Consider the following 114,438-nt stretch of genomic DNA (forward strand, 5'->3'; position numbering starts at 1 on the left):
CCGGCCCCGGCTTCGACCTCCACGCCGCCACCGCCCACCTGCGCGCGACCATGCCGGCCGCGCTGGTGCCGCGGCTGGCCGTCGTCGACGACATCCCGACGCGGACCTCCGGCAAGGTCGACCGGGACGCCCTGCCGTGGCCGCTGGCCGGCCCGTCCGGCGGGGGCGCCGCGGGCGCCGACCTGCACGGCACGATGGCCCGGATCGCGGAGGTCTGGGAGCAGGTGATCGGCGCCGGCCCGGACGGCCCCGGCACCGACTTCTTCGACCTCGGCGGCGGCAGCCTCACCGCCGCGCAGGTGGTCACCATGCTGCGTGCCGACCACCCCGAGCTCACCGTCGGCGACGTCTACGCCAACCCGACCGTGGCCGAGCTGGCCGGGTTCCTCGACGCGCTGGACAGCCAGGCGCCGGCGCGGCAGAAGCGCAAGGTCGCGCCGATCCCGCCCAAGTCCCAGGTGGCGCAGGCGCTGGCCGTCCCGGTGCTGCGCCTCTTCGCCCTGCCGCGCTGGCTGGCCTGGGCCGCGCTCGGCTCGCGCCTCGCGCACGACCTGTACGACGTCTCCTGGGTGCCCGCGCCCTCGTGGACCTGGGTGCTGCTCGGCCTGCTGCTCTTCGTCAGCCCGCCGGGCCGGATCCTGGTCGCGGCGGCGGCGATCCGCGCCACGCTCGCCGGGATCACCCCCGGCGACTACGCGCGCGGCGGCAAGGTCCACCTGCGGCTGTGGGCCGCGGAGCGGATCGGCGACCAGGTCGGTGCGGTCAGCCTGGCCGGCGCCCCGTGGCTGCCGTGGTACGCGCTGCTGCTCGGCGCCCGGATCGGGTTCAACGCCGACCTGCACACGCTGCCGCCGGTCACCGGCAACCTGCGGGTCGGCAAGGGCGCCTCGATCGAGCCCGAGGTCGACCTGTCCGGCTACTGGATCGACGGCAACACGCTGCACCTGGGCACGGTGGTGATCGGCAAGCGGGCCCGGATCGGCACCCGCTCCATGCTCGGCCCCGGTGCGGTCGTCGGCGACGACGCCGAGGTGGCGCCGGGCTCCGCGGTCTTCGGGACGGTGCCCGAGGGCGAGTTCTGGAGCGGGGCGCCGGCGGTGCGGATGAGCCGCAGCGCGCGCGGTCCCTGGGACGACCGGCCGCGCGCGAGCCGCGGCTGGTCGACGGCGTACGGCGCCCTCGCGCTGCTGCTCGGGTCCCTGCCGGTGCTGGCGGTGGTGATCACCGCCGCCCTGCTGCTGGCGCTGGCCGACCCGGCCGCCAGCGACGGCCCGGGGGACCTGGCCTGGCTGCTGGTCCCGGGCACGCTCATCGGGTGGCCGGTCCTCGCGGCGCTGGTGCTGCTCGTGGTCCGGGCCCTCGGCGCCGGGCTGGAGCCGGGCGCGCACCCGGTCCGCAGCCCGCAGGCCCTGCGGGTGTGGGGCACGATCCGGGTCCTCGACGAGGCCCGCACCTGGCTGTTCCCGCTCTACAGCTCCCAGCTCACCCCGATCTGGCTGCGCCTGCTCGGCGCCCGGATCGGCAAGGACGTGGAGGCGTCGACGGTGCTGATGATCCCGTCGCTGTGCCACGTCAACGACCAGGCGTTCCTCGCCGACGACACCCTGATCGGCGGCTACGAGCTCGGCGGCGGCTGGCTGCGCGCCGAGCGGGTCAAGGTCGGCAAGCGCGCGTTCGTCGGCAACTCGGCGATGGCCGCGCCGGGACGCAAGGTGCCCAAGCGGTCGCTGGTCGCCGTGCTCTCGGCGGCGCCCCAGCGCAAGACGATCCAGGCCGGGGAGTCCTGGCTGGGCAGCCCGCCGGCGCCCCTGCGCCGGGCCGAGCAGGAGGGCAGCGACGAGCGCACCTACGCGCCGCCGACCCGGCTCAAGGCGGCCCGGGCGGCCTGGGAGGTGGCCCGGCTGCTGCCGGTGCTGCTGGCCGTCGCCCTCACCGCGCTGGTCGCGGTCGCCGCGGTGCGGGTGTGGGAGGCCGACGGGGTGGTCGCCGCGGCGGTCGCCCTGGCGCTCGGGCTCGTCGTCGGCGGCGCCCTCGCGGCCCTGGTCGCGGTCGGCGCCAAGTGGCTCCTGATCGGTCGGGTCGACCAGGGCAGCCACCCGCTGTGGAGCTCGTTCGTGTGGCGCAACGAGCTGGCCGACACGTTCGTCGAGGTGCTCGCCGTGCCCTGGTTCGCGGGCCTGGCGACCGGCTCCCCGCTGCTCAACGCCTGGTTCCGGGCGATGGGCGCGAAGGTCGGCCGCGGGGTCTGGTGCGAGACCTACTGGCTGCCCGAGGCCGACCTGGTGACGCTCGGCGACGGCGCCACCGTCAACCAGGGCAGCGTCGTGCAGACCCACCTGTTCCACGACCGGCTGCTCGCCACCGACCGGGTGAGCCTGCTGGCCGGAGCCACCCTCGGCTCCAACTCCGTCGTGCTGCCCGCCGCCGGTATTGGGCGGCACGCTACGGTCGGCCCGGTGTCCCTGGTGATGAGAGGCGAGAGCGTGCCCCACAAGACCCGCTGGATCGGCAACCCGATCGGACCCTGGGTCGAAGACTGATGCCGAACTCGCTGCCGACCGCCGATCCCTACCTGCCCGGCCACGGCGACCCCGCCTACCGGGTCCACCACTACGACCTCGACCTCGGCTACGCCGTGGACGGGAACCGCCTCGACGGCACCGCCGTGCTCGACCTGGAGGTCCTCGAGCCGACCCGCCGGATCGTGCTGGACCTGATCGGCCTCGGCGTCGGCAAGGTCCGGCTCACCGGCGCCAAGATGCGGCGGTTCGACCACCGCGGCGGGCGCCTGGTGCTGACCCTGGCCGCGGAGGCCGCCGCCGGCACCCGGATGACCGCCACGATCCGATACTCGGGCAAGCCGGCGCCGGTGATCGACGCCCACCACGGCGACGCCGGCTGGGAGGAGCTGACCGACGGCTCGATCGTCGCGGCCCAGCCGCACGGGGCGCCCACCTGGTTCCCGTGCAACGACCGCGCGGGCGACAAGGCGACCTACCGGATCGTGGTCACCGCGCCGACCGGCTACTACGTGGCCGCCAACGGCGAGCTGACCGAGCACCGGCGCCGCGGCAGCGGCGAGACCTGGACCTACGACATGGACCGCCCCATGTCGACCTACCTGGCGACCGTGCAGATCGGCCGCTACCGGGTGCGCGAGCACTGGTCGGCCGAGGGCGCGCCGCCGGTGCGCACCGTGATCCCCGAGGGCCTCAACCCCGGGGTGCTGGAGGGCTGCTTCGACCAGCAGCCGGAGATGATGGCCGCCTTCGAGCGCTGGTTCGGGCCCTACCCGTTCACCTCCTACACCGCCGTCGTGACCGCGGACGACCTGGAGATCCCGCTGGAGAGCCAGGGGCTGTCGACGTTCGGCCGCAACTTCTGCTCCAGCGACTGGTCGCAGGTGCGGTTGATCGCCCACGAGCTGTCCCACCAGTGGTTCGGCAACGCCGTCACCCTGGCCCGGCAGCGCGACATCTGGCTGCACGAGGGCTTCGCCTGCTACAGCGAGTGGCTGTGGTCGGAGGAGAGCGGCGGGCCGCGCTCCTGCGACGGCTGGGCCCGCCACCACCACGCGCGGCTCGCGTCCGCCGACCAGGATCTGCTGCTGGTCGACCCCGGGCCGGACCTGATGTTCGACGACCGCGTCTACAAGCGCGGCGCGCTGGCCGTGCACGCGGTGCGCCTCGCGGTCGGGGACGAGGCGTTCTTCGACCTGCTGCGCGGCTGGGTGGAGCGGTACGCCGGCGGCTCGGTCACCACCGAGGACTTCCTGGCGTTCGCGGGGGAGTCGACCGGCGCCGACGTCGCGGCCCTGCTCGCCCCCTGGCTGAACGAGACCGCGCTGCCGCCGTACCCGCGAGTCGGCACAAACTGACGGCCCCAAGGGCGCGAGTCGGCAGAAACTCCCTGCCGACTCGGCCCGAAAAGCAGCGAGTCGGCAGAAACTGACTGTCAGTTTCTGCCGACTCGCGCTCAGGCGGGAGGGCTCAGGCCCAGCGCTCCTCGCGCGGGACGAAGTCCAGCGTGCGCTCGCCCGTGTAGATCTGCTTCGGCCGGGCGATCTTCTGCTCCTTGTCCTGGACCAGCTCGAGCCACTGGGCCAGCCAGCCGGGGGTGCGGCCGATCGCGAACAGCACGGTGAACATCTCCGGCGGGAACTGCAGCGCCTCGTAGATGAGCCCGGAGTAGAAGTCGACGTTCGGGTAGAGCTTGCGCTTGACGAAGTACTCGTCCTCGAGCGCGATCTTCTCCAGCTCCTGGGCGACCTCGAGGAGCGGGTTGACCCCGGTCACCTCGAAGACGTCGTCGCAGGCCTTCTTGATGATCTTGGCGCGCGGGTCGTAGTTCTTGTAGACGCGGTGGCCGAAGCCCATCAGCCGCTCGTTGCCGGCCTTGACGCCCTCGATGAAGGCGGGGATCTCGGACTTGCTGCCGATCCGGCGCAGCATCCGCAGCACCGCCTCGTTGGCGCCGCCGTGCAGCGGGCCGTAGAGGGCGCCGATGCCGGCCGAGACCGCCGAGTAGGGGTCGACCTGCGAGGAGCCGACGGAGCGGACCGCGTTGGTCGAGCAGTTCTGCTCGTGGTCGGCGTGCAGGATGAAGAGGGTGTCCAGCGCCTTCGCGATGCGCGGGTCGGGGTCGTACTTGACCTCGCTCATCTTGAACAGCATCGAGAGGAAGTTCTCGGCGTAGGAGAGGTCGTTGTCCGGGTAGACGTAGGGCTTGCCCTGCGCGTGCCGGAACGCCCAGGCGCCGAGGGTCGGCATCTTCGCGATCATCCGGACGATCTGGATGTGGCGGTTGTCGGCGTCGGCGATGTTGCCGGACTCGGGGTAGAACGTCGACAGGGCCCCCACCGACGCCATCAGCATCCCCATCGGGTGCGCGTCGTACCGGAAGCCCTGCATGAAGCTCTTCACGTTCTCGTGCACGAACGTGTGGAAGGTGATCTCGTGCTCCCACGCCTCGTACTCCGTCTTCGTCGGGAGTGCGCCGTGGATCAGCAGGTAGGCGACCTCGAGGAAGCTCGAGTTCTCCGCCAGCTGCTCGATCGGGTAGCCCCGGTACTCCAGGATCCCCTTCTCCCCGTCGATGTAGGTGACGGAGCTGCGGCAGGAGGCGGTGTTGACGAAACCGGGGTCGTAGACGGCCAGGCCGGGCTGCTCCGCATCGGCCTTGATCTGCCCGAGGTCGGCGGCCTTGATGGTGCCGTCGAGGATCGGGATGTCATACTCCGCGCCGGTGCGGTTGTCGCGTACGGTGAGAGAGTCAGTCACTCTTGCACCGTAGCCCCACCGCGAGTACGCCGGTAACCCGGTGTCCGAATTGGGGGTTGTCCGGGCTGCTCCCAGGCGTGCGCGTGGTTTTGACCCGCCGCCCACGGCGCCCGTAATCTTGGTGGTCGCGTCCCCTGCCGCCTTGTGTCCGTGAGCTCCGATCGTGAGCGCGACGGACCCGGGGCAGTCCCGGATCGCTCGTGGATCGCCGAGAGGCGAGCGCGCGTGGGCCGGGCTGAGTTCGTCAGAGGACGCGGGTGCCGACCGCCGACCGGGCGGGCGGCTCCAGCCGGCCCACGAACCCCGCGGGCTGGTCCACGAACGACCAGAGAGTGAACGTATCCATGCGTACGTACGCCCCGAAGCCCGGCGACGTCGAGCGCCAGTGGCTCGTGATCGACGCGACCGACATCGTGCTCGGCCGCCTCGCGGTGACCGCCGCCACCCTCCTGCGCGGCAAGCACAAGCCGATCTTCGCCCCGAACGCCGACACCGGTGACTACGTCATCATCGTCAACGCGGACAAGGTCGCCCTGAGCGGCAAGAAGCGCACCGACAAGCTCGTCTACCGCCACTCCGGTTTCCCGGGTGGTCTGACCGCCACCCCCATCGGTGAGGTCCTGGACAAGGACGCCCGCAAGGCCATCGAGAAGGCCGTCTGGGGCATGCTGCCCAAGAACCGCCTCGGTCGCCAGATGATCAAGAAGCTGAAGGTCTACAACGGCCCGGCTCACCCGCACCAGGCCCAGCAGGCCGTCCCGTTCGAGATCACCCAGATCTCCCAGTGACTCGTTGACCGAAGCTAGGAACTAAGGACTCATCGTGGCTGAAACCACCAACACCGAGGTCGAGGAGACCTTCGACGTCGACGAGCAGGGTGTCGCCTACACCAGCGAGAGCACCCAGTCGGCCGCCGACGCCGCCGCCCGTCCCGCCACCATCGCCCCCGCCACGGCCACCGGCCGTCGCAAGGAGGCCGTCGCCCGCGTCCGGATCGTCCCGGGCACCGGCGAGTGGAAGGTCAACGGTCGCACCCTCGACTCGTACTTCCCGAACAAGCTGCACCAGCAGGTCGTCAACGAGCCCTTCGTGGCCGCCGGCCTCGAGGGCCGCTTCGACGTCATCGCCCGCATCCACGGCGGTGGCATCACCGGTCAGGCCGGCGCCCTGCGCCTCGGCGTGGCCCGCGCCCTCAACGCCGTCGACGTCGAGGCGAACCGCCCGGTCCTGAAGAAGGCCGGTCTGCTCACCCGCGACGCCCGTGCGATCGAGCGCAAGAAGGCCGGTCTCAAGAAGGCCCGCAAGGCGCCGCAGTACAGCAAGCGCTGATCCGGGGCTGCGCGCCGGTGGCCGTGGTCCAGCACCGCGGCGACCGGCGCAGCCCGGGTGCGACGGGACCATGCTCCGCTCTGGCGGAGCGTGGTCCCGTTGTCGTTTCATGGTGGATCCACAACGGTGTGAGGGGAGAAGCGTGGGCCGAATCTTCGGTACCGACGGAGTCCGAGGTCTGGCGAACGGCCAGCTGACCGCCGAGCTGGCGCTGGACCTGGGCGTCGCCGCGGCGCGGGTGCTCGCCGCCCACGCCGGCGACCGTCCCCGGCCCGCCGGTCGGGTCCGACCGCTGGCCGTGGTCGGCCGCGACACCCGGATCTCCGGCCAGTTCCTCGAGCACGCCATCGTGGCCGGCCTCGCCTCCGCCGGCGTGGACGTGCTGCTGCTGCGCGTGCTGCCCACCCCCGGCGTCGCCTACCTCACCGACGCCCTGGAGGCCGACGCCGGCGTCGTGATCAGCGCCTCCCACAACCCGATGCCGGACAACGGGATCAAGTTCCTCGCCCGGGGCGGCGTCAAGCTCGACGACGTCATCGAGGCAGAGATCGAGGCGGTGCTCGGCCAGGAGTGGGACCGCCCGACCGGCGGCGACGTCGGCCGGGTCTCCGAGTACGGGCCGACCGTGCAGGAGTACGCCGCCCACCTGGTCGCCACGGTGCCGCAGACCGGCTCCGACGTGCTGCCGCTGGACGGGCTGCGGGTCGTCCTCGACTGCGCCCACGGCGCCGCCCACGAGGTCGGCCCGAAGGCGCTGCGCGCCGCCGGCGCGACCGTGATCGCGATCGGCGCCGACCCCGACGGCCTCAACATCAACGACGGCGTCGGCTCCACCCACCTCGACCACCTGCGCGCCGCGGTGCTCGAGCACGGCGCCGACGCGGGCTTCGCGGTCGACGGCGACGCCGACCGCTGCCTGGCGGTCGACCACACCGGCGCGGACGTGGACGGCGACCAGATCATGGCGATCCTGGCGCTCGGCCTGCTCGCGGACGGGCGCCTCGTCGACGACACCCTGGTCGCCACCGTGATGAGCAACCTGGGGCTGATCAAGGCGATGGAGGCCGCCGGGGTCCACGTGAAGCAGACCGCGGTCGGCGACCGCTACGTGCTCGAGGAGATGCGCTCCGGCGGCTACAGCCTCGGCGGCGAGCAGTCCGGCCACGTCATCCTGCGCGACCACGCCACCACCGGCGACGGCGTGCTCACCGCGCTGCACGTGCTGCAGCGGATGGCCCGGACCGGGAAGTCGCTGGCCGACCTGGCCGGCGTGGTCACCCGGCTCCCGCAGGTCCTGGTCAACGTCCCCGGCGTGGACCGGGCCCGCGCCGCCACCGACGAGGCCCTCCTGGCCGCCGTCGCGGAGGCCGAGGACGGGCTGGCCGGCGACGGCCGCGTGCTCTTGCGGCCCTCCGGCACGGAGCCGCTGGTGCGGGTCATGGTCGAGGCGCCGACGGCGGAGCGGGCGCGGGAGGTCGCGGAGTCGCTCGCCGACGTGGTGCGGGAGCGGCTCGGCTGATCCCCTCCTGCCCCCTCGCCCCGCCTGGCCGGGGTCGTGTGCCTGAGACATCGGCATGGCGGGGTGTGGGGCACACGAGCGGCGCGTGCGGGAGGGTGGGGGCTCCCCGCGGCCCGAGCGCTCCGGGCGGTCCGATAGGAATGTCGGCATGGACGCACCCGTGCTGGCGGTCGAGGACCTCGGCAAGAGCTTCGGCGCCGTCCGGGCCGTCGACGGGCTGAGCTTCTCGGTCCGGCCCGGCGCCGTCACCGGCTTCCTCGGCCCCAACGGCGCCGGCAAGACCACGACGCTGCGGATGCTGCTCGGCCTGACCCGACCGACGCAGGGGCGCGCGCTGATCGCCGGGCGCCCCTATGGCGAGCATCCGGTGCCGGCGCGCCTGGTCGGCGCCGCGCTGGAGGCCTCGGGCTTCCACCCCGGTCGCACCGGCCTCGCGCACCTGGAGGTGTACGCCGCGCAGGCGGGCGTCGACCGCGCACGCTGCCGTGAGCTCATCGAGATGGTCGGCCTCGGCGGCGCCGCCACCCGCCGGGTCGGCGGCTACTCGATGGGGATGCGGCAGCGGCTCGGCCTGGCGACCGCCCTGCTCACGGACCCGCCGGCCATCGTCCTCGACGAGCCCACCAACGGGCTCGACCCCGAAGGCATCCGCTGGATGCGCTGGCTGATGCGCACCTTCGCCGCCGAGGGGCGCACCGTGCTGGTCTCCAGCCACCTGCTCTCCGAGGTGCAGCACACCGTCGACGACGTCGTGATCATCGCCCGCGGGCGGCTGGTCGCCGCCTCCTCCCTGGCCGACCTCAGCGCGCAGACCGTGCCGCTGACCTACGTCGAGGCGCCGGACCGGCCGGCGTTCGACCGGCTCTGCGCCGACCGCGGCTGGGCCGGCCGGCCCGACGGCGGCGGCGTGCTGCTCGAGGGGGTCGCGGCCGCGGACGTGGGCGCGGCGGCGTACCGGTCCGGGGTGGAGCTGCACCAGCTCGTCAGCCGCGGCGGCGACCTCGAGGACCTGTTCCTGCGGATGACGGGGGAGCAGCGATGAGGAACGCCCTGCTCGCCGAGTACCGCAAGGTCGTCAGCACCCGGCTGTGGTGGATCCTGCTGGGGGCGCTCGCCGCCTACCTGGCGTTCGTCGGGGGCGTGCTCGCCTTCTCGATCGTCTTCGCCCCCGACGACCAGGCGCTGCCGGTGTCGGGGGAGCAGGCCGCGGCCGGCGTGTACGGGCTGATCAACGCCATCGGCTACGTGTTCCCGCTGGTGATCGGCAGCCTGCTGGTCACGGCCGAGTTCCGCTACCAGACCATCACCGAGTCGCTCCTCGTCGAGCCGCGGCGCGGGGTGCTGCTGGGCGGCAAGCTGCTCGTCGCGGTGCCACTGGGCCTGCTCTACGGCGTCGTCGGCATGGTCGCGCTGGTCGGCACGACCGCTCCGCTGCTGGCCTGGCGCGGCGAGGGTGCCTACCTCACCGACCCCGACGTCCTGGTGGTGATCAGCCTGGGCGTGCTGGTCACCGCGCTGTGGGCGGTGATCGGGGTCGCGTTCGGCGCGGTGGTGCCCAACCAGGTCGCCGCGATCGTCGTGCTGCTCGCCTTCACGCAGTTCGTCGAGCCCATCGCCCGGCTCGCGCTCGGCGCGTTCGAGCTCACGTCGTCCGTGGCCCGGTTCCTCCCCGGCGCGGCCGCCGACGGCCTGATCGGGGTGAGCCTGATCGGGGAGATGGGCGGCGGCTCGGGCGACCTGCTGCCGCGGTGGGCGGCGCTGCTGGTGCTGGTCGCGTACGCCGTGGCGCTGGCCGCCGTGGGCAGGGCCACCACGCTGCGCCGCGACATCGGCTAGCGGTCACCGCGGCCCGGCGGTCACCGCCAGCGGACCGGGTTGCCCTCGGCGCTGCTGTACGCGCCGGTCGGCGGCGCGAACACGGCGGTGGTGACGGCCTCCGGCTCCGCCGCCAGGTAGGGCACGCAGCTGGAGATGGTGCGCCCGTCGACGAAGCCGGGCGGGAAGCTGACCGCCGTGCAGTGGTCCCAGTCGCCGATCACGTAGAGCGTCTGAGCCGCCGCGCCGTCGTCCAGCACGCCCTTGACCGACTCGTTGATCGAGCGCGACGCGAGGTCGTCGCTGCCGGCGACGCCGGTCACCGAGAACCGGACGTAGTAGGGCACGTAGCCGTCGGCCTGATCGCCGAGACCGAGCTCGGCGAGGTCGGCCGCGCTGCCGCGCTCGATCCGCTCGACGGCGAGCCGGACCCGGCTGTCGCCGTCACCCGCCGAGAACGGGAGGATCGCGGACTCGCCCAGCCGCAGCTCGGAGCCCGGCCGCGTCAGCGCGCCGGAGTCGCCCGCGCCGCCGAGGCCGTCCTGGCCGTCCGGCAGCACCGGAGTGCTCCCGGTCGGAGAGGCCGGCCCCTGCGGGCCGGACGTGGCCCCGTCGCGCCCGTCGGCGCCCCGGCCGGCGCTGGTGCACGCACCCAGCGCGAGCGCCGCCAGCGCGAGCGCCGGCACCAGGGCGCGCGTGGGCAGCATGGGACGTGGCCTCCGAGTCGGCATACCTGCGGTATCCCCCGTCGTGCCGCCGGCAAACCCGTTCGCGGCCCGCTTCGCTCAGATCTTTCGGAGCCGTACGTAGCGCACGGAGTGGTCGGCGTCCTTGCGCAGCACCAGCGTCGCCCGGGAGCGGGTGGGCAGCACGTTCTGCTCCAGGTTCGGTCCGTTGATGGTGTCCCAGATGCGGCGCGCCTCGTCGACGGCGCTGTCGTGGGTGAGCGCCGCGTACTTGGCGAAGTAGGAGTTCGGGTCGCGGAACGCCGTCTCGCGCAGCCGCAGGAACCGGTCGACGTACCACTCCCGGATGTGGCCGACCTTGGCGTCGATGAAGATCGAGAAGTCGAAGAAGTCCGACAGGCCCAGGCCCGTGCGGCCGTCGTCGCGCACCCGCGCGGGCTGCAGCACGTTGAGGCCCTCGATGATCACGATGTCGGGGCTCTTCACCACGACCTTCTCGTCCGGGACGACGTCGTAGACCAGGTGGGAGTAGACCGGCGCCTCCACCTCGTCCTTGCCGGACTTGATGTCGACGACGAACTTCATCAGCTTGCGCCGGTCGTAGGACTCCGGGAACCCCTTGCGCTGCAGCAGGCCGCGGCGGACCAGCTCGGCGTTGGGGTAGAGGAACCCGTCGGTCGTCACCAGCTCCACGTTCGGGTGCTCGGGCCAGCGCGCCAGCAGCTGCTGCAGCACGCGCGCGCTGGTGGACTTGCCGACCGCCACCGACCCGGCCAGGCCGATCACGAACGGGGTGCGCGGCGGCGTGCGGGCGTGCAGGAACGCCTCCTGGGCCCGGTGCAGCTTGCCCGCGGACTCGACGTACAGGCTGAGCAGGCGCGAGAGCGGCAGGTAGACCTCCACGATCTCGCGCAGGTCCAGCTGGTCGCCCAGGCCGCGCATCCTGCTGACCTCGTCCGCGGTCAGCGGGCTCTCCGTCTCCGACGCCAGCGCCGCCCAGGTCGCGCGCTCGAGCTCGACGTAGGGCGAGGCCTCGCGGGACGGGTCGGGCAGGGAGCCGTTGCTGCCACCGGAGCCGCCCATGGGTGGGATTGTTGCAGCCGATCGGCCAGCGGTCCGCAGGACCTCCCAGGCAGTGATACCCGGACCCGTAGAGTCTGCGGGCATGGGCGGGATGGCGGGCCGGGGCGCATGATCATCGGCATCGGCACCGACGTCTGCGACATCGACCGGTTCGCGGACTCGCTGCAGCGCACCCGCGGCCTGGCCAACCGGCTCTTCGTCGGCGGCGAGCGCGGCCTCCCCGTCGCCTCCCTCGCCGCCCGGTTCGCCGCCAAGGAGGCACTCGCCAAGGCCCTCGGCGCACCCCCGGGCCTCTCCTGGCACGACGCCGAGGTGTTCCGCGAGCCCTCCGGCCGGCCCGTGTTCCTGCTGCGCGGGACCGTCGCCACGGAGGCCGAGCGGCACGGTGTGCGGGCGGTGCACCTGACCATGAGCCACGACGGTGGGATCGCGACCGCGACGGTGGTGCTGGAGGGCTGAGCGCTCTCCTTCGTGCTTCGGTTGGGGTGGGTCGGCTCCTTGGTGCGGGTCGTTCTCCTCGGGGTGGGTCGTGTGCCTGACGCATCGGTATTTGCGGTCCTGGAGCACACGACCGCTCGGCTCACGCGGCGTGCGCGAGCAACCCCAGCGTGAACAGGTCACGAGCGACCTCCTGCGGCTCGTGGCGCACCTCGAACGCGGTCGCCCGCACGATCAACCGCCCCGGGACGGTGAGGCGGCGCGAGCGCCGGAGGTCGGCCGCCCACTGGCCGGCCTCCATGTGGAAGGAGCCGTCGACCTCGAGCACCAGGGACGTGCCGTCGGGGAGCCGCCACTCGCAGTCGGTCCAGCGGCGCCGCCCGTCGGCGTCGAGCCGCGGCGTCTGGAGGTCCGGCTCCGGCACGCCGTAGCGGCGGCACATCCGGAGCACGTCGCGCTCGGCGCCGGACCGCACACCGCCCTCGACGTCGCGCATCATCTCCCGGAACGCGGGCGCCCTGCGCAGCGGCTTGAGGACCTGGATCCACTCCAGCAGTCGGTCGGCCGTGGTCAGGTGCTGCTGCACCGCGGCCGCGAGAACGCCGTGGGCGGGGCGGAGCGGCGCGTCGTACGCGGCCCACAACAGGAGCGCGGGCTCGAGGTGGCACGACGGCACCCCTGCTCTGGGTGAGGCCAGCAGGTCGAAGGGTCGTCGGGAGCGGAAGAACCGGATGCCGGGCACCGGCTCGAACGCGAGCTCGTCGTCGACCACGACCGTGACCGTGCTGCGCTCCCACCCGACCAGGCCGTGCCGGGCCCCCGCGGTCAGGCCGCCGACCAGGCTCCGCGGACCGGCGTGGAGCACGCCGAGCCACCGTTGCTGGTCGACGGTGAGCTCGCCGGTGAACGTGCTGATCACGCGCGGGGACCGTGCCTTCCAGCGTCCGGCGGCGATGTGTCGGTCGACGGCGTTCCATCCCATGCCGCGCGCGGTGAGCTGGCGCCGCGCGATCATCCCGGACTGCCGCCGGGCGAGTGCTTCGATCTCTGAGTTCATGGCGGTTCCATGCCGCGGCCCGCTCGGCCGCAATCCTGCGGCGTCGGCTGTCCACAGGCGCCCTGGGGCGCGGGCCCCGCGTCGGTGCGGGTCGTGTGCCTTAGGCATCGGTATTCGGGTGTGTGGGGCACACGAGGGCGGAATCGGGGCCGTTGGCGGCGGATCGGGCGTGGGTCGTGTGCCTGAGACAGCGGCATGCGGGGGTCTCAGGCACACGAGGGCTCTCGGGCACACGACCCGCCACCCGCACGGGGTCTCGGGCACACGACCCACCACCCACCACCCCGGACCCGACTACCGTGGCGCCCGTGATCCGTGCGCACACCGTGGAGCAGGTCCGCGCCGCCGAGCGCGCGCTGATGGACCGCCTCCCCGAGGGCACCCTGATGCAGCGCGCCGCGACCGGGCTGGCCCACGCGGTGGCCGACTACCTCGGCGGGGCCTACGGGCGGCGGGTGGTGCTGCTGGTGGGGCCGGGGGACAACGGCGGCGACGCCCTGTACGCCGGCGCCCAGCTCGCCCGACGGGGGGCCGCGGTCGAGGCGTGGCTGCTCGCGACCCAGGCCCACGCCGCGGGCGTGGCGACCCTGCGCGCCGCCGGCGGCCGGATCGTCGACGCCGTCGACGGCCCGCCCGCCACCGCCACCACCGCCACCACCACCACCGCCACCACCGCCACCGCCACCGCCACCAGCACCCCGGCCGGCCGCGGCCCCGAGGTGGTGGTGGACGGCATCGTCGGCATCGGCGGACGCCCCGGGCTCCGGGCCAACGCCGTGGCAGCACTCGACGCGCTCGCCGGCGTTCCCGTGGTGGCCGTCGACGTCCCGTCGGGGGTCGACGTCGACACCGGCGAGCTCGACGGCCCGCACGTCAGCGCCGACCTCACGGTCACCTTCGGCACCCACAAGGTGGCCCACCTCGTCGACCCCGCGGCCCACGCCGCCGGCGCGCTGCACCTGGTCGACATCGGCCTCGGCCCCGACCTCGCCGACCGGAGTGCGGCCGTCACCGCGCTGCGGCCCGAGGACGTCGCGGCGCTGCTGCCGCGCCCGGACCGCGACGCGCACAAGTACACGCGGGGCGTCGTGGGCATCCGCGCCGGCTCGCCGTCCTACCCGGGCGCCGCGCGGCTCAGCGTCGCGGGCGCGTCGTGCGGGCTGGTCGGCATGGTCCGGTACGTCGGCGACCCGGCCGTCCGCGCGGCGGTCCAGGCGGACCACCCGGAGGTGGTCGGCGCGGGCCGCGTGCAGGCGTGGGTGGTCGGCTCGGGCAGCGACGCCGGGGCGCGGGCGGCGCTGGAGGAGGCGCTGGCCGACGACGTACCGGTGCTCGTCGACGCCGACGCGCTGTCCCTGCCCGACCTCGCCGACCTGGTCGGCGGCCGCCCCGCGACCCGCGGCACCGTGCTCACCCCGCACGCCGGCGAGCTCGCGCGGATGACCGGCGCCGACCGGGCCGACGTGGAGGCCCGGCCGCTGGCCCACGCCCGCCGGGCGGCCGAGACCTACGACGCGGTGGTGCTGCTCAAGGGCCACCACACCCTCGTCGCGCGCCCCGACGGGCGCACCGCGGTGACGGCCACCGGCACGCCCTGGCTGGCGACCGCCGGCGCCGGCGACGTGCTCGGCGGCGTCATCGGCGCCCTGCTGGCCGCGGGCCTCGAACCGTTCGCCGCCGCGGCGGCCGGGTCGTGGTTGCACGGGGCCGCCGCGACCCTCGCCGCGGCACACGGTCCCATCGTCGCCGGCGACGTGGCCGCGGCCCTGCCCGGCCTGATCGGCCGGGTGATGGGAGAATCGGCGGTATGAACCCGTCGCCCGGCACCCCGGAGATCCGCGTCGATCTGGGTGCGATCCGGGCCAACGCCGCTCGGCTGGTCGCCCACACCAAGGCGCCGCTGATCGCCGTGGTCAAGGCGGACGGCTACGGCCACGGCATGGTGGAGGCGGCCCGCGCGGCCAAGGACGGCGGCGCGTTCGCGCTGGCGGTGGCCGCCCCCGAGGAGGCGCTGGCGCTGCGCGAGGCGGGCCTGCCGGGGATGATCCTGTGCTGGCTCACCAACCCCGACACCGACTACAAGGCCTGCATCGCCGCCGGGCTCGACGTCACCGCCTACTCGGTCGCCGAGCTCGACGCCATCGCCGAGGCGGCGGCCGCCGCCCCGGCCCCGGCCTCCGGCGGGGAGCGGGCCCGGGTCCAGCTCAAGGTGGACACCGGGCTGACCCGCGGCGGTGCCCCGCGCTCGGAGTGGGAGGCGCTCTTCGCCCGCGCCCGCCGCGGCGAGCAGGAGGGGTCGTGGCGGATCACCGGCGTCTGGTCGCACTTCGCCTGCTCCGACGACCCCGACCACCCGGCGAACGACGAGCAGGAGCGCGCCTTCCGCGAGGCGCTCGCGCAGGCGGGCGCGGCCGGCCTGGACCCCGAGATCACCCACCTGTCGAACTCCGCCGCTGCGATCCTGCGCCCGTCGGCCCGCTTCACCGCGGTCCGGTGCGGGATCGCGCTCTACGGCCTGGACCCCGCACCGGGGCACACCCCGGACATCGGGCTGCGGCCGGCGATGACCGTCCGCGCCCCGCTGGTCATGGTCAAGGACGCCGAACCGGGCGCGGGCGTCTCCTACGGCCACCTGTGGCGGGCCGAGCGCGAGACGACCCTCGGCCTCATCCCGTTGGGCTACGGTGACGGCATCCCGCGGCACGCCTCCTCCCCGGACCCCGCCACCGCCGCCGAGGTCCTGGTCGCCGGACGCCGACGTCCGATCCGCGGGCGGGTCTGCATGGACCAGTTCGTGGTCGACCTCGACGGCGACCGCCCGCCCGTCGGCGCCGAGGTGGTCCTGTTCGGGCCCGGCGACGACGGCGAGCCGACCGCGCAGGACTGGGCCGAGGCGTGCGGCACCATCAACTACGAGATCGTCACCCGGATCGGAGGACGCATGTCCCGGACCTACGACGACAGCGGCGACACCTTCGTGCACACCCCGACCGTCCACACCCCGGCCCGGCACGGGAGCCAGGGATGAGCGTCCGCGGCAGGATCCTCACCTCGGTCGCCGGGGCGCTCGGCGTCGCGGCCGTCGGCACCGCCCTCGGGGTGGCCCGCGAGCAGCGCCAGATCAGCCGCCGCGCCGGCGAGGAGATCCCGTTCGGCTCGCTCCGCTCGGAGCCGATCACGGTCGTCGCCGACGACGGCGTGCCGCTGCACGTCGAGGTCGACGACGTGGGCGAGGAGCTCTCCAGCGGCCTGTTCCGCCGCGGTCGGGGCAGCCGGCCGCCGGTGACGGTGGTCTTCGTGCACGGCTACTGCCTGCAGATGGACTGCTGGCACTTCCAGCGGGCGGCGTACCGCGGCCTCGTCCGCTCGGTCTACTACGACCAGCGCTCCCACGGCCGCTCCGGCAAGTCCGCCCGGGAGAACGCCACCTTCGACCAGCTCGGCCGCGACCTCAAGGCCGTGATCGACGCGGTCGTGCCGGACGGCCCGGTGGTGCTCGTCGGGCACTCGATGGGTGGGATGTCGATCATCGCCCTCGCCGAGCAGTACCCGGAGATGATCGGCGAGAAGGTGGTCGGCGTCGGGCTGATCTCCACCACCGCCGGCGGCCTGGACCCGGGCCGGCTGCTGCTGCCGCTGGTGCCCGCCCGGCTCAGCGGCCCGTTCAGCCACCGCGCGGTCAGCACGCTGCAGCGCCGCCACCGCCACGTCGACGGCCTGCGCCGCCTCGGCCGGATGGTCGCGACCGTCGCCACGGACAAGCTGGCGTTCGGTGCCGAGGTCCCGCAGGGGTACGTCGAGTTCGTCGACGACATGCTGTCGGCGACGTCGTTCGAGGTGATCGCCGACTTCTTCCCGCACTTCGCCGGCCTGGACAAGTTCCACCTGATCGAGCTGTTCGGGAGGGTGCCCACCTCGATCATCTGCGGCACCGACGACAGGCTCACGTCGATCGGCCACGCCCGGAAGCTGCACAGCCGCATCCCCGGCTCGCGGCTCCTGGAGTGCGAGGGCGCGGGGCACATGGTGATCCTGGAGTGCCACGACCTCGTCAACGCCGAGCTGGACCAGCTGATCACCGCGGCCACGGCGGTGCCGACCCGGTGAGCGCGGCAGAGACCGGCCAGGCCCGCCCCGAGCCTGCCGAGGTGACCGTCCGCGCCGTCGGCCCCGAGGCCGCGCACGAGGTGCTGGCGGTGGTCCATGCCGCCTTCGCCGGACGGCCGGTGCTGGACCCGCCCACCGACGCCCTGAGCGAGGACCTGGACTCGCTGGCCACCAAGCTCTCCCACGCCGGCGGCCTGCTCGCCGAGATCGACGGCCGGCCGGTCGCCGCGGTGGTCCTCGACCCCGACGGCGCAGACCCCGACGGCACCGACCCCGCGGCGGGCCGCGACCGCACGGTCTACCTGCGCCGCTTCGGGGTGATCCCCGACGCCCAGGGCCACGGCGTCGCCCACCGGCTGGTCGACGCGGCCGTCGACCACGTCGCGCGCCACCTGCCGCGTGCCGAGCGCCTGGTCGTGCTGGCCCGCGAGGAGCTGCCGCGCACCGTCGCCTTCTGGCGCGGCTGCGGCTTCGTCGAGTTCGAGCGGCACGAGCCGTACATCGAGCTCGGCCGCGCCGTCCCGCGGCGGTACGACGTCCCGACGGCCGAGTCGATGCGCGAGCTCGCCGAGGGGCTGGCCGGGGTGCTGCGCGCCGGCGACGTGCTGGTGCTCACCGGCGAGCTGGGTGCGGGCAAGACCACCTTCACCCAGGGCCTGGGCGCGGGTCTCGGCGTGCGTGGCGGGGTCACCTCGCCGACGTTCGTGATCGCCCGGGTGCACCCGTCGCTGCGCGGAGGCCCGGCGCTGGTGCACGTCGACGCCTACCGGCTGCACGGCGCCCCCGAGCTCGACGACCTCGACCTCGACACCGACCTCGACCAGGCCGTCACCGTCGTCGAGTGGGGGGAGGGGCTGGCCGAGGCGCTGACCGACTCCCCGCTGCAGGTCCGGATCGCCCGGACGCTGGCGGCGACCGAGGCCGACCCCGAGGACGACCCGCGGGTGGTCGAGGTCGTGGCCTCCGGCCCCCGCTGGGCGGGCGTCCGCCTGCCACGCCGCTAGCGGCCGCAGGGCGCTACGCTCGACGGGTGCTGCTCGCCTTCGACACCGCCTCCCCGACGGTGACCGTCGCGGTCCACGACGGCAGCGACGTCGTCGCCGAGCTGGCCGGCGAGTCCGGCATGCGCCACGGCGAGGAGCTCGCTCCGCTGATCGACCGCGCGCTGCGCCGGGCCGGGGTGGTGCCCGCGGACCTGTCCGCGATCGCGGTCGGCGTCGGCCCCGGCCCGTTCACCGGCCTGCGCGTCGGCCTGGTCACCGCCCGGACCCTGGGCCACGTGCTCCAGGTCCCGGTGCACGGCGTGTGCAGCCTCGACGTGCTCGCGATCCACGCGGTGGCCGCCGCGGTCGTCGACTCCCCGTTCCAGGTCGCCACCGACGCGCGCCGCAAGGAGGTCTACCTGGCCTCCTACGACGAGCGCGCCCGCCGGGTCGACGGCCCGGTCGTGGAGCGCCCCGCCGTCGTCGCGACCGACGCGCCGGTGGTGGGCGAGGGCGCGGCGCTCTACCCCGACGCCTTCCCGAACGCCCGCGGCCCGCTGCGCCCGTCGGCCGGGTACCTGGCCCGCGCCGTGGTCGGGGAGTACGCCGAGATCCTCGACCCCGAGCCGCTCTACCTGCGCCGGCCCGATGCGGAGATCCCGCGCGCGCCGAAGCCGGTCTCGTGACGGGGCTGGTCTCGTGACGGGGCCGGGCGACCCGGTCCGGGTGCGCCCGGCCGGCCCCGGCGACCTCGACGCCGTCGTGGCGCTGGAGGCGGAGGGCTTCGCCGGGGACGCCTGGTCGCCCACCCTCGTCGCGGACGGCCTCGGCGGCGGCGTCCCGACGGTCGGCTACCTCGTCGTCGAGGACGGCGACGGGGTCCAGGGGTACGCCGTGGTGAGCGTGGTCGGCGAGGACGCCGAGCTGCAGCGGATCGTGACCGCCTCCGGGCGGCGGCGGACCGGCCTCGGGCGGAGCGTGCTGGCCGCCGTACGCGAGCACGCCGCCGCCGGCGGCGCCGACCGGCTGTTGCTGGAGGTCCGCGAGGACAACGCGGCGGCGCTGGCCCTGTACGCCGCCGACGGGTTCACCGAGATCGCGCGCCGCAGGCGCTACTACCGCGACGGCGCGACGGCCGTCATCCTCGAACGACACCTGGACGGTCCGCCCGACGACGCTGGGGCGACCGGCACAATGGAGGCGTGAGCATGCGTGACGAGCCGCTGGTGCTCGGTATCGAGACGTCCTGCGACGAGACCGGCGTCGGCATCGTCCGCGGCCACACGCTGCTCGCGGACGCCGTGGCGAGCAGCGTCGAGGAGCACGCCCGCTTCGGCGGCGTGGTGCCGGAGGTGGCCAGCCGGGCGCACCTGGAGGCGATGGTGCCGACCATCGACCGGGCCTGCGAGACCGCCGGCATCGCCCTGGCCGACGTCGACGCGATCGCGGTCACCCACGGCCCCGGCCTGGCCGGCGCGCTGCTGGTCGGCGTGGCCAGCGCGAAGGCGCTCGCGCTCGGCCTCGGCAAGCCGCTCTACGGCGTCAACCACCTCGCCTCCCACGTCGCGGTCGACCAGCTCGAGCACGGTCCGCTGCCCGAGCCGTGCCTGGCGCTGCTGGTCTCCGGCGGCCACTCCAGCCTGCTCCGGGTCACCGACATCACCGGCGACCACGGTGACGGTGCCGGGGTGGACCCGATGGGCGCGACGATCGACGACGCGGCGGGGGAGGCCTTCGACAAGGTCGCCCGTCTGCTCGGGCTGCCGTTCCCGGGCGGCCCGCACATCGACCGCGCGGCCCGCGAGGGCGACAGCGTGGCGATCGACTTCCCGCGCGGCCTGACCAGCCGCCGCGACCTGGAGCGGCACCGCTTCGACTTCTCGTTCTCGGGTCTCAAGACCGCGGTGGCGCGGTGGGTCGAGGCGCGCGAGCGCTCCGGCGAGCCGGTGCCGGTCGCCGACGTCGCGGCGTCGTTCCAGGAGGCCGTCTGCGACGTGCTGGTGCGCAAGGCGCTGGACGCCGCGCAGGCCGACGGGATCGAGGACCTCATGATCGGCGGCGGCGTCGCCGCGAACTCCCGGCTGCGTGCGATGGCGGAGGAGCGGGCCGCGAAGGTCGGGGTCCGGGTGCGGGTGCCGCGGCCGGGGCTGTGCACCGACAACGGGGCGATGGTCGCCGCGCTCGGCTCGACGATGGTGGCCCGCGGGCGGACGCCGTCCTCGTTGGGCCTGCCGGCCGACTCGAGCCTCCCCGTCACGGACGTTCTCGCCAGCTGATCCCGTTTCACCGCATGAGCGAATGTTTACCTTAAGGCAACGTTCGGTCGTTAGATTGGTCCAGCCCACCCCGTCGGCGTCCAAGCCCGTGGCGCCACCCACCAGGAGGATCCATGCAGCAGGTCAAGGCCGTCGTCGCACGCGCGAAGGGCGCCCCGGTCGAGCTCACCACCATCAACGTCCCCGACCCCGGTCCGGGCGAGGCGGTGGTGAAGATCCAGGCGTGCGGGGTGTGCCACACCGACCTGCACTACCGGGAGGGCGGGATCAACGACGAGTTCCCGTTCCTGCTCGGCCACGAGGCCGCGGGCATCGTGGAGTCCGTGGGTGACGGCGTCACCGAGGTCGCCCCGGGTGACTTCGTGGTGCTCAACTGGCGCGCCGTCTGCGGCGAGTGCCGCGCGTGCAAGCGCGGCGACCTGCAGTACTGCTTCGCCACCCACAACGCGACGCAGAAGATGACGCTGGAGGATGGCACCGAGCTCTCCCCGGCGCTGGGCATCGGCGCGTTCGCGGAGAAGACGCTGGTCGCCGCCGGCCAGTGCACCAAGGTCGACGCCTCGGCCCGCCCGGCCGCCGTCGGCCTGCTCGGCTGCGGCGTGATGGCCGGCATCGGCGCCGCGATCAACACCGGCGCGGTGACCCGCGGCAAGTCGGTCGCCGTGATCGGCTGCGGCGGCGTCGGCGTCGCGGCGATCGCCGGCTCCGCGCTGGCCGGGGCGAGCCCGATCATCGCCGTCGACATCGACCCCAAGAAGCTCGAGGCCGCCAAGAACCTCGGCGCCACCCACACCGTGGACTCCTCGCAGGTCGACGCCGTCGAGGAGATCAAGCGGATCTGCGCCGAGACCTACGAGGGCGCCGACGGTGCCGACGTCGTGGTCGAGGCCGTCGGGCGCCCCGAGACCTGGAAGCAGGCCTTCTACGCCCGCGATCTGGCCGGCACCGTCGTCCTCGTCGGCGTGCCGACGCCGGACATGAAGGTCCCCGACCTGCCGCTGATCGACGTCTTCGGCCGCGGCGGCGCCCTGAAGTCCAGCTGGTACGGCGACTGCCTGCCCAGCCGGGACTTCCCGATGCTGGTGGACCTCTACCAGCAGGGCCGCCTCGACCTGGACGCCTTCGTCACCGAGGAGATCGGCATCGAGGACGTGGAGGCCGCCTTCGGTCGGATGCACCACGGCGACGTGCTGCGCTCGGTGGTCGTCCTCTGATGGGCGCTGCGACCGGACTCCGCGTCGACCACGCCGTCACCAGCGGCACCTTCAGCCTCGACGGCGAGACCTTCGACGTCGACAACAACATCTGGGTCGTCGGCGACGACACCGAGTGCGTCGTGATCGACGCGCCGCACTCGGTCGAGGACATCCTGGCCGTGGTGGGGGAGCGGACGGTCAAGGCGATCGTGCTGACCCACGCCCACGACGACCACTGCCGGATGGCGCCGCCGCTGCGCGCGGCGGCCAACGGCGGCTCGGGCGCCCCGATCATGCTGCACCCCGACGACCGCCCGCTGTGGGAGCTGACCCACGGCGGTCCGGACGACGAGGACGCCACGCTGTGGGACCTCGACCTGGCCGACGGCCAGGAGATCTCGGTCGGCGGCACGACCCTGACGGTGATCCACACCCCGGGCCACGCCCCGGGCGCTGTGTGCCTCTACTCGGCGGACCTGGGCGCCGTCTTCACCGGCGACACGCTCTTCCACGGCGGCCCCGGCGCCACCGGCCGCTCGTTCAGCGACCGGCCGACGCTCGAGGCGTCCATCCGCGCCTCGCTGTTCGACCTGCCGGCCGACACGGTCGTGCACACCGGGCACGGCGACGACACCACCATCGGCGCGGAGGCCGACGCGCTGGGTCGCTGAGCCCGCTGTCTCGGTGCCGGGTCGTGTGCCTGAGGCATCGGCATAGGCGGGTCTCAGGCACACGACCCGCGGCACGCGGCGCCCGATGCCTCCCCGCACGACCAGCACCAGCACCAGCACCAGCAGCAACACCAGCGGCCCCGGCCGCCCGAGTGATCGGGCGACCGGGGCCGCTGCGCGTGGTGCCGCCGGGGCCGTGTCAGGCCCGGGCCGGCTCCTCGACGGGCTCCTCCGGCTCGGCCGGCGCCTTCTCGTCCCCGTGGCCGGGCCACCAGGCGGCGTGCCCGATCAGGGCGGTCAGCGCCGGGGTGAAGAACATCGCCATCACGAACGCCGCCACGAAGATGCCGAACGAGAGCGCGAAGCCCATCGACACGATCAGCGTGTTGCCACCCAGCATCAGCGACGCGAACGTGCCGGCGAGGATGACGCCCGCGGCAGCGATCGTCGGACCGGCGTGCTTGATCGCCTCGGCGGCCGCCGCCCGCGGGTCCTTGCCCTCGCGGGCCTCCTCACGCAGCCGCGCGATCATCAGGATGTTGTAGTCGGTGCCCAGCGCCGTCACGAACAGGTAGATGTAGATCGGCAGCATGAAGATCAGGCCCGGCTCGCCCTGGACGTGCTGGAACACGATCACGGTCGCACCCAGGGTCGCGGCGAAGCCGAGGCCGACCGCCGCCATCAGGTACCAGGGCGCCACCAGGCTGCGCAGCAGCAGCGCCAGGATCAGCATGATCACGATCGCCGCGACCGGGAAGACGACCTTGTAGTCGCGCACCATCGCCTGCTGCAGGTCGGCGAAGATCGACGGGGTGCCGCCGACGTACGCCTCGGTGCCCGCGGGGGCGGCCGAGTGCGCGAGGTCGCGGATCGGCCCCTTGGTCAGCTCCAGCGCCTCGTCGGACGAGGGGTCGACGTCCAGGATCAGCGAGATCTGGGCCGTGGTCCCGTCGTCGGAGACCAGTGCCGGCGCGACCTGTGCGACGCCCTCGGCCCCGGCCAGGGCCTCGCCGTACGCCGCCAGCTCCTGCTCGTCCAGGGTGCCCTCGTCGGCCCGCACCAGCACCGGCACCGGGTCCGAGGTGCCCGCGGCGAAGTGGTCGAGGTAGGTGGCCTGCGCCTGGCTGGACTCGAGGTCGTCGGGAACGCTGGAGCTGAAGTCGAACGACGGGGAGAAGCCGAGCGCGAAGACCGCGAGCGCGGCCATCACGAGGCCGGAGGCGGTGGCGTAGAGGCCGGGGCGGCGGGCCAGGCCCTGGCCCCGGGCCGCGAACCGGGCCGCCTCGGGCTCGACCTTCCACTTCTTCGACGGCCAGAACAGGGCCCGGCCGAGCACGGTGACCACGGCCGGGACCAGGGTCAGTGCGGCCACGAGCGTCACCGCGACGGCGATCGCCAGCGCGGGCCCGATCGCCTTGAAGATGCCGAGCGAGCTCAGCACCAGCGCGAGGAACGCCACGATCACCGCGCCACCGGCGGAGGCGATGGCCTCACCGGCCCGCTCCAGGGCGTAGACCACGGCGCCCGGGGTGTCGGCGACCTGGCGCATCCGCTCCCGGTACCGGAAGAGGAAGAACAGGATGTAGTCGGTGCCGATGCCGTAGAGGACGACCACGAGGATCGTCTCGATCGAGGAGTCCGCCTTGAGGTCGAAGATCTCGTTCGCCCAGGAGATCATCCCGGTCGCGACGAACGAGACGATGGTGACCACGACCACCGGCAGCAGGCAGATGATCACGCTGCGGAAGATGATCGCGAGCAGCGTGACGATCAGGACGATCGTCGCGATGCCGACGATCGCCAGGGTCTGCTCGCTCGACTCCTGGGAGTCGAGGCCCTGCAGCACGGGACCGCCGGACTGCACCTTCAGGTCGCTGTCGGCGACCAGGTCGTCGAGGTCGCCGCGCAGCTCCTTGCCGTCCTCGACCGCCTGCGGGTCGTAGCCGGTGGCGCCGTCGGCGAGGCCGACGATGCCCAGCGCGACCTGGCCGTCGGCGGAGAGGTTGGGCTGGCCCTGCTCGTTCACGACGAAGACCTGCGGCAGGAAGGTCTCGGTCCTCAGCTGCGGGCCGAGCTCCTCGGCGACCCGGGCCACCTCGGCCTGGTCCTCCTCGGTCAGCGGCTCCCCGTCCTCGCGCTCGAAGACCAGGATCGCGGCCGGCGTGATCGCGGCCGGGAACTTCTCGGCCTGCAGGGTCATGGCCTGGATCGACTCGTAGTGGTCGGGCAGGAAGTCCGACTCCTCCGAGGTGGTCTGCAGGGCAGGGGCGAGGGAGACGACGGCGACGGCGAGCGCCACCCACGCGCCGATCACGTACCAGGGATGACGGGAGATGAACCGTCCTAGAGCTTTGAACACGGGGGAGAACGCTAGCGGGGCCGGCCGACCGAACCGTGCCATTTTCGGTTGCGATCCGGTGACGCCTCCCTCAGAGCGGCTCGACCAGCAGCGCGGTGCCGGCCCCGAAGACCCGGGTCAGCACGATCGTCGCCGGCACGTCCCCGGTCAGCGCGAGCCGCTTGCGCAGCTGGTCCGGGACCACGTCGACGCCGCGCTTCTTGATCGTCAGGGTGCCGACCCCCCGCGAGCGCAGCGCGGCCTTGAGCTGCTTCTCCCGGTACGGCAGCTCCTCGAGCACCCGGTAGCCGCGGGCGAACGGGGTGCGGAACGGCTCGTCGGAGGTCACGTAGGCGATGTGCGGGTCGACCAGGCTGCCGCCCACCCCGGCCGCGACCGCGGTCACCAGGCCCGCGCGGATCACCGCGCCGTCGGGCTCGTAGAGGTAGTCGCCGACCGGGCGCACCCCGACCACGCCCGGACCGGGGTCCTCCTCGTCGGTGATCGTGGCCAGGCCTCCCTCGCCGATGACCGTGGCCCGGCGCGACACCGTGGCGGTGCGCCCGCCCCACAGCGCCGCCTCCTTGACCTCGCCCCGGTCGCTGACCCACTCGGCCTCGACGCCGGCCGGGATCAGGTCGTGGGGGATCCCCGGCGCGACCTTGACGCAGGAGTCGCGGCGCAGCAGGTCCTCGGCCCAGGACCACGGCGGCGACCAGTCCTCGGCGCGCCAGGTGCGACCGGCGCCGGTGCGGCGTGCGGGGTCGGCGAAGGCGAGGTCGAACGGCGCGTGGCTGACCGTGGTGGCGTCGGCCACCTGGACCGCACCGCCGAGGCCCAGCGCGGCCAGGTTGGCCTCGGCGACCGCGACGCGGACCGGGTCCAGGTCGACGCCGGCCACCACGAGGCCGGCCCGTGCGGCGGCGATCATGTCGCCGCCGATCCCGCAGCCGAGGTCGATCAGCGTGTGCGCCCCGAACGCGGCGTACCGGCCCGCGCGATGCGCGGCGACCGTCCACCGCGTGGCCTGCTCGAGGGCGTCCGGGGTGAAGTACATCCGCGCGGCGAGGTCGCCGAACTTCGCCTCCGCGGCGGCCCGCAGCTCGACCTGCGTCAGCACGGCCGCCGCCTGCTCGGCGGTGGCGGAGCGGCGCAGGTCGGTGTTGACGCGCAGCTCCTGCTCGCCCGCGGCGATGGCCTCCGTCGCGGTGGCGAGGAGCGCCTGCCCGTCGTCGGTCAGCAGCCACCGGAACGCGTCGAGATCCACGCGGCCATCCTGTCAGCATCCCTCGGGGACGGGCCTCTCTGGCACTCGTTGGCAGTGAGTGCTAGTTTCTTCGTTGGCACTCTCCTAGCGAGTGTGCCAGTGCTTGTGAAGGAGCGCGACCCCCGCGACGGCGTGCCCCATCCCAAGCCCCAACGTGGGAGGGCCCCGCCCTCCGTTCCAAGTCAGACAACTTCTCAGCAGAGAAAGAGGTCGATCCCGTGTCGATCAACATCAAGCCCCTCGAGGACCGCATCGTCGTCAAGCCCCTCGACGCCGAGCAGACCACGGCTTCGGGCCTGGTCATCCCCGACACCGCCAAGGAGAAGCCGCAGGAGGGCGAGGTCCTCGCGGTGGGCGCCGGTCGCTGGAACGAGGACGGCGACGAGCGCATCCCCGTCGACGTCGCGGTGGGTGACAAGGTCATCTACAGCAAGTACGGCGGCACCGAGGTCAAGTACGCCGGCCAGGAGTACCTCATCCTGTCCGCCCGCGACGTGCTGGCTGTCGTTTCCTGATTTCCGATCCGGGTCGTGTGCCTCTGACATCGCTGTGACGCGGTGACGGGCACACGACCCGTTTCGCTTTCCTTCGAAGGAGAAGAAATGCCGAAGATCCTGGAGTTCGACGAGAGCGCCCGCCGGTCGTTGGAGCGCGGCGTCGACGCGCTCGCGAACACCGTCAAGGTCACGCTCGGCCCCAAGGGCCGCTACGTCGTCCTCGACAAGCAGTGGGGCGCCCCCACGATCACCAACGACGGTGTCACCGTGGCCCGCGACGTCGAGCTGGACGACCCGTTCGAGAACCTCGGTGCCCAGCTCACCAAGGAGGTCGCGACCAAGACCAACGACATCGCCGGCGACGGTACGACGACCGCGACCGTGCTGGCCCAGGCGATGGTCCACGAGGGCCTGCGCGCCGTGGCCGCCGGCTCGAACCCGATGGGCATCAAGCGGGGCATGGACGCCGCGGCCCAGGCCGTCTCCGACGCGCTGCTCGCCTCCGCCCGCGAGGTCGAGTCCCGCGAGGACATGGCGTCGGTGGCGACCATCTCGAGCCGCGACTCGCACATCGGCGACCTGCTCGCCGAGTCCTTCGACAAGGTCGGCAAGGACGGCGTGATCACGGTCGAGGAGTCCAACACCATGGGCACCGAGCTCGAGTTCACCGAGGGCATGCAGTTCGACAAGGGCTACCTGTCGGCGTACTTCGTGACCGACCAGGAGCGCATGGAGGCCGTCCTCGACGACCCGTACATCCTCCTGCACCAGGGCAAGATCTCCTCGATCCAGGAGCTGCTGCCCCTGCTGGAGAAGGTCATCGCCGCGGGCAAGCCGCTGTTCATCCTCGCCGAGGACGTCGAGGGCGAGGCGCTCTCGACCCTGGTCGTCAACAAGATCCGCGGCACCTTCAACGCCGTCGCGGTGAAGAGCCCGGCCTTCGGCGACCGCCGCAAGGCGATGATGCAGGACATCGCGATCCTGACCGGCGGCACCGTGGTCGCCCCCGAGGTCGGCCTCAAGCTCGACCAGGTCGGCCTCGAGGTGCTGGGCCAGGCCCGCCGCGTCGTGGTCACCAAGGACAACACCACGATCATCGAGGGCGCCGGCGACCACGACGCCGTCGAGGGTCGCGTCGCCCAGATCAAGGCCGAGGTCGAGAACACCGACTCCGACTGGGACCGCGAGAAGCTCCAGGAGCGCCTCGCGAAGCTCGCCGGCGGCGTGTGCGTGATCAAGGTCGGCGCCGCCACCGAGGTGGAGCTGAAGGAGAAGAAGCACCGGATCGAGGACGCGGTCTCCGCGACCCGCGCCGCCATCGAGGAGGGCATCGTCCCCGGCGGCGGCTCCGCGCTGGTGCACGCCGTCTCCGCGCTCGAGGACGACCTGGGCCTGACCGGCGACGAGGCCGCCGGCGTGCGGATCGTCCGCAAGGCAGCCGACGAGCCGCTGCGCTGGATCGCCGAGAACGGCGGCGTGAACGGCTACGTGGTGATCTCCAAGGTCCGCGAGGCCGGCGTCGGCAACGGCTACAACGCCGCCACCGACGAGTACGGCGACCTGGTCGCCCAGGGCGTCCTGGACCCGGTCAAGGTCACCCGCTCCGCGCTGGTCAACGCCACCTCGATCGCGGGCATGCTGCTCACGACCGAGACCCTGGTGGTCGACAAGCCTGAGGAGGAGGAGCCCGAGGCGGCCGGTCACGGCCACGGGCACGGTCACGGCCACTGATCCCGGCTGAGCCTGCTCCCTGAGCAACGCGAAGGCCCCCGCTCCTCGAGGAGCGGGGGCCTTCGTCGTGCGCGAGCCGGTGTGCACCGGCCGCGGGGCTCGGTCAGCGGGTGTGGCCGGCCTCGCCGCCGCCGATGTAGCGGGCCTTGGGCAGGCCCTGGGCCTCGGTGAGCTGCGAGGTGAGGTGGGCGATCAGCGTGGCGTCGAGGATGGAGTGGAAGGTGCCGTCGTCGTTGAAGTTGACGTTGGAGCCCTGGACGACGAAGAGCACCGTGGTGTCCTCGGTGTTCGTCTCGGGCACGGCGAGGGTGTGCACGGAGGCGCCGGGCTCGTAGAGGTAGGAGCCGGCGGTCTGCGGCTGGTCGGCGTACTCGAGGTAGTGCCAGGAGCCCGAGAGGGTGTACGCGTCGACCGCGCCGGTGTGGTAGTGCAGCGGGATGGTGGCGCCGGGGGCGAAGGTGGCCAGCACGACCCACACGCCGTTCTCGAGGTCGAGACGCAGCGGCTTGAAGTGCACGCCGGGGCCGAGGGCGTCCTTGATGAGCGCCTCGTTCTCGGTGTTGATCGTCAGCAGCTCGCCCTGGGGGAGCGCGACCAGCGGCAGCTGGGCGCCGGTGATGGTCTGGGCGGGGCCGGGGGCGGTCGGGTTGATGACGGGCATTGCTTCTCCTTGGTCGGGGACCGGTGGATCCGGTGCTGGGTGGCCGGTTCTTCCGGACACCTGTGACGGTAGTCACCGTGACGTGGGTCATACTTGACGTCGTGCGACATCGTTTTGACATTGTGCGACATCGCCCGGGGTGCGGCGCGTGGTGATGATTAAGGCCAGCTCCCTGACCGGGTACGCCGAGCTGGTGGCCGAGCGGGGCGGCGACCCCGCGGCGCTGCTGCGCGCCGTGGGCCTGCGGCCCCGGATGCTCGACGATCCCGACGCGTTCATCGCCTACCGCTCCCTGGCCCAGGCCATGGAGCTGGCCGCCTCGACGCTGGCGGACCCGTTCTTCGGGCTGGAGCTCGGCAGCCGCCAGGGGCTGGACATCCTGGGGCCGATCGCCGTGATCGCCCAGCACTCGCCGACCGTCGGCGCCGCACTCGACGACATCGCGCGCTACCTGGTCGCCTACAGCCCGGCGATCGCGATCGCGGTCGTGCCGGCCTCCGCGACGGTCGCCCGGTTCGAGTTCGAGATCACCGCCACCGAGGTCGGCCCCGTCGCCCAGGCCTACGACCTCAGCCTCGCGGTGGCGCTGCAGAGCTTCCGGATCCTGGCCGGGGAGCGGTTCACGCCGGCCCGGGTGCTGCTGCCGCACGCGCCCGTCGTCCCGCCGGCGGCGTACCGCGAGCGGATCGGGTGCCCGGTTCTCTTCGACCAGGACGTCTGCGGGTTCGAGTTCGACGCCGGCCTGCTGGAGCGGCACCTGGCCACCGACGACCCGCGGGTACGGCGTCTGGCGGTCGACTACCTCAGCGGGATCGGCACCCCTGCCGCCGAGCGGCTCGAGGACCGGGTCCGGCTCCTGGTCGGCCGCACGCTCGCGGCCGGGCACTTCTCGATCGAGGCCACCGCGGGCCACCTGGCGCTGCACCCGCGCACCCTGCAGCGGCGCCTGGCCGCGGACGGGCTCCGGTTCGCCGATCTCGTCGACGACGTCCGGCAGGAGACGGCGCGGCGCTACCTGGCCGAGTCCGGCCTCCAGCTGGGGCAGATCTCGGCCCTGCTGGGCTACAGCGAGCAGTCGGCGTTCAGCCGCGCGTGCGTGCGCTGGTTCGGGGACCCGCCGCGGGCCGTCCGGAGGCGCCTCGCGCGGTCTGCCGACGGCGATCGGGACAAGGTCCCGCCGGTCCCGGGCGTCTAGGCGTTCCGCGGAAACATTGGCGGTCGCCTCGCGTGACGCTCCTCCGGCATAGTGATGCCATGTTGTGGCGTGTGCGTGCCGATCTGCCGGATCGGCCGGGGACCCTGGCCGGGCTGGCCGCAGCCTGCGGCGACGCCGGGGCCGACATCAAGCGGGTCCAGATCTTCCCCGACGGCGACCGGGTCACCGACGAGCTGGTGCTCGGCACGCCCGAGGGCTGGGGCGCCGAGCAGATCGAGGCGCTGGTCACCAGCGCGGGTGGCACCGAGGTGACCGTGATGCGCTGCGGCCCCGCGGCGATGGACGACCAGCCCACCCGCTACGTCAACGCGGTCCGGGCGATCATCGCCGAGCCCGCCAGCTTCCCCGACGTCGCCGCACACCTCTTCGATGCCGACATCGCGCTGGCCGGCGCCGACGCCGACGTGCTGGAGATGATCATCGGCCCGACCACCAGCATTCAGATCCGTCGTACGCCGCCGTTCACGTCCGTCGAGCGGGCGCGCGCGGCAGCGCTCGCCGAGCTCGTCGGCGAGGTGCTCGGCGCGGCGTCCCCGCCGGCGCCCGCGCGGGGCAGCGGCGGGGTGGAGCCGGAGTACGTCACCGCCACCCACAGCGTCTCCGCGCTGGTCTCGGGGCGGGTGACCGGGCGGGCCACCGTCGAGGTGCTCACCGACGTCGCGCTGCCCTGGCCGGTCGACCTGTGGGTGGACCCGTCCTGGCACCGCCGCGGCATCGGCACCCGGCTCCTCGCCGGCGTGGCGCGGCTGGCCCGCACCCACGGCGCGGAGGAGATCGTGCTCACCGCGCCCTCCGACAGCCAGGCCGTGCTGCCGATGGTGCTCGCGGCGGGGATGCGCGGCCGGATCCGGATGGCCGGGGAGTCCCTGACCGTGCGGATCGCGGTCACCGATCTCCGCGTGTGAGGACCTCCTCGCCCGGACGGTTGCCCAGGCGCCAGCCGCCGACCGGCAGGTCGAGCGCCTCCGCCGGGCCCCAGGACTCCTCGGCGTAGGGGGCGACCGGGGGCCGGCGGTCCAGCACCGGCTGGCAGATCTCCCAGAGCCGCTCCACCTCGTCGGAGCTGATGAACAGCGTCCGGTCGCCACGCAGGACCTCCAGCAGCAGCCGCTCGTAGGCCTCCAGCGGGTCGGAGTCGGGCGCGTCGCAGACCAGGTCGAGGCGGAAGACGCCCTCCACCAGCGACATCGCCGGACCGGGCCGCTTGGCCCGGACCTCGATCGCGATCCGCGGCTGGTCGGCCAGCTCGAAGACCAGCTCGTTCGGCGCCGGCTGGCCGCCGTGCTCGGGCTTCAGCCAGCGGTGCCGCGGGTCGTGGAAGCGCACCGTGATGGTGCGCCGACCCTCCGCCATCGCCTTCCCGGTGCGCAGGTAGAACGGCACGCCGCGCCACCGGTCGTTGTCGATCCAGGCCTCCATCGCGACGAGGGTCTCCACCTCGGAGTCCTCGGCCACGTCGGGCTCGTCGCGATAGCCCTCGTACTGGCCGAAGACGACCCGGCCCGGGTCGAGCGGGCGGACCGCGCTGAACACCGCCGCCTTGGCCGCGCGCAGCGCCGACTCCCGGTAGGCGTGCGGGTCCTCGAGCGCGACGAAGCCGAGCAGCTGGAACAGGTGGGTGGTGACCATGTCGCGCAGGCAGCCGGTGCCCTCGTAGAACGAGCCCCGGTCCTCGACCGTCAGCTGCTCGGGCACGTCGATCTGCACCGACTCGATGCTGTGCCGGTTCCAGGCCGGCTCGAAGAGGCCGTTGGAGAAGCGCAGCGCCAGGATGTTCTGCACCGCCTCCTTGCCGAGGAAGTGGTCGATCCGGAACACCTGGTCCTCGGCGAAGACCGAGGAGATCACCGCGTTGAGCTCGCGTGCCGAGGAGAGGTCGGTGCCGAACGGCTTCTCGGCGACCAGCCGGGACCGGGCGACGAGGTCCTCCCGCTCCAGCATCCCGACCATCCCCTTGACCGCCGAGGGCGGCACCGAGAGGTAGAGCAGCCGCCGTACCGAGCCCAGCAGGCAGGAGCACGTCGCGAGGAGCCGGTCCTCGGCGTCCCGCACCGCCTGGCCGAGCGCCGCGCCGTCGTCGGCGGAGGAGGCTACGTAGGTGACCCGCTCCAGCATCCGCTCGAGCGCCTCCTTGTCGACGTCCTCCACGAACTCGTCCAGCGCCTCGCGGACCACGTCGTGGAACTCGTCCCGGGACATCTCATGTCGACCCGTCCCGATCATCTCGAAGTGCTCCGGGAGCCGGCCGTCGATGGCCAGGTGGTAGAGCCCCGGGAACAGCTTCCGGGCGGCGAGGTCGCCGGTGGCGCCGAAGAGGACGAGGACGTGGGGGGCAAGGTCGGATGTCACACCACCCAGCGTGTCGGACTCGTCAAGGGGAGGGCCTAGACTGATCCGGTGGAGGTCACTGAGGTTCCTGCAAAGTTCGCCCCGCTCGGTCTCACGTACGACGACGTCCTGCTGCTGCCGGGCCACTCGGACCTGGTCCCGGACGAGATCGACACGACCTCGCGGCTGACCCGCGAGATCTCGCTCCGCGCGCCGCTGGTGAGCGCCGCCATGGACACCGTCACCGAGTCGCGGATGGCGATCGCGATGGCCCGCCAGGGCGGCATCGGCATCCTGCACCGCAACCTCTCGATCACCGAGCAGGCGCTCCAGGTCGACCTGGTCAAGCGGACCCAGACCGGGATCATCTCCAACCCGGTCACCATCGGCCCCGACGCGACGCTGGAGGACCTCGACCGGATCTGCGGCGAGTACCGCGTCTCCGGCCTCCCCGTCGTCGACACCGACAACCGTCTCCTCGGCATCTGCACCAACCGCGACCTGCGGTTCACCCCGGTCGCGGAGTGGGCCACCACCAAGGTCGACGAGGTGATGACGCCGATGCCGCTGGTCACCGGCCGCGTCGGCATCGACCGCGAGGAGGCGACCCGGCTGCTGCGCCAGCACAAGCGCGAGCGCCTGCCGCTGGTCGACGACGAGGGCCGCCTCGGCGGCCTGATCACCGTCAAGGACTTCGTGAAGTCCGAGCAGTTCCCGCACGCCTCCAAGGACGCCGACGGCCGCCTCCTGGTCGGCGCCGCGATCGGCTACTTCGGCGACGCGTGGGAGCGCGCCACCACGCTGATCGAGGCCGGTGTCGACGTGCTCGTCGCCGACACCGCGCACGGCAACGTGCGGATGCTGATCGACATGGTGCGCCGGCTCAAGACCGACCCCGCCACCCGGCACGTCCAGGTGGTCGGCGGCAACGTCGCCACCAAGGACGGCGCGCAGGCGTTCGTCGACGCGGGCGCGGACGCGGTCAAGGTCGGCGTCGGCCCCGGCTCGATCTGCACCACGCGCGTCGTCACCGGCGTCGGCGTACCGCAGGTGACGGCGGTCTACGAGGCCTCGCTGGCCTGCAAGCCGGCCGGCGTGCCGGTGATCGCCGACGGCGGCATGAAGCACTCCGGCGAGATCGCCAAGGCGCTCGTCGCCGGCGCCGACGCCGTCATGGTCGGCTCGCTGCTCGCCGGCTGCGAGGAGGCCCCGGGCGAGCTGGTGCTGGTCAAGGGCAAGCAGTTCAAGTCCTACCGCGGCATGGGCTCGCTGGGCGCGATGTCCAGCCGCGGCAAGAAGTCCTACTCCAAGGACCGCTACTTTCAGGCCGAGGTCGCCAGCGACGACAAGATCGTGCCGGAGGGCGTCGAGGGCCAGGTGGCCTACAAGGGTCCGCTGGCCGACACCGCGCACCAGCTCATCGGTGGCCTGTCGCAGTCGATGTTCTACATCGGCGCGCGCACCGTCCCGGAGCTGCAGGAGAAGGGCCGGTTCGTCCGGATCACCTCGGCCTCGCTCAAGGAGAGCCACCCGCACGGCGTCGAGATGACCGTAGAAGCACCGAACTACCACCGCTGAGTCCCTGGCGCCGGATACGCGGGCGCTGGCTTCGTTGGGGGCGCTCGACGACCCGCTTCGCTCGAAGGTCGCCTTCGCGCCCCCGCCTTGCCATCACCCACGTCTCCGACGCCAGGGCCGCCAGCGGACCGCTGACTGCGTTGGAGGCGCCCGCTGCGCGGGCGATAGGCTGCTCCGGTGACTGACTTCGAGATCGGCCGCGCGAAGCGGGCCCGTCAGGCCTACTCCTTCGACGACATCGCGATCGTGCCGTCCCGGCGCACCCGCGACCCCGAAGAGGTCAGCATCGACTGGCAGATCGACGCCTACCGCTTCCAGCTGCCGATCGTGGCGGCGCCGATGGACTCGGTGATGTCCCCGGAGCGGGCGATCGCATTCGGCCGTCTCGGTGGCCTCGGCGTGCTCAACCTCGAGGGCATCTGGACCCGGTACGAGGACCCCGAGCCGCTGCTGGCCGAGGTGGCCGAGCTCGACGGCCTGGCCGGCACCCAGCGTCTGCAGGAGATCTACGCGGCCCCGATCAAGGCCGAGCTGATCACCGAGCGGCTGCGCCAGGTGCGCGAGGCCGGCGTCACCGTGGCGGGCTCGCTCTCCCCGCAGCGGACCAAGGAGTTCGCCAAGACGGTCGTCGACGCCGGCGTCGACATGTTCGTCATCCGCGGCACCACGGTCTCGGCCGAGCACGTCTCCAGCCAGGCGGAGCCGCTGAACCTCAAGGAGTTCATCTACGAGCTGGACGTGCCGGTGATCGTCGGCGGCTGCGCGACCTACACCGCCGCGCTGCACCTGATGCGGACCGGCGCGGCCGGCGTCCTGGTCGGCTTCGGCGGCGGCGCCGCGCACACCACCCGCACCGTGCTCGGCATCGCCGTGCCGATGGCCTCCGCCGTCGCCGACGTCGCCGCGGCGCGCCGCGACTACCTCGACGAGTCCGGCGGCCGCTACGTCCACGTCATCGCCGACGGCTCGATCGGCCGCTCCGGCGACATCGCCAAGGCGATCGCCTGCGGCGCGGACGCGGTGATGGTCGGCTCGCCGTTCGCGCGGGCCACCGACGCCCCCGGCCACGGCTTCCACTGGGGCGCCGAGGCCCACCACGCCGACCTCCCGCGCGGCGCGCGGGTGCAGTTCGAGCAGATCGGCAGCACCGAGGAGATCCTGTTCGGTCCCTCCCGCGTCGCCGACGGCACGATGAACCTGGTCGGGGCCCTGCGCCGCTCGATGGCCACGACCGGCTACACCGAGCTCAAGGAGTTCCAGCGGGTCGAGGTCGTCACCGCCTGACGTCCCGCCCGCACCGGCGTCCCGCACTGCGGGCGCTGTGCGTGGCGGTGGTTGACCGATCCGCGTCCGGCGCGGAACCGTGACCCCCGTCGCAACAGACGGAGGGATCGATGAGTCAGACCATCACGCGGGAGGACCTGCGCCAGCGCGTCGCGGACCTGCTCGCCGAGCACGACCCGGCCACCACGGAGCGCCTGGACTTCCTGCGGGCCCGGTACGACGCAGGCCTGGCCTGGGTGTTCTTCCCGGAGGGTCACGGCGGGCTGGGCCTGCCGCGGGAGTGGCAGCGGGACGTGGAGCGCCAGCTCGCCGGGGCGGGCGCCCCCGACAACCAGCCGCGGCGGATCGGGATCGGGCTCGGCATGGCCGCGCCGACGATCCTCGCCTACGGCACGCCGGAGCAGAAGGAGCGCTTCCTCAGGCCGCTGTGGACCGGTGAGGAGGTCTGGTGCCAGCTCTTCAGCGAGCCCGGCGCCGGCTCGGACCTCGCGGGACTCGCCACCCGCGCCGTACCGGACGGTGACGGCTGGGTGGTCAACGGCCAGAAGGTGTGGACCTCCAGCGCGCACACCGCGCGGTTCGCGATCCTCGTCGCCCGGACCGACCCGGACGCGCCGAAGCACCGCGGCCTGACCTACTTCCTGTGCGACATGACCGACCCCGGCGTCGAGGTGCGGCCGCTGCGCCAGATCACGGGCGAGGCCGAGTTCAACGAGGTCTTCCTGACCGACGTCCGGATCCCCGACAGCCAGCGCCTCGGCGCCGTCGGGGAGGGCTGGAAGGTCGCGAACGCCACCCTCAACAACGAGCGGGTGGCGATCGGCGGCGCCGCGATGCCCCGCGAGGGCGGCATGGTCGGCAAGGTCGCTGAGGCGTGGCGGGAGCACCCGGAGCTGCGTACCCACGACCTGCACCAGCGGTTGCTGCGCGGCTGGGTGGAGGCCGAGGTGGCGCGGGTCAGCGGCATGCGGCTGCGGCAGAAGCTCGCCATCGGCCAGCCCGGCCCGGAGGGGTCGGCGATGAAGCTCACCTTCGCGCGGCTCGCCCAGCAGCTCTCCGGCCTCGAGATCGAGCTGCTCGGCGAGGACGGCCTGCGCTACTCCGACTGGACAATGGTGCGGCCCGACCACGTCGACTTCACCGGCCGCGACGCCGGCTACCGCTACCTGCGGGCGAAGGGGAACTCGATCGAGGGAGGCACCTCGGAGATCCTGAAGAACATCGTCGCCGAGCGCGTGCTCGGCCTGCCGGGCGAGCACCGCACCGACAAGGACGTCCCCTGGAAGGAGACCGTGCGATGAGCGAGGCATCCGGCCAGGCCACGAGCGAGCTCGAGCTGCTGCCGACCGCCGAGGAGAACGACCTGCGCGACGCCGTCGCGTCGCTGCTGTCGCGGCGCTGCGAGGTGGACGCCGTCCGGGCGATGTACGACGGGGACGACGCCGCCGTCGCGCCGTTGTGGAAGTCCGTCGCCGCCGAGCTGGGCCTGGCCGGCCTGCTGGTCGGCGAGTCCGAGGGCGGGGTCGGCGGGTCGGCCCGCGAGGCGGCGGTGGTGCTGACCGAGCTCGGTCGCTCCGTCGCCCCGGTCCCGTTCCTGACCAGCGCGGTGCTGGCGAGCACCGTGCTGACCGCCGCGGTCGAGGCCGGCACCGCCACCGAGGCGGCCGGCTTCCTGCTCGCCGACCTCGCCGCCGGGGACCGCACCGCGGCGCTGCTGGTGCCGCTGACCGCCGGGCCGGGCTCCGCCGCTGCCGGCGGCCTCGCCGCGGCCCGGGTGGAGGGGGAGCCGTGCACCGTGCGCAGCGTCGCCGGGGTGCTGGAGGCCGACGTGCTCCTGGTCCCGATCGCCACCCCCGACGGGCTGGCCGTGCGGGCCGTGGCGGTCACCGACGCCCGGGTCGAGCCCGTGGTCTCGCTCGACATGACCCGCCCGCTGGCCGACGTCACCGTGGCGCCCCGCGACGGTGCCCCGGTGCTGGTGGAGGCCGGCGGCGGTGCGGCCGCGATCGACCGGGCGCTGCTCGTCGGCGCCGGGCTGCTGGCCGCCGAGCAGGCCGGCGTCGCGGCGTGGTGCCTGACCGAGACCGTCTCCTACCTCAAGGATCGGCGCCAGTTCGGCCGCGTGGTCGGCGGCTTCCAGGCGCTCAAGCACCGCCTGGCCGACCTCTACGTGTCGGTCGAGTCGGCCTCCGCCGCGGCCGCCTACGCCGCCGCGGGGCTCGCCGCCGGCGACGCCGACGCCGAGGTCGGGGTGCACCTGGCCGCGGCGTACTGCTCCGACGTGGCGGTCACCGCCGCCGAGGAGGCGGTCCAGCTGCACGGCGGCATCGGCATGACCTGGGAGCACCCGGCGCACCTGTACCTCAAGCGCGCCAAGGCCGACCAGCTGGCGCTGGGCTCGCCCGGGGCGCACCGGGCGCGGATCGCCGAGCTGGTGGACCTGCCGGCGCCGAGCTGAGCGCTGTCGGCGCGGCGGCCCGCGCGGTTTGCGGGGGTCGTGTGCCTCAGGCTCAACTGTCGTTGCGCCGGACGGGCAGTTCGGTCGCTTGACAGGCGTTGCAACGCCCGTCAAGCGACCGAATCACCGGTCGGCCGGTGATTCATGCACCACCGGCCCCGCACCCGACCACAATCACCACCATGCCCCCCACACCCCACCCCACCCGCCCCGTCGCGCGCCTGCTCCGCGCGACACTGATCGCGCTCGCGTTCGCCCTGCCCGCGGCGGCCACCGTCCCGGCCGGCGCCACCGCACCGCCCGCCCAGCGCACCGCCGAGCAGCGCACCGCCGAGCAGCGCACCGGCGAGCAGCCCGCCACCGAGCCCACGGCCCAGCGGACCACGCAGCGCGCCGCGCTCGGCTGGCTGCACACCCGCGGCAACAGGATCGTCAACGCGAAGGGGAAGGTCCGCCGAATCAAGGCGATCTCCTGGTTCGGGCTCGAGACCGAGATCTGCGCCCCGCACGGGCTGTGGCAGGAGTCGCTGGACTCGATCGTGGATCGGATCGCCGGGTTCGGGTTCAACACCATCCGCCTGCCGTACGCCAACACCTGCCTGCGCGACGCGGTGGCGAGCAGCATCGACCTCGTGCAGAACCCGGACCTCGCGGGGCTGACGCCGCTGGAGGTGATGGACGCGGTGGTGGCCAGCGCGCGCGAGCGCGGGCTGCGGGTGATCCTGGACCGGCACCGCCCGGACACGAGCGCGCAGTCGGAGCTCTGGTACACCGACACGATCAGCCAGAAGCGGTGGATCAACGACTGGAAGAGGCTCGCGCGACGCTACGCCGAGGAGCCGGCCGTGGTGGGCTTCGACCTTCACAATGAGCCGCACGGGCAGGCTTGCTGGGGCTGCGCGGACCGGTCCCGCGACTGGGCGCGCGCGGCCACCCGCGCCGGCAACGCCGTGCTGGCGGTCAACCCGCGGCTGCTGATCCTGGTGCAGGGCGTCGAGCGGCAACGCTCCGGCGCGGGCGACACCTGGTGGGGCGGTGGCCTGGCCGACGCCCGGTCGCGGCCGATCCGGCTGAAGGTCGCGCACCGCGTCGTCTACGCGCCGCACGCCTACCCGCCCAGCATCTTCCGCCAGCCGTGGTTCGACGCCGCGAACTACCCGGGCAACCTGCCGAAGCAGTGGAACCGCACCTGGGGCTTCCTGCACCACACGAAGTCGGCGCCGGTCCTGCTCGGCGAGTTCGGCAGCCGCTTCGAGACGGTCGAGGACCGGCAGTGGATGCGGAAGATGATCGGCTACCTGGACAAGAACAAGATGTCGTTCGGGTACTGGTCCTACAACCCGAACAGCGCGGACACCGGCGGCATCGTGCTGGACGACTGGCGTACGCCGGCGGAGCGCAAGCTCCGCTTCCTCGAGCCGCTGCTGGGCTGACCGGTCACCGGTCGGCGCGGACGTCCGGGCCGACCTCCGCCCTCGCCACCACGCGGGTGGCCGGTCGGGCCGGAACCTCGTCGGCCAGGAAGAACCGCAGCGCCAGGTTGCCGCGGGCCAGGCCGAGGGTGGTGATCGCGTTCGGGTGGTCGAGCAGGTCGTGGGCGATCACCGCCGTGACGGTGCCGTCCTCGGCGACCCGCGCGGTCGGCAGGTTCACCGAGGTCCGGCCGTCGGCGGCGTTGCTGCCGGCCATGAACTCGTTCCAGACGGTGAGGTTCCAGAACCGGCACGCCGGCGGGGTGAAGGTGACCACGAGCGCCTCGTCGTCGGCCAGGGCGAAGCTGCCGAACGCGTAGCAGGCGTCGGTCGCGGACCAGCCGAAGACGAGGTCGGGCACCCGGTAGGGCTCGGCGAACTCGTTCGCGGCGTGCGCGGTCTGGTGGCCGAGCGCCCCGGCGGCGTCGTCGTCCGCGCGCTGGGCCAGTGGCGTGGGCACGATCGCGAACATCGTGCGCAGCCAGCCGAGCGCGGAGCGCAGCCCGGCGGCGAGGTCGGCGTCGGAGCGGTCGACCGGGCCGGGCTCGTCGAGGGCCTCGATCCGCCACTCGACGGGCCGGCCTGCCAGCGGGTCGCCCTGGTAGTCGCGGGTGAGCGCCGCGAAGGCGTCCCCGGTCAGCTCGATGAAGGGGCCCGACCAGTCCGCCGGCCGGCTCGGGCCCATCCGGAGCTCGAACCCGCCGTCCTCGTCGAGGTCGAGGTCGGCGTCGTTGACGACGCCGACCACCCGGTCCGACCAGGCGCCGGGGGCGGGCTGGTTGTAGACGGTGAGGGAGAAGTAGACGCTGTCGTTGGGGCGGCCGGTGACCCGGTACTGCCGCTTCGGGTCGACGACGGCGAGCAGGTAGTGGGCGTCGGTGTTGTCCCCGCCCCAGCGACGGTCGCGTCGGTGCGGAGCGACCGCCTCCAGGAACTGGGGCCGGGCGGGGTCGGAGAAGACGTAGGTGTCCACGGCGACGCCGAGCAGCGTGGCCAGCATCCGGTAGCCGGCCACGGCCCCCGCCTCGTCGGGCACGGCGCGGTCGCCGGACAGGAAGGCGGTGTCGAGCTCGGCGAGGCCGGCGACCAGCTCGCCCCAGGCGGCCGTCGACGCGGGGGCGGGGGAGTCGGGGGCGGGGGAGTCGGTCACGGGCGGATCCCTCTCTCGAGCAGGAGCGTGAGCCGGTCGGCCCAGGCGTCGTCCAGGTCGGCCGGCGCGAGCAGCAGCCCGGTGAGCAGGCTGCCGATCAGCGCGCCCATCACGTCGTCGGCCCGTACGCCGGCGGCGACCCGCCCGGCGGCCGCGCCCTCGCGCAGCCGCTCGTCGAGGTCGGCGAAGACGCCCGCGAACCGGCTGATCAGGGCGGCGTGCAGCTCGGGGTGGGCGGAGAACTCGGCCAGCAGCATCGGCAGGGCCGCGGCGACCACGGGCCGGGTGAAGGCGTCCCGGGCGCCGCGGACCAGCCGGCCGAGGTCCAGCGCGGCCCCGGAGTCGGAGCCGAGCGCGTACTCGTCCGCCAGCAGCAGGTCGGTCGGGAACGCGGCGTCGTAGACGAGGTGGACCAGGCCGGGCCAGCGCCGGTAGAGCGCGGCCTTGGTCGTCCCGGCCCGGTCGGCGACGGCGGCCATCGTCATCTCGCCGGGGCCGACCTCGATCAGCAGGGCACGGGCGGCCTCGAGCGCGGCGGCCTCGATCCGCGGGTCCCGCGGCCGCCCGGCGCGGCGTCCCTCCGGGCGCCCCTCCCCGGGCTCCGTCGGTGCAGATCTCTCGCTCATCGGCCCTTCCCCTATTCCGACACCGGTCGTATCGTAACCCCACCCGATGTGATGGGGGTCACATGAACGACGGCGGATTCTCCGCGCTGGTGGTGCTCGACGACCTGGCCGCGCCGCGGTTCTCGCCGGGCGCGGCCGAGCTGCTCGCGCTGATGGACTCGGTGGCCGACGCCTGCCCGCTGGACAGCGCCGCCCTGCACGCCCAGGCCAGCGCGGAGCTGGGGCTCGGCGACTTCGGTCCCCGCGACTACGAGGAGCGGCTGGAGGTGCTGCTGGCGGCGTACCGGGACGCGCCGCGGCTCTCCCGGGCCGGCCGGGTCAACCTGCACGCCCAGTTCCTGCAGCTGCTCAAGAACCGGCTGCTCTTCACCGACCTGCTGCGCCGCGAGCCGGGGATCGCCGGGATCGAGCTGGCGCCGCCGGTGGTCATCGCGGGCCTGCCGCGCACCGGCACCACCCATCTGCTGCAGCTGCTCGCCGCCACCGGCCGGTTCCGCACGCTGCCGTACTGGGAGGGGCTCGAGCCCTTCCCGCTGCCGGGCGAGGCCGGGGTCGTTCCCGAGCCGCGACGCGAGCGCACCCAGGCGGCGGTCGCCCTGATGAACGACGCGATGCCGCACTTCGCGCGGATGCACGAGATGGCCGACGCCGACCACGTCCACGAGGAGATCGCGCTGTTGGCCAGCGACTTCTCGACGATGTACTTCGAGACCCTGACCGAGGTCCCGGCCTGGCAGGAGTACTACGCCGGCCACGACCAGGCGCCGCACTACCGCTACCTGCGGCTCCACCTCCAGGCCCTGCAGCACCTGCGGCCCGGCCCCGCGGGCGCGGGTCGCTGGCTGTTGAAGTCCCCGCAGCACCTCGAGCAGCTGCCGGTGCTGGCGGAGACCTTCCCGGGCGCGACCGTGGTGATCACCCACCGCGACCCGGTGCACGTGGTCACCTCGATGGCCACGATGGTCGCCTACACGGACCGGATGTTCTCGGACCCGACCGACCCGGCGGGCACGGGTCGGCGCTGGGCGGCCCGGATCGAGCGGATGCTCGACGCGCTCCAGCGCGACCGGTCCGCGCTGCCGCCCGACCGTGCCGTCGACCTTCCCTTCGCCGACCTCATGGCCGACCAGCTGGGCGCGGTCGAGCGGATCCTGGCGATGGCGGGCGAGCGCTTCGACGCCGCCGCGCGGTCGGGCGCGGAGGCCTACCTCGCCGGCCATGCCGCGGGCCACCTCGGCCGGGTCGACTACCGGCCCGAGCTGGTGGGCCTCGACCCGGACGACCTGCGGCGCCGGTTCGCGTCGTACGAGCGGCGGTTCCTGCCGTCGGAAGAGCCACTGCCCGTTGACAACTAGAACACGTTCTAACACTCTGATCAATAGCGCGCCGTTGCCGCCGCGCCGCCCCCAGGAGGTCCCGTGACCCAGTCGCCCCCGCCCGCCGAGATGACCATGCAGCGCTCCAGCCGCGACGCCGGCGAGATGGCCGCCGCGCTCACCGCCTGGCTCGCCGCGGAGCTGCCCGACGGGGCCGACCCGGAGGTCGTCGTCCGGGACGGCGTCGACGCCAACGGGATGTCCAGCGAGACCGTGATGCTCGCGGTCACGGCGACCGAGGGCGGGGAGCGCGCGACCCGCGACTACGTCGCCCGGGTCGCGCCGCACGAGGGCGACGTCCCCGTCTTCCCGTCCTACCGCCTCACCGACCAGTACGACGCGATGCGGCTGGCCGGCGAGCTGGCCGGCGTACCGGTGCCGGCCGTCGGGCTGAACGAGCCGACGGGGGCCGTGCTCGGGGCGCCGTTCTTCCTGATGGAGCGGCTCGAGGGCGTCGTGCCGCCCGACGTGCTGCCCTACACCTTCGGCGACAACTGGCTCTTCGACGCCACCCCCGAGCAGCAGGCGGCCCTGCAGCGCAGCAGCGTGGAGGTGCTCGCCCGCCTGCACGGCATCCCGGGCGCCGCCCAGCGCTTCGCGTTCCTCGACCCCGCCGCTGCCGGGCACGCCGGCGCCACCGCGTTGGCCCGCAACCTCGCGGCCACGCGTGCCTGGTACGAGTTCGCCCTCACCGCCGCCGAGCCGAGCCCGCCCTCGCCGCTGGTCGAGCGCGCGCTCGCCTGGCTGGAGGCGAACCTGCCCGAGACCGACGAGTCCGTGCTGGTCTGGGGCGACGCACGGATCGGCAACATGATGTATCAGGACTTCGCGCCGGTGGCGGTCCTGGACTGGGAGATGGCCACCCTCGGCCCCCGCGCGATGGACCTGGCCTGGATGGTCTTCGCGCACCGGGTGTTCGAGGAGATCGCGACCACGATGGGGCTACCCGGAATGCCCCGGTTCCTCGCGGTCGACGACGTCGTGGCCACCTACCGGGACCTCACCGGCGCGGACCCGGGGAACCTCACCTGGTACCAGGTGCACGCCGCCGTCGCCTGGGCCTGCGTCTTCATGAGGACCAGCGCCCGCCAGATCCACTTCGGGGAGATCGAGCGCCCTGACGACCCGGAGTCGGTCTTCCACCACCGCCCGCTCTTCGAGCGGCTCCTCGAGGAGGTCGGAGCATGAGCACGCCCCAGGATCTGCACGGCGAGTACGTCGGCCTCGGGCCGCTCGACGAGTTCCCGATCCACCAGCTGCCCAAGCCCGTGGCCTGGGCCGGCAGCAGCGACCGCAACTTCTACGACCGCTGCTACCTCAACGCCCACGACCGCACCGGCGACATCTTCCTCATCACCGGGCTCGGGTTCTACCCGAACCTGGGCACCAAGGACGCCTTCGTCCTGGTGCGCCGCGGCGACGAGCAGACCGCCGTCCACCTCTCCGACGCCGCCGACCCGCGCGGCGCGGACCGGATGGAGCAGCGCGTGGGCGGCTACCGGATCGAGGTCGCCGAGCCGCTGCGCAAGCTGCGCCTCGTGCTGGAGGAGACCGAGGGGATCGGCCTCGACCTGACCTGGCGCGGCTCCTTCGACGTCGTACAGGAGCTGCCGCACGTGATGCGGCAGGGCAGCGGCACCGCGCTGGACGCCCAGCGGTTCGCCCAGGTCGGCACCTGGGAGGGCGTGATCTCGATCGACGGCTCCGAGATCCAGGTCAGCCCGGACACCTGGCTCGGCAGCCGCGACCGCTCCTGGGGGATCCGCCCGCTCGGCGGCGCCCCGTCCGGCGGCAAGCCCTACGACCCGCCGTTCGAGGGGATGTGGTGGCTCTACGTGCCGCTGCGCTTCGAGGAGTTCTGCGTCGTCCTGATCATCCAGGAGACCCCCGACGGCTACCGCACCCTCAACGACTGCACCCGGGTCTGGGCCGACGGCCGGGTGGAGCAGCTCGGCTGGCCGCGCGCGACCATCCGCTACGCCTCCGGGACGCGCGTCCCGACCGGCGCGACGATCGTCTGCACCACCCCGGCCGGGGAGGAGCTGGTGCTGGAGGTGACCTCGAAGCTGCCGGTCCCGATCCACGTCGGCGGCGGCTACGGCGGCGACTCCGACTGGGCCCACGGCCTCTGGAACGGGCCGAAGTTCACCGAGCGGGTCACCTACGACATGAACGCCCCCGACGTCGTGGGCCGGACCCCGTTCGGCGTCATCGACCACGTCGGCCACGCCGTCGCCAGCGGCCCCGGGCTCGGGGTGGCCGGAGGGTCCGCCGAGGGCTGGGGGCTGTTCGAGCACGGCCTGCTCGGCCGCCACGACCCCAGCGGCTTCAAGGACTGGTTCGACGCCGCGCCATGAGGTGGTTTCGAGGCTCGGCGCCGGGGCGCCTCGCACCTCAACCACCGGCGTCGGTGGTTGAGGCGTGAGTGAAGCGAGCCGACCCGGTGGTTGAGGTGCGAGCGAAGCGAGCCGACCCGGTGGTTGAGGTGCGAGCGAAGCGAGCCGACCCGGTGGTTGAGGTGCGAGCGAAGCGAGCCTCGAAACCACCACACCCACGAGAAGGAGATCCGACATGACCCTGGACCGCGACGCGCTGTTCATCGGCGGCGCCTGGGCCAAGCCCGCGACCGACGCCGTGCTGGAGGTGGTCTCCCCGCACAGCGAGGAGGTCGTCGCCCGCGTGCCCGAGGGCTCGGCCGCCGACATCGACGCCGCCGTCGCGGCCGCCCGGCGGGCGTTCGACGAGGGTCCGTGGCCGCGGATGAGCCCGGCCGAGCGGATCGACGTCGTCCAGAACCTCTCCGGGCTGTACGCCGCCCGGCTGGAGGAGATGGCGACGGTGATCAGCACCGAGATGGGCTCGCCGATCTCGTTCGCCAGCCTGGCCCAGGCGCCGGCGCCGTGGATGCAGATCGAGGCGTTCCTGGCCATCGCCCGGGAGTTCCCGTGGGAGTCGATCCGCCCCGGTGCCCTCGGCCCGGAGGTGATGGTCCGGCACGAGCCGGTCGGCGTCGTCGCCGCCATCCCGCCGTGGAACGTCCCCCAGTTCACCGTGATCTCCAAGCTCGTCCCCGCGTTGCTCGCCGGCTGCACGGTGGTGGTCAAGCCCGCGCCGGAGAGCCCGCTGGACTGCTACGTGCTGGCCGAGATCCTGGGCGAGGCCGGCGTGCCCGAGGGCGTGGTCAGCATCGTGGCCGGCGGTCGGGAGGTGGGCGAGCACCTGGTCCGCCACCCCGGCGTCGACAAGGTCGCCTTCACCGGGTCCACCGCGGCCGGGCGCAGGATCGGCGCGATCTGTGGCGAGCAGCTCAAGCGGGTCTCGCTGGAGCTCGGCGGCAAGAGCGCCGCGATCGTTCTCGACGACGCCGACGTCGCCGCCACCATCGAGGGGTTGAAGTTCATCGGCCTGATGAACTCCGGCCAGGCCTGCGTGGCGCAGACCCGGGTGCTGGTCAGCCGCGCGATGCACGACGACTTCGCCACCGCTCTCGCCGAGGCGGTCGCCGCGATGAAGGTCGGCGACCCGCTCGACCCCGCCTCCGAGATCGGGCCGATGGTCGCCCGGCGCCAGCAGGAGCGCGTCGAGGGCTACATCGGCATCGGCCAGCAGGAGGGTGCCAAGCTCCTCACCGGTGGCCCCGGCCGCCCCGACGGCCTCGACCGCGGCTGGTACGTGCGCCCGACCGTCTTCGCCGCCGTCGACAACCGGATGCGGATCGCCCAGGAGGAGATCTTCGGCCCGGTGCTGTCGGTGATCCCGTACGACGACGTCGACGACGCCGTCCGGATCGCCAACGACTCGGCGTACGGCCTGGCCGGCACGGTGTGGACGACCGACCAGGACGCCGGCGTCGACGTCGCCCGCCGGGTGCGCACCGGCACGTTCGGCGTGAACACCTACACGATGGACTTCGCCGCGCCGTTCGGCGGCTACAAGGAGTCCGGCGTCGGGCGCGAGTTCGGGCCCGAGGGGCTGGCGCAGTACACGGAGCTGAAGTCGGTGTACCTGGCGTCGCCGGAGATGTGACGGGGGTGTCGGGATCACCGGTCGACCGGTGATTCCGACGCTTGACAGGCGTTGCAACGGCCCCCCAGTGACAGAACTCCCTGTCCGGTGGGACCACCGTGACACAAGTGATCCGCCGTCCGCCGCCCCGCGGCGGGCGGCCGCACTTTCGTTACCGTTCGGTAGCGACGGTGACGGCGCTCACCTACGCTCGCGGCCATGGGGAACGGCACGGGGGACACGCTCCACTACGACGTCCTGGTCATCGGCTCCGGCTTCGGCGGCTCGGTGACCGCGCTGCGGCTCACCGAGAAGGGGTACCGGGTCGGCGTGCTCGAGGCCGGCGCGCGGTTCGCCGACGACGACTTCGCCGACACCTCCTGGGACCTCAAGCGCTACCTCTTCGCACCGGCGGCCGGCTGCTACGGGATCCAGCGGATCGACGCGGTCCGGGACTGCCTGATCCTCGCCGGCGCCGGGGTGGGCGGCGGGAGCCTGGTCTACGCCAACACGCTCTACGAGCCCCTCGATGCGTTCTACGCCGACCCCTCCTGGTCGCACATCACCGACTGGAAGGCGGAGCTGGCGCCCTACTACGACCAGGCCAAGCGGATGCTGGGCGTGGCGACGTACCCGCGGATGACGCCGGCCGACGAGGTGATGAAGGCGACCGCCGAGGAGATGGGCGTCGGCGACACGTTCCACCCCACCCCGGTCGGGGTCTTCTTCGGCGGCCCCCGGCAGGCCCAGGGCGTCGAGGTCGCCGACCCCTACTTCGGGGGCGCCGGACCCGCCCGCAACGCCTGCACGCACTGCGGGGAGTGCATGACCGGGTGCCGCCACAACGCCAAGAACACGCTGGTCAAGAACTACCTCCACCTCGCCGAGCAGGCCGGTGCGGTGGTCCACCCGCTGACCACGGTGACCCGGGTCCGGCCGCGTGAGGGCGGCGGCTACGTCGTCGAGGCCCGCTGGACCAAGGCCAAGCTGTCGCGGGGCAGCGCCGAGAAGACCTTCACCGCCGACCAGGTCGTCCTCTCCGCCGCCGCGCTCGGTACCCAGAAGCTGCTCCACCGCCTCAAGGCGACCGGTGACCTGCCCGACGTCTCGGACCGGCTCGGTGTGCTCACCCGGACCAACTCCGAGTCGCTGCTCGGGTCGATCGCGCCGGTCGACTCCGACGTGGACTACAGCCGCGGCGTCGCCATCACCTCCTCCTGGCACCCCGACGAGGTCACCCACATCGAGCCCGTCCGCTACGGCAAGGGCTCCAACGCGATGTCCCTGCTGCAGACGGTGCTGACCGACGGCGACGGGCCGCGACCGCGCTGGCAGACCTGGCTGGGCGAGATGTGGCGGCAGCGGCGCAACGTCCGCGACCTCTACGACCTCAAGCACTGGTCCGAGCGGACCGTGATCGCGCTCGTCATGCAGACCGTCGACAACTCGATCACGACCTCGGGACGACGTACGCCGTTCGGCTGGCGCCTCACCTCCACCCAGGGCCACGGGGAGCCGAACCCGACCTGGATCCCGATCGCGAACAGGGCGGTGCGGGCGATGGCCCGGCGGATGGGCGGCACCCCCGGCGGCACGATCGGCGAGCCGTTCGGGATGCCGCTGACCGCGCACTTCATCGGCGGCTGCACCATCGGCGACAGCGCCGAGACGGGCGTCGTCGACCCGTACCACCGCCTCTACGGCCACCCCGGCCTGCACGTCGTCGACGGCTCGACGATCTCGGCCAACCTCGGCGTGAACCCCTCGCTGACGATCACCGCCCAGGCCGAGCGGGCGATGGCCCTGTGGCCCAACAAGGGCGAGCCCGACCCGCGGCCGTGGCTGGGCGCGGGCTACGAGCGCGTCGAGCCGACCGCGCCCCGCGCGCCTGTCGTGCCCGAGGACGCGCCGGGCGCGCTGCGCCTGCCGATCGTCGACGTGAGCTGACGCGGCGGACGCGCGGCGAGCCCCGGAACAAGCGCCAGGGCCCGGCCGGGGAGGGAGGGTGGCCGGGCCCTGGCCGTCCATGCTTCTGCTGGACAGAGCCTGGACAGAGCCCGGACTTCGGGAGGGAGCGTGAATCTCCGGGCTTGTAGGGGAAACGACCGGACCGAACGAGGGTTACGGCGCCGCGGAACATGGTGCGGAACTCGGCGACCCGGCCGGCGCCGGCCGGGATTCCCGGATGAGGTCCCGCCCGTCCCCGCCTAGGCTGGGCGCATGAGCATCGTCGTAGACCTCGACGACCTGGCCCGGGCGCTGGGGGAGCACGACTACGGGTACCTGCTGACCACCGCCGCATCCCCGGACGCGCCGTCGGTGAAGGTCGTGACCGTCGAGCCGGCGCTGGTCGACGACACCCTGCGGATCGCCGCCGCCGGGCGCGGTTCGGCGCGCAACATCGCCGCGAACGAGGTCGTCACCCTCGCCTTCCCGCCGCGGGCCTACCAGGGCTACACGCTGATCGTCGACGGGACCGCGACCGCCGCGGACGGGGACGTGGTGATCACCCCGACGAAGGCCGTGCTGCACCGCCCGGCCGACCACGCCGACGGGCCCGTGCCCGACGACGGCTGCGGCCACGACTGCGCTCCCGTCGGATGAGGGCGGCGAGCTCGCCGGCCTGGGTGACCGCGTTCCTCGACCACGGCGCCGACCCCGAGGCCGGCGGCGATCCGGGCGACGCCGGGTGGGACGGGGCCGTCGGCTTCTGGGCCGCGGTCACCGGCTACGCGCGCTCGGTGCCCCGAGGCGCGACCGGGCAGTTCGCGACGCTGGTGCCGCCCGACGGCGCCGCCTTCCTCAAGGTCCAGCGGCTCGACGCCGGTGCCGACCGGATCCACCTCGACCTCCACGTGGCCGACCCGCGCGCGGCCGCGGACCACGCGGTGACGCTTGGGGCCACCGAGGTGGCGGCCGACCCCGACGGGTACGTCGTGCTGCGCAGCCCCGCGGGGCTGGTCCACTGCTTCGTCGGCCACCCGGGCGGGAGCCGCCCGGCGCCGGTCGTCCGGGATGGGGGCGGCACCGCGCTGGTCGACCAGGTCTGCATCGACGTGCCGCCCGCGTCGTACGACGCCGAGTGCTCGTTCTGGGCGGAGCTGACCGGCTGGGAGCGGAGGTCGTCCTTGGTCTCGACGGTCTTCAGCTCGCTGCTGCGTCCCGACGGGCAGCCGCTCCGATTCCTTCTCCAACGGCTCGACCGGGCCGAGGACCCGGTTGGCGCCCACCTGGACTGGGCGACCACCGACCGGGCGGCCGAGACCGCGTTGCACGTGGCGCTGGGCGCGACCGTGGAGTCGGTCCACCCGGTGTGGACCGTGCTCGTCGACCCCGCCGGCCGGCGCTACTGCCTGACCGATCGCGACCCCGCGACGGGGTTGCTGCCGCCGCCGCGGTGATCCCACCCGCCCCAGGCGTCACGCCGGACAGGCACTTCGGTCGCTTGACGGGCGTTGCATTGCCTGTCAAGCGACCGAATCACCGGTCGACCGGTGATTCCGACCGCCCCCTCACGCCGGCGCCACGAACCCCGGCACGAACTCCTCCATCAACGCGCGGAACGGCGCCTCGGCGCCGAGCTGGCTGAGCACGCCGACGCCGCCGATCCAGGTGCGGTGGATGAGCAGGTACTGCGGCGGCAGGTTGAGGCGCATGGTCACGGTGTAGGCCGGGTTCCGCGGGTCGTTGATGCGCTGGAACTGCTCGCGCATCCAGTCCCGGGAGAAGCGGAAGCGCTCGACCATGGTCGGCTCCACGAACGGCCCGAGGTAGTCCATCAGCAGCTGCGGGTCGATCTTCATCCGGTCCTTGAGGAAGCCCTCCTCGCGCAGCGCGTCGATCAGCGCGTCGCCGTCGCCGGCGGCGCACAGCGAGATCAGGCGGCCCAGCGACGGCGGCAGGCCGTGCTGGGGGAGCCGGGCGACGGAGCCGTAGTCGAGCACGCCGAGGCGCCCGGGCGAGCCGTCGTCGTTCGGGATGATCCGGAAGTTCCCCGGGTGCGGGTCGGCGTGGAGCAGCCCGGTGCGCGCGGGCCCGGAGAAAAGGAAGCGGGCGAAGAGGCCGCCGTAGTGGTCGCGCTCGGCCGGCGTGCCGTCGGCGATGATCGAGGCGAGCGACGAGGTGGAGTCGAGCCACTCGGTGACCAGCACCCGGGGGCCGACGGCCACGACGTCGGGGACCAGGATGTCGGGGTCCTGGGTGAAGGCGGCGGCGAACTCGCGCTGCGCCGAGGCCTCCAGGTCGTAGTCGAGCTCCTCGGCGGCGCGCGCCTGGACCTCGTCGATCAGCGGCTTGAGGTCCATCCCGGGGGCGAGCGGCCCCGCGATCTTGGCCGCGCGGGCCATCGTCCGCAGGTCGGCCTGCAGCGCCTCGGCGGCCTCCGGGTACTGCACCTTCACCGCCACCCGCCGCTCCTCGCCCGACTCGTCGCGCCAGCGTCCCTGGTGGACCTGCCCGATCGAGGCGGCGGCGGTCGGGCCGCCGTCGAGCCAGACCAGGTGCTCGCGCCAGTCCGGGCCGAGGTCGGCGGTGAGGATCTCGCGCACCGTCTGCGTGGCCATCGGCGGCGCGGAGTCCTGCAGCCGGGTCAGGTTCTCCCGGTACGGCGCGGCCAGCTCCTCCGGCAGCGCCGCCTCCAGCACGGAGAGCGCCTGCCCCACCTTCATCGCGCCGCCCTTGAGCTCGCCGAGGGTGCGGAACAGCTGCTCGGCCGTGCGCTGCTGGACCTCGGTCAGCACCGCCTCGGCCGGTGCTCCGCCGAGGCGCTTGCCGAACCCGAGGGCGGTGCGTCCGGCGTAGCCCAACGGGAGGGCGGCGAGCCGCGCGGTGCGGGCGGCGGCTTTGCGAGGCAGGTCGGCCATGCCGTCATTCTCCCCTCACCTGGCAAGCGGCGGCTCAGGCCGCGGCCGCCAGGGCCGTCCGGACCAGTCCGGCGACCACGTCGGGGTGCTGCACGGCGAGGTGGTGGCGCGCGGCCGGCACGGTGACCACCTCGACGTGGTCGCACTCGTCGAGCACCTCCCGCTCGGCGGCGGTGATGCCGACGTGGTCCTTCTCCCCGTAGACCACCCAGGCCGGTACGCCGGCGTGGCACAACCGCGGCGCGACGGACCCGTGCCGGTCGAGGTAGTCGAGGTAGGCGTGCAGCGCGATCCGCACGGCGTGCGGGTCGTTGCGGGCCAGCTCGGCGGCGAGCGCGTCGTAGCGCTCCGGTGGGAAGTCCGCGCGCATCGAGGGCCCGATCACGCGCAGCGCGAGCCGGAACGGGAGGTCGAGGAGGACCTTGCCGAGGTGGTCCAGCGTGCGGGGGACGAGCGACTCGTCGGTGCGCGACAGGCTCGGCGCGAGCAGCACGACCGGGCCCCGCCAGCGGCCGCTGGCGACCACCTCGAGCGCGACGTTGGCGCCCATGCTGTGGCCGAGTACGACGCGGGCGCCGACCTCGTCGGCCAGGCCGGCGACGAGGCGGGCGTAGTCGGACATGGTCAGGTCGCCCTGCGGCTTGCGGCCGCCGTGGCCGGGGAGGGTCGCCGCGACCAGGTGGACCTCGCTCAGCGCCGCCGCGGCGCCGAGGTCGCGGTAGAACTCCGCGGTGCACAGCGCGCCCGGCAGGCAGAGCACCGTCGGGCCGTCCTGCGGTCCGAGCTCGAGCACGTCCCATCCGGGCGCCATGGCGACCACGATGGCACCGCCCCCGGGGCGAGGGAAGGGCGCCGGCCCGCGAATCGGGCGGGCCTCACCAGCCCAGCAGCGAGGCCGACTCGGGGGAGGGGGCGTCCGGCTCCCCGGCGGCGTCGGCGAACGCCGTGAGCGCGGCGACGAGCTCCTCCCGCCCGGTCGGCGGCATCGCGCGCACGATCCGCTCGATCGCCGCCCGCCGCCGGGCCGTGACCGCGCGGACGAGGTCGGTGCCGGCGGCGCTGGCCTCGATCACCACCTCGCGGCGGTCCCGGTCGCTGGCCCGCCGGTCGGCGTACCCGGCGGCGACGAGGCGGTCGACGGCCCGCACCGCCGTCGAGGGGCCCACGCCGAGGCGCTCGGCGAGGAGGCTGAGCCGGGTGGGCCCGTGGCCCTGGAGCACGACGAGGGTCCGGAACTGGGCGAGGGTCACGTGGTCCTCGACGCCGGCCAGGGAGCGCGCGGAGACCCCGACGAGCGCGCGGGAGGCGGTGAGGAGGGCACCGACGAGCGCGTCGACGTCCTCCGGCTCGCGGGGGTCGGTGGGGGCGTCCATGGGCCACCTCACATTTCGTTGCCTGGAGCAATCGTTGCATAATGCAAGTGATATGTCGCACAGCGCCCCCGCCGCCCTCCCCGCGCCCGCCGGCTCGACCCGCACGCTGCACGCGGCCGCCGGCTGGGACGCCCGCCACTGGCTGCGCGAGTCCGACGGCGGGCTGCTGCTCCTCGCGCTCGGCGTCGGCGCGGGCGCCGCGGGCCTGGGCATCGTCTTCCGGTGGCTGATCCGCACCTTCACGGTGCTCTTCTCCGGCCACGCCGACTACGCCGCCGTACCGGGGGCGAGCAACCCGTGGGTGCCGTGGCTGGGACCGTGGTTCGTGCTCCTCACGCCCGTGGTGGCGGGCCTGCTCTACGGGCCGCTGGTGCGTCGCTTCGCGCCCGAGGCCCGCGGCCACGGCGTGCCGGAGGTGATGTACGCGGTGGCGCGGAACGGCGGCCGCATCCGGCCGCGGGTCGCCGCCGTGAAGGCGCTGGCCTCGGCCCTGTGCATCGGCGGCGGGGGATCGGTCGGCCGCGAGGGGCCGATCGTGCAGATCGGCTCGGCCTTCGGCTCGACCCTCGGTGGGGTGGTCCGGCTCTCGGAGGCCCGGCTGCGGGTGCTGGTCGCGTGCGGCGCCGCCGGCGGGATCGCGGCCACGTTCAACGCCCCGCTGGCCGGCGTCTTCTTCGCGATGGAGCTGATCCTCGTCGACTTCGCCGCGCAGTCGTTCGGGATGGTGGTGCTGGCCGCCGTGACCAGCAGCGCCATCGCCCGGGCCGTGCTGGGGGACGAGCCGTTCCTCACCCTCCCCGACTTCGTCCTGGCCCACCTCTGGGAGTACCTGCTGATCGCGGCCCTCGGCGTCCTCGCCGGGTTCGTCGGAGTCGCCTTCACCCGGGTGCTCTACGCCATCGAGGACGCCTGCGACTGGGCCTGGCGCGGCCCCGAGTGGCTGCGCCCCGCGGCCGGCGGCCTGCTGCTGGGCGGCCTCCTGCTGGTGCTCCCGCAGATGTACGGCGTCGGCTACCCGGTCCTCGGCGACGCCGTGGACGGCCGCTACGCCATCGGCTTCCTGCTCGTGCTGCTGGTCGGCAAGGTGGTCGCGACCAGCCTGACGATCGGGATCGGCGGCAGCGGCGGCGTCTTCGCGCCGAGCCTCTTCGTCGGCGCCATGCTCGGGGCCGCCTTCGGCGAGACCGCGGCACAGCTCTCCGGCGGCGGGGTCTCGCAGGTCGGCACCTACGCCCTGATCGGGATGGGTGCGGTCTTCGCCGGCTCGGCCCGCGCGCCGATCACGGCCGTGGTGATCCTGTTCGAGCTGACCGGCGAGTACTCGATCATCCTGCCGATGATGCTGGCCATCGTGATCGCCACCGGGGTCAGCCACCGCCTCAGCGACGAGACCGTCTACACCCTCAAGCTCCGCCGCCGCGGGATCGACCTCGGCCGGCCCGAGCGGATCCGGGCGCACGACCGGGTCGCGGACCTGATGCTGCCGGTCCCCGAGCCGGTGCGCGAGGGCGACCGCCTGGCCGACGTGGCCGGACGGCTCGCCGAGGAGCGGTCGGGCGCGCTGCCGGTGGTGGACGCCGCCGGCGTCTTCCACGGCGTGGTGACCGCGCGGGCCGCGGCCGAGGAGCTCGCCGCCGGCGGGCACGACGCCGACCCGGTCGCGATGGTCGAGGAGTGGCCCGTCCGGCTGCGGGCCGACGACTCCGTCGCCGACGGGCTGGCCGCGCTGGAGCGCAGCGGCGCCCCCGCCGTACCCGTGCACGGACCCGCGGACGGCCCCGACGCCGACGACGTCGTCGGCTGGCTCACCTTCCAGGCCGCGTTGGCCGGCTCCGTGCGCACCTGACCCCGTCGCCGGCCCGACGTGATCTCGGCCACCGCCTCGGAGCGGGCGATCGCGCCGTTGCGCGATCGCCGCCACCGAGCGGCGTCGTGATCCCGCCATGGCGGTTTGTCGCCCGCCCCAGGGACTTGGCGGGGCCCGTCCGGTCGGCGTCTCATGCTCCCTGTGAAACGTTCAAACCTCTTGCTCGCCACGGGCGCACTCGTCGTCCCCACCGTGCTCGTCGGCGGCGCCCTCAGCGCCACCGGCGCGCCCGACCACCAGCCGGACGTCGAGCGGATCGTCCTGCTCGACCCCGCCAAGGCCGCCGTCCACGCCGCCCCGGGCCGGGCCCGGAAGGCCGCGTTGGCCGAGGTGCGCGCCGACCAGGGCGCGCTGGAGGCCGCCGCCGACGGGGCGGGCATCGACCTCGCCGTCTCCGACCGCTTCGAGTACGTCGTGAATGCTGTCTCGGTCAGCGTTCCCGCGGACCAGTTGGCCGACCTCGCGGCGCTGCCCGGCGTCACCGGGGTCGTCGAGCCGGTCGTCTACGCGGCCCCGGAGCCGGTCGCGGAGACCGCCGCGGAGATCCTCGAGAAGGCGCTGGAGGCCGCGACCCGGACCCGCAAGGGCAGGGGCGACGTGACCGTCACCGACCTGACCGGCGTCCCGGAGGCCCACCGTGCGGGGTTCAGCGGCGCGGGCGTCGAGATCGGCATCATCGACTCGGGTCTGGCCTACGACCACCCCGCCTTCGCCGGCCGGTACCTCGGCGGCTACGACTTCGCCATGGGCGACGACGACCCGTACGACGACGTCATCGGCTCCGCCGCCGGTCACGGCACCCACGTCGCCGGCATCGCGCTGGGTGACGACGAGCACATGACCGGGGTCGCGCCCGAAGCCCGGGTGCGCGCGTACCGGGTCTTCGGCAGCGGCGGCGGCGCCAACGACGACGTCATCCTCGCCGCGCTCGACCGGGCCGCCGCCGACGGCGTCGACGTGGTCAACATGAGCCTCGGCGACCCGAAGCAGCGCAGCACGAGCCCGGTGGCGCTCGCGGTCAACCAGCTCTCCGACTCGGGCGTCCCGGTGGTGGTCTCCAACGGCAACGGCTTCGCCGGGCCGTTCTCCGGCTCCGCCCCCGGCGTGGCCGAGAAGGCCATCGCCGTCGGCAGCGTCTACAGCGACTCGATGCCGTGGCTCGCGTTCTCGCTGAACGACGGCTCGGAGGAGACGATCCCGTTCGAGATCGGCAACCGCAACGCGAACGCCCCGTCCTCGGGCAGCGCCGAGGTGGTCGAGGTGACCACCGGGTGCGAGCCGCTCGAGGCCGGCAGCCTGGACGGCAAGGTCGCCCTTTTCGCCCTCCGGTACGGCGACTACACCTGCCGCGCGATGGACCAGGCGCGCACCGTGCGCGCCGCCGGTGCCGTCGCCGGCCTGCACTACAACCCGCGCACCTCCGAGGACCTGTTCACCACCTCGGTCTGCTGCGGCGCCGCGATCGACATGCCGATCGCGCTGATCCGCGGCCGCGACGCCGACCGCATCCTGGAGGCCGACTCCCCGGTCATCACCTGGGGCGCCTACTACAGCGAGTCCCGCGACGAGTCGCTGACCGGCATGACGTCGTTCGGCTCCGCGTGGGGCCCGGGCAGCGAGATGGAGTTCAAGCCCGACGTGTCCGCGCCCGGCGAGTACATCTTCTCCACGGTCACCCCCGCCCAGGGCTACTACGGCCAGAAGGCCGGCACCTCGATGGCCGCGCCGCACGTGGCCGGGATCGTCGCCCTGATGCTGCAGGCCGACCCGACCCTGACGCCGGAGGAGATCCGCGAGGTCCTCGCCAACACCGCGACGCCGATGGGCTTCACCGGTGACCCGGACCGGGGCCTGCAGCCCACCGCCCAGCAGGGCGCCGGCCGCGTCAACGCCGTCCGGGCCCTGGCGGTGGTCACCGGGGCCGCGCCGACCGCGAGCCCGTCCCGCCTCGCCTTCGGCGACCTCGAGGGCCGCCAGGCGGTGCAGAGGATCGAGGTGGGGAACGACGGCGACGAGGCGGTCACCTACGCCGTGACGCACGAGGCCACGGTCTCGGCGGAGCCGCCGTACACCCACTACTGGGTGCCGAACGACGCCGCGAGCTCCGTCTCCTTCAGCCGCGAGACGATCACGGTGAGGGCCGGCGCCTCGCAGTCGCTGACGGTGAAGGTCCGCGAGCCCGGCAGCGTGCCGGAGGGCACCCTGCTCGGCGGCTGGGTCGTGCTCACCCCGACGACGCCCGGCCACGGGACCATCCGGGTCCCGTACCAGGCGCTGGCCGGCGACCGCGACGCCGTCTCGGCGATCAACCCGACGCTGACGGCGATCAACACGAAGATGGACAACCCGTCGCTGCGGCCGTCGTACAGCTTCAACAAGAGCGTTCCGGTGACGCTGGACTACTCGGACGCGCTGACCACCAACAACACCGCGTACCTGCTGGTCTCGCACGGGTTCCCGCTGCTCGAGCGCTACCGGATGCAGGTCGTCGACTCCCGTGGCAACGTCGTGGCCACGCCGTTGGACGAGGCCTGGACCTTCCGGATCTCGGGCGCCGGCACCGGCTACCAGATGCTCACGTGGGCCGGGAAGGACGACGACGGCGACCCCGTCGCCGCCGGCACGTACCGCCTGCGGCTGGTCTTCGAGAAGGCGCTCGGCGACGCCGACGGCGCTCCGGCGACGGAGACCTGGAGCTCGCCCGACATCACCGTGGTCCGCTGACCCTCGGGTCACCTCAGCGCCGGTGCCGGGGACCGATCATCGGTCCCCGGCACCGCGTGCGTCACCGCCCATGAGCGACAATGCCCACCGCAGCGTTCCCGCACGGCGGAGGGGTCGGTTGGCACTGGACTACCTGGGCGTCGCTCCCGACGAGGAGCGGGTCTACCGGGCGCTGCTGTCCCGCCCGGACGGGCACGCCGCCGAGCTCGCCGACGTGCTCTCGCTGCCGCCCGGCCGCGTCGCCGTCGCCCTGGAGGGCCTGGTCGCCCGCGGCCTGGCGACGCCCCGCGCGGGGGAGCGGTTCTCGGCGATCTCGCCCGACATCGCCCTCGGCTCGCACCTCTCGGACCAGCGTGGGCGCCTGCACGACGCGGAGCTGGCGCTCGCCGAGCTGGTCGAGGCCTACCGGACCAGCGCGCTCGGCAACGCCGAGCGCGAGCTCATCGAGGTCGTCCACGGGCCCGAGGCGGTGCAACGGCGCTACCTGCAGCTGCAGCTCGGCGCGACCGAGCGGATCGACACGTTCGTGACGGGCCGGCCGCAGGTGGTCAGCGACCGCAACACCGAGGAGGCCACGGTGCTGGCCCGCGGCATCCGGGCCCGGGCCGTGATCGACCGCGACTTCCTCGCCGAGCCGGACGGCGTGCGCAACGTCGAGGACTCCCTCGGCGCCGGGGTCGAGGTGCGCGCGACCAGCCAGATCCCGCTCAAGCTCATCGTCGTCGACGGCCGGCTGGCGATGCTGCCGCTGCTCGGCCGCGGGGACGGGGTGGACCCGAGCCTGGTGCTGCGCGGCGGCCTCGCGCACCTGGCGCAGGGCCTGTTCGACGCAGTCTGGGCGCGTGCCCGGCCCTACGGCACCACCAGCGAGGCACTGGACCCGGTGGACAGCCGGATCATGCAGCTGCTGCTCGCCGGCTTCACCGACGCGGCCGTCGCCGGCCAGCTCGACCTGTCCAGCCGCACCGTGCAGCGCCGGATCAGCGCCCTGATGGGGCGCGCCGGCGTCGCCAGCCGCGTGCAGCTCGGCTGGCACGCGCGCGAGCACGGCTGGGGCTGACCCGCGCCGGCGGGCGCTCGGTCAGGCGCGCTTGGCGACGAGCTCGACCAGCGTGCCGTCGGGGTCCCGGACCACCGCGTTGCGGTTGTCGTTCCCGGTGTCGTGCGGCTCGGTCACCACCGGCGCCCCGCTCGCGGTGACCGCGGCGAACGCCTCGTCGACGTCGTCGACCCAGAAGACCAGCGACATCGCCGGGCGGCCGACGTCGGCGTCCAGGCCGTGCACGCGCCGGGCCGCCTCGGCGGTGCTGACCCCGAGGACGAAGCCGCCCGCCCGCATCTCGACGTGCTCGGGCACGCCCTCGAGCGGCGTGCGGAACGTCTCGGGGAGCCCGAGCAGGCCCTGGTAGAAGCCCAGGGAGGCGTTGATGTCGTCGCTGAAGACGTTGACCAGTCCCGACGTGATCACCACCCCAGGGTAGGGGCGCGGGGCTCAGGCGGGCCCGACTTCTTCGGGCTCCGGCTGAAACCGGCGTACCTCCTGCGGCCAGCCGCAGGCGACCGCGACCTTGCCGGCCCAGAACGCGGCCGCCTCCCGGTCCGGTACGTCGACGACGGTGATGCCGCCGAGGAACTCCTTGGTCTCGGCGTAGGGACCGTCGGTGACCAGGACCGTGCCGCTGGTCGCGTCCACGCTGAACGCGTCCTCGATCTCCTCGTCGAGGCCGCCGGCGAAGACGAAGACGCCCGCCTCCTTCATCTCGTCCAGGGCCGCCATGGCCAGCGGGCCGCGCGAGCGGAACCACTCCTCGGTGTGGTCGCCGACCCACTGCTGGTTGAAGTAGATGGCGTACTGGGGCATGTCTCCTCCTGCGGTCGGTGTCACGCGGGCAGACCTCGTGGCCGCCCTCACCTCATCGACGAACGGCGGCGTCCCGATACGACACCCTCAGGTGGGGAACGGGACCCCGGTGTTGGCGTGGCAGCGGTAGCCGTGCGGCACCTTGTGCAGGTACTGCTGGTGGTGCGGCTCGGCGTAGAAGTAGTGGCCCGCCGGCCTGATCTCCGTGGTGATCTCGCCGTAGCCGCGGCGCGCGATCTCGTCGCCGTACACCTTCGTCAGCTCGGCCGCGACCTGCTCCTGCTCGGGGGAGTGGGTGTAGATCGCGGAGCGGTACTGGGTGCCGATGTCGTTGCCCTGGCGCATGCCCTGGGTGGGGTCGTGCACCTCGAAGAACCGCTTGACCAGGTCGGCGTAGGAGACCTCGGCCGGGTCGAAGACGATCCGCACGGCCTCGGTGTGCCCGGTACGCCCGCTGCACACCTCCTCGTACGTCGGGTGCGGCGTGGTGCCGCCGGCGTAGCCCACGGAGGTGGACCAGACGCCGGGGACCTGCCAGAAGATCTCCTCGGCGCCCCAGAAGCAGCCGAGGCCGAACTCGGCGACCTGGAAGCCGTCGGGGATGTTGGACTCGTCGGTCACCAGCGGCGTGTGCAGGACCTCGTGCAGCGTCGGCGCGACGAAGGCGGGAGCAGCCCGACCCGGCAGCGCCTGGGCGGGGTCGACCATCTCGGTCTTGCGGCGGGACGTGAACATGCCCCTATTGTCCCCGCCTCGCCAAGTCTCACTCCTCGGGGATCGCACCGGTCGTGAGTAGGCTCGCGGGGTGAGTGAGCGCGACCTCGTCAAGAGCGGGTTCGAGACCCGCGCGGTCCACGCCGGCTACGAGCCGGATCCGACCACCGGGGCGGTGATCCCGCCGATCTACGCGACCTCGACCTACGCCCAGGACGGCGTCGGCGGGCTGCGCGGCGGCTACGAGTACAGCCGCTCGGGGAACCCGACCCGGACCGCGCTGGAGGAGACGCTGGCGGCGCTCGAGGGCGGCAGTCACGGCTTCGCGTTCGCCTCCGGCCTGGCGGCCGAGGACACCCTGGTCCGGGCGCTGTGCCGCCCCGGGGACCACGTGGTGCTGCCCGACGACGCCTACGGTGGCACGTTCCGGCTCTTCGACAAGGTGGAGAGGGCGTGGGGGCTGGAGCACTCCCCGGCACCCGTCTCGGACACCGACGCGATCGCCGCGGCCATCCGGCCCGGGCGGACGAAGCTGGTCTGGCTGGAGACGCCGACCAACCCGATGCTCACCATCGGCGACATCGCCGCCGTCGCCCGGGTCGCCCACGACGCCGGTGCCCTGCTGGTCGTCGACAACACCTTCGCCTCCTCCTACCTCCAGCAGCCGCTGTCCCTGGGCGCCGACGTGGTGGTGCACTCGACGACCAAGTACGCCGGGGGCCACTCCGACGTGGTCGGCGGCGCCCTCGTGGTGGACGACGCCGACCTGGCCGAGCGGATCGGCTACCACCAGAACGCGATCGGCGGCGTCGCCGGGCCGTTCGACTCCTGGCTCGTGCTGCGCGGGCTGAAGACGCTGGCGCTGCGGATGGAGCGGCACAGCGACAACGCCGAGCGGGTGGTGGAGTTCCTCGCCGACCACCCGGGCGTCACCGAGGTGATCTACCCGGGCCTGCCCGGCCATCCCGGGCACGAGGTCGCCGCCCGCCAGATGCGCCGCTTCGGCGGCATGGTCTCGTTCCGCGTCGCCGGCGGCGAGGAGCGGGCCCTCGCGATCTGCGCGGCCACCGAGGTCTTCACCCTCGGGGAGTCGCTCGGCGGCGTGGAGTCGCTGATCGAGCACCCCGGCCGGATGACCCACGCCAGTGTCGCGGGCACGGACCTGGAGGTCCCGGCCGACCTGGTCCGGCTCAGCGTCGGGATCGAGACCGCCGAGGACCTGCTCGCCGACCTGGGCCGGGCCCTCGGATGAGCGATCACCGCGGGACCGGTCCGGGGGAGCACGGGGAGCCGGAGGAGTACGCCGAGCCGGCCGAGGACCACGCCGAGGAGCAGTCCGCCGAGGGGCAGTCCGAGGGGCAGTCCGAGGAGCAGGCCCACCGCCGCGGCCGCCGGCTGCCCCGGCTGCTGGCGCGCGGCGACGGCGGCGATGGCGACGACGACCGGAACGAGACGCCGGAGGAGCGCGCCGAGCGGGAGCACCGCGAGCACGAGGAGAACCTGCTGCGCCGGTTCGCCCACCAGTGGGCGACGGTCCGCGAGGAGCGGCGCTCGGAGCCCGCGCCCATCGCGGGCGGCCCGTCCAACCTGCGCCGGGCCGAGGTGCCGTGGGCGCTCGACGTGGCCGCCAGCTGGGCGTGGCGGCTGCTGCTGATCGGCGCCGCGGCTTACGCGCTGATGTGGCTGCTCGGCTTCTTCTCCGTGGTCACGGTGCCGCTCGCGATCGCGCTGCTGATCAGCGCGCTGGCCAGCCCGTTCGTCGAGGGCCTGCGGCGGATCGGCCTCCCGCGCGGGATCTCGGCGCTGCTCGTCGTGCTCGCCGGGTTCGCGCTCGTCGGCGCGCTGCTCACCTTCGCCGGGCAGCAGGTCGCGGCGGGCGCCACGGACCTGGCCGACTCCACCGTCGAGGGCCTGGAGGAGATCCGCACCTGGCTGCGCGACGGTCCGCTGCACGCCAGCGACTCCCAGATCAACGACTACCTCAAGAGCGCCCAGGACCTCATCCAGGAGCGCTCCCAGGACGGCGAGGTGATCAGCCAGGTCACCGAGGTGGGCAGCGCCGTGGGCCACGTCGTGGCCGGCTTCTTCATCTCGCTGTTCGCCACCTACTTCTTCCTCGCCGACGGCGACCGCATCTGGGGCTGGCTGGTCCGGATCGCGCCCCGCGCCGCCCGGGAGCGCGCCGACAGCTCGGGCCGGGTCGCCTGGGTCTCGCTGGTCCAGTTCGTCCGGGCCACCGTGATCGTCGCCCTCGTCGACGCCACCGGCATCGCCATCGGCGCCGCGATCCTGGACGTGCCGTTCGTGCTCGCGATCGGCGTGCTGGTCTTCCTCGGCGCCTTCGTGCCGATGATCGGTGCCACCATCGCCGGCGCCGTAGCGGTGCTCGTCGCCCTCGTCGACCAGGGGCCGGTCACGGCGCTGCTGATGTTCGCGGTCGTGATCGGCGTGCAGCAGCTGGAGGGTCACATCCTGCAGCCGTTCCTGCTCGGCCGCTGGGTCTCGCTGCACCCGCTCGGCGTGATCGTGGCGATCGCGGCGGGCGTGCTGGTCGCCGGCATCGTCGGCGCGCTGGTCGCGGTGCCGCTGGCCGCCTCGGCCAACGCGGTCATCCAGCACCTGGCGGCGCCGTCGATGCCCCCCGAGGCCGTGGAGGACGCCATCGAGGGAGGCCATGATGGGTGACGTGGTCCTCGACGTGGCGGACGTGGAGGCGGCGCGGTCGCTGGTCGACGAGGTCGCCGTGCGCACGCCGCTGATCGAGTCCCGCTGGCTCGGCGGGCTCCTGGACCGGCCGGTGTGGCTCAAGTGCGAGAACCTGCAGCGCACCGGGTCGTTCAAGGTGCGCGGCTCCGCGGTCCGGATCGCGCGGCTCGACCCCGAGGTGCGCGCCCGCGGCGTCGTCGCAGCCTCGGCCGGCAACCATGCGCAGGGGGTGGCGCTGGCCGCCCGCCAGCACGGCATCCCGGCCACGGTCTTCATGCCCGAGGGCGCGCCGATCAACAAGGAGCGGGCCACGCGCGCGTACGGCGCGGACGTGGTCTTCGCCGGGCCGACGCTGGAGGACGCGCTCGCCGCGGCGGAGCAGCGCGCCGCCGAGACCGGGGCGACGCTGATCCACCCGTTCGACCACCGCGACATCCTGGCCGGCCAGGGCACCGTCGGGCTGGAGGTGCTGGAGCAGTGCCCGGACGTGGCGACCGTCCTGGTCCCGACCGGTGGCGGCGGCCTGCTGGGGGGCATCGCGGTCGCGGTGAAGGCCCGCCGTCCCGACGTACGGGTGATCGGGGTGCAGGCGGCGGAGGCCGCGGCGTTCCCCGCCTCGCTGGCGGCCGGCCACCCGATCCGGCTGACCGAGATGCACACGATGGCCGACGGGATCGCCGTCGGCCGGCCCGGCGAGCTCACGCTGCCGCTGGTGCGCGACCACGTCGACGAGATCGTGACCGTCTCCGAGGAGGCGCTCTCCCGGACGCTGCTGGCGCTGCTGGAGCGCGAGAAGCTGGTCGTCGAGCCGGCCGGGGCGGCCGCGGCCGCGGCGGTGGCCGCGGCGGCGCTCGACGGCACCGCCGACGACCTCACCGGCCCGGTGGTCGTGCTGCTCTCCGGGGGCAACGTCGACCCGCTGCTGCTGGGCAAGGTGATCCGGCACGGCATGACCGCCGCCGGGCGGTACCTGACACTGCAGGTCACGATCCCCGACCTGCCGGGCGGCCTGGCCCGGCTCCTGGTCGAGGTCGCCGACGCGGGGGCCAACGTGCTGGAGGTGGTCCACGAGCGGACCTCGCCCCGGCTCCACATCGGCGAGGTCGAGGTGCACCTGCAGCTGGAGACCCGGGGCGAGGAGCATGCCGCAGCCGTCGTCGAACGGCTGCGGCAGCACGGCTTCGTCACCGGCCGGTGACGATCCGGGTGGTCGCGGTGGCGGTCCCTGACGGGACCGGTCGGGTCAGCTGGTGAACGGCTTCGCGTCGAGGATGATCACGGTCTGCGGGCGGCCGTTGACCTCGTAGGTGACGCTCTCGCCCTTGCTGCGGCCGTTGATCGCGGCACCCAGCGGGGCCTCCGGGGTGTAGACGTCGACGTCGTCGGACGGCGCGGCCTCGCGGGAGCCGAGCAGCAGGAAGGTCTCGGCCTCGTCGTCGTCGTCGCCGTCGAACTTGTAGGTGACGAGCATGCCGGGCTCGACGACGCCGTCGTCGGCCGGGGTCTCGCCGATCTCGGCGCGGCGGATCATGTCCTCGAGCTGCGCGATGCGGGCCTCGTTCTTGCCCTGCTCCTCGCGGGCGGCGTGGTAGCCGCCGTTCTCCTTGAGGTCCCCCTCGTCGCGGGCGGCACTGATCTCGGCCACGATCTCCTGGCGGCGGGGACCCTTGAGGTGGTCCAGCTCGGCCTGCAGCTTGTCGAAGGCCTCCTGGGTCAGCCAGATGGTGTTCTGGCCCCCGAGGTGCTCGGTCTGCGTCATGGCTTCACTCCTGAGTGCTGCTTGGTTACGGGTACTGCTCCGCATCGGGTGATGCGGTGTACGCCGTCGGACACGTTCGTCGCGGCGCGGGGCCATCCGGTCGTGGGCCACACGGTCGCCTCGACGTCTGCGTGTTTCACGCTAGCGGTCCGCGGCGCGACCTGGACGGCAGATACCCCAGTTTAACAACCGACCGGGGACAGCACCGAGTTCTCGGCAACCCCGCCCCGGCGCGGGCCGGGGTGCGGGCGGGGGTTCGGGCCGTCGACCGGGTCAGCGCGGCCGGGGCTGTCCGGGGGCCGTGCAACCGAGCCACTCGACCGTCGTGGCGCGCCGGTCGGTGCTCACCTCGTAGGTGTGGTCCGGGCCCTCCGCGGGGTCCGGGTGCACGGTGATCTCGCCGACCACGGTCTTGTCGTGCGCGATCGCCCGGATCGTGCACGCGGCGTCGACCGGCTCGTCGCCGTACTTGAGGCGGACGGTGATCGTCGCGGTGTGGTCGTCGAGGATGTCGTGGGTGAGCTCCTGGGAGGCCACCGGCGGGTCGGCGTTGAACATCGTCGCCCAGGCCAGCCAGACCAGCAGCGCCGCCACGATCACGCCGCCGACGACCGCGACGACGAGGCGTGCGCCGCGCGACGGCGCGCCGTAGCGCTGCTGCAGGGAATCGTGGTCGGTGGTCACCGGTTCATGGTCGCATGACGTCGATTCCTACGATGGGGGGCATGTCCGCTGACCGCCCCGCCCGCACCGGGCTCCGGCTCATGCACGTCCACGCCCATCCCGACGACGAGTCCAGCAAGGGGGCGGCCTCCACGGCGAGGTACGTCTCCGAGGGCGTCGACGTCCACGTGGTGACCTGCACCGGGGGTGAGCGCGGCTCCGTCCTCAACCCGAAGATGGACCGTCCCGACGTGCTGGCCAACATCACCGAGATCCGCCGCCAGGAGATGGAGCGGGCGCGCGACATCCTCGGGATCACCCAGGACTGGCTGGGCTTCGTCGACTCCGGCTGGCCCGAGGGCGACCCGAAGCCGCCGCTGCCGGAGGGCTGCTTCGCGCTGGTCCCGCTGGAGGAGTCGGTGGAGCGGCTGGTGGCGCTGGTGCGCTCGTTCCGGCCGCACGTGATGACGACGTACGACGAGCGTGGCGGGTACCCGCACCCCGACCACATCCGCTGCCACCAGGTGAGCGTGGCCGCGTTCGAGGCCGCCGGCGACCCCGACCGCTTCCCGGAGGCGGGCGAGCCCTGGCAGCCGGCCAAGCTCTACTACCACCACTCGTTCAACCGGCCCCGGATGCAGGCGCTGCACGACGCGATGCTCGAGCACGACCTGGAGTCCCCGTGGGCCGAGCGGCTCAAGGAGTGGAAGCCGGAGCCGGAGTGGGACGCCCGGATCACCACCCGGGTGCCCTGCGCCGACTTCTTCGGGGTCCGCGACCAGGCGCTCCTGGCGCACGCGACCCAGATCGACCCCGACGGCTTCTGGTTCGCGATCCCGCGCGAGCTGCAGGAGAAGGTGTGGCCCACCGAGGACTACGAGCTGGTCAGCAGCCACGTGGAGAGCGCGGTGCCCGAGGACGACCTGTTCGCCGGGATCGTGCCGGACCCCGCCTGACCGACACCGGGTCCGGGCGGAGCCCGGTGCCGACCTAGACTGGGCCCATGTACGCCGGTCTCTCGTCGCTGCTCCTCCTCGCCCAGGAGGTGCCCGAAGACAATGACGTGGTCGCGGGCTGGATGGGCTTCACCGTCTTCATCGGCCTGATCATCGCGGTGGCGCTGCTCGGCTGGAGCCTGACCCGCCACCTGCGCAAGGCCGACCGGGCCGCCGAGGAGGGCGCGTTCGACCCGTCCGAGCCGAAGCGGCGCCCGGGCGCGCGGGACCTCTGATGGTCGGCGCCGACCAGCTCCTGGGGTTCGGGCTGGCGGCGCTCGTGGTGATCGTGATCCCCGGGCCGAGCGTGGTCTTCACGGTCGGCCGCGCCCTCGCCTACGGGCAGCGGGTGGCCGTCGCCACGGTGGCCGGCAACACGCTCGGGCTCTTCGTCGTGATGTGCCTGGTCTCGGTCGGTCTCGGCGCCGTGGTGGCGCGCTCGCAGGCGGTCTTCACCACGATCAAGCTGCTGGGCGCGGCCTACCTGGTGTGGCTCGGCGTCCAGGCGCTGCGGCACCGCCGCGCGCTCCGGGTGAGCGCGGAGGCCGACGGCCCGGTGCTGGGCTGGGGCACGGCGGTGCGCCAGGGGTTCGTGGTCGGCGTCAGCAACCCCAAGGGCTTCCTCCTCTTCGCGGCGCTGCTGCCACCGTTCGTGGACCGCGCGGCCGAGGCCGCGCCGGTGCCCGCGCAGATGCTGGCGCTGGGGCTCTTCGCGGTGCTGGTGGGGCTGGTCTGCGACTCGGCCTGGGCGCTGGCCGCCGGCCGGGCGCGGGAGTGGTTCGCGCGCTCGCCGGGCCGCAGCGCCGGGCTGGGCACGGTCGGCGGCACGTCGATGATCGGGCTCGGCGTCGCGCTCGCGCTCCTGCCCGAGCGCTGACGGCCGGCCCGGTCGCTCCGGCTCCGGCTCCGGCTCCGGGTCGGGGCCTCAGGCGACCAGGTACGCCGTCACCATCGTGACGATCTCGTCGAGCACCCGCTCGCGCTCGAACGCCGGCCGGTCCAGGGTCCAGTGCAGCGCCACGTTCTCGACGGCGACCACGATCACCCACGCCGCCAGCGCGACGTCGGGCCGGCGGGTCGCGTTCGGCCGGGCGGCGAGGTAGGTCGCGATCAGGTCGCGGACGCGCCGCTCCAGCGCGGCGCGGCGCTCCCGGTTGGCCGACTGCGGCAGCTCCTGGGCCAGCACCCGGAGCAGCGCGGGATCGGCCTCCAGCGCCCGCAGCAGCGCGTCCGCCATGGCGCGCAGCGTCTCCGGCCCGAGCGGCTCCGGCCCGATCCGGTCGCTGAGCGAGGCCGCGACCTGCTCGGCCACCTCGTCCCAGTAGCGGTCGATGACGACGGTGAGGATCGCGTCCTTGTCGGCGAAGTACTGGTAGAGCGAGCCCGGGCTCACCCCGGCCTCGGCCGCCACCCGGTTCGTGGAGAAGGCGTCGTACCCCTGCTCGGCGAGGACGGCGCGGCCGGCGGCGACGATCCGCTCGACGGTCTGCCGGGAGCGGGCCTGGCTCGGGTTCCTCCGCATGGGCGCAGTCTGTCACCGGGCGGCGGCGCCCCGGGCGACCCCGCGCCGGAAAGGCGAGTTGAAAGCGAGCAAATGCTCGCGTCAGGATGGCGCCATGACCAGTGAGGTGCTCCCCGCCGCGTTCCCCAGCCGCTACCGCGAGGCCGAGGAGCGCTCCCGCCGGATGGGGCGCCCGCTGCGCGCCTTCGGGCGGATCGACGGCGTCGACGAGGAGCTGATGGAGCGCGTCGGGCGCGGGTTCTCCGAGCGCGACGAGCTCGGCGCGCGGCTCGCCGAGGCGATGCGGACGCGAGCCGACGACCCGGGACGGGTCACCATGGAGCAGTTCCGCGCGGCCCTCGACGGCGGCCTCGAGGCGGTGCCCGACGCACCCGCTGCGCTCGCCGACTTCATGGCCGAGGTGCAGGCGGTCCCCGACTGGGTGGACTGGGCGCGGATCGAGCGCGGCGGCCTCGTCTTCCGCCGCCTCGGCCAGAACGCGGCCGACGTGCTGCTCCAGCTCGCGCTCATCGGCGGCTACCGGTTCGGCGGACCCACCGACCTGCTGGTCGCCACCGGCGGCCTCACCGGGGACATGACGCGGCGCCGCCTCGCCGAGACCCAGATGTGGGGCGACAGCCTCGCCGACCCCGGCGCGCTGCGCCCGCCGGCGGGCGGACGGCCGGGCGGCCAGGGGTGGCGGCTGACCGTGCACGTGCGCGCCATGCACGCCCTGGTGAACCACGCGTTCGCGCCGCGCTGGGACGCCGGGCGCTGGGGCCTGCCGATCAACATGTCCGACCAGGCCTCGACGCTCGGCCTCTTCGACGGGGTGCTGATCATCGGCTGCCGCGCCCTCGGCGTACCGATCAGCGGGCCGGAGTCGCGGGACCTGATGCACCTGTGGAAGTACGTCGGCTGGCTGATGGGCGTGCACGAGGACTTCCTCGTCGACACCGAGTGGGAGCGGCACCGGATCAACTACCACGTGCTGCTCGCGCAGGCCGACATCTCCGACGCCGGGCCGCAGCTGACCCAGGCGATCGTCGCCGCGCAGGCGCAGCGGACCTTCCCGGGCTGGCCGCCGGCGCTGCTGCCGCTGCGCCGGCGCTTCGAGACCGAGCGCCTGCTCAGCATGCTCTCGGTCTTCCTCGGCCGGGAGAGCATGCGCGAGCTCGGGCTGCCGCTGCGACCGCCGTGGGCGCACCTCTACATCGCCGCGCTGAACACCGCGCGCTACCGCGTGGTCGGCCGCGTGCCGGCGGGCCGGCGCTGGCTGGAGGGCTGGGGCGCGCGTCGCGGCGAGGCGGTCGTGCGCAGCTACTTCGCCGGCGAGGCGGCCGGGCTGGGGGAGCTCAAGCGCTGAGGCGCGTCGTCACATCCCGATTGGCCCTGAATCCGCCGAAAAGGGGGCCAATCTGGATGTGACGACGCAGCCAGCGCCGACCCGCCTCAGTAGGTGTAGAAGCCGCGGCCGGTCTTGCGGCCGAGCAGGCCGGCCTCGACCATCCGCGCGAGCAGCGGCGGCGGGGCGTAGAGGGGCTCCTTGAACTCCTCGTACAGCGACTCCGCGACGGCCTTGGTGGTGTCCAGGCCGATCAGGTCGGCGAGCGCCAGCGGGCCCTGCGGGTGGGCCGCGCCGCGTACCAGGCCCTCGTCGATGTCCTCGGCGCTGGCGAAGCCGGACTCGTACATCCGGATCGCCGAGAGGATGAACGGGATCAGCAGGGCGTTGACGACGAAGCCGGCGCGGTCCTGGCAGTCGATCGCCTTCTTGCCCAGGCCCGTCTCGACGAACGACCGGGCCGCCTCGGTGGTCTCCTCCGAGGTCATCAGCGACGGCACCAGCTCCACCAGGGAGAGCACCGGCACCGGGTTGAAGAAGTGGATGCCCATCACCTGCTGCGGGCGCGAGGTCGCGACCGCCAGCTTCATGATCGGGATCGAGGAGGTGTTGGAGGCCAGGATCGCCTCGGGGGAGATGACGATCGCGTCGAGGCGGGCGAACAGCTCGGTCTTGGCCTGCTCGTTCTCCACGATCGCCTCGACCACGAGGTCGCGGTCCGCCAGCTGCTCCAGGTCCGCGACGAAGCGGATCCGGGCCAGTACGCCGTCCGGGTCGTCCAGCTTCCCGCGGTCGGCGGCGCGCTTGAGCGACTTCTGGATCCGGGCGCGGGCCGCGTCGGCGGCCTCCTCGGTGGCCTCGGCGACGATCACGTCGCGGCCCGACCGGGCGCACACCTCCGCGATGCCGGAGCCCATCAGGCCACCGCCCACCACGCCTACCTTGACCAGGCCGCCCTCGGGGGCGCCCGTGGCGCTGTCGATGCTCATCTCGCTCCTTCGTGCCGGGATCCCGCTCACGGTAGTCCCGCGCGCGCCCGTACGAGGCACCGGGGCGGGGGCGGTCTGTGGCACGCTCGGCGGGTGGCCTCCCGCAGACCCGCGCGCCCCGACCTGCCACCGGAGTGGGTGGCCCGGCTGCGCGCGATCTGCGAGGCGTTCCCCGACTGCCGGACCGAGTCGGCGTGGGTCGGCGTGCGCTGGCGGGTGGGTGGCGCGACGGTCGCGCACGCCTTCGGCGGGGAGGACCAGCTCTTCCGGATCACGTTCCGCGCCGAGCCGGACGAGGTGATGGCCTTCCGGCACCTCGGTCCACCGTACTTCAAGGCGGAGTGGGGCGGCAACGTGGTCGGCCTGCTGCTGGACGAGGAGACCGACTGGCAGGAGCTGGCCGAGCTGCTCACCGACTCCTACTGCCTCCAGGCGCCGCCGCGGCTTGCGACCAGGGTCGCCCGACCGACCTGAGAGGAGAAGCGCGGTCAGCCGCGGTGGTCGTGCCGGTCGCGGTCCCCGACCGCCCCGGCGCCGGTGCCGAGCGCGGCGCCCCACTCGCGTGCCCGGTCCAGTTCGCCGGCGGCCAGCGGACCCTTCACGTCGAGGACGAGGAACGTCGCCCGGTCCACGACGGTGAAGCCGCAGGCCCGCAGCACCCGCGCCGCGCGCCCGGCCGAGCCGGGGAGGCGGCGCACCTTCTGCGCGCGGGTGTCGAAGACCGCCACCCGCGGGCGGTCCTCGAGGCGGGGGAACGCGGCGTCGACCGTGGTCAGCCACTCCCGGACACCCGTCACCGCGCGCGCGGGGTCCGCCCCCTGCCGTACGGCGTCCTCGCGGGTGCTGGCCCGGCTGAGGGAGAACGCGTGGGTCGGAGCGCCCACGACGAGGAGGCCGCAGCCCGCCAGGTCGTCGGGCTCCAGGCGCCCGACGTCGACCGTCGCGGTCGTGGCGCCCGCCGCCTCGAGGCCGGCCGCGATCCCGCTCGCGATCTGCTCGGTGTTGCCGAACATCGACTCGTAGACGACCACGGCGTGCATCGTGCTCAACTCCCCAGGTCGGTCCCCGTCCTCCTTCAGTCAACCGCCCCGGCGCGGCGCCGATCAGGGCCGTCGGACCGGGGCCGCGGCGGTCCTTGGTCCCTAGGGTGGCGCGGGGTCGCGGGTGCAGTGTGGAGGGTGCACCGGTCGCGGTCGCGGTCGAGCCGAGGAGGAGCGATGCTGGACAGCAATCCCAATCCCGTCATCGTGGCCGTCGGCCACGAGCCGATCGAGGCCGCGCTGAGGTTCGCCGTGGCCGAGGCCCGTCGCACCGGCTGCGGCGTCCACCTGGTGCACACCCTGCGCCGGCAGCACGACGGGCCCGAGTCGGTGCTGGTGACCATCTCGGACCGGGAGTTCGTCGGCCGGCAGGCCCTCGAGGCCGCCCGCGAGCGCACCCGCGCCCTCCTCGGCGACGACCTGCCGATCAGCGCCGAGATCCTGCACGGCCCGGTCGTCTCCGCCCTGGTCTCCGGCAGCGCCGAGGCGCGGATGATCGTGCTGGAGCACCGGGACCTCTCGACCCTGCGGCGGGTGGTCACCCGGTCGACGGCCTCCGGGGTCGCCGCCCGCGCCCGGGTGCCCGTGGTCTCCGTGCCCGCGCGGTGGGACCCCGATGCCCCGCGGCCGGCCGAGGCGGCCGTCACCGTCGGCGTCGACATCCCCGACCGCGCGGAGCAGCTGCTCCGGGTGGCGGCCGCCGAGGCGCGCGCCCGCGGCGCGGTGCTGCGGGTGCTCCACACGTGGTCGCTGCCCGCGCCGTACGAGGACCTGGTGGTGACCCGCACCGAGGACGACCGCTGGGGGGAGCGGGCGAACGCCGAGATCAAGCGGATGCTCCAGGGCCTGGGCGAGGACGTCGACGGGGTCACCGTGCAGGTGGACACCGTGCACGCCCCGGCGCCCGACGCGCTGATCGCGGCGAGCCGGGAGTCCGAGCTGCTGGTGGTCGGCCGGCACGACCCCGTCGTCCCCTTCGGCTCGCACCTGGGGCCCGTCGCGCGGGCCGTGCTCAACGAGACCGCGTGCCCGATCATGCTCGCCGACCCGCGGCCGGTGCTGCGCTGGGGCGACCACTCCGAGGAGACGCAGGAAGAGGCGCCGGTGTGAGCCCCGCGCGCGGCGGTAGGGTCGCTGCGTGGCGGACGACGGCACCCGCGGGGCGCCCGCGGTGGACCCCGACCTCGAGCTGGACCAGCTGGTGGCCCAGCTGATCGAGCGAGCCGACGACGCGCTCACCGCGCAGAACCGACTCCGTGGCCTGCTCCGCGCCAACCGGGTGGTGGTCGGCGTGCTCTCGCTGGACCGGGTGCTGCGCCGGATCGTCGAGGCGGCCCGCGAGCTCGTCGACGCGGACTACGGCGCGCTCGGCGTGATCTCCGCCGACGGCGGTCTGGACGAGTTCATCCACGTCGGCATGGACCGCGACGCGGTGGCGCGGATCGGCCACCTCCCCGAGGGCCGCGGCCTCCTCGGCGCGCTGATCGAGGATCCGCACCCGATCCGGCTCCGCGACCTGAAGGAGGACCCGCGCTCGGCCGGCTTCCCCGACGGGCACCCGCCCATGAGGGGGTTCCTGGGAGTCCCGATCAGGGTCCGCGACGAGGTCTTCGGCAACCTGTACCTGGCCTCCGGCACCGAGTCGAACTTCACCGCCGAGGACGAGGAGCTGGTCGCCGCGCTGGCCGCCACCGCGGGCGTCGCGATCGAGAACGCCCGGCTGTACGAGGAGGGTGAGCGTCGCCAGGTCTGGCTGCGCGCCACCACGGACGTGACCCGCCAGCTGCTGCTGGTCGAGGGGGACGACGCGCTGCGCCTGATCAGCGAGCGGGTGGCGACCCTGGCCGAGGCCGACATCGTCACCGTCGTGCTGCCCGCCGACGAGGGCAGCGACCTGGTGGTCGCGGTCGCCGCGGGCGCGGTCGCCGCCGACGTCGCCGGGGTGACCTACCCGGTCGAGGGCACGCTGGCGGAGCGGGTGCTGAGCACCGGACGTGCCGCGGTGCTCGACGACGCCGGCGAGCTGTCGGCGATCGAGCGCAAGGCCGTGCACCTGCGTGACCTGGCCGGCGCCGGACCGCTGATGGCGCTGCCGCTGGCCGGCGCGCGCGGGATCCGCGGGGTGCTGCTGGTGGGGCGGGAGCGCGGCCGCCGTACCTTCACCGACGCGGACGTCGACATGGGTACCACGTTCGCCAACCAGGCCTCCGTCGCGCTCGAGCTGGCGGACGGGCGGCGCGACGCCCAGGCGATGACGCTGCTCGAGGAGCGCGCCCGGATCGCCCGGGACCTGCACGACCACGTGATCCAGCAGCTCTTCGCGTCGGGGATGACGCTCCAGGGGGCGCTCCTCAACCTCGACGAGTCGCCGGCGGCCGAGCAGGTGGCGTCCGTGGTCGACCGGATCGACGACGCGATCCGGCAGATCCGCACCTCCATCTTCCAGCTGCGCCCGCACTCGCCGGTCGGCGGCGCGCTGCGCGCCGCCGTGCTCGAGGTGGTCGGCCAGGTGGCGCCGTCGCTGGGCCACGACCCGTTCGTGTACTTCGCCGGGCCGGTCGACGTGGTCAGCGACGACGGTCTCGCCGACGATGTCGCCGCCGTCGTCCGGGAGGCGCTCAGCAACGCCGCGCGCCACGCGCGGTGCTCGCGGGTCGACGTCGGCGTCAGCGTCTCCGGCCCGACGCTGCGGGTGACGGTCGAGGACGACGGCGTCGGCCTCTCGACGAGCCCGCGCAGCAGCGGCCTGACGAACCTCGAGCAACGCGCCGACGCCCGCGGCGGGACCTTCGGGGTCGGTACGCCGGACAGCGGCCGCGGGACGCGCGTGGTGTGGGAGGTGCCGACCCGGTGAGCGTCACCAGCGCGCCGCTCCGCGCGACGCGACCGGGCGTCGGGCTCGGTCCGGTGATGCGGCGACTTCCCACGCACCTGCCGCACTGACGGTGCGCACGGTGTAGAAAACGAGACATGACGGACGAATCGCCGATCCGCGTGTACCTGCTCGACGACCACGAGGTGGTCCGGCAGGGCATCCGGGCACTGCTCGGGTCCGCCGGTGGCATCGAGATCGTCGGGGAGTCCGGGTCGGCCGTGGAGGCCACCGCGCGGATCCCGGCGCTCCGGCCGCACGTGGCGGTCCTCGACGCCCGGCTGCCCGACGGCAACGGGATCGAGGTGTGCCGGGCGATCCGGTCCGTCGATCCCACGATCAACGCGCTGATCCTGACCTCCTACCCGGACGACGAGGCGCTCTTCGGCGCGATCATGGCCGGCGCCTCCGGCTACGTGCTCAAGGAGGTCAAGGGCGGCGACCTGGTGCACGCGGTGCGGCACGTGGCCGCGGGCAAGTCGCTGATCGACCCGGAGCTGACCGCGACGGTGCTGGAGCGGGTCCGGAACGGGCCGGCGACAGCCCCCGAGCTCGCCGACCTCACCGACCAGGAGATGCGCCTGCTGGGCTACATCGCCGAGGGACTGACCAACCGGCAGATCGGCGAGCAGATGTCGCTGGCCGAGAAGACGGTCAAGAACTACGTCTCCAGCATCCTGGCCAAGCTCGGGCTGGAGCGCCGCACGCAGGCGGCCGTGCTGGCCTCGAAGCTGCTCGGCACCCACGAGCACGACTGACGGCAGGACCGAGGGGCACCGGATGCTCCGATGCCCCTCGTGCCGCGGCCCGGTCCTGTCGCCGGGCCGAGGTCGGCCGCTCGCTCAGCCCCGGTCGGCCGTCGGGACGATCGCGACCGTGGTCCGCGCGTGCTCGACCACCGACGCGGCCACCGACCCGATCAGCATCTCCGAGGCGACGCCGCCCTGGTGCGCGCCGACCACGACCAGCTCCATCCCCTTCGACATCCGGACGATGGAGTCGGCGGGCAGGCCGCGGGCCATGTCGTAGCGGACGCTGACGTCCGGGTACTTCTCGCCCATCCCGCTGACGGTCTCGGCCAGCAGCAGGCGCTCCTCCTCGAGCTCGGGCGAGTCGCCGGTGACCAGGTGGGGCTCCTTCACCGCCGTCGCGACGACGCCGAAGGCGTGCAGCACCGTCAGCGGCAGGCCACGCTCCGAGGCCTGGCGGAAGGCGAACTCCAGCGGCGCCAGGGACGCCTCGGTGGCGTCCACGCCGACCAGCACGCCGTGCCGCGGGGCGTCCGTGTCGACCGGCCGCAGGATGACCACCGCGCACCGGGCGTGCCGGGTCACCGCCACCCCGACCGAGCCCAGCAGCAGGCTGCGCACGGGGCCCCGGCCACGCGAGCCGAGCACGATCATCGAGGCGCGCTCCGAGGCGTCGAGGAGCGCCTTGCGGGCGTCGTCGACGAGGGTGAGCGTGTGTACCTCGAGGTCCGGGGCGAGCTCGAGCGCGGTCTCCTTGGACGCCTCGAGCAGCCGGTCGGCGTTGGCCTTGGCCTCGTCGAAGGTGCCGCGTACGTCGGATCCGGACGCGTCGAGCCAGATGGCGAGGTCCGGGTTGATCACGTGGACGATCGTCAGGGAGCGGTGCTCCCTGCTGGCCTGGTCGGCGGCCCACGCGAGCGCGAGCTCCGCCGACTCCGATCCATCGACGCCCACGGCGACGGTGCCGGTGGGCATCTCCTTGGTCTCCATCTGCCTCTCCCTTCACTCGACCGGTCCGCTGCCGGCCGGCGGCCGGTGGGCTGACGGCGGGGGGCCGGGTCCACTCCTCCGTCCTCCACGCTGCCACCAGCGTCGCCGGGGCGGCAGGGCTCATCGCACCCGCGCCTGGGGACCAACGGCCCTTTTGTCCGCGCCCGTCGTCGCGCATCCTTGTCGGCGGGAGCTGAACCGGGAGGGTGTGCCGTGGCGGACGCCTACGAGATGGAGACCGAGGAGTGCCGTGCGCTGCTCAGCGCGGGCGTCGTCGGCCGGATCGCCGTGACCACTCCGCAGGGACCGTACGTCTTCCCGGTCAACTACTCCGTCGTCGACGACGCGATCGTGATGCGCGCGTCGCCGTACAGCCTGCTGGGCACGAACGCACCGGACTCGGTCGTCGCCTTCGAGATCGACCAGTTCGACTACGAGTACCAGCGCGGCTGGAGCGTGCTGGCCCGCGGCCGCTGCGAGGTGGTGCCGCCGCAGGAGCAGGAGCACATCCGCGAGGTGTGGGCGCCGCGCCCGTGGGCCAGCGGCGCCCGGCCCCTCTTCCTGCGACTGCCCTGGTCCGAGCTGACCGGCCGGCGCCTCGGCACCGGCTGGGACCCGCAGGCGCAGGCCCCCGTCCGCCGGGCGCTCTGAGCGGAGCGCCCCATGGCCCGTGCACGGTGGCGTCCGCGGGCCGTCCCGGTCTGGCTGCTGGTGGCCTCGGTCGTCCTGGCCTCCGCCGCGGCGCGGGTCCCGATGCTCGACGCCCGGCTCGGCTCGGACGAGGGCGGCTTCCTGATGGTGGCGGGGCAGTGGGACCCCGGCTCGTCGCTGTACGGCGACTACTGGGTGGACCGGCCGCCGCTGATCATCGGGCTCTTCCAGCTCGCGGACGCGTTCGGTGGCGGGGCCGTGGCGCTGCGCCTGCTCGGCCTGGCGTGCGTGGTCCTGTCGGTCGGCCTGGCCGCTGTGCTGGGCCGCGTCGTGGCGCCGCGCCGCCGGTACGCGCCGGTGCTCACCGCCGTCGTCGCGGCGGTCTTCCTGGCCAGCCCGCTGTTCGGCGCCTTCGAGGTCGACGGCGAGCTGCTGGCACTGCCCTTCGTCCTGGCCGGGCTGGTCGCCGTGCTCCGTGCCGCCGCCGGCACGGGCCGCCGATCCGTCGGGTGGTGGCTCTGCGCCGGCGCCGCCGCGGCCGCCGCGGCGGCGGTCAAGCAGAGCATGGTCGAGGTGGTCGTCGCGGCCGGGGCGGTGGTGCTGGTCGAGCTCGGCCGCCGGCACGTCGGCCGCGCCGCGGCGGCGGTCGCCGCGCTGGCCGTGGGGGCGGCGGCGGTGACCGGGCTGCTGCTGGCGTGGGCGGTGGCGGAGGGCACGTCCCTGCGGGGCCTGTACGACGCCGTGGTCACCTTCCGCTTCGACGCCTCCGCGGTGATCTCGGCGTCGGCGTCGGCCGCCACCGAGCAGCGGGCCACCGCGATCGCGATCTCCTTCGCCCTCAGCGGGGCGGCGGTGGTGCTGCTGGTCGCCGCGGTGCCGGTGCTCGGCCGCCGCCGCCCGTCGTACGACGTCGTGGCGGCCGCGGTCACCGCGGCCGTCGTCGGGTGGGAGCTGGCGGCGGTGGCGGCCGGCGGCAGCTACTGGCACCACTACCTGCTCGGCACCGTGGCCGGCCTGGTGCTGGCCACCGCGTTCGCCGTGCAGCACTACCCGCGGCGCGGCCGGCTGCTCGCCGCGGCGCTGGGCTACGCGGCGCTCGTCACCGCGGTCACGCTGGCCGCGGTGGTGCCCACGGCGAGCAGCGCCACGAGCACCACCGAGGCGGCGGCGTACCTGCGCGCGCACGCCGCGCCGGGGGACACGGGCGTGGTCGCCTTCGGTGAGCCGGTGCTGCTCCGCGAGGCGGGCCTGGACAGCCCGTACCCGAACCTGTGGAGCCTGACGGCGCGGGTGCGCGACCCGGACCTGCGGCAGTTCACCCGGGTCCTGCGCGGTCCCCGGCGGCCGACCTGGGTCGTGGTGGCGGGGGAGAGCCTGGCGACCTGGGGCATCGACGCGGCGCGGGCCGAGCCGGTGCTGGCGCGGCACTACCGCCTGGTGCACGTGGACGGCGCGTGGCACGTCTACCACGAGGTGCCGTCCGGCTGAGCGGCTCGGCCGGACCCGCTCAGTCGAGCGGCGGCAGCAGGCCCCCCACCGCGAGGGCGCGGCCGACCCGCTCCCGCAGCCCGTCGCGGTCCAGCGTGGAGACCACCACGCCGTAGACCATCTGCTGGGCGAGCATCACGTCGTCGACGGTGAGCCGCTCGTCGACGAGGCCCGCGGCGAGCGCCCGCTCCAGCGGCGGTCCGACGAGGTCGCGGAAGCGCTCGGCGCCGTCGTAGTCGGGGTGCGTGCGCCGCGCGTCGAGCACCATCTCGACGAACGCGACGTTCTCGATCGTCCGGTCGACGACCAGCGTCCACAGCCGGGCGAACGCCTGCGGGTCGGGGTCGCTCGAGAGCGCCTCGTAGTCGGCCCAGTGCTCGTCGAAGACCGCGAACGCGAGCTGCAGCCGGGTGGGGAAGTGGCGGTAGAGGACGCCCTGGCCGACGCCGGCCGCCTTCGCGACCGCCGAGAGCGGGGCGTGGTAGCCGCGCTCGGCGAAGACGGTGCGGGCGGCGGCCAGGATCGCGCGCCGGTTCTCGGCGGCTGCCGCCGGACCACGATTGATCTTCGCCACGGAGTGGGGCACACTCGAAGTGTAACCGGACAATCCTGTCCGGATAGGTCTCGGACGATCATGGGGAGACGTCATGGAGCTCGGCACAGGCTTCGACGCGGGATTCGACGCGGTCTACGACGTGGTGGTGGTCGGATCCGGCGCGGCCGGGTTCGCGACCGCCCTCGGCGCCGTCGACGAGGGGCTCTCGGTCCTGCTCCTGGAGAGCACCGACCAGTGGGGCGGCAACAGCGCCATGTCCGGCGGCGGCATGTGGCTGCCGGACAACCCGCTGATGCGCCGCGACGGCGTGCTCGACTCGCGCGAGGAGGCGCTGGAGTACCTCGACGCGACCGTCGGCGACGCCGGCCGCGCCGCGAGCCGCGAGCGCAAGGAGGCCTTCGTCGACGGGGTCGCGGACTTCGTCGACACGGCGGAGAAGCACGGCATGCTGCTGGTCCGCGCCACCGACTACGCCGACTACTACCCCGAGCTGCCCGGCGGGAAGATCGGTCGCGCCCTGGAGCACGAGCCCTTCGACATCCGCCGGATCGGGGAGTGGTGGAAGTCCTGCCAGGCGCCCGCCGCCCTGCCGGCCAAGACCGACGACGTCTGGCTGCTGGGCCGCGCCTGGTCCACCCCGAGCGGCTTCGTCCGCGGCGCCCGGCTGGTCCTCCGGACCCTCGGCGCGGTGGCCCGCGGCCGGCTGCCCGCCGGGATCGGCGCCGGCCTGATGGCGTCGTTCCTCGACGTGGTGGTGCAGCGGCACGGCGGCGAGCTGTGGCTGGAGTCGCCGTTGGAGGACCTGCTGGTCGAGGACGGCCGCGTCGTCGGCGTACGGGTGCGGCGCGGTGGCGCGCCGGTCACCGTGGGGGCGCGCCGCGGCGTGATGCTCGCCGGCGGCGGCTTCGACGCCAACGCGGAGCTGCGGCGGAAGTACCACGGGATCGACGGCGACCCCTCGGGGGCGCCCGGCAACCTCGGTACGCCGATCGAGGTGGCCGCCGCGCACGGCGCGGCGCTGGAGCTGATGGACGACGCGTGGTGGGGTGCCTCGACGGCCCCCTCCTCTGCCTCGGGCCCGATGTTCCTCGTCGGCGAGCGCTCCTACCCGTTCAGCATGATCGTCGACGCGCGCGGCGAGCGGTTCGCCAACGAGTCGGAGTCCTACGTCGACCTCGGGCACCACATGCTCGAGCACGACAAGGACGGCGCGTACTGGATGATCACCGACCGGCGGCACGCGCTGCGCTACCTGCGCTCCTACGCGATGGACCCGCGGGCGACGAAGGCGATGAGGGCCGAGGGCGTGATGGTCAAGGCCGACAGCGTCGAGGAGCTGGCCCGCGCGATCGACGTCGACCCGACCCGGCTGCGGGCCAGCGTGGACCGGTTCAACGGCTTCGCCCGCGCCGGCGTGGACGGCGACTTCGGCCGCGGCAACTCCGCCTACGACCGCTACTACAGCGACCCGCTGGTCCACCCCAACCCCAACCTGGGCCCGATCGAGAAGGGGCCGTTCACCGCGGTGCGGCTGGTGATCGGCGACCTCGGCACCAAGGGCGGCGTGCTGACCGATGCGGAGGGTCGCGCGCTGCGCGAGGATGGGTCCGTGATCGACGGGCTCTACTCGGCCGGCAACAACTCGGCCGCGGTGATGGGCCGCACCTACCCCGGACCCGGCTCGACGATCGGCCCCGCCGTCGTCTTCGGGCTCCGTGCCGCGCGCGACATGGCGCGCGGCGCCCGGTGAGACGGCGCCTGCCGCCCACCGGGAGATCAGTTCGAGAACACCCTGAGAAGAGGAACCCATGAAGGTCAACGACCGCGTCTTCGTCGTCACCGGCGGCGGGAACGGAATCGGTCGCGAGGTCGTGCTCGCGCTCCTGGCGAAGGGGGCGAAGGTCGCCGCCGTCGACATCAGCGAGGACGGCCTCGGGGGGACGGCCGAGCTCGCCGGCGCCGGGGACCGGCTCAGCACCCACGCCGTCAGCATCACCGACCGCGACGCCGTACTGGCCCTGCCGGAGCAGGTCACCGCGGCCCACGGCCGCGTCGACGGCCTGATCAACGTCGCCGGCATCATCCACGACTTCAAGCCGGTCGCGGAGCTCGGCTTCGACGACCTCGAGCGGGTCATGGCGGTGAACTTCTGGGGCACCGTGAACACCACCAAGGCGTTCCTGCCGGTGCTGGAGGCGCGCCCGGAGTCCGCCCTGGTCAACGTCGCCAGCATGGGCGCCCTCGTGCCGTTCCCGGGCCAGAGCGCCTACGGCGCGAGCAAGGCCGCGGTGAAGCTGTTCACCGAGGGCCTGATCGCCGAGCACCAGGGCGTCGGCCTCAAGGTGAGCATCGTGTTCCCGGGCGGGATCGACACCGGCATCGCCGACAACTCCGGCGTCGACCTGCCCTCGGGCGGCGACGTCGACATGGAGAAGGCCAAGGCCAACCTGACCAGCCCCCAGGACGCCGCCGCGCAGATCGTCGGCGCCGTCGAGTCGGGTACGCCGCGGGTGACCATCGGCAAGGACGCGAAGATGATCGACCGCCTCGGCCGGCTGATGCCGTCGCGCGCGATCAGCCTGATCGCGAAGAAGATGCAGTCGCTCCTCTCCTGACCCTCCCGCCGAGTCGGCAGGAAGTTTCTGCCGACTCGCGCTAGGCCAGCGACCCGTAGTGGCCCCGGGCCTCCTCCAGCGCCCGGACGTACCCGGCCCGGGCCTCGGCGCCGGCGTGGGCGCCCTCGGGCACGGCGAGGAGCCCCCGGGCCCCGTCGACCGAGGCGAAGCCCTTGCGCTCCAGCCACGCCGCCAGCCCCGAGGCCAGCACCCCGACGTGCTCCGGGCCGTGCCGCAGCAGCGCCGACGCCGTCATCACCACGTCGGCCCCGGCGAGCAGGTAGGCCACCACGTCCTCGGCGGCGTCGACGCCGGTGGTGGCGGCCAGCGACCCGTGGACCCGGTGGCGCAGGATCGCGATCCAGGTCCGGGGCAGGCGCGCCTCCACCGGGGAGGAGAACGTGACCCCGGGGACGACCCGGATCGCCTCGGTGTCCACATCGGGCTGGAGGAACCGGTTGAACAGCACCAGCCCGTCGGCCCCGGCGGCGTCCAGCGCCGCGGCGACGTCGCCGGTCGCGCTGAAGAACGGGCTCAGCTTCACGGCGAGCGGGATCGACACCGCCTCCCGGACGCCGGCGAGGATCTCCAGGTGGCGCCGCTCGACGTCGGCGCCGGTGACGCCCTCGTCGCCGGGCACGGCGTAGACGTTGAGCTCCAGCGCGGCGGCGCCCGCCGACTCCATCGAGGACGCGATCGAGGTCCAGCCGCCGGGGGTGCTGCCGTTGAGGGAGGCGATGACCGGCACGTCCACGGCCGCCGCCGCGCGCTCCAGGTGCCGCAGGTACGGCGTCGTCCCGGCCGGCCCCACCGACGGCGCGTTCGGGAAGTAGTCCAGCGCCTCGCCGAAGGCGCCCTCGTGGGCCTCGGTGAGGAGCAGGTCCTCGACCTCCTGGGCGCGCACCTGCTCCTCGAAGAGCGAGTAGAGCACCACCGCCCCGGCGCCGGCGTCGACCACCCGGCGGATCCCGTCCAGCGTGGCCGAGACCGGCGAGGCCGAGGCCACGATCGGGCTGCGCAGGCGCAGCCCCAGGTAGTCGGTGCTCAGGTCCATGACGTCCTCCCCGTGTCGGCCCCGGCCCGCGCGTCGGGCATGAAGTCCGCGGCGCTGCGCGTGGCCATCTCCTCGTAGGTCGCCCACCGCTGGTCCACCGCGTGCTGCGCGAGCCCGAGCAGCCGCTCGGCCTCGTCGGGCGAGGCGTTGCGCAGCGACCGGTAGCGCAGCTCGCGGTACACGTAGTCGCGCAGCGGGATCGTCGGTCGCGGCGAGTCCAGCAGGAACGGGTTGTCGTCGCGGTCGCGCAGCGTGGGGTCGAAGCGGATCAGCGGCCAGTGGCCCGAGTCGACCGCCCGCTTCTGCTGGTCCAGCCCCTTGCTCATCTCGATGCCGTGGGCGATGCAGTGGCTGTACGCGATGATCAGCGACGGCCCGTCGTACGCCTCGGCCTCGCGGAACGCGCGCAGGGTCTGCTGCGGATCGGCCCCCATCGCCACCCTCGCGACGTAGACGTTCCCGTACGCGATGGCCTGGAGCGCGAGGTCCTTCTTGGGCACCGCCTTGCCCGCGGCGGCGAACTTGGCGACCGCCGCCAGCGGCGTGGCCTTGGAGGACTGCCCGCCCGTGTTGGAGTAGACCTCGGTGTCCATCACCAGCACGTTCACGTCACGCCCGCTGGCGAGCACGTGGTCGAGCCCGCCCGCGCCGATGTCGTAGGCCCAGCCGTCCCCGCCCACGATCCAGACGCTGCGGCGCAGCAGGTGGTCGGCGACGCTGCGGAGGTCGGCGACGGCCGCCGACCGCTCGCCGCCCTCCAGCGCGTCCAGGCGCCGGAGGAGCTCGGCGAGCCGGTCGTGCTGGTCCCGCAGCTGCGACTCGCGCAGCTGCTCGGCGCCGAGGAGGGCGTCGGCGAGGTCGGGCCCGACGTCCTCGCGCAGCTCCCGCAGCCGCTGCCGGGCCAGCCGGGTGTGCAGGTCCGCGGCGAGCCGCATGCCGAGCCCGAACTCGGCGTTGTCCTCGAACAGCGAGTTCGACCACGCCGGTCCGCGCCCGTCGGCGTTGGCCGCCCACGGGGTGGTGGGCAGGTTGCCGCCGTAGATCGAGGAGCAGCCGGTGGCGTTCGCGACGGTCGCGCGGTCACCGAAGAGCTGGGTGAGCAGCTTGAGGTACGGCGTCTCCCCGCACCCGGCGCACGCGCCGGAGAACTCGAACAGCGGCTGCAGGAACTGGGTGCCGCGGACGGTGCCGAGGTCGACCCGGTTGCGCGGTGGCAGCGGGATCGTCTCGAAGAACGCCACCCGCTCCCGGCCGGCGTCGAGCACCGCCCGGTCGTCCGTCAGGTTGATCGCCTTGAGGTCGGTCCCCGGCGCCGCGGTCACCGGGCAGGCCTCCACGCACAGCCCGCAGCCCGTGCAGTCCTCGGCGTAGACCTGCAGGGTGTAGCGGCTCTCGGGGAGCCCGACCGCGTTGAGCGGGGCCGACTCGAAGCCCTCGGGCGCTCCGTCCAGCGCGCTGCCGTCGTACAGCTTCGCGCGCAGCACCGAGTGCGGGCAGACGAAGGCGCAGTTGCCGCACTGGATGCACGCCTCCGGATCCCACAGCGCCACCTGCTCGGAGATCCGGCGCTTCTCGTACGCCGTCGTCCCGCTCGGCCAGGTGCCGTCGACGGGCAGCGCGCTGACCGGCAGGTCGTCGCCGCGGCCGGCCATCATGGTCGCGGTGACGGTGCGCACGAACTCCGGGGCCGACGCCGGCACCACCGGCGGCAGCGGGCGCGACGAGGTGGCCGCGTCCGGCACGGGGATCGCGTGCAGCTCGCCGAGGGTCGCGTCGATGGCGGCCTCGTTGCGGGCCACGACCTCCTGCCCGCGCCGCCCGTAGGTCTTGCGGACCGCGCCCCGGACCTGCTCGATCGCCTCGTCGTGGGGGAGCACGCCGGAGATGGCGAAGAAGCAGGTCTGCAGCACGGTGTTGGTCCGGCCCGGCAGCCCGGCATCGCGGGCCACCCGCCCGGCGTCGATGGCGAAGAGCCGCAGCCCCTTGGCGACGACCTGCTCCTGGACGGGCCCCGGCAGCGCGTCCCAGACCTCCTCGGGCGGCAGCGGCGCGTTGAGCAGCAGGGTGCCGCCGGGCCGGGCGACCGCCAGCACGTCCAGCTTCTCCAGCAGGCCGAGGTGGTGGCAGCCGACGAAGCCGGCCTGCCGCACGAGGTACGGCGCGTGGATCGGGTGCGGCCCGAAGCGCAGGTGGGAGACGGTGCTGCCGCCGGACTTCTTCGAGTCGTAGACGAAGTAGGCCTGGGCGAAGACGGACTCGTCGGCGCCGAGGATCTTGATGGTGTTCTTGTTGGCGCCGACGGTGCCGTCGGAGCCGATCCCGAAGAAGACCGCGCGCAGCGTGTCGTCGTGCTCGATGTCGAGGTTCGGGTCGTAGGGCAGCGAGGTGCGGCCGACGTCGTCGTGGATGCCGACGGTGAACCGGGCGGGGCTGGCGGGGTCGTCGAGGGCGGCGAACACCCCGGCGACCATGCCGGGGGTGAACTCCTTCGAGGAGAGCCCGTAGCGGCCGCCCAGGACGCGCGGGAGCCGGGGGAGCGCGCCGTCGGTGAAGCCCTCGGCCAGGGCGGCGGCGACGTCGAGGAACAGCGGCTCGCCGCCGGCCCCGGGCTCCTTGGTGCGGTCCAGCACCGCGACCGCGCGGGTGGTGAGCGGCAGGGCGGCCAGCAGCTGCGCGGCGGGGAACGGCCGGAAGAGCCGCAGCCGCAGAACGCCCACGCGTTCCCCGGCGGCGGCGAGGTGCCGGGCGGTCTCCACCGCGGTCTCGCCGCCCGAGCCCATCACCACGATCACCCGCTCGGCCTCGGGGTGGCCGTCGTACTGCGCCAGCCGGTAGGCGCGACCGGTGTGCTCGGCCAGGTCGTCCATCGCCGCCTGCACGATGCCCGGCGTGGCGGCGTAGTAGGGGTTCACCGTCTCGCGGGCCTGGAAGTAGACGTCGGGGTTCTGCGCGGTGCCGCGCACGAACGGCCGCTCCGGCGACAGCGCGCGCAGCCGGTGCTCGCGGACCAGCTCCTCGGGCACCAGGGCGCGCAGCACGTCGTCGTCGAGCAGCTCGACGCTGTTGAGCTCGTGCGAGGTGCGGAACCCGTCGAAGAAGTGCACGAAGGGCACGCGTGCCCGCAGCGTCGCCGCCTGGGCGACGAGCGCGAAGTCGTGCGCCTCCTGCACCGACCCCGACGAGAGCAGCGCGAAGCCGGTCTGCCGGACCGCCATCACGTCCTGGTGGTCGCCGAAGATGGAGAGGCCCTGCGCCGCCAGCGACCGGGCCGCCACGTGGATCACCGACGAGGTGAGCTCGCCCGCGATCTTGTAGAGGTTCGGGATCATCAGCAGCAGGCCCTGCGACGCGGTGAACGTCGTCGACAGCGCCCCCGCCTGGAGCGCGCCGTGCAGCGCGCCCGCCGCGCCGCCCTCGCTCTGCATCTCGACGACGGTCGGCACGGTGCCCCACACGTTGGTGCGGCCGTGGCTGGACCACTCGTCGGCGAGCTCGGCCATCGCCGAGGACGGCGTGATCGGGTAGATGGCGCACAGCTCGTTGAGCCGGAAGGCGACGTCGGCGCAGGCCTCGTTGCCGTCGATGGTGGTGCGCATCAGCGACCTCCTCCCGGCATCCCGGGCTCCGGGACCATCTCGATGGCGTGCACCGGGCACTGCCGCTCGCACGTCCCGCAGCCGGTGCACGCGTCGTAGTCGAACTCGTAGCGGTGGCCCACCCCGAGCTTGATCACCGCGTCCTCGGGGCACGAGCCCAGGCAGCCGTCGCACTCGAAGCAGTTGCCGCAGGACAGGCAGCGCCCGGCCTCGAAGCGCGCCTCCTCGGGCGACAGCCCGGCGACCACCTCGCCGAAGTCGCGGGTCCGGGTGGCCGGGTCGAGCTCGGTCTGCTGCCGCCGGGTGTGGTCGCCGAAGTACCAGAGGTGCAGCTTGTCCAGCGTCGCCACCTCGTGCTTCGCAGCGCGGCCCCCGCCGGCGCCACGCAGCCACGCGTCGATGCTCCGTGCGGCGCGCTTGCCGTGGCCCACGCCGACGGTGACCGTGCGCTCGCTGGGCACGGCGTCGCCGCCGGCGAAGACCCCGGGCGCGCCGGTCATCAGGGTCTGCGGGTCGACCCGCACGACGTCGCCGTCGAACTCCACGCCGGGCAGGCCCGCCAGGAGGCGCGTGTCGCTCTCCTGGCCCAACGCCAGGATCACCGTGTCCGCGGCCAGCGTCTCGAACTCGCCGGTGCCGTGCGGGCGGCCGCTCTCGTCGAGCTCCTGGACCTCCACGGTGAGCTCGCGCTCGTCCATCGAGGCGATGGTGCGCAGCCAGTTGATGCGGATGCCCTCCTGCTCCGCGTCGGTCGCCTCCTCCTCGTGGGCCGGCATCTGGTCCCGGGTCCGCCGGTAGACGATCACCGTGTCCTCGGCCCCGAGCCGGCGCGCGACCCGGGCCGCGTCCATGGCGGTGTTGCCGCCGCCGTACACCGCGACCCGGCCCTGCACCTCCGGCCCCGCGCCGGTCTCCACCCCGCGCAGGAAGCTCACCGCGTCGAGCACCCGGCCGGCGTCCTGGTGCGGGATGTCGACGCGCTTCGAGAGGTGGGCGCCGACTGCGACGAACGCCGCGTCGAACCCGCCCTCGGCCATCTCGGCCCGCAGGTCCGTGACGACGTGCTCCTGCTCGAACCGGACCCCGAGGTCGACCAGGCGGTCGATCTCCGCGTCGATCACGTCGCGCGGCAGGCGGTAGGCCGGGATGCCGTAGCGCATCATGCCGCCCGGCCGCGGGGAGTTGTCGCGGACGACGACCCCGTGGCCGAGGCGGCGCAGGTGGTAGGCGGCCGACAGCCCGCTCGGGCCGGCGCCCACGACCAGGACCCGCCGGCCGGTCTCGTGCGCGGGCGGGGTGAACCGCCAGCCGTGCTCGGTCGCGGCGTCGCCGAGGAAGCGCTCCACGGCGTGGATGGAGACCGCCCCGTCGATCTGCGCCCGGTTGCAGGAGTCCTCGCACGGGTGGTAGCAGACCCGGCCGTGGATCGCGGCGAACGGGTTGTCCTCGGTCAGCTGGCGCCACGCCTCCTCGTACCGCCCCGCCCGGGCATGGGAGAGCCACGCCTGGATGTTCTCCCCGGCGGGACATCGCTCGTTGCACGGCGGGAGGAGGTCGACGTACACGGGCCGCTGGCTGCGCACCGGCCCCGATCTGGGGCGACCCGATCCGAGCGCGCTCGGCGGCGCGACGTCCTGGGCCACGTTCCGGGCGGGCTGCTGCTGGTCGGACATCGCTGGCCTCCTGTTCCCCGCCAGCCTGGCTCCGCCGGACCCAGGCGGCCAGGGACCTTGGTCCACTTCGCCGCGCCAGTACTTCCCCAAGGGAACCGACCTGTCGCGCTGGACCGCCGAGGACCTTGAGTCGGCGAGTCGACCCAGTCGACGGCCCGGCTGTTCCGTCGAAGTTCGATGGCGTCGAAGCCGATGTCGAACGGAGTCTTGAATCGCCTCGTTCCTCGGCGGCTCGTCGCGATCGACCGGGCGGACGTAGGGCGCACTGAGACCGTCTGAGGCCGTGATCTCAGGGAAACCCCGTCGAAAGATGAGGAAATCGCCCGATCCGTGCAGCCGGTCTTAGACGCAGGCTCAGTTGCGTCGGAACAACACCGCGAACTTCCCAGGAGCGCAGCCATGTACCCCATCGCCAGCCACAGCTTCGCCGCCGATCTCGCCGCGTACCGCCAGCAGCAGGTGGCCGCCGACGTCACCAGCCACCGCCTGGCCCGACGCTGCCGCCTCGCCCGCAAGAGCCGTCGCCTCAGCGCCCAGCCGGCCCTGCCGCGGCCGATCGAGCGCCCGAGCGTCGCCAGCGTGCTGCAGCGGTTCGCTGGCGCCCACTGACGGATCCGCCACCCACGGCATGTCGGTCGCGCAGCGAGGTCCTGCATCGACGTCGCAGGTCTGCGACGATCGAGGCATGCCCCGGCGTGGCACCTCGGTGATGATCGGGCGCGACGACGAGCTCGCCGCGCTCGAGAACCTCCTCACGCTGGCTCGCGACGGACAGGGATCGCTCGTCCTCGTCCAGGGAGAGGCAGGGCTGGGCAAGACCCGCCTGGTCTCGGAGTTCACCCGACAGGTCGGTGACGACGTCTCCGTCATCGTCGGGCACGGCGTCGCGATGTCGACCGGTGAGATCCCGTTCGGAACGCTGGCCGACACGCTGCGTGACCTCGGCCCGGTCCTCGACGCGCTGCCGCCAGCGACCCACGCCGCCCTCGACCCCCTGCTTCCGGGCGGCGACGCGGCCGATGACGCCAACCGGGTCGGGCTGGTCACAGCCGCCCTGGCCGCGCTGGAGGCCAGCGCCGCTGCCGGACCGGCCGTGTGGTGGGTCGAGGACCTCCACTGGGTCGACACCGGCACCCGTGACGTCCTGGCACTGCTGAGCAGCACCCTCGACCGCCTGCCGATGCTGGTGGTCGCGACCGTGCGCAGCGACGACCCCATCCGTCCGCCCGCGGCGTCCGCCGACCTCACCACCTACCTCGCCCAGCTGCGTCGCCAGAACTGCACCGAGCTGATCCATCTCGAGCGGCTGACGCCGGACCAGGTGCGCGAGCTCCTCGCGTCCCTCGACCACGGGGTCAGCGACCCCCAGGTGGACCGGCGGATCGCCGAGATGAGCGACGGCGTGCCCTTCGTCGTCGAGGAGCTCGCGGCGGCCCACGGTCGACCCGAGCTCACGTCGGCCGCCGACGTGGCGCTGCTCCGTCTGCAGTCGCTGTCGCCGGAGGCCCGCCGCCTCGTCGAGGCAGCTGCGATCGGCGACGGTCACCTCCGGCTGGGGCTGGTGGAGCGCGTCCTGGACCACAGCGGTCTCGAGCTGGACGAAGCGCTCCGTGAGTCGATCGACGCCGGCATCCTCGCTGAGGACCCGGGTCGCGACGGCCTCTCGTTCCGCCACGCCCTCCTGCGCGAGGCGGTCGAGCGGGCGATGACCCCCGGAGCGCGGCGAGGCTGGCACCGCCGCTGGGCCGAGGTGCTGAGCATCCCTGGATCCGGTCTGGCCGTCGACCCGGCCACGCTCGCCGTGGCGGAGCACTGGCACCGTGCCGGCGACCGGGAGCGTGCGGTCACCACCGCGCTCCCCGCGACGGCGGCCGCGCGGCGGATGGGCGCCCGCACCGTCGAGGGCGAGCTGTGGGAGCGGATCCTGCTCGGCTGGGACCTCGCCGCCGACGACCTGGCAGCGAGCGGGCGGACCCGACGGGACGCCTGCGTCCAGCTCACCCGGTGCCGATCCCTCAACGACCCGGCTCGCCAGCGCCAGCTGATTCCAGTGCTGCAGGACATCTTCGCGGACGACGCTCTGGCCACGGCCTTCCTCGACCTCCAACGGCGTCATCTCGGCCGACCCAAGGGGACCCACCTGCCGTCGCCGGTGACCCCGCAGGAGCACGCCCGCATCGTCGCGCTGGTCGACGGCTCCGGCCCGGACGACGAGATGGCGGCGGCCCTGCTCGTCGTGGCGACCAACGCCATGCCGATCGACGGGCCGGACCGGTTCACCTGGCTCGACGAGGCCGACCACCGGGCCCGGATCGCTCGCTTCCCGGACGTCGAGCTCCTGGCGGCGATGGCGATGGGCTGGCGCCTGGGTCAGCAGGATCGCACGGCGGAGGCTGTCATCCACGCCGAGGCGGTGGCCGGGCGCCCGGAGCTCGCCCACTCCGCCGACCTGCTGGGGGTCGACGGCAATCTGATCTACTCCCTCGGGATGCTGGGCCGCTACGACGAGGCGAGCCGGGCCATCGAACGGGCGCTGCGGCGGGTGGAGGAGCCCCGTGCGCTGGCCGGGGAGTACGAGCACGTCGTCGAGAACGCCTGCATCGTCTGGACCTTGACCGGCGAGTGGGACCGGGCTCGGCAGACCGTCGCCGCGGTGCGCAGCTCCTGGGTCACCGACACGACGTACGCCGACCTGCACCTCGCCTACCTCGACCTGCTGCAGACCGGCAGCACTGACACCGACCGGTGGGTGCGGGCCGCCAGATCCGACGACAATCACGACGACGACAGCGTGGGCCCGGTGCTGGCCCTGGCGGCCGCGCTCTCCGGTGACCTGACCGGGCACCGCGCGACCGTCGACGCGGTGCTGGCTCAGGACGACCTCGCGCCGCGGGCCGAGCTGCTGTGGCTGCTGGTCAGGGACGCGGCCCGGGTGGAGGCCGATGCCGCGGCGGACCACCCGGCGGAGCGCACGACCGCGGTGCCGCGCCTGGGGCGGCTGGTGGAGATCGCGGGTCGGCTGCCGATGAGCGGTGCCCTCGGCGACGCCTGGCGCGCCGAGGTCTCGGCCCAACACCTCCGCGGCGCCGGAGACCCGAGCGCCGCCGAGAAGCTCGACGCCGCGCGTCGCGCCTGGCTCGACCTCGGCCAGCCCTACGACGCCGCGGTGGTCGCCCTCGCGTTGGCCGACGTCCACGCCCACGGTGGCGCCCGCGACATCGCCCGCGACCTCGCGACCGAGGCAGCCGTGACCGCCCAAGGGCTCGGGGCTGCACCCCTCGCGGCGCGCGCGGAGACGCTGCTGGCCAGGCTCGGCGGCGGTGACGGCGGCGGGAGGGAGACCGCGGGGCTCACGGCCCGCGAGGCCGAGGTCCTCGACCTGGTGGCGGAGGGACGCACCAACGACCAGATCGGCGAAGCGCTGTTCATCTCACCGAAGACCGCTAGCGTCCACGTCTCCCGCATCATCGCCAAGCTCGGCGCCAGCAACCGCACCGAGGCCGCCGCCATCGCGCGCCGCGACGCCCCATTCCACGGTCGCCAGTTGAAATGACCCCCTGCGCTGCGGGCTTCGCGGGGCTGGACGTGGTCGCGGTGGCGGCGCTGAGGGCCGGCCCCGGGCTCCTGGCCCCAGGTGTCCTTGGCGATCGCCGTCGCCCTCGCCGCCCTCGCCGCCCCTCCTAGGCTGGGGCAGCGAAGGTCCCGAGGCCACGTCATCGCGTCCCGGACGCGGCTCGAACACGTATCAAGAATGTGTATCGCTGGACCGCGAGTGATACACGTGCCACTCGTCAGGAGTCACAGGAATGGCCAACCGGCTAGCCAACGCGACCAGCCCCTACCTGCTCCAGCACGCCGACAACCCCGTCGACTGGTGGGAGTGGGGGCCCGAGGCGTTCGCGGAGGCGCGGCACCGCAACGTCCCGGTCCTCGTCAGCGTCGGGTACGCCGCCTGCCACTGGTGCCACGTGATGGCGCACGAGTCGTTCGAGGACGGCGCGACCGCGGCGCTGATGAACGAGCGGTTCGTCAACATCAAGGTCGACCGGGAGGAGCGCCCAGACGTCGACGCGGTCTACATGCAGGCCACCACGGCGCTGACGGGCAACGGCGGCTGGCCGATGACCGTCGTGGTCGACCACGACGGGGCCCCGTTCTTCGCCGGCACCTACTTCCCGGACCAGCCGCGCCACGGGCAGCCCGCCTTCACCCAGGTGCTGACGGCGCTGTCGCAGGCCTGGGCCGACCGCGGCGAGGACGTGCGGGCCACCGCCGGCAAGGTCGCCGAGCACCTGGCCCGCGAGGTCGAGCTGCCGTCGTACCCGCTGGACGCGGAGCGGCTCACCGCGGCCGTGGGCCGGCTGGCCTCCGACTTCGACCCGATGGCCGGCGGCTTCGGGGACGCGCCGAAGTTCCCGCCAACGATGGTGCTGGAGTTCCTGCGCCGGATCGCCGAGGCCGGCGTGCTGCCGGACCAGCAGGCGCGGCAGGCGCGGCACATGCTCGCGCGCACCACCGCGGCGATGGCCGGCGGCGGGATCTACGACCAGCTCGGCGGCGGGTTCGCGCGGTACGCCGTGGACCGCGGCTGGGTGGTGCCGCACTTCGAGAAGATGCTCTACGACAACGCGCAGCTGATCGGCCTGTACGCGCGGCTGGGGACCGAGCAGGGCGACCGCGTCGCCACCGAGACCGCCGACTTCCTGCTCCGCGAGCTGCGCACCCGCGAGGGCGGCTTCGCCTCCGCGCTCGACGCCGACAGCCTGGTCGCGCCCGGCGGGGAGAGCCGGGAGGGCGCCTTCTACGCCTGGACGCCGGTGCAGCTGGTCGCCGCGCTGGGGGAGGAGCGCGGCCGGTGGGCCGCCGAGCTGTTCTCCGTCACCGAGGCGGGGACGTTCGAGGAGGGGATGTCCACGCTCCAGCTGCGGCACGCCCCGACCGAGCCCCGCGACGTGCGCCGGCTCCGCGAGGTCCGCGCCCGGCTGCTCGACGCCCGCGAGCAGCGGCCCCGCCCGGCCCGCGACGACAAGGTGGTCGCCGCGTGGAACGGGCTGGCGATCAGCGGCCTGTGCGACCTCGGCCGCCGCACCGGACGCCCCGAGTACGTCGACGCGGCCCGCGCCGCCGCCGAGCTGCTGGTGCGGGTGCACCTGGTCCCGGGGGACGGCGGGGAGGCGGTCCGGCTGCTCCGGGTCTCCCGCGACGGCGTCGCCGGCGCGCACGCGGGCGTGCTGGAGGACTACGGCTGCGTCGCGTCGGGCTTCCTGGCGCTGGCCCAGGCCACCGCCGACCCGCGCTGGCTGCGCCACGCGACGGACCTGATCGACGCCGCGGTGGCCGCCTTCGCCGCTCCCGACGGCGGCTTCCACGACACCGCCGCCGACGCCGAGGCGCTGATCGCCCGCCCGCGCGACCCCGGCGACAACGCCTCGCCCAGCGGCTTCTCCAGCCTGGTCCACGCCCTGCTCGACGCCCACGCGCTGACCGGCGAGGGCCGCTACCGCGACGTGGCGGAGGCGGCGCTCGCCACCGCCGCGGTCCTGGTCGACAAGGCGCCGCGGTTCGCCGGCTGGACGCTCGCGGCCGCGACGGCCGCCCTGGACGGCCCGCTGGAGGTGGCCGTCGTCGGCGCACCCGGCGAGGAGCGCGACGCCCTGGAGGCGGCCGCGCTGGGTCTGCCGGGCGCGGTGGTGGTCGCGGCGGCCGGGCCGGTGCCGGGGATCGCGCTGCTCGAGGGCCGGGAGCCCGTGGGCGGCCGCCCGGCGGCGTACGTCTGCCGGGGACAGGTGTGCGAGCGGCCCGTCACTGAGCCGGACCTGGTCGCGGCCCGACGTACTGCACAGTAGATTCGGTGCATGACCACCACTGAGGCCGTCACCGCCGACGCCACCGAGGCGCCCAGCACCTTCGACTCGCTGAACCCGGCGACGGGCGAGGTGGTCGGCACGCACCCGATCCACGACGCCGCGCACGTCCAGGCGTGCGTCGCGGAGGCGCGGGTCCAGGCGGAGTGGTGGCGCGACCTCGGGTTCGACGGCCGCAAGAAGGAGCTCGGCCGCTGGCGCGCGCTGATGACGCGCCGGATGGACGACCTCGCCGCGGTGATGTCGGCCGAGACCGGCAAGCCGAAGGGCGACGCGCTGCTGGAGATCTCGCTGGCCATCGACCACCTGGCCTGGGCGCCCGCGCACGCGCCGAAGGTGCTCGGCCGGCAGAAGGTCTCGCCGGGCCTGCTGATGGCCAACCAGGCCGCGAGCGTCGCCTACCGGCCGATGGGCGTGGTCGGCGTCATCGGCCCCTGGAACTACCCGGTCTTCACCCCGATGGGCTCCATCGCCTACGCGCTGGCCGCCGGCAACGCCGTCGTCTTCAAGCCCAGCGAGTACACCCCGGGCGTCGGCGTGTGGCTCGCCGAGACCTTCCTCGAGGCCGTCGGGCGTCCGGTGCTCCAGGTCGTCACCGGCTTCGGCGCCACCGGCGGCGCGCTGTGCGGCGCCGGCGTGGACAAGCTGGCCTTCACCGGCTCCGCGCCGACCGGCAAGAAGGTGATGGCCGCCTGCGCCGAGACCCTCACCCCGGTGATCATCGAGGCGGGCGGCAAGGACGCGCTGCTGGTCGCCGACGACGCCGACATCGCCGCCGCCGCCGAGGCCGCGCTCTGGGGCGCCTGCGGCAACGCCGGCCAGACCTGCGTGGGCGTCGAGCGGGTCTACGTCGACGAGCGGGTCTACGACGACTTCGTCACCGAGCTGGTCGAGCAGGCGAAGCAGGTCAAGGCCGGCCCCGGCGAGCAGGTCGGGCCGATCACCATGCCCAAGCAGATGGACACCATCAAGCGGCACATCGACGACGCCCTCGCGCGTGGTGGCCGCGCCCTGGTCGGCGGCGCCGACGCCGTCGGCGAGCGGTTCGTGCAGCCCACCGTCCTGGTCGACGTGCCGGAGGACTCCGCGGCGATCAAGGAGGAGACCTTCGGCCCGACCGTCACCGTCACCAAGGTGGCGGACATGGACGAGGCCGTCCGGCTGGCCAACGACACCACCTACGGCCTCGGCTCGACCGTCTTCTCCGCCAAGCAGGGCATGGAGATCGCCGAGAAGCTGCGCGCCGGCATGACCGCGATCAACGGCGTGATCTCCTTCGCCGGCATCCCGAACCTGCCGTTCGGCGGCATCGGCGACTCCGGCTTCGGCCGCATCCACGGCCCCGACGGGCTCAAGGAGTTCACCTACGCCCACGCCATCGCCCGGCAGCGGATGAAGCCGGTGCTGGCGCTGACCACGTTCAAGCGCACCGCGAAGGCCGAGAAGCAGCTCACCAGGATCGTCGGCGCGCTGTACGGCCGCGGCGGCAAGAAGGGCTGAGCTGACCGGGATGTCCCACGCGGTCCTCGACTGCGCGCACTTCACCGCCGGCGAGTGCCGGTCCTGCACGTGGCTGCCGACGCCGTACGACGAGCAGCTGGCCGCCAAGGACGCCGCGGCCCGTGAGGCCGTGGCGTCCGCGGGCCCGGGCGTCCCGGAGTGGCTGGCGCCGCACGCCAGCGCCCCCGCCGGGTTCCGCAACAAGGCGAAGATGGTCGTCGCCGGGACGGCCGAGGAGCCGACGCTGGGGATCCTCGGCCCGCGCGGCGGGGGTGTCGACCTGCGCGACTGCGCGCTGCACACGCCGGGCCTGCAGGCCGCGCTGCCGACCCTCGCGCGGTTCGTCACCCGGGCGGGGCTGGTGCCCTACGACGTCACCGCGCGCCGCGGCGAGCTCAAGCACGTGCTGGTCACCGAGTCGCCCGACGGCGAGCTGATGGTGCGCTGGGTGCTGCGCTCGACCGAGGCCGAGGCGCGGATCCGCAAGCACCTGCCCTGGCTGGCCGAGGAGCTGCCCGCCGCGCGGGTGGTCACGCTCAACATCCAGCCGGCGCACGCCGCCGTGCTGGAGGGGGAGCGGGAGATCGTGCTCTCGCGCGAGCGCACGCTGCCGATGCGGCTGCCCGACGTCACCCTGCACCTGGGGCCGCGCAGCTTCTTCCAGACCAACACGCCGGTGGCCACCGCCCTCTACGCCCGCGGCCGGGAGTGGGTCGGGGAGGTCGCGCCCGGCAGCGTGTGGGACCTGTACTGCGGCGTCGGCGGCTTCGCGCTGCACCTGGCCGCGCCCGGGCGGGCGGTGACGGGCGTGGAGATCAGCGCCGAGGCCATCGCCAGCGCGGAGCGGAGCCGGGCCGACATGTCCCTCGGTGCCGGGACGGGGTCGGTGGCGTTCCTGGCCGGCGACGCCACGGCGTACGCCCGGGAGAGCACCGCGGCCGAGCGCCCGGAGCTGGTCGTGGTGAACCCGCCGCGGCGCGGCCTCGGCGTGGAGCTCGCCGGGTGGCTGGAGGGCTCCGGGGTGCCGCGGGTGCTCTACTCCAGCTGCAACCCCGTCACCCTGGGCCGCGACCTGGCCACCATGGCGTCGTACCGGCCCGTGCGCGGGCAGGTGTTCGACATGTTCCCGCAGACCGCCCACGCCGAGGCGCTGGTCCTCCTCGAGCGCTCCGAGCCGCGAGTCGGCACAAACTGACGGCCGAGTCGGCAGAAACCGACCGCCGAGTTGGGAGAAACCGACCGCCGAGTCGGGAGAAACCGACCGCCGAGTTGCGCTCAGCGCAGCGAGTAGGTCGCCATCGAGACGCCCACGTAGTGCACGACGAAGGCGGCGACCGTGAAGCCGTGGAAGACCTCGTGGAACCCGAAGACCCGGGGCCACGGGTTGGGGCGCTGGAGGCCGTAGACGAGGCCGCCGCAGGTGTAGAGGGCGCCGCCGACGCAGATCAGCACGAAGACGGCGACCCCGATGCCCAGGCCCAGCTCGAGGGCGCCGTCGAAGAAGGCCGGGATGAAGAAGATCGCCGCCCAGCCGAGGGCGATGTAGATCGGCACCGAGAGCCAGCGCGGAGCGCCGGGCCAGAAGACCTTGAACCCCACGCCCAGCAGCGCACCGGTCCAGACCACCGACAGCATCGCGACCCGCGCCGACCCGTCCAGCAGGATCAGCGCGAACGGCGTGTAGGAGCCGGCGATGAACAGGAAGATGTTGGAGTGGTCCATGCGCTTCAGCACGCCGAGGACCTTCGGGGACCAGGTGCCGCGGTGGTAGGTCGCCGAGACGCCGAAGAGGAGCAGCGCCGACCCCACGTACAGCGCTGACCCGATCCGGGTGGCGGCGGTCGGGGACAGCGCGATGAGCACGATCCCGGCCGCCAGCACCATCGGCGTACTCGCCAGGTGAAGCCATCCCCGCAGCTTGGGCTTGACCTCCGCGATCGTCTCGCCGATCGACTCGAGGCCTGCGCGGACGCTCTCCCCTGCGTGCTGCATGGCCTGGTTCATGGCCTCAGCGTAGCGACGGCTGGTAACACCGTCGTAAAACCGGATGGTCGGCGGTCGGACGTCGGGTCACTGGTCGGGTCACTGGCCGTGGGACGCGACGCCGCCCTCGGAGGGCTGCACGATGACGAAGCCCCGGCCGCTGAACGCGACCTGGAACGCCTCGCCCGAGCCCCGCCCGATCATCGAGCCCGCGGTGAACGTCGAGCGCAGCGACGTCTGCAGGTGCACGGACCAGGCGACCAGCGCGTTGGCGTCGGCGTACGTCGGCGCCTCGCCGGCGTCGAGCACGACCGGGTCGCCGTCGGTGGTGATCGCCACCCAGCCGGTGCCGCGCAGGGTGGTGTTGAACAGGCCGCCGGCGGCGATGCTGCCGCCCCGGACCCGCTCGACGTTCCAGTCCAGGTTCGCGGAGAACGCCAGCACGCTCTTGCCGTTGGCCGAGATCCCGCTGTTGTCCAGGTGCAGGATGTGGACCTGCTTGGCCGAGTCGGCGAGGAACACGTCGCCCTGGCCCTCGACCCGCATCAGGGAGAGCCCCTCGCCGGTGAACGCCTTCTTGAGGAACTTGCCCGCGCCGCTGCCCTGGTAGGCGAAGTTCACGTTGCCCTGGTAGGCGACCATCGAGCCCTGCTGGGCCATGAACGGCTCGGTGATCCGGACCCGCAGCAGGCGGTCGTTCTGGCGGACGGGGCCGAGGCCGGTGACCTCGGTGTAGCGGCCGTCGATCAGCTCGCCGGTGATGCTGCCGCCGGGCTGCTGGGCGGGCGGCTGGGCGGGCATCGGGCCGGGGGCGGGGCTGTGCTGCGGGGCCGGCTGCTGCTCCGCGGGCTGCTGCTGGGCCGGCTGCTGCTGGGCCGGCTGCTGGGTGGGCAGCTGCTGCGTGGGCATCGGCGACTCCGGCTCCGCGACGTCAGGCTCCGGGCCGGCCGCCTCCTCTCCGACCCACGCCTCCTCGGCGGGCTGCTCCCCACCCTCGTGCAGCGGCGAGACCGACATCTCCCCGCCGTCGGCGACGTGGTCGGTCCACTGGGTGCCGTCCCAGTAGCGGAGCTCGTGGCGTCCGGTCGGGTCCGGGTGCCAGGCAGCGGTCATCGTCGTCTCTCCTCGGTGGTCCGATCCGGGCGCGGCGCGGCGTCCGGTGGTGCTCCCATCGTGCAGGGTCTCCCCAGCGGTGGGGAAGGAATCCGTATGTCGCCGGGGCGCCCGGCGCGGTGTCCTACGATCGTCGGGTGGCGGACTGGAAGCGGGGAGCACGGAAGGTGCTCTACCCCGTATACGAGGCGCGGATGCTGCGCCGGATGCCGGACAACCTCCCGAAGCACATCGGCGTGATGCTGGACGGCAACCGACGGTGGGCCAAGGCGGTCGGCCGCGACACGGCGCACGGTCACCGTGCGGGGGCCGCCAACATCGAGCCCCTGCTGACCTGGTGCGACGAGGTCGGGATCGAGGTGGTCACGCTGTGGCTGCTCTCGACCGACAACCTCAACCGTCCCGCGGCCGAGCTGGAGCCGCTGCTGGAGATCATCGGTGACGCCGTCGACTCGCTCGCCGACCAGCGCCGCTGGCGGCTGCACCCGGTCGGCGCCCTGGACCTGCTGCCGGCCAGCACGGCCGAGCGCCTCAAGGCCGCGGCGGACCGCACCGCCGACGTGGACGGGATGCTGGTCAACGTGGCGGTCGGGTACGGCGGTCGCCGCGAGATCGCGGACGCGGTCCGCTCGCTGCTCACCGAGCACGCCGCGAAGGGGACCTCGCTGGAGGAGCTGGCCGAGAGCATCGACGTCGAGGCGATCGCCGACCACCTCTACACGAAGGGCCAGCCCGACCCCGACCTGGTGATCAGGACCTCCGGGGAGCAGCGTCTGGGTGGCTTCCTGCTGTGGCAGAGCGCGAAGTCGGAGTTCTACTTCTGCGAGGCCTACTGGCCCGAGTTCCGCCGCGTCGACTTCCTCCGGGCGATCCGCGCCTACGCCCAGCGGGACCGTCGGTTCGGCTCCTGACGCCCGGCACGCGCGGGTGGCCCGCTCGGTGGGTCGGGTCGTGTGCCTGAGGCACGCGTAGGGCGGTGTCTGGGGCACACGACCCCGGCCCCGGCGGGGTAGGCCCCGGCGAGGTAGGCAGCGTCAGTAGGCGCCGCGGTGCCCGAGGACGGCGCCGAAGGTCCGCGCCACGATCCGCAGGTCGAGGCCGAGGGACCAGTTGTCGACGTAGGCGAGGTCGAGGCGCACGGACTCCTCCCACGACAGGTCGGAGCGTCCGGAGACCTGCCACAGCCCGGTCAGGCCGGGCTTCACGGCCAGCCGCCGCCGCGGGTCGTGGTCGTAGCGGTCCACCTCGTCGGGCAGCGCGGGTCGCGGACCGACCAGCGCCATCTCGCCGCGCGCGACGTTGAACAGCTGGGGGAGCTCGTCGAGGGAGTAGCGCCGGAGCACCGCGCCGATCCGGGTCACCCGGGGGTCCTGCCGCATCTTGAACAGCAGGCCGGCCCCCTCGTTCTGCTGCTCGAGGGTCGCGCGGACGTCCTCGGCCTCGGTGCGCATCGTCCGGAACTTCAGCATGACGAACCGCTCGCCGTTCCGCCCGATCCGCTCCTGCCGGAAGAGCGCGCCTCCCGGGGAGTCGCGGCGGATCGCGGCCGCCAGGCCCAGCAGCACCGGCGCCAGCAGCAGGAGCGCGACGACGGCGGCGAACCGCTCGGTGACCTCCTTCGTCGTTCGGGCGAGGCCGCGGTCGGGCAGGGTGCGGACGTGCAGCAGCCGGAGGCCGCCGACCTGGGCGAGTGCGGTGCGGGCGCGGGTCACGTCGAGCAGGGCGGTGCCGACGAAGAGCTGCGTGGCGTGCGGCGCGAGCGCCCAGCCGAGCCGTTGCAGCTCCCGCGGGCCGACGCCCGCTCCCGGCAGCACCATCACGGCGTCCGCGCGGGTGCGCTCGGCCGCTTCGGCCACCGAGCCGAGGCCACTGGTCACCGGGAGCCCGGCGAACGGGTGCTGAGGGCCGCCGAGCGAGCAGATGGCGACCGGAACGATCGGGTGCTTGCTCGCCTCGAGCTCGGCCAGCACGTCGGCCACCTCGGGCTCCGGGCCGGCCACCAGCACGCGGGTCCCGGCGGCCGGAGTTCGCGGGCCGCCCAGGCAGCCGACCACGGAGACCGCGGTGAGCGTGGCGGTCAGCGCGAGCGTGGCCCGCGACTCGACCGGGAGGCCGGCGACGCCGTCGAGGATCCAGCAGGCGAGCCCGAAGAGGGCGCCGGCGCGGACCACCGCACGGGCCTGGAGCATCCGGGTGCCGGTGATGCCGCGGAGCCGGTAGCCGCCGTTGAGCGCGACGAGCGCGGGCCAGACGACGGCGATGGTCAGGGCGACCGCGGGCGAGAGCGAGTCGGTGACCACGGCGATCGTGAGGAGGCCGAGGCCGATGGCAGCCGTGTCGGGCAGCCACGCGATCAGTCCGCGGTGGCTGGCGCGCAGGCGTCGCAGCCGCTCGCCGGCGTAGGCCAGAAGAGTGGATGATCCGCCTGCGGTGAGCGGCGGTGATGTCATCGCTTGGCCCCCGGATGCCATGGGTGCGGGCGGCTGGATCGCCGAACCCTCTTGTCTTCCGATAACCCTCGTTCGCCCAGGGGTTGCGGGCATGCCCAAAATTCGGGCAACTCTCCGCGGCCTCGAGCGTGCAGGTCGACCGGGTGGAGGAGCCACCCGCCCGGACCGGCCGGACTCCTTCCCGGGCATGGCACACGTCCGCTCATGGCGCTCCCTCCCTCGTTCCCTGGATCCCCCGACCCAGTGAGCCCGAGGCGGTCGCGCGACCGCTCCGCATCGGGTGCTCGATGGGAGCCTGGGTGCTCTGGACGATCCGGGCGGCGGCGGGCGGGCGTGGATACCCAGAAGTGGTCAGGAGGTTTCGGCGGCCTCGGCGGGCGCACCCCCAAGTTGCGGTAACCCGTCGGTGGGTTTCCGCCCGCCCCCGGCGGGACCGGTCGAATGGAGCCGTCGACCGACCAGACAGCCGGAAGAGAGGAGCGCACGTGAGACGCATCCACACGTCGCGCCCGCTGCTCGGTGACGAGGAGGTCGCCGCGGTCACGGACGTGCTGCAGTCGGGGTGGGTCGCCCAGGGGCCGCGGGTGGCCGAGTTCGAGCGCCGGTTCGCCGAGCGCCAGGCGGTCGGCCACGCGGTCGCGACCTCCAGCCGGACCACCGCGTTGCACCTGGCCCTCGTGGTCGCGGGGGTGCGGCCCGGGGACGACGTGGTCGTGCCGTCGTACTCGTTCGTGGCGACCAGCAACGCGCCGACCTACGTCGGCGCACGGCCGGTCTTCGCCGATGTCGACCCCGACACCGGCAACCTCAACGCCGAGACGGTCCAGGCAGCGATGACGCCCCGCACGACGGCGGTGATCGCTGTCGACCAGGCAGGGGTGCCGGTCGACCTCGACCCGATCCGCGACTACTGCGACCGTCTCGCCGTGGGCGTGATCGAGGACGCGGCGAGCGGCGCCGGCTCGGAGTACCGGGGGAGCGCGGTGGGCACGGGTGCGGACGTCACGGCGTGGTCGTTCGACCCACGCAGGGTGCTCACCACCGGCGAGGGCGGGATGCTCACGACCCGCAACGCGGCGTGGGCGCTGCGCGCGCGCCGGCTGCGCGAGCACGCCGGATCGATCGCGGACGGCGGCGCCCTTCCGTCCGGCGGCGTGGCGGGGCCTGTCCAGTACGCGGAGGTCGGCTACAGCTACCGGATGACGGACCTGCAGGCCGCCGTCGGCCTCGTCCAACTGGACCGGATGGCGGAGGTCGTCGCGCGGCGTCGGAGGCTGGCCGAGGTGTACGGCAAGGCGATCTCCGACATCGAGGGCCTGCGCGCCGTGCGCGACCCCGACTACGGGCGCACCAACTTCCAGTCCTACTGGGTCGAGGTGCTTGAGGACTACCCGGTGGGACGCGACGGGCTCATCGCCGCGCTCGGCCGCGCCGGGATCACCGCGACGCGCGCGATGATGGCGACGCACCTGGAGCCGCTGTATTCCGGGCACTCCGGCCTCGTCGTGCCGCTGCCGGTCACCGAGCGGCTGAGCCGCCGCACGCTGGTGCTGCCGCTGTTCCATCAGATGTCGGAGTCCGAGCAGCAGCGTGTGATCGAGGTTCTGCGGCGCCCGGAACGGCCGTGGTGACCGGCTCGGGAAGCGCTGTTCGTCCGCTCTGGTCTGCGGCTTCCGGCGCGATTACCCAATCCCGGTGACGAGCCCGTGCGTCGGATGCGGTGGTCTTGCCGGATACGACCGGGGACTCCCCATCCTGGGGGTATCTCGGATCCGCTCGGCATCGCCGACGGAAGGAGGCTCGATGCCGGACCTCTCCGGACCGCAGCCTCGGTCCGGCGAATCGAGCGCCGTCGGGCCCGCTCCGCCCGTCGTGGTCGTCTCCGACCAGGCGCTGATCGCCGAGGCCGTCGCGGCCGCGCTGCGCAACTCCGGGCTGGAGGCCAGCTACGTCCCCTGGGGCGAGGTGCCGGACTTCGCGGCCGGCGACGGGGAGGGCGAGCTCGCGGCGGTGGGGATCGCGCTGATCGAGGGCGATCACACCGACCTGATCAACGCGGTCGCGGACCTGGTCGAGCGCAGCGGGGAGACCCGTTGGATTGTGCTCACGGCGGTGCCGGCCGGCGCGCTGTGGGGCGCCGTGCTCGAGGCGGGCGCGGCGCTGGTGCTGCCCCGGTCGAGCTCTCTGGAGCAGGTGGTGGCGGCGGCGCGGGGCGTGGCCGAGGGGCGTCAGCTGCGGCTGGCCGGCGAGGCCGGTCTGCGCGGCGCCTGGGAGCGGGTGCGCGAGGAGCGCGAGGAGCTGGTCAAGGCGTTCGGCTCGCTGACCCGCAGCGAGCGCGAGGTCCTGGACCAGCTCTACCGCGGACGGACCGTGCCCGAGATCGCGGAGGCCCGCGAGGTCTCCGTCGTCACGGTGCGCCACCAGGTGCGGTCGGTGCTGCGCAAGCTCGGCGTCTCCTCGCAGCTCTCGGCCGTCGCGAAGTACGACCGGCTGCGCGACGGCGGCCCGGGCGGCGCGACCCCCTGAGCGTCGCTCCGCCACCGGCGACGGAGGTCAGGAGACGAGGCCGTCCTTGGAGGGCGGCGACCAGCCGGCCTGCCGGGCCAGCCCGACCGCCGCCAGCTGGGAGGTGACCTCGAGCTTGGCGAGGATCGCCTTGACCTGGGTGCGCACCGTGGCCTCGGAGACCACGCTGGTGCGGGCGATCTCGCGGACCGGGTGCCCGGCGATCAGCTGGCCGAGCACCTCCCGCTCCCGCGGGGTGAGGCGCTCCAGCCGCTCGCGCAGCTCGTGCTCCTGCTGGCGCTGCTCGGACCACAGCCCGATCAGCTGCTCGCGCTCCGCGGCGTCCATCACCGGCAGGCCCTGGCAGATCTTGCGGACCACGGCCAGGATCTCGTTGAGCGGCTGCGTCTTCGGGATGGCCTTGCGGGCGCCCTGGCGCACGCAGTCGCCCCAGCGCGACTTGTCGGTCGACGCGGTCAGGACCACGACGTTCGAGCCGGTGCGCGCGATCGGGGTGATCAGGCGTACGCCGTCGCCGAGCTCGCCCAGGTCGAGGTCGAGCAGCACGACGCGCGGCTGGTAGCGGCTGACGCTGGCCAGCAGCTGGTTCGGCGTCATGGTGGCCGCCGGGACCCGGCGGACGTCGTACCCCTCCATGTTGAGGCTGAGCTCGAGCGACTCGGCGAAGAGCACGTGGTCGTCGACGATCAGGACCCTCGGCCGGCGGTTGGAGCTGTCGGTGCCGATCACGAGGCCTCCTCGAGGGTGCTGCGTCCGTGGCTGGCGAGCACGGGCACCCCGCCGTGGTCGTCGGTGTCTCCCTCGAGGTACGAGGGACGCTGCTGGCTCGCGCCCGGTACGCCGGAGGCGCGCCGGTCCCGGATCCCGTCGCTCGGCGCGCCGTCGCGGTCGTGCCGGGGCAGGCGCACCACGAAGCGCGCGCCGACCCGGCTGGGCGCCAGGTCGAGCGTCCCGCCGGTGTGCTCGAGCCGGGTCCGGGCCAGGCTGAGCCCGAGGCCCTGGCCGCGCGAGGTCTCGCCCCGCTCGCCCCAGGTGAAGACCGCCGTGCGGCGGTCGGGTGCGATGCCGGGGCCGTCGTCGGCGACGACCACCTCCGCGGCGCCGTCGGCCTCGCGGGCGACCACCGTGGTGGTCGCGCCCGGGGCGTGCTTGCGGGAGTTGTCCAGCAGGATGTTGAGCGCCTCGGTGATGCTGTCGGCGTCGCCGGCGACCCGCAGGCCCGACGGCTGCCACTCGACCTCGCGGCCGATCGCCTGCTGCGCCGAGACGAGCGGCCGGATCAGGCCGTCGAGGTCGACCGGCTCCGTCGCTGACCCGGCCGCCGCGCCGGTCGCGGTGGTGGGGCCTGGGGCCGCGGTCGCCGGGGCGGCCGCACCGTCGCTCTGGTCGTGGGCCGCGCGCCCCGCCAGGATCCTGGCCAGCCGTGCGGACTCGCGGTCCAGCATCTCCTCCAGCCGCTCGCGGTACTGGGCGCTCAGCTGGCGGTTGCTGTGGATCAGGTTCGACGCGCAGGCGATCCCGGCCACGGTGTTGGTGATCTCGTGCAGCCGGGAGCGCTCGTCGACCTGCTGCTCCTCCAGCTGTGCGAGCTGGGTTCCCAGGGCCTCGAGCCACTCCTCCTGGTGCTGGATCTCGATCCGGAGCGCGGCGAGGCTCGCGCTCAGCACGAGTACCCCGCCCGCGGTGGTGAGGACGACGACGGCGATCGCGACGACGGGCGTGGAGGTCTGCATGGTCGCGGTGATCACCCGCCCCAGGACCATCGCGAGGAAGCCGATCCCGATCCGGTGGGTGAACCAGCGCGGCAGCGGCGAGTCGCGACGCATCAGGCGCGCGGCGGCGAGGGCCCACAGCGCGAGCGCGAGGAACCCGGCGGCGGGCGGCAGCCAGGCCGGCGCGGCCGGCGACGTCTCGCTGAGCATCAGGTAGCCGCACGAGGCGACCAGGCCGAGCACCAGGCCGGCCGCCAGCGGATCCACCCGGCACGTCCGGGTGCGGCTGAGCCAGGCGATCGTCGCGATCACCATCGCGATGTTGAGGTCGAGCAGGATGAGCCAGCCGGCGCCGGCGAATCCGTCAGGATTGCTCAGGCGCACCATCGCGACGCCGATGGAACCGACGCCGAAGATGGTCATGGCGAGCGCGAGCCAGGCGAGGACCGGGAGCCGGGTGATCCGGTACTGGAAGTAGACGACCCCGGCCGCGGCGGCGAAGAGTGGCGCGACGACGAGCCGCGCGACGGTGGCGCCGGCCCCCCAGGACACGGGCGACGGCTCGGTCAGCTGGAAAAAGACTTGTGGTGCCGCGATGGCCAGGAGGACCAGCGCAGTCGCCGGCCACCCCCAAGTGCCCGCAGGCAGTGGGTTGTGCATGTGGCATCCCATCCCTGGCCCGCCCAGCGGTCCAGGTGTCCCCGTTCTCGATACCGTGTCCCCGAGTCCACGTCCCCTACGTCGGGATCGACCGAGTTCGACCCCCACACTGACGGCCCACCGCCGCCCTCAACATCCTCTGCAGCCTGCACGGAACAGTCCCTTGTCCCGTTGGGGAGGCGAGCTGTCTACCGGTCCCGCCGCCGAGGCTTCCCGAGTGCCTCGCCGGAAAAAGTAGGGCCGGTGCCCGTCACGTCTCCACCGAGACCGAGACGCTATACCAGATTTTGAGGATCCGGCTAGAGGTGGACACGGATGACTTTGGTAAAGACGACTGTGACGGGGAGCACACTGGTCGCCGGGGCGTCCGCCGACGGGGTGGCAGCGGACGCAGGGACGAGCAAGGGAGGACAGCATCGCAGGGGGGCGTGCGACGCGGTCCGAGTAGCTCAGACCGGACCCGGCGACCAGGGGGGCGGGCGCCCACATTCACCTTGGTGGTCCCGCCCGGTCCTGTGCATCGCCAAACTGCGGGATGCGTGTCACCGCACGCGCGGCCGACCGGCTCCGCGGCGTACTCGATATTGGGTTCGACCGTGCCCCCACGGCTAGGGTCGGCGCCGTGAGCAAGCCCCTGACCGAGCTGATCGTGACCGCATCGGAGCGGCTGACCCCGGGCATGGTGCGCCTGAGGTTCCGCAGCGACGACCTGTCCGCGTTCGCGGCCAGCGAGCACACCGACCGCTACGTGAAGCTGGTCTTCGGCGACCCGGCCGAGCTGGCCGCCGGCGGGCGACCGGTGATGCGCACCTACACCGCGCTCGAGCCCGACCCGGTCGCCGGCACGCTGGCGATCGACTTCGTGGTGCATGGGGACGAGGGGGTCGCCGGCCCCTGGGCCGCCGCCGCCGTGCCGGGCGACACCATCGTCGCGCGCGGGCCGGGCGGGGCGTACGCGCCCGATGCCGGCGCCGACTGGCACCTGCTGGCCGGCGACGAGGCCGCCCTCCCCGCCATCCGGCAGGCCGCGGCCGCCCTCCCCGCCAACGCCGTCGGTCACGTCGTGATCGAGGTGGACGACGCCGCGCACGAGCAGGAGGTCGCTGTGCCCCCGGGCGTGACGCTGACCTGGCTCCACCGCCGCGCGGGCGGCGGTCGCGCCGCGCTGGTCGACGCCGTACGGGCGCTGGAGTGGCTGCCCGGCCGGGTGCACGCGTTCGTGCACGGCGAGGCTGAGGCCGTGATGCACGGCATCCGGCCGTACCTGCTCGCCGAGCGGGGGGTGCCGAGGTCCGACGCCTCGGTCTCCGGGTACTGGCGCGCCGGCCGCACCGAGGAGTCGTTCCGACAGTGGAAGGCCGACCTCGCAGCCGATGAGGGCGCCGATGAGGCAACCCGATGACCAGCGCCCGAGGAGGCCACCCGATGAGTCCCGTCCGCCTGTTCCGCCGCGTCGCCGTCGCCGAGGCCGTCACCTGGGCCCTGCTCCTCTTCGGCATGTACCTGAAGTACGGCAGCGAGACCACCGAGCTCGGCGTGCGGATCTTCGGCATGCTGCACGGCGTCGTCTTCGTGGCGTACGTCGTGACCACCGTCCTGGTGGCCATCGACCAGCGCTGGCGCCCGGGCCGTGCGCTGCTCGCGCTGGCCGCGGCCGTGCCGCCGTTCGCCACGCTGCCGCTGGAGTGGTGGGCCCTCAGGCGCGGCTGGCTGGCCGGCTCCTGGCGGCTCCGAGAGGACGCCCCCGCCGGCACGCTGGAGCGGGCCGCGGCCTGGATCGTGCGCCGTCCCGCGCGCGGTGCCGCGGTCGGCGTCGTCGCCGTCGCGGTGCTGACCGGCGCCGCGCTGCTGGTCGGTCCGCCGACCGCCTGACCGACGGTCGGGACCCCCGCTCGCGGGAGTCCCGACCCGCCTGGCCCGTTCGGGCCACTTCGCCCCCTCTGGCCTGATCTTCCCAGGTCAGAGGGGTTTTTCGTCGGCGTCAACTGCACCGCTGGCGTTCGGGAGGCGTTCATCCGGCGCACCCCGTCCGGTCGTCATCGACCCTGAATGTTGCCTCGCCGAGCGGCTCCGCCCGGCGCCGGCTCGGCCCCGCTCGGGTGGCCTCGAACCAGGAACGATGCGTGACCACCCTGCCTGTCAACGACGCGGGCGCGCCCGAGGCGACCCCGCGCCGGATCAGTCGCCGCGCCACCGGCGCGGACGCCGTCTTCGAGCACGCCGCGCGTGCCGTCGGAGCCTCCGTGCTGCTCATCACCGGCGGCGTCGGTGTCTTTCTCGCGTGGCAGGCGGTCCCGACCCTCCAGCGCTACGGGCTGTCGTTCCTGACCGAGGAGCGCTGGGAGCCGGAGTCCGACGTGATCGGGATCGGCGGCGTGCTCGTCGGCACGGTCTCGATCGCCGCGGTCGCGATGTGCTTCGCGTTCCCGCTGGCGCTGCTCACCGCGCTCTACATCAGCGAGTACGCGCCGGCGCGGCTCAAGGGCCTGCTGGTCTCTGCGATCGACCTGATGGCGGCGGTCCCGTCGATCGTCTACGGGATGTGGGGCTTCTTCCTGGTGATGCCGCACGCGGCCGAGCTCGCCCGGTTCCTGGAGTCGACCTTCCCGTGGGTGCCGTTCTTCGACGTCCGCGGCTCCGACCCCGACGCCGCGGTCTGGGACGCCAGCCGGTACGTCGCCAGCGCGTTCTGTGCGGGCATCGCGGTCGCGATGATGGTGATGCCCGATGGCCTGCGCCGTGATGCGCCAGGTCTTCTCGCAGTCCCCGCCGGGGGAGCGCGAGGCCGCGCTGGCCCTGGGGGCGACCCGGTGGGGCGTGATCCGCACCGTGGTCCTGCCGTTCGGTCGCGGCGGCATCATCGGCGGCACGATGCTCGGCCTGGGCCGTGCGCTCGGCGAGACGATCGCCGTGGTGCTGATCATCTCGCCGGCCTTCGAGGTCAAGTGGAACATCCTCGAGATCGGCACCAACTCGGTCAGCGCGCTGATCGCGGTGCAGTTCGGCGACGCCAGCCCGGCGCAGCTCTCCGCGCTGCTGGCGGCCGGCTTCGTGCTGTTCCTGCTGACGCTGGTGGTCAACACGTTCGCCGCGGTGATCGTGAACCGCAGCCGCGCCGGGGACGGTGACGCGTGACGACCTACCTGCCGGCCCGTGACCGGGCCGACCGCGACGACCTGCCCCCGGCGGTCCCGCGGCGTGCCGTGGGCGCGCCGACGGCCGACGAGACGTTCGCCCGGGTCGGCGCGTGGGCGGCGGCGGTCGCGATGACCTGGCTGATCACCCAGCGGTTCCTGCCGCTCGACGGCCCGGCCTGGTTCCTGGTGTTCCTGCTCGGCACCGGCCTGATCACGACCGGGCTGCTCACGGCGATGACCTCCACGCTGGTCGAGGTCCGCGACCGGATGTCCGGGGTCGTGGTGACCGCCGGCGCCCTGGTCGTGGCGGCGGCCATCGTCTCCGCGGTGGTCTTCGTCTACCTGGAGGGCTGGCGGCCCCTGACCCACTGGAACTTCTTCAGCGAGGACATGTCGGGCGTGGAGCCCAAGGCGCCGCTGGACCAGGGCGGGATCCTGCACGCGATGGTCGGGTCGGCGATCCAGCTGGCCATCGGCATCGCGATCGCGCTGCCGCTCGGCATCGGCACCGCGATCTTCATGGTCGAGGTGGGTGGTCGGTTCTCGCGGATCGTGCGCACCGTCGTCGAGGCGATGACGGCGCTGCCCTCGATCGTCGCGGGCCTGTTCATCTACACGACCGTGATCCTCGCGCTCGGGCTGCCCCGGTCCGGCTTCGCGGCCGGCCTGGCGATCGCGGTGATGATGCTGCCGATCATCGCCCGCGCCGCCGACGTGGTGCTGCGGGTGGTGCCGAACAACCTGCGTGAGGCGAGCCTGGCGCTGGGGGCCAGCCGGTGGCGGACCGTGTGGCACGCCGTGCTGCCCACCGCCCGCCCGGGCCTGGCCACCGCGGTCATCCTCGGCATCGCCCGCGGCGTCGGCGAGACCAGCCCGGTGCTGCTCACCTCCGGTGCCGCCTCCTTCCTGGTGCTGAACCCGTTCGAGGGCGCGATGAACTCGCTCCCGCTCTTCGTCTACACCCAGGCCCGCAGCGGCGTGCCGACAGCGATCGAGCGCGGGTTCGGCGCGGCCGCCGTGCTCATGGTGCTGGTGCTGGCGCTCTTCGTGGTGGCGCGCCTCATCGCCCGCCCCCGCCGGGCGAGGCCGTCGCTGCCGCGCCGGCTCCTCCGGCTGCCCGTCGACTGGGCCCGCGCCGCGCGCCGCCTGGCCCGCCGTCGTACCGCTCCCGGCCCGGCCGCCCCGGCGCCCGTCGCCGCCCGCGTCCCCCATCCCGCCAGCCGTCCCGCTCCCGCTCTCGAGGTCAGCCCGTGAACCGCCGTCCCCTCCGTCTCCTGCTCGCCGCCGCGCTGGCCGGCCTGCTCGCCCTGCTCGGGTCCGGCGGCGCGCCCGCCGCGCCGCTGGCGCTGCGGGTGCCCTACACGACGATCGAGGGCACCGGCTCGACCTGGTCCGAGCTGATCGTCCAGAAGTGGATCGCGGACGTGAACGCCAACGGCATGAAGGTGGTCTATACCGGCGGCGGCTCCAGCAAGGGCCGCAAGGACTTCGCGCAGTCCACCAACGACTTCGCGATCTCCGAGATCCCGTACCAGGGCGTCGACGAGAACGGCAACGCCGACAAGTCCGACCGCCCCTACGCCTACCTGCCGATCGTCGCGGGCGGCACGGCGTTCACCTACCAGCTCAAGATCGGCGGCGAGCTGGTCCGCAACCTGCGGCTCTCCGGGGAGACCATCGCCAAGATCTTCACCAACCAGATCACCAACTGGAACGACCCGGCGATCACCGCGGACAACAACGGCCGGGCGTTCCCCTCGCTGGCGATCACCCCGGTGGTCCGCTCCGACGGATCCGGCACGACGGCGCAGTTCACCACCTGGATGGACGACCAGTACCCGAGCATCTGGCGCCCCTACTTCGGGCACTCCGGACTCACGTCGTACTACCCGCGCAAGTCGGGCTCGCGGATGGTCGCGCAGGCCGGCTCGGACCAGGTGATGAACACGGTCAAGGGGTTCGCCGGCAACGGCACGATCGGGTACGTCGAGTACTCCTACCCGGTCAACGCCAGCTACCCGGTCGTCAAGGTGCTCAACAAGGCCGGCTACTTCGTCGAGCCGACCCAGTACAACACCGCGGTCGCGCTCACCAAGGCCAAGATCAACCCCACCACGCTGACCCAGGAGCTCGACGGCGTCTACGTGAACCCGGACCCGCGGGCGTACCCGATCTCGTCGTACTCCTACATGGTCATCCCGACCTCGGCGACCGACGCCCGGATGACCACCTCGAAGCGGCAGACGCTGGCCGACTTCGTCTACTACTCGCTGTGCGCCGGCCAGACCAGCGCCGGCGACTACGGCTACTCGCCGCTGCCGCTGAACCTGGTGCAGGCCGGGTTCGACCAGGTCGCCAAGCTCAAGAAGGCGGACCCCGGCGTCAACCTCACCGACCGGGACGTGCGGTCGTGCAACAACCCGACCTTCGACGGCAAGAACCTCAGCCACAACGTGCTCGCCGACGTCGCCCCGCAGCCCGCGGCGTGCGACAAGGTCGGCGCCGGGCCGTGCGGCATCGCCACCGGCACCAACAAGCCGTCCACCGACGACCCCGACGCGCCCGAGGACGCCGCCGACCCGGAGGCGCCGGCGGCGGGGCCCGGCGAGGCCGGCGACCCGGAGGCCGCGCCGGAGGAGGCGGCGCCGGAGGCTGAGGTCGACCCCGAGACCGGGCTGCCGGCCGCCGACCCCGGCACGGCGACCGCCGACACCGCCGGGACGGCCGTGTACGCCAACCCGACGCTGGTCTCGGCCCGCGCCGGGGACCAGCGGCCCTTCGGCGTGCTCGCCGTCGTCCAGCTCCTCGCCCTGGTCGTCGTGCCCGGGCTGATCATCGCCACGCTCCGCCGCCGGCCGGGGAGCAACCGGTGAAGCGGGGTCGCGCCGTCGTCGGCGGCGCCGTCGGCGCGCTCCTCGGGCTCGCCGTGCTGACCCCCGTGCCCGCACCGGACGCGGCCGCGGTCGCGCCCGCGCGCGCCGCGGTGGCCGGCGGGGCGTACCGCGAGACGCGGTCGCTGGACCGGACGATGGTCGAGACGACCGGGGAGAGGACCGTCGGCTCCTACGAGATGACGGTCAGCGCGGACCACACCACCAACCTGCGCGGACGCGAGCGGATCCGGATCTCCTGGCAGGGCGCCCCGCCGAGCGGCGGCCGAGCCAGCAACCCGTTCGGCGAGCAGGGTCTCGCGCAGGAGTACCCGGTGGTGATCCTGCAGTGCCGCGGCACCGACGACCCGGACCTGCCCGTCGACGAGCAGCTGAGCCCGCGCACCTGCTGGACCTCCTCGTACTACCAGCGCTCCCAGGTGCTCGCGTCGCCGAGCGCCGCGCTGTGGACCGTGGACCGGTACGCCGCCGAGCCGGACGTCGAGCGGATCTCCGGCCTGGAGGGCGTGGCCGACGAGGAGTGCGCCACGGTGCGCGACTCGGCGAGCTTTTACAGCCACCTGACACCGTTCGTGGCGGCGTCGGGCGAGGTCTTCCCCGCGTGCGACCGCGACACCATGCCGCCCGAGGCGGCCGTCGGCGCCGCCTTCCCCGCGGCCGAGGTGGCCGCGTACTCCGACACGGACGGCGCGGGGTCGGTCGACTTCGAGGTCCGCTCCGCCGTCGAGAACGAGTCGCTCGGCTGCTCCCACGAGGTCGCCTGCTCGATCGTGGTGGTGCCGATCGCCGGCCTCAGCTGCGCCGCGCCCGGCGACCCGGTGACCACCCTCGACCGGAACTGCCGGCAGTACGGCGAGTTCGCCTGGGGCAGCAGCAACTTCGCCGGCCTCGGCATCGACCAGGCCGTCGGCCCGGCGCTGTGGTGGTCGGAGTCCAACTGGCGCCACCGCTTCTCCATCCCGATCACCTTCGGGCTCCCGACCGACGCCTGCGACGTGCTCGACCCGCGCCCGCCGGTCGGCTTCGCCGGCTCGGAGCTGATGGCGCAGGCCGCGCTGCAGTGGGCCCCGGCGTACTGCCTGAACAAGAAGCGGTTCAAGTTCCAGCTCAACCAGATGCCCGACCAGGCCGGGTGGAACCTGATGGAGAAGGGCGACGCGCCGGCGGCGTTCGTCTCGGGCCGCAAGGACCGGGTGGGGGAGGACCCGGTCGGCTACGCGCCGACCGCGGTCACCGGCTTCGCCATCGGGTACGTCGCCGACAAGCCGGACAACGCCGGCGAGGTGTCCCGGCTGCGGCTCAACCCACGGCTGCTGGCCAAGCTGCTCACGCAGAGCTACCCCGGCTCGGCGCTCGGCAAGGGGCACCCCGGCCTGGGCGACAACCCGCTGAGCATGCTCACCGACCCCGAGTTCATCAAGCTCAACCCGGGGCTCAGCACCCGCGACACGGAGGCGGCGGCGACGCTGCTGTCGCTGTCGAACTCCTCGGACCAGATCGAGCAGCTGACGGCGTACATCGCCGCCGACGCCGACGCGACGGCGTTCGTCGCCGGCGAGGCCGACCCGTGGGGGATGACGGTGAACCCGGCGTACGAGGGCCTGACGCTGCCGCTCGCGGAGTGGCCGCTGCTCGACACGTACACGCCGGAGACCCAGGACCCGTGCCGGCAGGCGAACCCGTCGGTCTACCTGACCCAGCTGGCCGCCCCGGTGACCACGCTGCGGAAGATCTCCGACGCCCTGATCGACTCCTGGCCCAACGTGCAGACCCGCTGCGACGGCGACCCCACGACGGTCTCCGGGTGGAAGATCGGCCGGATCGACCGCCAGGCCTACGGAGCCCGCTTCATGCTCGGTCTGGTCAGCCTCGGCGACGCCGAGCGCTACGGGCTGCGATCGGCCTCGCTGGCCACCGCCAAGGGCACCTACGTCGCCCCGACCAGCCGGTCGCTGGCCGACGCGGTCTCGATCTCGACGCAGGACGAGGACGACGAGTACGGGCCGTTCCAGCTGGACCAGGGCGACGTCGCCCGGGCCCGCTCCGCCTACCCGGGCACCCAGGTCGTCTACACGGCGGCCCGGACGCACGGCATGGACGCCGACGAGGCGGCCACGGTCGCCTCCTTCATCCGGATCGCGGTCTCGGAGGGCCAGCACGTCGGCCGCGACAACGGCGACCTCCCCGAGGGCTACCTGCCCATCCTCCGGACCGGCTCGACGGCCAAGCTCTGGGCGGCGGCGCAGCGCGTGGCCGACGCGATCGAGGCGCAGGAGCTGCCCGCGGTGCCCGAGGAGGAGGACGACGCCCCGGACGACGCCCGGCCGCCGGCCGACACCGGCCCCACGCCGCCGAGCGCGCCGGCCGTGCCCGAGGAGGACGAGCCGGCGGGGGCCGACGAGCCCCGGGCCGACAAGCCGGGCAAGCGCGCGAAGCCGGAGGTGACCGTCGTCGCGACCGAGGCGGCCAGCTCGCCGACCGCGTTCGCGATGCTGCCGACCCTGCTGGTCCTCGGCCTGGTGGCGGCGTCCGCGTCGCTGGTCACCCGCCTGGTCGGGATGCGCCGGGGAGGCCGCCGATGACCGCCACCGCCACCCCGCCCGCGCACCGGGAGCGGAAGCCGCGCCCGCCGCGACCCGAGCCGACCGCCGGCAACATCGTGGCGAGCACCTCGCTCACCGTGCTCTCGGTGCTGTGCCTGTGGCTCCTCGTGCACCTGCTCCTCCTGGGCACCGTCTCCCACGACCGGGAGCAGGCGCTGCTCCACCGCGAGCTCCGCACCCAGCTCGCCGGCGCCACGGCCCCGGTCGGCCCCGTCGTGCCGGCCGGGGACCCGCTGGCCCTGCTCCGGATCCCCGCGATCGGCCTCGAGGAGGTCGTGGTCGAGGGCACCGCGGCCGGTGACCTGTTCGCGGGACCGGGCCACCGGCGCAACACGGTGCTCCCCGGGCAGGCCGGCATCTCGCTGGTCTACGGCCGCTCGGTGACCTACGGCGCCCCCTTCCGCCGCCTGGCCTCGCTCACCCCGGGCGACCTGGTCCAGCTGACCACCGCGCAGGGGCGGATCAGCCTCCGCGTGCTCGGCGTGCGCCGCGACGGCGACCCGCTGCCCCAGCCGGCCGCGGCGGGAGCGACCCGGTTGACCCTCGTCACCGCCGCCGGCGCGGGCCGGTTCGCCCGGCTCACCCCCGGCTCGGCCCTGTACGTCGACGCCGAGGCCGCGGAGGGCTTCCCGGCGCCCGGCGGCGTGCCCGCGGTGGTGCCGCCGTCGGAGGAGGCGATGGCCTCGGGCACCGAGGCGCTGCCGCTGCTCACCCTCTGGCTGACGCTGCTCATCGGCGTCGTCGCGGCCGCGCTGCTGGCGCTCCGGCGGTGGTCGGCCGGCCTGGTGTGGGTGGTCGCGATCGCGCCCGTCCTCGCCCTGGCCTGGCTGGCCACCGACACCGCGATGCGGCTGCTGCCCAACCTGATCTGACCGACCAGCTCCACCAACCCAACCAGTGATGAACCGAGAGAAGAAGAGGAAGTAGATG

Annotated in this window: 100 protein-coding genes (1 of these 100 only partly in view); 67 read left to right on the forward strand and 33 right to left on the reverse strand. The window is 73.7% G+C overall.

Features of this window, described 5'->3' with window-relative positions:
- Together ABLM29_RS04975 and ABLM29_RS04980 are read left to right on the forward strand one after the other, a co-directional pair.
- A partial coding sequence (locus ABLM29_RS04975; RefSeq protein WP_349712820.1) for a Pls/PosA family non-ribosomal peptide synthetase occupies positions 1-2,540 on the forward strand: 2,540 nt, incomplete at its 5' end.
- Positions 2,540-3,877, forward strand: a complete 1,338-nt coding sequence (locus ABLM29_RS04980; protein ID WP_349712821.1) for a M1 family metallopeptidase — start codon at positions 2,540-2,542, stop codon at positions 3,875-3,877. The genes ABLM29_RS04975 and ABLM29_RS04980, both read left to right, overlap by 1 nt.
- Positions 3,878-3,989: 112 nt before the next feature.
- Here ABLM29_RS04980 and ABLM29_RS04985 read toward each other — a convergent pair whose 3' ends face one another.
- On the reverse strand, positions 3,990-5,279 hold the full coding sequence (locus ABLM29_RS04985; protein WP_349712822.1) for a citrate synthase: 1,290 nt from the start codon (positions 5,277-5,279) through the stop codon (positions 3,990-3,992).
- Positions 5,280-5,623: 344 nt separating this feature from the next.
- On the opposite strand from ABLM29_RS04985, the gene rplM reads away from it, so the two are divergent.
- The 5 genes from rplM to ABLM29_RS05010 all read left to right on the forward strand — a co-directional run bounded on the left by rplM (position 5,624) and on the right by ABLM29_RS05010 (position 9,963).
- The gene (gene rplM / locus ABLM29_RS04990) at positions 5,624-6,067 is read left to right on the forward strand and encodes a 50S ribosomal protein L13 (RefSeq protein WP_349712823.1); all 444 of its coding nucleotides are present in this window, start codon (positions 5,624-5,626) and stop codon (positions 6,065-6,067) included.
- A gap of 34 nt (positions 6,068-6,101) precedes the next feature.
- Entirely contained in the window at positions 6,102-6,608 is a 507-nt protein-coding gene (rpsI, locus tag ABLM29_RS04995; protein ID WP_349712824.1) for a 30S ribosomal protein S9, read from the forward strand.
- Between the two features lie 142 nt (positions 6,609-6,750).
- Positions 6,751-8,127, forward strand: coding sequence for a phosphoglucosamine mutase (glmM, locus tag ABLM29_RS05000; protein WP_349712825.1), 1,377 nt, complete (start codon positions 6,751-6,753; stop codon positions 8,125-8,127).
- A gap of 148 nt (positions 8,128-8,275) precedes the next feature.
- A complete protein-coding gene (locus ABLM29_RS05005) occupies positions 8,276-9,169 on the forward strand; it encodes an ABC transporter ATP-binding protein (protein ID WP_349712826.1) in 894 nt (297 codons plus the stop codon).
- Positions 9,166-9,963 carry an ABC transporter permease gene (locus ABLM29_RS05010; protein WP_349712827.1) on the forward strand — a complete coding sequence of 266 codons (798 nt, stop codon included), beginning with the start codon at positions 9,166-9,168 and terminating at the stop codon, positions 9,961-9,963. The genes ABLM29_RS05005 and ABLM29_RS05010 overlap by 4 nt, the downstream gene beginning before the upstream one ends.
- 20 nt (positions 9,964-9,983) lie before the next feature.
- On the opposite strand, the gene ABLM29_RS05015 is transcribed toward ABLM29_RS05010, so the two are convergent.
- Positions 9,984-10,649, reverse strand: a complete 666-nt coding sequence (locus tag ABLM29_RS05015) for a hypothetical protein (RefSeq protein ID WP_349712828.1) — start codon at positions 10,647-10,649, stop codon at positions 9,984-9,986.
- A gap of 78 nt (positions 10,650-10,727) precedes the next feature.
- Complete coding sequence (gene coaA / locus ABLM29_RS05020; protein ID WP_349712829.1) at positions 10,728-11,711, reverse strand: type I pantothenate kinase; 984 nt, start codon at positions 11,709-11,711, stop codon at positions 10,728-10,730.
- Positions 11,712-11,819: 108 nt separating this feature from the next.
- Between coaA and ABLM29_RS05025 the strand changes: the two genes are divergently transcribed.
- Entirely contained in the window at positions 11,820-12,170 is a 351-nt protein-coding gene (locus tag ABLM29_RS05025; protein WP_349712830.1) for a holo-ACP synthase, read from the forward strand.
- A 121-nt stretch (positions 12,171-12,291) separates the two neighbouring features.
- Here the strand turns inward: ABLM29_RS05025 and ABLM29_RS05030 are convergent, their stop codons facing one another.
- Positions 12,292-13,206, reverse strand: coding sequence for a putative endonuclease domain-containing protein (locus tag ABLM29_RS05030; RefSeq protein WP_349712831.1), 915 nt, complete (start codon positions 13,204-13,206; stop codon positions 12,292-12,294).
- Between the two features lie 308 nt (positions 13,207-13,514).
- Between ABLM29_RS05030 and ABLM29_RS05035 the strand changes: the two genes are divergently transcribed.
- From ABLM29_RS05035 to ABLM29_RS05075, 9 genes are all read left to right on the forward strand, one after another.
- Positions 13,515-15,017, forward strand: a complete 1,503-nt coding sequence (locus ABLM29_RS05035) for an NAD(P)H-hydrate dehydratase (RefSeq protein ID WP_349712832.1) — start codon at positions 13,515-13,517, stop codon at positions 15,015-15,017.
- On the forward strand, positions 15,014-16,234 hold the full coding sequence (gene alr, locus ABLM29_RS05040) for an alanine racemase (protein WP_349712834.1): 1,221 nt from the start codon (positions 15,014-15,016) through the stop codon (positions 16,232-16,234). Before ABLM29_RS05035 ends, alr begins: the two co-directional genes overlap by 4 nt.
- A complete protein-coding gene (locus ABLM29_RS05045; RefSeq protein ID WP_349712835.1) occupies positions 16,231-17,313 on the forward strand; it encodes an alpha/beta fold hydrolase in 1,083 nt (360 codons plus the stop codon). Before alr ends, ABLM29_RS05045 begins: the two co-directional genes overlap by 4 nt.
- Positions 17,310-18,317 (forward strand): tRNA (adenosine(37)-N6)-threonylcarbamoyltransferase complex ATPase subunit type 1 TsaE, encoded by a 1,008-nt coding sequence (gene tsaE, locus ABLM29_RS05050; RefSeq protein ID WP_349712836.1) that lies wholly within the window; start codon positions 17,310-17,312, stop codon positions 18,315-18,317. Before ABLM29_RS05045 ends, tsaE begins: the two co-directional genes overlap by 4 nt.
- A 26-nt stretch (positions 18,318-18,343) precedes the next feature.
- Positions 18,344-18,982 carry a tRNA (adenosine(37)-N6)-threonylcarbamoyltransferase complex dimerization subunit type 1 TsaB gene (gene tsaB / locus ABLM29_RS05055; protein WP_349712837.1) on the forward strand — a complete coding sequence of 213 codons (639 nt, stop codon included), beginning with the start codon at positions 18,344-18,346 and terminating at the stop codon, positions 18,980-18,982.
- A 13-nt stretch (positions 18,983-18,995) separates the two neighbouring features.
- Positions 18,996-19,502, forward strand: a complete 507-nt coding sequence (rimI, locus tag ABLM29_RS05060; RefSeq protein WP_349712838.1) for a ribosomal protein S18-alanine N-acetyltransferase — start codon at positions 18,996-18,998, stop codon at positions 19,500-19,502.
- Positions 19,503-19,504: 2 nt separating this feature from the next.
- The gene (gene tsaD, locus ABLM29_RS05065) at positions 19,505-20,572 is read left to right on the forward strand and encodes a tRNA (adenosine(37)-N6)-threonylcarbamoyltransferase complex transferase subunit TsaD (RefSeq protein WP_349712952.1); all 1,068 of its coding nucleotides are present in this window, start codon (positions 19,505-19,507) and stop codon (positions 20,570-20,572) included.
- Between the two features lie 113 nt (positions 20,573-20,685).
- The gene (locus tag ABLM29_RS05070) at positions 20,686-21,786 is read left to right on the forward strand and encodes an S-(hydroxymethyl)mycothiol dehydrogenase (protein WP_349712840.1); all 1,101 of its coding nucleotides are present in this window, start codon (positions 20,686-20,688) and stop codon (positions 21,784-21,786) included.
- Positions 21,786-22,439, forward strand: coding sequence for an MBL fold metallo-hydrolase (locus ABLM29_RS05075; RefSeq protein WP_349712842.1), 654 nt, complete (start codon positions 21,786-21,788; stop codon positions 22,437-22,439). The genes ABLM29_RS05070 and ABLM29_RS05075 overlap by 1 nt, the downstream gene beginning before the upstream one ends.
- 199 nt (positions 22,440-22,638) lie before the next feature.
- Here ABLM29_RS05075 and ABLM29_RS05080 read toward each other — a convergent pair whose 3' ends face one another.
- Positions 22,639-24,798: an MMPL family transporter gene (locus ABLM29_RS05080; RefSeq protein WP_349712844.1), complete on the reverse strand. Its 2,160-nt coding sequence runs from the start codon at positions 24,796-24,798 to the stop codon at positions 22,639-22,641.
- Between the two features lie 70 nt (positions 24,799-24,868).
- The gene (locus ABLM29_RS05085; protein WP_349712845.1) at positions 24,869-26,044 is read right to left on the reverse strand and encodes a THUMP-like domain-containing protein; all 1,176 of its coding nucleotides are present in this window, start codon (positions 26,042-26,044) and stop codon (positions 24,869-24,871) included.
- A gap of 218 nt (positions 26,045-26,262) precedes the next feature.
- Between ABLM29_RS05085 and groES the strand changes: the two genes are divergently transcribed.
- Positions 26,263-26,559: a co-chaperone GroES gene (gene groES, locus ABLM29_RS05090; protein ID WP_349712846.1), complete on the forward strand. Its 297-nt coding sequence runs from the start codon at positions 26,263-26,265 to the stop codon at positions 26,557-26,559.
- An 87-nt stretch (positions 26,560-26,646) separates the two neighbouring features.
- Positions 26,647-28,272, forward strand: a complete 1,626-nt coding sequence (groL, locus tag ABLM29_RS05095) for a chaperonin GroEL (RefSeq protein ID WP_349712847.1) — start codon at positions 26,647-26,649, stop codon at positions 28,270-28,272.
- Between the two features lie 103 nt (positions 28,273-28,375).
- On the opposite strand, the gene ABLM29_RS05100 is transcribed toward groL, so the two are convergent.
- The gene (locus ABLM29_RS05100) at positions 28,376-28,933 is read right to left on the reverse strand and encodes a 2,4'-dihydroxyacetophenone dioxygenase family protein (protein ID WP_349712848.1); all 558 of its coding nucleotides are present in this window, start codon (positions 28,931-28,933) and stop codon (positions 28,376-28,378) included.
- A 154-nt stretch (positions 28,934-29,087) separates the two neighbouring features.
- On the opposite strand from ABLM29_RS05100, the gene ABLM29_RS05105 reads away from it, so the two are divergent.
- Together ABLM29_RS05105 and ABLM29_RS05110 are read left to right on the forward strand one after the other, a co-directional pair.
- Positions 29,088-30,128, forward strand: coding sequence for an AraC family transcriptional regulator (locus ABLM29_RS05105; protein ID WP_349712953.1), 1,041 nt, complete (start codon positions 29,088-29,090; stop codon positions 30,126-30,128).
- A 71-nt stretch (positions 30,129-30,199) separates the two neighbouring features.
- A complete protein-coding gene (locus ABLM29_RS05110; RefSeq protein WP_349712850.1) occupies positions 30,200-31,054 on the forward strand; it encodes a GNAT family N-acetyltransferase in 855 nt (284 codons plus the stop codon).
- Here the strand turns inward: ABLM29_RS05110 and zwf are convergent.
- Entirely contained in the window at positions 31,035-32,498 is a 1,464-nt protein-coding gene (zwf, locus tag ABLM29_RS05115) for a glucose-6-phosphate dehydrogenase (RefSeq protein ID WP_349712852.1), read from the reverse strand. The two genes, ABLM29_RS05110 and zwf, sit on opposite strands and share 20 nt — an antisense overlap.
- Positions 32,499-32,546: 48 nt before the next feature.
- On the opposite strand from zwf, the gene guaB reads away from it, so the two are divergent.
- From guaB to ABLM29_RS05140, 5 genes are all read left to right on the forward strand, one after another.
- The gene (gene guaB / locus ABLM29_RS05120) at positions 32,547-34,055 is read left to right on the forward strand and encodes an IMP dehydrogenase (protein ID WP_349712853.1); all 1,509 of its coding nucleotides are present in this window, start codon (positions 32,547-32,549) and stop codon (positions 34,053-34,055) included.
- Positions 34,056-34,232: 177 nt separating this feature from the next.
- Entirely contained in the window at positions 34,233-35,339 is a 1,107-nt protein-coding gene (locus ABLM29_RS05125) for a GuaB3 family IMP dehydrogenase-related protein (protein ID WP_349712854.1), read from the forward strand.
- Positions 35,340-35,449: 110 nt separating this feature from the next.
- On the forward strand, positions 35,450-36,640 hold the full coding sequence (locus ABLM29_RS05130) for an acyl-CoA dehydrogenase family protein (protein WP_349712855.1): 1,191 nt from the start codon (positions 35,450-35,452) through the stop codon (positions 36,638-36,640).
- Positions 36,637-37,797 (forward strand): acyl-CoA dehydrogenase family protein, encoded by a 1,161-nt coding sequence (locus ABLM29_RS05135; RefSeq protein WP_349712856.1) that lies wholly within the window; start codon positions 36,637-36,639, stop codon positions 37,795-37,797. Before ABLM29_RS05130 ends, ABLM29_RS05135 begins: the two co-directional genes overlap by 4 nt.
- Before the next feature lie 182 nt (positions 37,798-37,979).
- Positions 37,980-39,230: a glycoside hydrolase family 5 protein gene (locus tag ABLM29_RS05140; protein WP_349712858.1), complete on the forward strand. Its 1,251-nt coding sequence runs from the start codon at positions 37,980-37,982 to the stop codon at positions 39,228-39,230.
- Positions 39,231-39,234: 4 nt separating this feature from the next.
- On the opposite strand, the gene ABLM29_RS05145 is transcribed toward ABLM29_RS05140, so the two are convergent.
- Positions 39,235-40,419, reverse strand: coding sequence for a DUF1214 domain-containing protein (locus tag ABLM29_RS05145; RefSeq protein ID WP_349712859.1), 1,185 nt, complete (start codon positions 40,417-40,419; stop codon positions 39,235-39,237).
- Positions 40,416-41,045, reverse strand: a complete 630-nt coding sequence (locus ABLM29_RS05150; RefSeq protein ID WP_349712861.1) for a TetR/AcrR family transcriptional regulator — start codon at positions 41,043-41,045, stop codon at positions 40,416-40,418. Before ABLM29_RS05150 ends, ABLM29_RS05145 begins: the two co-directional genes overlap by 4 nt.
- 62 nt (positions 41,046-41,107) lie before the next feature.
- Between ABLM29_RS05150 and ABLM29_RS05155 the strand changes: the two genes are divergently transcribed.
- From ABLM29_RS05155 to ABLM29_RS05185, 7 genes are all read left to right on the forward strand, one after another.
- On the forward strand, positions 41,108-42,400 hold the full coding sequence (locus ABLM29_RS05155; protein ID WP_349712862.1) for a sulfotransferase family protein: 1,293 nt from the start codon (positions 41,108-41,110) through the stop codon (positions 42,398-42,400).
- Positions 42,401-42,463: 63 nt separating this feature from the next.
- Positions 42,464-43,609, forward strand: coding sequence for a phosphotransferase family protein (locus ABLM29_RS05160; RefSeq protein ID WP_349712863.1), 1,146 nt, complete (start codon positions 42,464-42,466; stop codon positions 43,607-43,609).
- On the forward strand, positions 43,606-44,778 hold the full coding sequence (locus ABLM29_RS05165) for an Rv3169 family protein (protein WP_349712864.1): 1,173 nt from the start codon (positions 43,606-43,608) through the stop codon (positions 44,776-44,778). The genes ABLM29_RS05160 and ABLM29_RS05165 overlap by 4 nt, the downstream gene beginning before the upstream one ends.
- 214 nt (positions 44,779-44,992) lie before the next feature.
- Positions 44,993-46,447 (forward strand): aldehyde dehydrogenase, encoded by a 1,455-nt coding sequence (locus tag ABLM29_RS05170; protein ID WP_349712866.1) that lies wholly within the window; start codon positions 44,993-44,995, stop codon positions 46,445-46,447.
- Positions 46,448-46,645: 198 nt separating this feature from the next.
- A complete protein-coding gene (locus ABLM29_RS05175) occupies positions 46,646-48,373 on the forward strand; it encodes a GMC family oxidoreductase N-terminal domain-containing protein (RefSeq protein ID WP_349712868.1) in 1,728 nt (575 codons plus the stop codon).
- A 273-nt stretch (positions 48,374-48,646) separates the two neighbouring features.
- A complete protein-coding gene (locus ABLM29_RS05180; RefSeq protein WP_349712869.1) occupies positions 48,647-49,030 on the forward strand; it encodes a pyridoxamine 5'-phosphate oxidase in 384 nt (127 codons plus the stop codon).
- Positions 49,027-49,827 carry a VOC family protein gene (locus tag ABLM29_RS05185; protein ID WP_349712871.1) on the forward strand — a complete coding sequence of 267 codons (801 nt, stop codon included), beginning with the start codon at positions 49,027-49,029 and terminating at the stop codon, positions 49,825-49,827. The genes ABLM29_RS05180 and ABLM29_RS05185 overlap by 4 nt, the downstream gene beginning before the upstream one ends.
- Before the next feature lie 111 nt (positions 49,828-49,938).
- Here the strand turns inward: ABLM29_RS05185 and ABLM29_RS05190 are convergent, their stop codons facing one another.
- The 3 genes from ABLM29_RS05190 to ABLM29_RS05200 form a co-directional block, all read right to left on the reverse strand.
- The gene (locus ABLM29_RS05190) at positions 49,939-51,288 is read right to left on the reverse strand and encodes an ABC1 kinase family protein (protein WP_349712872.1); all 1,350 of its coding nucleotides are present in this window, start codon (positions 51,286-51,288) and stop codon (positions 49,939-49,941) included.
- Between the two features lie 34 nt (positions 51,289-51,322).
- A complete protein-coding gene (locus ABLM29_RS05195) occupies positions 51,323-52,099 on the reverse strand; it encodes an alpha/beta fold hydrolase (protein ID WP_349712873.1) in 777 nt (258 codons plus the stop codon).
- Positions 52,100-52,163: 64 nt separating this feature from the next.
- Complete coding sequence (locus tag ABLM29_RS05200; RefSeq protein ID WP_349712874.1) at positions 52,164-52,661, reverse strand: MarR family winged helix-turn-helix transcriptional regulator; 498 nt, start codon at positions 52,659-52,661, stop codon at positions 52,164-52,166.
- A 52-nt stretch (positions 52,662-52,713) separates the two neighbouring features.
- On the opposite strand from ABLM29_RS05200, the gene ABLM29_RS05205 reads away from it, so the two are divergent.
- From ABLM29_RS05205 to ABLM29_RS05215, 3 genes are all read left to right on the forward strand, one after another.
- Positions 52,714-54,507: a chloride channel protein gene (locus ABLM29_RS05205; protein WP_349712875.1), complete on the forward strand. Its 1,794-nt coding sequence runs from the start codon at positions 52,714-52,716 to the stop codon at positions 54,505-54,507.
- A gap of 180 nt (positions 54,508-54,687) precedes the next feature.
- Positions 54,688-57,252 (forward strand): S8 family serine peptidase, encoded by a 2,565-nt coding sequence (locus tag ABLM29_RS05210; protein WP_349712877.1) that lies wholly within the window; start codon positions 54,688-54,690, stop codon positions 57,250-57,252.
- A 118-nt stretch (positions 57,253-57,370) separates the two neighbouring features.
- A complete protein-coding gene (locus tag ABLM29_RS05215) occupies positions 57,371-58,312 on the forward strand; it encodes a LuxR C-terminal-related transcriptional regulator (RefSeq protein WP_349712878.1) in 942 nt (313 codons plus the stop codon).
- 21 nt (positions 58,313-58,333) lie between these two features.
- On the opposite strand, the gene ABLM29_RS05220 is transcribed toward ABLM29_RS05215, so the two are convergent.
- From ABLM29_RS05220 to msrA, 3 genes are all read right to left on the reverse strand, one after another.
- Positions 58,334-58,720, reverse strand: a complete 387-nt coding sequence (locus tag ABLM29_RS05220) for a VOC family protein (RefSeq protein WP_349712879.1) — start codon at positions 58,718-58,720, stop codon at positions 58,334-58,336.
- Positions 58,721-58,744: 24 nt separating this feature from the next.
- The gene (locus ABLM29_RS05225; RefSeq protein WP_349712881.1) at positions 58,745-59,113 is read right to left on the reverse strand and encodes a YciI family protein; all 369 of its coding nucleotides are present in this window, start codon (positions 59,111-59,113) and stop codon (positions 58,745-58,747) included.
- Between the two features lie 87 nt (positions 59,114-59,200).
- Positions 59,201-59,848 (reverse strand): peptide-methionine (S)-S-oxide reductase MsrA, encoded by a 648-nt coding sequence (gene msrA, locus ABLM29_RS05230; RefSeq protein ID WP_349712882.1) that lies wholly within the window; start codon positions 59,846-59,848, stop codon positions 59,201-59,203.
- A gap of 70 nt (positions 59,849-59,918) precedes the next feature.
- Here msrA and ABLM29_RS05235 point away from each other — a divergent pair, with 70 nt between their 5' ends.
- The 3 genes from ABLM29_RS05235 to ilvA are packed head-to-tail and all read left to right on the forward strand — an operon-like array spanning position 59,919 to position 63,731.
- Positions 59,919-61,079 carry a cystathionine gamma-synthase gene (locus ABLM29_RS05235; protein ID WP_349712883.1) on the forward strand — a complete coding sequence of 387 codons (1,161 nt, stop codon included), beginning with the start codon at positions 59,919-59,921 and terminating at the stop codon, positions 61,077-61,079.
- Positions 61,076-62,512, forward strand: coding sequence for an AI-2E family transporter (locus ABLM29_RS05240; RefSeq protein WP_349712884.1), 1,437 nt, complete (start codon positions 61,076-61,078; stop codon positions 62,510-62,512). The genes ABLM29_RS05235 and ABLM29_RS05240 overlap by 4 nt, the downstream gene beginning before the upstream one ends.
- Complete coding sequence (gene ilvA / locus ABLM29_RS05245; protein WP_349712885.1) at positions 62,505-63,731, forward strand: threonine ammonia-lyase; 1,227 nt, start codon at positions 62,505-62,507, stop codon at positions 63,729-63,731. Before ABLM29_RS05240 ends, ilvA begins: the two co-directional genes overlap by 8 nt.
- A 45-nt stretch (positions 63,732-63,776) precedes the next feature.
- On the opposite strand, the gene greA is transcribed toward ilvA, so the two are convergent.
- Together greA and ABLM29_RS05255 are read right to left on the reverse strand one after the other, a co-directional pair.
- The gene (gene greA / locus ABLM29_RS05250; RefSeq protein WP_349712887.1) at positions 63,777-64,292 is read right to left on the reverse strand and encodes a transcription elongation factor GreA; all 516 of its coding nucleotides are present in this window, start codon (positions 64,290-64,292) and stop codon (positions 63,777-63,779) included.
- Positions 64,293-64,565: 273 nt separating this feature from the next.
- Positions 64,566-64,976: a DUF4307 domain-containing protein gene (locus ABLM29_RS05255; protein ID WP_349712888.1), complete on the reverse strand. Its 411-nt coding sequence runs from the start codon at positions 64,974-64,976 to the stop codon at positions 64,566-64,568.
- Positions 64,977-65,008: 32 nt separating this feature from the next.
- On the opposite strand from ABLM29_RS05255, the gene mca reads away from it, so the two are divergent.
- Genes mca through ABLM29_RS05270 form a run of 3 tightly spaced genes read left to right on the forward strand, consistent with a single transcriptional unit; the run spans position 65,009 to position 66,827 of the window.
- Positions 65,009-65,911 (forward strand): mycothiol conjugate amidase Mca, encoded by a 903-nt coding sequence (mca, locus tag ABLM29_RS05260; RefSeq protein ID WP_502889169.1) that lies wholly within the window; start codon positions 65,009-65,011, stop codon positions 65,909-65,911.
- A 47-nt stretch (positions 65,912-65,958) separates the two neighbouring features.
- Complete coding sequence (locus ABLM29_RS05265; RefSeq protein ID WP_349712891.1) at positions 65,959-66,186, forward strand: hypothetical protein; 228 nt, start codon at positions 65,959-65,961, stop codon at positions 66,184-66,186.
- Positions 66,186-66,827 carry a LysE family translocator gene (locus ABLM29_RS05270; RefSeq protein ID WP_349712893.1) on the forward strand — a complete coding sequence of 214 codons (642 nt, stop codon included), beginning with the start codon at positions 66,186-66,188 and terminating at the stop codon, positions 66,825-66,827. The genes ABLM29_RS05265 and ABLM29_RS05270 overlap by 1 nt, the downstream gene beginning before the upstream one ends.
- 48 nt (positions 66,828-66,875) lie before the next feature.
- On the opposite strand, the gene ABLM29_RS05275 is transcribed toward ABLM29_RS05270, so the two are convergent.
- Positions 66,876-67,472 carry a TetR/AcrR family transcriptional regulator gene (locus ABLM29_RS05275; RefSeq protein WP_349712894.1) on the reverse strand — a complete coding sequence of 199 codons (597 nt, stop codon included), beginning with the start codon at positions 67,470-67,472 and terminating at the stop codon, positions 66,876-66,878.
- Between the two features lie 94 nt (positions 67,473-67,566).
- Between ABLM29_RS05275 and ABLM29_RS05280 the strand changes: the two genes are divergently transcribed.
- A complete protein-coding gene (locus tag ABLM29_RS05280; RefSeq protein WP_349712895.1) occupies positions 67,567-68,817 on the forward strand; it encodes an oxygenase MpaB family protein in 1,251 nt (416 codons plus the stop codon).
- An 86-nt stretch (positions 68,818-68,903) separates the two neighbouring features.
- On the opposite strand, the gene ABLM29_RS05285 is transcribed toward ABLM29_RS05280, so the two are convergent.
- On the reverse strand, positions 68,904-69,785 hold the full coding sequence (locus tag ABLM29_RS05285; protein ID WP_349712896.1) for a 3-hydroxybutyryl-CoA dehydrogenase: 882 nt from the start codon (positions 69,783-69,785) through the stop codon (positions 68,904-68,906).
- A gap of 93 nt (positions 69,786-69,878) precedes the next feature.
- On the opposite strand from ABLM29_RS05285, the gene ABLM29_RS05290 reads away from it, so the two are divergent.
- Positions 69,879-70,259: an MmcQ/YjbR family DNA-binding protein gene (locus tag ABLM29_RS05290; RefSeq protein WP_349712898.1), complete on the forward strand. Its 381-nt coding sequence runs from the start codon at positions 69,879-69,881 to the stop codon at positions 70,257-70,259.
- Between the two features lie 14 nt (positions 70,260-70,273).
- Here ABLM29_RS05290 and ABLM29_RS05295 read toward each other — a convergent pair whose 3' ends face one another.
- Entirely contained in the window at positions 70,274-70,825 is a 552-nt protein-coding gene (locus ABLM29_RS05295) for a flavodoxin family protein (protein ID WP_349712955.1), read from the reverse strand.
- A 177-nt stretch (positions 70,826-71,002) separates the two neighbouring features.
- On the opposite strand from ABLM29_RS05295, the gene ABLM29_RS05300 reads away from it, so the two are divergent.
- The 3 genes from ABLM29_RS05300 (at position 71,003) to ABLM29_RS05310 (ending at position 74,455) form a co-directional block, all read left to right on the forward strand.
- Entirely contained in the window at positions 71,003-71,935 is a 933-nt protein-coding gene (locus tag ABLM29_RS05300; protein ID WP_349712899.1) for a universal stress protein, read from the forward strand.
- A 28-nt stretch (positions 71,936-71,963) separates the two neighbouring features.
- A complete protein-coding gene (locus ABLM29_RS05305) occupies positions 71,964-73,679 on the forward strand; it encodes a sensor histidine kinase (RefSeq protein WP_349712900.1) in 1,716 nt (571 codons plus the stop codon).
- A 116-nt stretch (positions 73,680-73,795) separates the two neighbouring features.
- Positions 73,796-74,455, forward strand: coding sequence for a response regulator (locus tag ABLM29_RS05310; protein WP_349712901.1), 660 nt, complete (start codon positions 73,796-73,798; stop codon positions 74,453-74,455).
- 84 nt (positions 74,456-74,539) lie between these two features.
- Here ABLM29_RS05310 and ABLM29_RS05315 read toward each other — a convergent pair whose 3' ends face one another.
- Positions 74,540-75,436, reverse strand: coding sequence for a universal stress protein (locus ABLM29_RS05315; protein WP_349712902.1), 897 nt, complete (start codon positions 75,434-75,436; stop codon positions 74,540-74,542).
- A 213-nt stretch (positions 75,437-75,649) separates the two neighbouring features.
- Between ABLM29_RS05315 and ABLM29_RS05320 the strand changes: the two genes are divergently transcribed.
- Together ABLM29_RS05320 and ABLM29_RS05325 are read left to right on the forward strand one after the other, a co-directional pair.
- Positions 75,650-76,087 carry a pyridoxamine 5'-phosphate oxidase family protein gene (locus ABLM29_RS05320; protein ID WP_349712903.1) on the forward strand — a complete coding sequence of 146 codons (438 nt, stop codon included), beginning with the start codon at positions 75,650-75,652 and terminating at the stop codon, positions 76,085-76,087.
- 12 nt (positions 76,088-76,099) lie between these two features.
- Positions 76,100-77,575, forward strand: a complete 1,476-nt coding sequence (locus ABLM29_RS05325; RefSeq protein ID WP_349712904.1) for a glycosyltransferase family protein — start codon at positions 76,100-76,102, stop codon at positions 77,573-77,575.
- A gap of 19 nt (positions 77,576-77,594) precedes the next feature.
- Here the strand turns inward: ABLM29_RS05325 and ABLM29_RS05330 are convergent, their stop codons facing one another.
- On the reverse strand, positions 77,595-78,161 hold the full coding sequence (locus ABLM29_RS05330) for a TetR/AcrR family transcriptional regulator (protein WP_349712905.1): 567 nt from the start codon (positions 78,159-78,161) through the stop codon (positions 77,595-77,597).
- 61 nt (positions 78,162-78,222) lie between these two features.
- Between ABLM29_RS05330 and ABLM29_RS05335 the strand changes: the two genes are divergently transcribed.
- Both ABLM29_RS05335 and ABLM29_RS05340 read left to right on the forward strand, forming a co-directional pair.
- Positions 78,223-79,881: an FAD-dependent oxidoreductase gene (locus tag ABLM29_RS05335; protein WP_349712906.1), complete on the forward strand. Its 1,659-nt coding sequence runs from the start codon at positions 78,223-78,225 to the stop codon at positions 79,879-79,881.
- A 58-nt stretch (positions 79,882-79,939) separates the two neighbouring features.
- The gene (locus ABLM29_RS05340) at positions 79,940-80,746 is read left to right on the forward strand and encodes an SDR family NAD(P)-dependent oxidoreductase (protein ID WP_349712907.1); all 807 of its coding nucleotides are present in this window, start codon (positions 79,940-79,942) and stop codon (positions 80,744-80,746) included.
- Positions 80,747-80,786: 40 nt separating this feature from the next.
- Here ABLM29_RS05340 and ABLM29_RS05345 read toward each other — a convergent pair whose 3' ends face one another.
- The 3 genes from ABLM29_RS05345 to ABLM29_RS05355 are packed head-to-tail and all read right to left on the reverse strand — an operon-like array spanning position 80,787 to position 87,069.
- Positions 80,787-81,800 carry a dihydroorotate dehydrogenase-like protein gene (locus ABLM29_RS05345; RefSeq protein WP_349712908.1) on the reverse strand — a complete coding sequence of 338 codons (1,014 nt, stop codon included), beginning with the start codon at positions 81,798-81,800 and terminating at the stop codon, positions 80,787-80,789.
- On the reverse strand, positions 81,791-85,396 hold the full coding sequence (gene nifJ / locus ABLM29_RS05350; RefSeq protein ID WP_349712909.1) for a pyruvate:ferredoxin (flavodoxin) oxidoreductase: 3,606 nt from the start codon (positions 85,394-85,396) through the stop codon (positions 81,791-81,793). Before nifJ ends, ABLM29_RS05345 begins: the two co-directional genes overlap by 10 nt.
- Positions 85,396-87,069 (reverse strand): NAD(P)-binding protein, encoded by a 1,674-nt coding sequence (locus tag ABLM29_RS05355; RefSeq protein ID WP_349712910.1) that lies wholly within the window; start codon positions 87,067-87,069, stop codon positions 85,396-85,398. The genes nifJ and ABLM29_RS05355 overlap by 1 nt, the downstream gene beginning before the upstream one ends.
- Before the next feature lie 399 nt (positions 87,070-87,468).
- On the opposite strand from ABLM29_RS05355, the gene ABLM29_RS05360 reads away from it, so the two are divergent.
- From ABLM29_RS05360 to rlmC, 5 genes are all read left to right on the forward strand, one after another.
- Entirely contained in the window at positions 87,469-87,678 is a 210-nt protein-coding gene (locus tag ABLM29_RS05360; protein WP_349712911.1) for a hypothetical protein, read from the forward strand.
- 76 nt (positions 87,679-87,754) lie between these two features.
- The gene (locus tag ABLM29_RS05365; protein WP_349712912.1) at positions 87,755-90,622 is read left to right on the forward strand and encodes a helix-turn-helix transcriptional regulator; all 2,868 of its coding nucleotides are present in this window, start codon (positions 87,755-87,757) and stop codon (positions 90,620-90,622) included.
- A 253-nt stretch (positions 90,623-90,875) separates the two neighbouring features.
- Complete coding sequence (locus ABLM29_RS05370; protein WP_349712913.1) at positions 90,876-92,915, forward strand: thioredoxin domain-containing protein; 2,040 nt, start codon at positions 90,876-90,878, stop codon at positions 92,913-92,915.
- A 9-nt stretch (positions 92,916-92,924) separates the two neighbouring features.
- Complete coding sequence (locus ABLM29_RS05375; RefSeq protein ID WP_349712914.1) at positions 92,925-94,433, forward strand: aldehyde dehydrogenase family protein; 1,509 nt, start codon at positions 92,925-92,927, stop codon at positions 94,431-94,433.
- Positions 94,434-94,443: 10 nt separating this feature from the next.
- Positions 94,444-95,628: a 23S rRNA (uracil(747)-C(5))-methyltransferase RlmC gene (gene rlmC, locus ABLM29_RS05380; RefSeq protein ID WP_349712915.1), complete on the forward strand. Its 1,185-nt coding sequence runs from the start codon at positions 94,444-94,446 to the stop codon at positions 95,626-95,628.
- 80 nt (positions 95,629-95,708) lie between these two features.
- On the opposite strand, the gene trhA is transcribed toward rlmC, so the two are convergent.
- Together trhA and ABLM29_RS05390 are read right to left on the reverse strand one after the other, a co-directional pair.
- Entirely contained in the window at positions 95,709-96,437 is a 729-nt protein-coding gene (gene trhA / locus ABLM29_RS05385; protein WP_349712916.1) for a PAQR family membrane homeostasis protein TrhA, read from the reverse strand.
- A 78-nt stretch (positions 96,438-96,515) separates the two neighbouring features.
- The gene (locus ABLM29_RS05390; RefSeq protein WP_349712917.1) at positions 96,516-97,529 is read right to left on the reverse strand and encodes an AIM24 family protein; all 1,014 of its coding nucleotides are present in this window, start codon (positions 97,527-97,529) and stop codon (positions 96,516-96,518) included.
- 137 nt (positions 97,530-97,666) lie between these two features.
- On the opposite strand from ABLM29_RS05390, the gene ABLM29_RS05395 reads away from it, so the two are divergent.
- On the forward strand, positions 97,667-98,440 hold the full coding sequence (locus ABLM29_RS05395) for an isoprenyl transferase (RefSeq protein ID WP_349712918.1): 774 nt from the start codon (positions 97,667-97,669) through the stop codon (positions 98,438-98,440).
- A gap of 123 nt (positions 98,441-98,563) precedes the next feature.
- Here the strand turns inward: ABLM29_RS05395 and ABLM29_RS05400 are convergent, their stop codons facing one another.
- On the reverse strand, positions 98,564-99,979 hold the full coding sequence (locus tag ABLM29_RS05400; RefSeq protein ID WP_349712919.1) for an exopolysaccharide biosynthesis polyprenyl glycosylphosphotransferase: 1,416 nt from the start codon (positions 99,977-99,979) through the stop codon (positions 98,564-98,566).
- 485 nt (positions 99,980-100,464) lie between these two features.
- On the opposite strand from ABLM29_RS05400, the gene ABLM29_RS05405 reads away from it, so the two are divergent.
- Both ABLM29_RS05405 and ABLM29_RS05410 read left to right on the forward strand, forming a co-directional pair.
- Positions 100,465-101,610, forward strand: a complete 1,146-nt coding sequence (locus tag ABLM29_RS05405) for a DegT/DnrJ/EryC1/StrS family aminotransferase (protein WP_349712920.1) — start codon at positions 100,465-100,467, stop codon at positions 101,608-101,610.
- A gap of 172 nt (positions 101,611-101,782) precedes the next feature.
- A complete protein-coding gene (locus ABLM29_RS05410; protein WP_349712922.1) occupies positions 101,783-102,505 on the forward strand; it encodes a helix-turn-helix transcriptional regulator in 723 nt (240 codons plus the stop codon).
- A 27-nt stretch (positions 102,506-102,532) separates the two neighbouring features.
- Here ABLM29_RS05410 and ABLM29_RS05415 read toward each other — a convergent pair whose 3' ends face one another.
- Both ABLM29_RS05415 and ABLM29_RS05420 read right to left on the reverse strand, forming a co-directional pair.
- The gene (locus ABLM29_RS05415) at positions 102,533-103,234 is read right to left on the reverse strand and encodes a response regulator (protein WP_349712923.1); all 702 of its coding nucleotides are present in this window, start codon (positions 103,232-103,234) and stop codon (positions 102,533-102,535) included.
- A complete protein-coding gene (locus ABLM29_RS05420) occupies positions 103,231-104,769 on the reverse strand; it encodes a sensor histidine kinase (protein ID WP_349712925.1) in 1,539 nt (512 codons plus the stop codon). The genes ABLM29_RS05415 and ABLM29_RS05420 overlap by 4 nt, the downstream gene beginning before the upstream one ends.
- A 730-nt stretch (positions 104,770-105,499) precedes the next feature.
- Here ABLM29_RS05420 and ABLM29_RS05425 point away from each other — a divergent pair.
- Positions 105,500-106,279 (forward strand): siderophore-interacting protein, encoded by a 780-nt coding sequence (locus ABLM29_RS05425; RefSeq protein WP_349712927.1) that lies wholly within the window; start codon positions 105,500-105,502, stop codon positions 106,277-106,279.
- Positions 106,280-106,302: 23 nt separating this feature from the next.
- Positions 106,303-106,749 (forward strand): DUF3817 domain-containing protein, encoded by a 447-nt coding sequence (locus ABLM29_RS05430; RefSeq protein WP_349712929.1) that lies wholly within the window; start codon positions 106,303-106,305, stop codon positions 106,747-106,749.
- A 436-nt stretch (positions 106,750-107,185) separates the two neighbouring features.
- On the opposite strand, the gene ABLM29_RS05435 is transcribed toward ABLM29_RS05430, so the two are convergent.
- Complete coding sequence (locus tag ABLM29_RS05435; protein WP_349712930.1) at positions 107,186-107,320, reverse strand: hypothetical protein; 135 nt, start codon at positions 107,318-107,320, stop codon at positions 107,186-107,188.
- 90 nt (positions 107,321-107,410) lie between these two features.
- Complete coding sequence (locus ABLM29_RS05440; RefSeq protein ID WP_349712932.1) at positions 107,411-107,578, reverse strand: hypothetical protein; 168 nt, start codon at positions 107,576-107,578, stop codon at positions 107,411-107,413.
- A gap of 26 nt (positions 107,579-107,604) precedes the next feature.
- On the opposite strand from ABLM29_RS05440, the gene ABLM29_RS05445 reads away from it, so the two are divergent.
- The 6 genes in view from ABLM29_RS05445 to ABLM29_RS05470 are tightly spaced (at most 55 nt apart) and all read left to right on the forward strand, a layout consistent with a single transcriptional unit that may run on beyond the window.
- Positions 107,605-108,012, forward strand: coding sequence for a PstC family ABC transporter permease (locus tag ABLM29_RS05445; protein WP_349712934.1), 408 nt, complete (start codon positions 107,605-107,607; stop codon positions 108,010-108,012).
- Positions 108,009-109,268: a phosphate ABC transporter permease PstA gene (pstA, locus tag ABLM29_RS05450; RefSeq protein WP_349712936.1), complete on the forward strand. Its 1,260-nt coding sequence runs from the start codon at positions 108,009-108,011 to the stop codon at positions 109,266-109,268. Before ABLM29_RS05445 ends, pstA begins: the two co-directional genes overlap by 4 nt.
- A complete protein-coding gene (locus ABLM29_RS05455) occupies positions 109,265-110,887 on the forward strand; it encodes a phosphate ABC transporter substrate-binding protein PstS (RefSeq protein WP_349712937.1) in 1,623 nt (540 codons plus the stop codon). The genes pstA and ABLM29_RS05455 overlap by 4 nt, the downstream gene beginning before the upstream one ends.
- Positions 110,884-113,487 carry a hypothetical protein gene (locus tag ABLM29_RS05460; protein WP_349712939.1) on the forward strand — a complete coding sequence of 868 codons (2,604 nt, stop codon included), beginning with the start codon at positions 110,884-110,886 and terminating at the stop codon, positions 113,485-113,487. The genes ABLM29_RS05455 and ABLM29_RS05460 overlap by 4 nt, the downstream gene beginning before the upstream one ends.
- Positions 113,484-114,380 carry a class E sortase gene (locus ABLM29_RS05465; RefSeq protein ID WP_349712940.1) on the forward strand — a complete coding sequence of 299 codons (897 nt, stop codon included), beginning with the start codon at positions 113,484-113,486 and terminating at the stop codon, positions 114,378-114,380. Before ABLM29_RS05460 ends, ABLM29_RS05465 begins: the two co-directional genes overlap by 4 nt.
- Positions 114,381-114,435: 55 nt before the next feature.
- Positions 114,436-114,438, forward strand: the beginning of a protein-coding gene (locus tag ABLM29_RS05470) for a substrate-binding domain-containing protein (protein ID WP_349712941.1). 1,581 nt of this gene lie beyond the right edge of the window; only the first 3 of its 1,584 coding nucleotides appear in the window; it begins with the start codon at positions 114,436-114,438; its stop codon lies beyond the right edge, outside the window.

The organism is Nocardioides sp. YIM 152588, from assembly GCF_040191335.1.
GTDB lineage: Bacteria > Actinomycetota > Actinomycetes > Propionibacteriales > Nocardioidaceae > Nocardioides.

Bases quoted from the DNA above. Each gene is read 5' to 3' on its own strand.
- ABLM29_RS04980 (WP_349712821.1), top strand. From the start codon at position 2,540: ATGCCGAACTCGCTGCCGACCGCCGATCCCTACCTGCCCGGCCACGGC.
- rplM (WP_349712823.1), top strand. From the start codon at position 5,624: ATGCGTACGTACGCCCCGAAGCCCGGCGACGTCGAGCGCCAGTGGCTC.
- ABLM29_RS05005 (WP_349712826.1), top strand. From the start codon at position 8,276: ATGGACGCACCCGTGCTGGCGGTCGAGGACCTCGGCAAGAGCTTCGGC.
- ABLM29_RS05010 (WP_349712827.1), top strand. From the start codon at position 9,166: ATGAGGAACGCCCTGCTCGCCGAGTACCGCAAGGTCGTCAGCACCCGG.
- ABLM29_RS05015 (WP_349712828.1), bottom strand. From the start codon at position 10,649: ATGCTGCCCACGCGCGCCCTGGTGCCGGCGCTCGCGCTGGCGGCGCTC.
- coaA (WP_349712829.1), bottom strand. From the start codon at position 11,711: ATGGGCGGCTCCGGTGGCAGCAACGGCTCCCTGCCCGACCCGTCCCGC.
- ABLM29_RS05025 (WP_349712830.1), top strand. From the start codon at position 11,820: ATGATCATCGGCATCGGCACCGACGTCTGCGACATCGACCGGTTCGCG.
- ABLM29_RS05030 (WP_349712831.1), bottom strand. From the start codon at position 13,206: ATGAACTCAGAGATCGAAGCACTCGCCCGGCGGCAGTCCGGGATGATC.
- alr (WP_349712834.1), top strand. From the start codon at position 15,014: ATGAACCCGTCGCCCGGCACCCCGGAGATCCGCGTCGATCTGGGTGCG.
- ABLM29_RS05045 (WP_349712835.1), top strand. From the start codon at position 16,231: ATGAGCGTCCGCGGCAGGATCCTCACCTCGGTCGCCGGGGCGCTCGGC.
- tsaD (WP_349712952.1), top strand. From the start codon at position 19,505: ATGCGTGACGAGCCGCTGGTGCTCGGTATCGAGACGTCCTGCGACGAG.
- ABLM29_RS05070 (WP_349712840.1), top strand. From the start codon at position 20,686: ATGCAGCAGGTCAAGGCCGTCGTCGCACGCGCGAAGGGCGCCCCGGTC.
- ABLM29_RS05075 (WP_349712842.1), top strand. From the start codon at position 21,786: ATGGGCGCTGCGACCGGACTCCGCGTCGACCACGCCGTCACCAGCGGC.
- groL (WP_349712847.1), top strand. From the start codon at position 26,647: ATGCCGAAGATCCTGGAGTTCGACGAGAGCGCCCGCCGGTCGTTGGAG.
- ABLM29_RS05100 (WP_349712848.1), bottom strand. From the start codon at position 28,933: ATGCCCGTCATCAACCCGACCGCCCCCGGCCCCGCCCAGACCATCACC.
- ABLM29_RS05105 (WP_349712953.1), top strand. From the start codon at position 29,088: ATGATTAAGGCCAGCTCCCTGACCGGGTACGCCGAGCTGGTGGCCGAG.
- ABLM29_RS05130 (WP_349712855.1), top strand. From the start codon at position 35,450: ATGAGTCAGACCATCACGCGGGAGGACCTGCGCCAGCGCGTCGCGGAC.
- ABLM29_RS05135 (WP_349712856.1), top strand. From the start codon at position 36,637: ATGAGCGAGGCATCCGGCCAGGCCACGAGCGAGCTCGAGCTGCTGCCG.
- ABLM29_RS05140 (WP_349712858.1), top strand. From the start codon at position 37,980: ATGCCCCCCACACCCCACCCCACCCGCCCCGTCGCGCGCCTGCTCCGC.
- ABLM29_RS05150 (WP_349712861.1), bottom strand. From the start codon at position 41,045: ATGAGCGAGAGATCTGCACCGACGGAGCCCGGGGAGGGGCGCCCGGAG.
- ABLM29_RS05155 (WP_349712862.1), top strand. From the start codon at position 41,108: ATGAACGACGGCGGATTCTCCGCGCTGGTGGTGCTCGACGACCTGGCC.
- ABLM29_RS05165 (WP_349712864.1), top strand. From the start codon at position 43,606: ATGAGCACGCCCCAGGATCTGCACGGCGAGTACGTCGGCCTCGGGCCG.
- ABLM29_RS05170 (WP_349712866.1), top strand. From the start codon at position 44,993: ATGACCCTGGACCGCGACGCGCTGTTCATCGGCGGCGCCTGGGCCAAG.
- ABLM29_RS05175 (WP_349712868.1), top strand. From the start codon at position 46,646: ATGGGGAACGGCACGGGGGACACGCTCCACTACGACGTCCTGGTCATC.
- ABLM29_RS05180 (WP_349712869.1), top strand. From the start codon at position 48,647: ATGAGCATCGTCGTAGACCTCGACGACCTGGCCCGGGCGCTGGGGGAG.
- ABLM29_RS05185 (WP_349712871.1), top strand. From the start codon at position 49,027: ATGAGGGCGGCGAGCTCGCCGGCCTGGGTGACCGCGTTCCTCGACCAC.
- ABLM29_RS05190 (WP_349712872.1), bottom strand. From the start codon at position 51,288: ATGGCCGACCTGCCTCGCAAAGCCGCCGCCCGCACCGCGCGGCTCGCC.
- ABLM29_RS05195 (WP_349712873.1), bottom strand. From the start codon at position 52,099: ATGGCGCCCGGATGGGACGTGCTCGAGCTCGGACCGCAGGACGGCCCG.
- ABLM29_RS05200 (WP_349712874.1), bottom strand. From the start codon at position 52,661: ATGGACGCCCCCACCGACCCCCGCGAGCCGGAGGACGTCGACGCGCTC.
- ABLM29_RS05205 (WP_349712875.1), top strand. From the start codon at position 52,714: ATGTCGCACAGCGCCCCCGCCGCCCTCCCCGCGCCCGCCGGCTCGACC.
- ABLM29_RS05225 (WP_349712881.1), bottom strand. From the start codon at position 59,113: ATGCCCCAGTACGCCATCTACTTCAACCAGCAGTGGGTCGGCGACCAC.
- msrA (WP_349712882.1), bottom strand. From the start codon at position 59,848: ATGTTCACGTCCCGCCGCAAGACCGAGATGGTCGACCCCGCCCAGGCG.
- ABLM29_RS05240 (WP_349712884.1), top strand. From the start codon at position 61,076: ATGAGCGATCACCGCGGGACCGGTCCGGGGGAGCACGGGGAGCCGGAG.
- ilvA (WP_349712885.1), top strand. From the start codon at position 62,505: ATGGGTGACGTGGTCCTCGACGTGGCGGACGTGGAGGCGGCGCGGTCG.
- greA (WP_349712887.1), bottom strand. From the start codon at position 64,292: ATGACGCAGACCGAGCACCTCGGGGGCCAGAACACCATCTGGCTGACC.
- mca (WP_502889169.1), top strand. From the start codon at position 65,009: ATGGGGGGCATGTCCGCTGACCGCCCCGCCCGCACCGGGCTCCGGCTC.
- ABLM29_RS05265 (WP_349712891.1), top strand. From the start codon at position 65,959: ATGTACGCCGGTCTCTCGTCGCTGCTCCTCCTCGCCCAGGAGGTGCCC.
- ABLM29_RS05270 (WP_349712893.1), top strand. From the start codon at position 66,186: ATGGTCGGCGCCGACCAGCTCCTGGGGTTCGGGCTGGCGGCGCTCGTG.
- ABLM29_RS05275 (WP_349712894.1), bottom strand. From the start codon at position 67,472: ATGCGGAGGAACCCGAGCCAGGCCCGCTCCCGGCAGACCGTCGAGCGG.
- ABLM29_RS05280 (WP_349712895.1), top strand. From the start codon at position 67,567: ATGACCAGTGAGGTGCTCCCCGCCGCGTTCCCCAGCCGCTACCGCGAG.
- ABLM29_RS05285 (WP_349712896.1), bottom strand. From the start codon at position 69,785: ATGAGCATCGACAGCGCCACGGGCGCCCCCGAGGGCGGCCTGGTCAAG.
- ABLM29_RS05295 (WP_349712955.1), bottom strand. From the start codon at position 70,825: ATGCACGCCGTGGTCGTCTACGAGTCGATGTTCGGCAACACCGAGCAG.
- ABLM29_RS05300 (WP_349712899.1), top strand. From the start codon at position 71,003: ATGCTGGACAGCAATCCCAATCCCGTCATCGTGGCCGTCGGCCACGAG.
- ABLM29_RS05310 (WP_349712901.1), top strand. From the start codon at position 73,796: ATGACGGACGAATCGCCGATCCGCGTGTACCTGCTCGACGACCACGAG.
- ABLM29_RS05315 (WP_349712902.1), bottom strand. From the start codon at position 75,436: ATGGAGACCAAGGAGATGCCCACCGGCACCGTCGCCGTGGGCGTCGAT.
- ABLM29_RS05325 (WP_349712904.1), top strand. From the start codon at position 76,100: ATGGCCCGTGCACGGTGGCGTCCGCGGGCCGTCCCGGTCTGGCTGCTG.
- ABLM29_RS05335 (WP_349712906.1), top strand. From the start codon at position 78,223: ATGGAGCTCGGCACAGGCTTCGACGCGGGATTCGACGCGGTCTACGAC.
- ABLM29_RS05340 (WP_349712907.1), top strand. From the start codon at position 79,940: ATGAAGGTCAACGACCGCGTCTTCGTCGTCACCGGCGGCGGGAACGGA.
- ABLM29_RS05345 (WP_349712908.1), bottom strand. From the start codon at position 81,800: ATGGACCTGAGCACCGACTACCTGGGGCTGCGCCTGCGCAGCCCGATC.
- nifJ (WP_349712909.1), bottom strand. From the start codon at position 85,396: ATGCGCACCACCATCGACGGCAACGAGGCCTGCGCCGACGTCGCCTTC.
- ABLM29_RS05355 (WP_349712910.1), bottom strand. From the start codon at position 87,069: ATGTCCGACCAGCAGCAGCCCGCCCGGAACGTGGCCCAGGACGTCGCG.
- ABLM29_RS05360 (WP_349712911.1), top strand. From the start codon at position 87,469: ATGTACCCCATCGCCAGCCACAGCTTCGCCGCCGATCTCGCCGCGTAC.
- ABLM29_RS05365 (WP_349712912.1), top strand. From the start codon at position 87,755: ATGCCCCGGCGTGGCACCTCGGTGATGATCGGGCGCGACGACGAGCTC.
- ABLM29_RS05370 (WP_349712913.1), top strand. From the start codon at position 90,876: ATGGCCAACCGGCTAGCCAACGCGACCAGCCCCTACCTGCTCCAGCAC.
- ABLM29_RS05375 (WP_349712914.1), top strand. From the start codon at position 92,925: ATGACCACCACTGAGGCCGTCACCGCCGACGCCACCGAGGCGCCCAGC.
- rlmC (WP_349712915.1), top strand. From the start codon at position 94,444: ATGTCCCACGCGGTCCTCGACTGCGCGCACTTCACCGCCGGCGAGTGC.
- trhA (WP_349712916.1), bottom strand. From the start codon at position 96,437: ATGAACCAGGCCATGCAGCACGCAGGGGAGAGCGTCCGCGCAGGCCTC.
- ABLM29_RS05390 (WP_349712917.1), bottom strand. From the start codon at position 97,529: ATGACCGCTGCCTGGCACCCGGACCCGACCGGACGCCACGAGCTCCGC.
- ABLM29_RS05400 (WP_349712919.1), bottom strand. From the start codon at position 99,979: ATGACATCACCGCCGCTCACCGCAGGCGGATCATCCACTCTTCTGGCC.
- ABLM29_RS05410 (WP_349712922.1), top strand. From the start codon at position 101,783: ATGCCGGACCTCTCCGGACCGCAGCCTCGGTCCGGCGAATCGAGCGCC.
- ABLM29_RS05430 (WP_349712929.1), top strand. From the start codon at position 106,303: ATGAGTCCCGTCCGCCTGTTCCGCCGCGTCGCCGTCGCCGAGGCCGTC.
- ABLM29_RS05440 (WP_349712932.1), bottom strand. From the start codon at position 107,578: ATGCCCGCACAGAACGCGCTGGCGACGTACCGGCTGGCGTCCCAGACC.
- ABLM29_RS05445 (WP_349712934.1), top strand. From the start codon at position 107,605: ATGGCCTGCGCCGTGATGCGCCAGGTCTTCTCGCAGTCCCCGCCGGGG.
- ABLM29_RS05465 (WP_349712940.1), top strand. From the start codon at position 113,484: ATGACCGCCACCGCCACCCCGCCCGCGCACCGGGAGCGGAAGCCGCGC.